This window comes from Limimaricola soesokkakensis (assembly GCF_900172345.1).
GTDB lineage: Bacteria > Pseudomonadota > Alphaproteobacteria > Rhodobacterales > Rhodobacteraceae > Limimaricola > Limimaricola soesokkakensis.
Genome location: NZ_FWFY01000008.1, coordinates 56151 through 167674, shown reverse-complemented (window position 1 = coordinate 167674; position 111524 = coordinate 56151). Strand labels below are relative to the sequence as shown.

Annotated in this window: 107 protein-coding genes and 1 pseudogene (2 of these 108 cut by a window edge); 46 read left to right on the top strand and 62 right to left on the bottom strand. The window is 68.6% G+C overall.

Translation table 11 applies throughout. The features are described from left to right. The 6 genes from LOS8367_RS13470 to LOS8367_RS13445 all read right to left on the bottom strand — a co-directional run. Positions 1-301 carry the 5' portion of a TRAP transporter small permease gene (locus LOS8367_RS13470; RefSeq protein ID WP_085897042.1) on the bottom strand. The gene continues 278 nt to the left of window position 1, outside the view, so 301 of the gene's 579 nt are visible here — the first part of the coding sequence; its start codon is at positions 299-301; the stop codon falls past the left edge of the window. Positions 302-392: 91 nt separating this feature from the next. Further along, complete coding sequence (locus LOS8367_RS13465; protein ID WP_085897041.1) at positions 393-1394, bottom strand: sialic acid TRAP transporter substrate-binding protein SiaP; 1002 nt, start codon at positions 1392-1394, stop codon at positions 393-395. A 37-nt stretch (positions 1395-1431) separates the two neighbouring features. Then, the gene (locus LOS8367_RS13460) at positions 1432-3198 is read right to left on the bottom strand and encodes an Ldh family oxidoreductase (RefSeq protein ID WP_085897040.1); all 1767 of its coding nucleotides are present in this window, start codon (positions 3196-3198) and stop codon (positions 1432-1434) included. Between the two features lie 255 nt (positions 3199-3453). After that, a complete protein-coding gene (locus LOS8367_RS13455; protein WP_085897039.1) occupies positions 3454-4794 on the bottom strand; it encodes a mechanosensitive ion channel domain-containing protein in 1341 nt (446 codons plus the stop codon). A 48-nt stretch (positions 4795-4842) separates the two neighbouring features. Beyond that, positions 4843-5244, bottom strand: coding sequence for an acyl-CoA thioesterase (locus LOS8367_RS13450; RefSeq protein ID WP_085897038.1), 402 nt, complete (start codon positions 5242-5244; stop codon positions 4843-4845). 210 nt (positions 5245-5454) lie between these two features. Beyond that, a complete protein-coding gene (locus tag LOS8367_RS13445) occupies positions 5455-6057 on the bottom strand; it encodes a helix-turn-helix transcriptional regulator (RefSeq protein ID WP_085897037.1) in 603 nt (200 codons plus the stop codon). Between the two features lie 98 nt (positions 6058-6155). On the opposite strand from LOS8367_RS13445, the gene LOS8367_RS13440 reads away from it, so the two are divergent. Further along, the gene (locus LOS8367_RS13440) at positions 6156-6683 is read left to right on the top strand and encodes an autoinducer binding domain-containing protein (RefSeq protein ID WP_085897036.1); all 528 of its coding nucleotides are present in this window, start codon (positions 6156-6158) and stop codon (positions 6681-6683) included. Between the two features lie 53 nt (positions 6684-6736). Then, on the top strand, positions 6737-7237 hold the full coding sequence (locus LOS8367_RS13435) for a hypothetical protein (RefSeq protein ID WP_085897035.1): 501 nt from the start codon (positions 6737-6739) through the stop codon (positions 7235-7237). Positions 7238-7249: 12 nt separating this feature from the next. On the opposite strand, the gene LOS8367_RS13430 is transcribed toward LOS8367_RS13435, so the two are convergent. The 7 genes from LOS8367_RS13430 to LOS8367_RS13400 form a co-directional block, all read right to left on the bottom strand. Then, positions 7250-7534 carry a hypothetical protein gene (locus LOS8367_RS13430; protein WP_085897034.1) on the bottom strand — a complete coding sequence of 95 codons (285 nt, stop codon included), beginning with the start codon at positions 7532-7534 and terminating at the stop codon, positions 7250-7252. 273 nt (positions 7535-7807) lie between these two features. Continuing rightward, positions 7808-9511 (bottom strand): M14 family metallopeptidase, encoded by a 1704-nt coding sequence (locus LOS8367_RS13425; protein ID WP_085897033.1) that lies wholly within the window; start codon positions 9509-9511, stop codon positions 7808-7810. After that, entirely contained in the window at positions 9508-10332 is an 825-nt protein-coding gene (locus tag LOS8367_RS13420; RefSeq protein ID WP_085897032.1) for an ABC transporter permease, read from the bottom strand. The genes LOS8367_RS13425 and LOS8367_RS13420 overlap by 4 nt, the downstream gene beginning before the upstream one ends. A 4-nt stretch (positions 10333-10336) precedes the next feature. After that, positions 10337-11263 carry an ABC transporter permease gene (locus tag LOS8367_RS13415; RefSeq protein WP_242665592.1) on the bottom strand — a complete coding sequence of 309 codons (927 nt, stop codon included), beginning with the start codon at positions 11261-11263 and terminating at the stop codon, positions 10337-10339. 63 nt (positions 11264-11326) lie between these two features. Continuing rightward, positions 11327-12850, bottom strand: coding sequence for an ABC transporter substrate-binding protein (locus tag LOS8367_RS13410; RefSeq protein WP_085897031.1), 1524 nt, complete (start codon positions 12848-12850; stop codon positions 11327-11329). Next, a complete protein-coding gene (locus tag LOS8367_RS13405; protein WP_085897030.1) occupies positions 12847-14682 on the bottom strand; it encodes an ABC transporter ATP-binding protein in 1836 nt (611 codons plus the stop codon). Before LOS8367_RS13405 ends, LOS8367_RS13410 begins: the two co-directional genes overlap by 4 nt. Before the next feature lie 100 nt (positions 14683-14782). Further along, on the bottom strand, positions 14783-15331 hold the full coding sequence (locus tag LOS8367_RS13400) for a winged helix DNA-binding protein (protein WP_085897029.1): 549 nt from the start codon (positions 15329-15331) through the stop codon (positions 14783-14785). Positions 15332-15496: 165 nt separating this feature from the next. Here LOS8367_RS13400 and LOS8367_RS13395 point away from each other — a divergent pair, with 165 nt between their 5' ends. The 5 genes from LOS8367_RS13395 (at position 15497) to LOS8367_RS13375 (ending at position 19229) form a co-directional block, all read left to right on the top strand. Continuing rightward, positions 15497-16231: a 5-oxoprolinase subunit B family protein gene (locus LOS8367_RS13395; protein ID WP_085897028.1), complete on the top strand. Its 735-nt coding sequence runs from the start codon at positions 15497-15499 to the stop codon at positions 16229-16231. Then, positions 16228-17292 carry a 5-oxoprolinase subunit C family protein gene (locus tag LOS8367_RS13390; protein ID WP_085897027.1) on the top strand — a complete coding sequence of 355 codons (1065 nt, stop codon included), beginning with the start codon at positions 16228-16230 and terminating at the stop codon, positions 17290-17292. Before LOS8367_RS13395 ends, LOS8367_RS13390 begins: the two co-directional genes overlap by 4 nt. Continuing rightward, a complete protein-coding gene (locus LOS8367_RS13385; protein ID WP_085897026.1) occupies positions 17289-18059 on the top strand; it encodes a LamB/YcsF family protein in 771 nt (256 codons plus the stop codon). Before LOS8367_RS13390 ends, LOS8367_RS13385 begins: the two co-directional genes overlap by 4 nt. A gap of 194 nt (positions 18060-18253) precedes the next feature. Next, positions 18254-18466: a hypothetical protein gene (locus LOS8367_RS13380; protein ID WP_085897025.1), complete on the top strand. Its 213-nt coding sequence runs from the start codon at positions 18254-18256 to the stop codon at positions 18464-18466. A 118-nt stretch (positions 18467-18584) separates the two neighbouring features. Continuing rightward, the gene (locus LOS8367_RS13375) at positions 18585-19229 is read left to right on the top strand and encodes a protein-L-isoaspartate(D-aspartate) O-methyltransferase (protein ID WP_085897024.1); all 645 of its coding nucleotides are present in this window, start codon (positions 18585-18587) and stop codon (positions 19227-19229) included. Positions 19230-19528: 299 nt separating this feature from the next. Here the strand turns inward: LOS8367_RS13375 and LOS8367_RS13370 are convergent, their stop codons facing one another. Further along, positions 19529-20245 carry a Crp/Fnr family transcriptional regulator gene (locus LOS8367_RS13370; protein WP_085897023.1) on the bottom strand — a complete coding sequence of 239 codons (717 nt, stop codon included), beginning with the start codon at positions 20243-20245 and terminating at the stop codon, positions 19529-19531. 448 nt (positions 20246-20693) lie between these two features. Here LOS8367_RS13370 and LOS8367_RS18855 point away from each other — a divergent pair, with 448 nt between their 5' ends. From LOS8367_RS18855 to LOS8367_RS13335, 8 genes and pseudogenes are all read left to right on the top strand, one after another. Further along, the gene (locus LOS8367_RS18855; protein ID WP_133056333.1) at positions 20694-21215 is read left to right on the top strand and encodes a hypothetical protein; all 522 of its coding nucleotides are present in this window, start codon (positions 20694-20696) and stop codon (positions 21213-21215) included. Between the two features lie 197 nt (positions 21216-21412). Further along, positions 21413-21624 (top strand): annotated as a pseudogene (locus tag LOS8367_RS19490) (PAS domain-containing protein); the annotation flags it as partial. Between the two features lie 3 nt (positions 21625-21627). Beyond that, on the top strand, positions 21628-22281 hold the full coding sequence (locus tag LOS8367_RS13355; RefSeq protein ID WP_133056332.1) for a sensor histidine kinase: 654 nt from the start codon (positions 21628-21630) through the stop codon (positions 22279-22281). A gap of 512 nt (positions 22282-22793) precedes the next feature. Continuing rightward, on the top strand, positions 22794-23006 hold the full coding sequence (locus tag LOS8367_RS13350) for a hypothetical protein (RefSeq protein WP_085897019.1): 213 nt from the start codon (positions 22794-22796) through the stop codon (positions 23004-23006). Between the two features lie 56 nt (positions 23007-23062). After that, positions 23063-23215 carry a hypothetical protein gene (locus LOS8367_RS19080; RefSeq protein ID WP_207569265.1) on the top strand — a complete coding sequence of 51 codons (153 nt, stop codon included), beginning with the start codon at positions 23063-23065 and terminating at the stop codon, positions 23213-23215. Further along, positions 23212-23601, top strand: a complete 390-nt coding sequence (locus tag LOS8367_RS13345) for a hypothetical protein (protein WP_085897018.1) — start codon at positions 23212-23214, stop codon at positions 23599-23601. Before LOS8367_RS19080 ends, LOS8367_RS13345 begins: the two co-directional genes overlap by 4 nt. Before the next feature lie 167 nt (positions 23602-23768). Next, positions 23769-24161 (top strand): hypothetical protein, encoded by a 393-nt coding sequence (locus LOS8367_RS13340; protein ID WP_085897017.1) that lies wholly within the window; start codon positions 23769-23771, stop codon positions 24159-24161. Positions 24162-24454: 293 nt separating this feature from the next. Then, complete coding sequence (locus LOS8367_RS13335) at positions 24455-25228, top strand: SDR family NAD(P)-dependent oxidoreductase (protein WP_085897016.1); 774 nt, start codon at positions 24455-24457, stop codon at positions 25226-25228. On the opposite strand, the gene LOS8367_RS13330 is transcribed toward LOS8367_RS13335, so the two are convergent. Together LOS8367_RS13330 and LOS8367_RS13325 are read right to left on the bottom strand one after the other, a co-directional pair. Next, positions 25201-27978 (bottom strand): AMP-binding protein, encoded by a 2778-nt coding sequence (locus LOS8367_RS13330; RefSeq protein ID WP_085897015.1) that lies wholly within the window; start codon positions 27976-27978, stop codon positions 25201-25203. The two genes, LOS8367_RS13335 and LOS8367_RS13330, sit on opposite strands and share 28 nt — an antisense overlap. Before the next feature lie 214 nt (positions 27979-28192). Further along, the gene (locus tag LOS8367_RS13325) at positions 28193-30589 is read right to left on the bottom strand and encodes a bifunctional diguanylate cyclase/phosphodiesterase (protein ID WP_085897014.1); all 2397 of its coding nucleotides are present in this window, start codon (positions 30587-30589) and stop codon (positions 28193-28195) included. A gap of 419 nt (positions 30590-31008) precedes the next feature. Between LOS8367_RS13325 and LOS8367_RS13320 the strand changes: the two genes are divergently transcribed. After that, positions 31009-33318 carry a PAS domain S-box protein gene (locus LOS8367_RS13320; protein ID WP_165761471.1) on the top strand — a complete coding sequence of 770 codons (2310 nt, stop codon included), beginning with the start codon at positions 31009-31011 and terminating at the stop codon, positions 33316-33318. A gap of 36 nt (positions 33319-33354) precedes the next feature. On the opposite strand, the gene LOS8367_RS13315 is transcribed toward LOS8367_RS13320, so the two are convergent. From LOS8367_RS13315 to LOS8367_RS13295, 5 genes are all read right to left on the bottom strand, one after another. After that, positions 33355-33903: a sarcosine oxidase subunit gamma gene (locus tag LOS8367_RS13315; RefSeq protein ID WP_085897060.1), complete on the bottom strand. Its 549-nt coding sequence runs from the start codon at positions 33901-33903 to the stop codon at positions 33355-33357. A 13-nt stretch (positions 33904-33916) separates the two neighbouring features. Next, positions 33917-36910: a sarcosine oxidase subunit alpha gene (locus LOS8367_RS13310; RefSeq protein ID WP_085897012.1), complete on the bottom strand. Its 2994-nt coding sequence runs from the start codon at positions 36908-36910 to the stop codon at positions 33917-33919. After that, the gene (locus tag LOS8367_RS13305) at positions 36907-37206 is read right to left on the bottom strand and encodes a sarcosine oxidase subunit delta (protein ID WP_085897011.1); all 300 of its coding nucleotides are present in this window, start codon (positions 37204-37206) and stop codon (positions 36907-36909) included. Before LOS8367_RS13305 ends, LOS8367_RS13310 begins: the two co-directional genes overlap by 4 nt. A 9-nt stretch (positions 37207-37215) precedes the next feature. Further along, the gene (locus LOS8367_RS13300; RefSeq protein WP_085897010.1) at positions 37216-38469 is read right to left on the bottom strand and encodes a sarcosine oxidase subunit beta family protein; all 1254 of its coding nucleotides are present in this window, start codon (positions 38467-38469) and stop codon (positions 37216-37218) included. A 115-nt stretch (positions 38470-38584) separates the two neighbouring features. Then, on the bottom strand, positions 38585-39415 hold the full coding sequence (locus tag LOS8367_RS13295; RefSeq protein ID WP_085897009.1) for a bifunctional allantoicase/(S)-ureidoglycine aminohydrolase: 831 nt from the start codon (positions 39413-39415) through the stop codon (positions 38585-38587). Between the two features lie 190 nt (positions 39416-39605). Between LOS8367_RS13295 and puuE the strand changes: the two genes are divergently transcribed. From puuE to LOS8367_RS13280, 3 genes are read left to right on the top strand one after another with little or no spacing between them, the layout of a single operon-like run. Further along, positions 39606-41039, top strand: a complete 1434-nt coding sequence (puuE, locus tag LOS8367_RS13290) for an allantoinase PuuE (RefSeq protein WP_085897008.1) — start codon at positions 39606-39608, stop codon at positions 41037-41039. Further along, on the top strand, positions 41036-41524 hold the full coding sequence (locus LOS8367_RS13285) for an ureidoglycolate lyase (protein WP_085897007.1): 489 nt from the start codon (positions 41036-41038) through the stop codon (positions 41522-41524). The genes puuE and LOS8367_RS13285 overlap by 4 nt, the downstream gene beginning before the upstream one ends. Before the next feature lie 51 nt (positions 41525-41575). Beyond that, complete coding sequence (locus LOS8367_RS13280) at positions 41576-43003, top strand: uracil-xanthine permease family protein (protein ID WP_085897006.1); 1428 nt, start codon at positions 41576-41578, stop codon at positions 43001-43003. A 57-nt stretch (positions 43004-43060) separates the two neighbouring features. Here the strand turns inward: LOS8367_RS13280 and uraH are convergent, their stop codons facing one another. From uraH to LOS8367_RS13260, 4 genes are all read right to left on the bottom strand, one after another. After that, positions 43061-43414 carry a hydroxyisourate hydrolase gene (gene uraH, locus LOS8367_RS13275; protein ID WP_085897005.1) on the bottom strand — a complete coding sequence of 118 codons (354 nt, stop codon included), beginning with the start codon at positions 43412-43414 and terminating at the stop codon, positions 43061-43063. 251 nt (positions 43415-43665) lie between these two features. Further along, positions 43666-45444 (bottom strand): gamma-glutamyltransferase, encoded by a 1779-nt coding sequence (gene ggt, locus LOS8367_RS13270; protein WP_085897004.1) that lies wholly within the window; start codon positions 45442-45444, stop codon positions 43666-43668. A 78-nt stretch (positions 45445-45522) separates the two neighbouring features. Beyond that, on the bottom strand, positions 45523-46584 hold the full coding sequence (locus LOS8367_RS13265) for an ABC transporter ATP-binding protein (protein ID WP_085897003.1): 1062 nt from the start codon (positions 46582-46584) through the stop codon (positions 45523-45525). Continuing rightward, on the bottom strand, positions 46577-47404 hold the full coding sequence (locus LOS8367_RS13260) for an IclR family transcriptional regulator (protein ID WP_085897002.1): 828 nt from the start codon (positions 47402-47404) through the stop codon (positions 46577-46579). The genes LOS8367_RS13265 and LOS8367_RS13260 overlap by 8 nt, the downstream gene beginning before the upstream one ends. A 144-nt stretch (positions 47405-47548) precedes the next feature. Between LOS8367_RS13260 and LOS8367_RS13255 the strand changes: the two genes are divergently transcribed. The 6 genes from LOS8367_RS13255 to LOS8367_RS13230 all read left to right on the top strand — a co-directional run bounded on the left by LOS8367_RS13255 (position 47549) and on the right by LOS8367_RS13230 (position 55055). Next, positions 47549-48814: an ABC transporter substrate-binding protein gene (locus LOS8367_RS13255; protein WP_085897001.1), complete on the top strand. Its 1266-nt coding sequence runs from the start codon at positions 47549-47551 to the stop codon at positions 48812-48814. Positions 48815-48886: 72 nt separating this feature from the next. Further along, the gene (locus tag LOS8367_RS13250) at positions 48887-49837 is read left to right on the top strand and encodes a carbohydrate ABC transporter permease (protein WP_242665591.1); all 951 of its coding nucleotides are present in this window, start codon (positions 48887-48889) and stop codon (positions 49835-49837) included. Next, positions 49834-50199 (top strand): MmcQ/YjbR family DNA-binding protein, encoded by a 366-nt coding sequence (locus LOS8367_RS13245; RefSeq protein ID WP_085897000.1) that lies wholly within the window; start codon positions 49834-49836, stop codon positions 50197-50199. The genes LOS8367_RS13250 and LOS8367_RS13245 overlap by 4 nt, the downstream gene beginning before the upstream one ends. A 1-nt stretch (position 50200) precedes the next feature. Beyond that, the gene (locus LOS8367_RS13240) at positions 50201-51049 is read left to right on the top strand and encodes a carbohydrate ABC transporter permease (protein WP_085896999.1); all 849 of its coding nucleotides are present in this window, start codon (positions 50201-50203) and stop codon (positions 51047-51049) included. Then, positions 51046-53133, top strand: a complete 2088-nt coding sequence (locus LOS8367_RS13235; RefSeq protein WP_085896998.1) for an alpha-galactosidase — start codon at positions 51046-51048, stop codon at positions 53131-53133. Before LOS8367_RS13240 ends, LOS8367_RS13235 begins: the two co-directional genes overlap by 4 nt. Positions 53134-53144: 11 nt before the next feature. Further along, positions 53145-55055: a beta-galactosidase gene (locus tag LOS8367_RS13230; protein WP_085896997.1), complete on the top strand. Its 1911-nt coding sequence runs from the start codon at positions 53145-53147 to the stop codon at positions 55053-55055. An 18-nt stretch (positions 55056-55073) separates the two neighbouring features. On the opposite strand, the gene LOS8367_RS13225 is transcribed toward LOS8367_RS13230, so the two are convergent. Together LOS8367_RS13225 and LOS8367_RS13220 are read right to left on the bottom strand one after the other, a co-directional pair. Continuing rightward, complete coding sequence (locus tag LOS8367_RS13225) at positions 55074-55811, bottom strand: SDR family oxidoreductase (RefSeq protein WP_085896996.1); 738 nt, start codon at positions 55809-55811, stop codon at positions 55074-55076. A gap of 8 nt (positions 55812-55819) precedes the next feature. Next, entirely contained in the window at positions 55820-57598 is a 1779-nt protein-coding gene (locus LOS8367_RS13220; RefSeq protein WP_085896995.1) for an IlvD/Edd family dehydratase, read from the bottom strand. A gap of 128 nt (positions 57599-57726) precedes the next feature. Between LOS8367_RS13220 and LOS8367_RS13215 the strand changes: the two genes are divergently transcribed. Together LOS8367_RS13215 and LOS8367_RS13210 are read left to right on the top strand one after the other, a co-directional pair. Then, positions 57727-58452, top strand: a complete 726-nt coding sequence (locus LOS8367_RS13215) for an AzlC family ABC transporter permease (RefSeq protein ID WP_085896994.1) — start codon at positions 57727-57729, stop codon at positions 58450-58452. Beyond that, a complete protein-coding gene (locus LOS8367_RS13210; protein ID WP_085896993.1) occupies positions 58449-58769 on the top strand; it encodes an AzlD domain-containing protein in 321 nt (106 codons plus the stop codon). The genes LOS8367_RS13215 and LOS8367_RS13210 overlap by 4 nt, the downstream gene beginning before the upstream one ends. On the opposite strand, the gene LOS8367_RS13205 is transcribed toward LOS8367_RS13210, so the two are convergent. Further along, positions 58754-59677 carry an NAD(P)-dependent oxidoreductase gene (locus LOS8367_RS13205; RefSeq protein WP_085896992.1) on the bottom strand — a complete coding sequence of 308 codons (924 nt, stop codon included), beginning with the start codon at positions 59675-59677 and terminating at the stop codon, positions 58754-58756. The two genes, LOS8367_RS13210 and LOS8367_RS13205, sit on opposite strands and share 16 nt — an antisense overlap. Positions 59678-59781: 104 nt before the next feature. On the opposite strand from LOS8367_RS13205, the gene LOS8367_RS13200 reads away from it, so the two are divergent. The 5 genes from LOS8367_RS13200 to LOS8367_RS13180 all read left to right on the top strand — a co-directional run bounded on the left by LOS8367_RS13200 (position 59782) and on the right by LOS8367_RS13180 (position 65212). Continuing rightward, positions 59782-61179, top strand: coding sequence for an FAD-binding oxidoreductase (locus LOS8367_RS13200; protein WP_085896991.1), 1398 nt, complete (start codon positions 59782-59784; stop codon positions 61177-61179). 4 nt (positions 61180-61183) lie between these two features. Next, positions 61184-62320, top strand: coding sequence for a fumarylacetoacetate hydrolase family protein (locus LOS8367_RS13195; RefSeq protein ID WP_085896990.1), 1137 nt, complete (start codon positions 61184-61186; stop codon positions 62318-62320). A 90-nt stretch (positions 62321-62410) separates the two neighbouring features. Continuing rightward, complete coding sequence (locus tag LOS8367_RS13190; RefSeq protein WP_085896989.1) at positions 62411-63424, top strand: TRAP transporter substrate-binding protein; 1014 nt, start codon at positions 62411-62413, stop codon at positions 63422-63424. A 52-nt stretch (positions 63425-63476) separates the two neighbouring features. After that, on the top strand, positions 63477-64439 hold the full coding sequence (gene denD / locus LOS8367_RS13185; protein ID WP_085896988.1) for a D-erythronate dehydrogenase: 963 nt from the start codon (positions 63477-63479) through the stop codon (positions 64437-64439). Between the two features lie 17 nt (positions 64440-64456). Beyond that, positions 64457-65212, top strand: a complete 756-nt coding sequence (locus LOS8367_RS13180; protein ID WP_085896987.1) for a FadR/GntR family transcriptional regulator — start codon at positions 64457-64459, stop codon at positions 65210-65212. Here the strand turns inward: LOS8367_RS13180 and LOS8367_RS13175 are convergent. The 6 genes from LOS8367_RS13175 to LOS8367_RS13150 form a co-directional block, all read right to left on the bottom strand. Continuing rightward, positions 65209-66084, bottom strand: coding sequence for a DMT family transporter (locus LOS8367_RS13175; protein WP_085896986.1), 876 nt, complete (start codon positions 66082-66084; stop codon positions 65209-65211). The genes LOS8367_RS13180 and LOS8367_RS13175 overlap by 4 nt on opposite strands. After that, positions 66084-66800, bottom strand: coding sequence for an SDR family oxidoreductase (locus LOS8367_RS13170; protein ID WP_085896985.1), 717 nt, complete (start codon positions 66798-66800; stop codon positions 66084-66086). Before LOS8367_RS13170 ends, LOS8367_RS13175 begins: the two co-directional genes overlap by 1 nt. Positions 66801-66810: 10 nt before the next feature. Next, positions 66811-68304 carry a UxaA family hydrolase gene (locus LOS8367_RS13165; protein ID WP_085896984.1) on the bottom strand — a complete coding sequence of 498 codons (1494 nt, stop codon included), beginning with the start codon at positions 68302-68304 and terminating at the stop codon, positions 66811-66813. 53 nt (positions 68305-68357) lie between these two features. Next, the gene (locus LOS8367_RS13160) at positions 68358-69953 is read right to left on the bottom strand and encodes a TRAP transporter large permease (RefSeq protein ID WP_085896983.1); all 1596 of its coding nucleotides are present in this window, start codon (positions 69951-69953) and stop codon (positions 68358-68360) included. Further along, complete coding sequence (locus tag LOS8367_RS13155; RefSeq protein WP_242665590.1) at positions 69953-70756, bottom strand: TRAP transporter small permease subunit; 804 nt, start codon at positions 70754-70756, stop codon at positions 69953-69955. Before LOS8367_RS13155 ends, LOS8367_RS13160 begins: the two co-directional genes overlap by 1 nt. Before the next feature lie 85 nt (positions 70757-70841). Beyond that, a complete protein-coding gene (locus LOS8367_RS13150) occupies positions 70842-71855 on the bottom strand; it encodes a TRAP transporter substrate-binding protein (RefSeq protein ID WP_085896982.1) in 1014 nt (337 codons plus the stop codon). A gap of 163 nt (positions 71856-72018) precedes the next feature. On the opposite strand from LOS8367_RS13150, the gene LOS8367_RS13145 reads away from it, so the two are divergent. Next, positions 72019-72714 (top strand): GntR family transcriptional regulator, encoded by a 696-nt coding sequence (locus LOS8367_RS13145; protein ID WP_085897057.1) that lies wholly within the window; start codon positions 72019-72021, stop codon positions 72712-72714. Beyond that, on the top strand, positions 72711-73556 hold the full coding sequence (locus LOS8367_RS13140; protein WP_085896981.1) for a fumarylacetoacetate hydrolase family protein: 846 nt from the start codon (positions 72711-72713) through the stop codon (positions 73554-73556). The genes LOS8367_RS13145 and LOS8367_RS13140 overlap by 4 nt, the downstream gene beginning before the upstream one ends. 40 nt (positions 73557-73596) lie before the next feature. On the opposite strand, the gene LOS8367_RS13135 is transcribed toward LOS8367_RS13140, so the two are convergent. The 11 genes from LOS8367_RS13135 to dctP form a co-directional block, all read right to left on the bottom strand. Further along, positions 73597-74178, bottom strand: a complete 582-nt coding sequence (locus LOS8367_RS13135; RefSeq protein ID WP_085896980.1) for a hypothetical protein — start codon at positions 74176-74178, stop codon at positions 73597-73599. 113 nt (positions 74179-74291) lie between these two features. Then, on the bottom strand, positions 74292-75227 hold the full coding sequence (locus LOS8367_RS13130; RefSeq protein WP_085896979.1) for a 2-hydroxyacid dehydrogenase: 936 nt from the start codon (positions 75225-75227) through the stop codon (positions 74292-74294). After that, positions 75224-76012, bottom strand: a complete 789-nt coding sequence (locus tag LOS8367_RS13125; RefSeq protein ID WP_085896978.1) for a hydroxypyruvate isomerase family protein — start codon at positions 76010-76012, stop codon at positions 75224-75226. Before LOS8367_RS13125 ends, LOS8367_RS13130 begins: the two co-directional genes overlap by 4 nt. Beyond that, positions 76012-76656: a 3-oxo-tetronate 4-phosphate decarboxylase gene (gene otnC, locus LOS8367_RS13120; RefSeq protein ID WP_085896977.1), complete on the bottom strand. Its 645-nt coding sequence runs from the start codon at positions 76654-76656 to the stop codon at positions 76012-76014. The genes LOS8367_RS13125 and otnC overlap by 1 nt, the downstream gene beginning before the upstream one ends. Then, on the bottom strand, positions 76653-77888 hold the full coding sequence (gene otnK, locus LOS8367_RS13115) for a 3-oxo-tetronate kinase (RefSeq protein ID WP_085896976.1): 1236 nt from the start codon (positions 77886-77888) through the stop codon (positions 76653-76655). Before otnK ends, otnC begins: the two co-directional genes overlap by 4 nt. Beyond that, positions 77888-78781: an L-threonate dehydrogenase gene (gene ltnD / locus LOS8367_RS13110; protein ID WP_085896975.1), complete on the bottom strand. Its 894-nt coding sequence runs from the start codon at positions 78779-78781 to the stop codon at positions 77888-77890. Before ltnD ends, otnK begins: the two co-directional genes overlap by 1 nt. A gap of 170 nt (positions 78782-78951) precedes the next feature. Then, positions 78952-80454 (bottom strand): malonate--CoA ligase, encoded by a 1503-nt coding sequence (locus LOS8367_RS13105; RefSeq protein ID WP_085897056.1) that lies wholly within the window; start codon positions 80452-80454, stop codon positions 78952-78954. 2 nt (positions 80455-80456) lie between these two features. Continuing rightward, positions 80457-81713, bottom strand: a complete 1257-nt coding sequence (locus LOS8367_RS13100) for a malonyl-CoA decarboxylase (protein WP_085896974.1) — start codon at positions 81711-81713, stop codon at positions 80457-80459. Continuing rightward, positions 81710-83029 (bottom strand): TRAP transporter large permease, encoded by a 1320-nt coding sequence (locus LOS8367_RS13095; RefSeq protein WP_085896973.1) that lies wholly within the window; start codon positions 83027-83029, stop codon positions 81710-81712. The genes LOS8367_RS13100 and LOS8367_RS13095 overlap by 4 nt, the downstream gene beginning before the upstream one ends. Then, positions 83029-83577 carry a TRAP transporter small permease subunit gene (locus LOS8367_RS13090; protein ID WP_085896972.1) on the bottom strand — a complete coding sequence of 183 codons (549 nt, stop codon included), beginning with the start codon at positions 83575-83577 and terminating at the stop codon, positions 83029-83031. The genes LOS8367_RS13095 and LOS8367_RS13090 overlap by 1 nt, the downstream gene beginning before the upstream one ends. Before the next feature lie 56 nt (positions 83578-83633). After that, complete coding sequence (gene dctP / locus LOS8367_RS13085) at positions 83634-84614, bottom strand: TRAP transporter substrate-binding protein DctP (protein WP_085896971.1); 981 nt, start codon at positions 84612-84614, stop codon at positions 83634-83636. A gap of 131 nt (positions 84615-84745) precedes the next feature. Between dctP and LOS8367_RS13080 the strand changes: the two genes are divergently transcribed. Further along, positions 84746-85399, top strand: coding sequence for a GntR family transcriptional regulator (locus tag LOS8367_RS13080; RefSeq protein ID WP_085896970.1), 654 nt, complete (start codon positions 84746-84748; stop codon positions 85397-85399). Positions 85400-85402: 3 nt separating this feature from the next. Here LOS8367_RS13080 and LOS8367_RS13075 read toward each other — a convergent pair whose 3' ends face one another. Further along, the gene (locus tag LOS8367_RS13075) at positions 85403-86740 is read right to left on the bottom strand and encodes a replication initiation protein (protein ID WP_085896969.1); all 1338 of its coding nucleotides are present in this window, start codon (positions 86738-86740) and stop codon (positions 85403-85405) included. Positions 86741-87349: 609 nt separating this feature from the next. On the opposite strand from LOS8367_RS13075, the gene LOS8367_RS13070 reads away from it, so the two are divergent. From LOS8367_RS13070 to LOS8367_RS13060, 3 genes are all read left to right on the top strand, one after another. After that, positions 87350-88753 (top strand): AAA family ATPase, encoded by a 1404-nt coding sequence (locus tag LOS8367_RS13070; protein ID WP_085896968.1) that lies wholly within the window; start codon positions 87350-87352, stop codon positions 88751-88753. Further along, positions 88731-89816: a ParB/RepB/Spo0J family partition protein gene (locus LOS8367_RS13065; protein WP_085896967.1), complete on the top strand. Its 1086-nt coding sequence runs from the start codon at positions 88731-88733 to the stop codon at positions 89814-89816. Before LOS8367_RS13070 ends, LOS8367_RS13065 begins: the two co-directional genes overlap by 23 nt. 240 nt (positions 89817-90056) lie before the next feature. Then, complete coding sequence (locus tag LOS8367_RS13060) at positions 90057-91298, top strand: glycerophosphodiester phosphodiesterase family protein (RefSeq protein ID WP_085896966.1); 1242 nt, start codon at positions 90057-90059, stop codon at positions 91296-91298. Positions 91299-91482: 184 nt separating this feature from the next. Here LOS8367_RS13060 and LOS8367_RS13055 read toward each other — a convergent pair whose 3' ends face one another. From LOS8367_RS13055 to phnD, 6 genes are all read right to left on the bottom strand, one after another. Then, positions 91483-91992, bottom strand: a complete 510-nt coding sequence (locus LOS8367_RS13055; RefSeq protein WP_085896965.1) for a GNAT family N-acetyltransferase — start codon at positions 91990-91992, stop codon at positions 91483-91485. A 134-nt stretch (positions 91993-92126) separates the two neighbouring features. After that, entirely contained in the window at positions 92127-93038 is a 912-nt protein-coding gene (locus LOS8367_RS13050) for an HAD-IIA family hydrolase (protein ID WP_085896964.1), read from the bottom strand. After that, a complete protein-coding gene (gene phnE / locus LOS8367_RS13045; protein ID WP_085896963.1) occupies positions 93035-93838 on the bottom strand; it encodes a phosphonate ABC transporter, permease protein PhnE in 804 nt (267 codons plus the stop codon). The genes LOS8367_RS13050 and phnE (LOS8367_RS13045) overlap by 4 nt, the downstream gene beginning before the upstream one ends. Then, the gene (gene phnE, locus LOS8367_RS13040) at positions 93835-94647 is read right to left on the bottom strand and encodes a phosphonate ABC transporter, permease protein PhnE (protein ID WP_085896962.1); all 813 of its coding nucleotides are present in this window, start codon (positions 94645-94647) and stop codon (positions 93835-93837) included. The genes phnE (LOS8367_RS13045) and phnE (LOS8367_RS13040) overlap by 4 nt, the downstream gene beginning before the upstream one ends. Continuing rightward, a complete protein-coding gene (gene phnC / locus LOS8367_RS13035) occupies positions 94644-95420 on the bottom strand; it encodes a phosphonate ABC transporter ATP-binding protein (RefSeq protein ID WP_085896961.1) in 777 nt (258 codons plus the stop codon). Before phnC ends, phnE (LOS8367_RS13040) begins: the two co-directional genes overlap by 4 nt. Positions 95421-95472: 52 nt before the next feature. After that, positions 95473-96459, bottom strand: a complete 987-nt coding sequence (gene phnD / locus LOS8367_RS13030; RefSeq protein ID WP_085896960.1) for a phosphate/phosphite/phosphonate ABC transporter substrate-binding protein — start codon at positions 96457-96459, stop codon at positions 95473-95475. A 142-nt stretch (positions 96460-96601) separates the two neighbouring features. Here phnD and LOS8367_RS13025 point away from each other — a divergent pair, with 142 nt between their 5' ends. Further along, a complete protein-coding gene (locus tag LOS8367_RS13025; protein WP_085896959.1) occupies positions 96602-97378 on the top strand; it encodes a DeoR/GlpR family DNA-binding transcription regulator in 777 nt (258 codons plus the stop codon). 48 nt (positions 97379-97426) lie between these two features. On the opposite strand, the gene LOS8367_RS13020 is transcribed toward LOS8367_RS13025, so the two are convergent. From LOS8367_RS13020 to LOS8367_RS13005, 4 genes are all read right to left on the bottom strand, one after another. Further along, entirely contained in the window at positions 97427-97648 is a 222-nt protein-coding gene (locus tag LOS8367_RS13020; RefSeq protein ID WP_085896958.1) for a DUF1127 domain-containing protein, read from the bottom strand. Between the two features lie 118 nt (positions 97649-97766). Continuing rightward, a complete protein-coding gene (locus LOS8367_RS13015) occupies positions 97767-99011 on the bottom strand; it encodes a hydroxysqualene dehydroxylase (protein WP_085897055.1) in 1245 nt (414 codons plus the stop codon). After that, complete coding sequence (locus LOS8367_RS13010) at positions 99008-99850, bottom strand: squalene/phytoene synthase family protein (protein ID WP_085896957.1); 843 nt, start codon at positions 99848-99850, stop codon at positions 99008-99010. The genes LOS8367_RS13015 and LOS8367_RS13010 overlap by 4 nt, the downstream gene beginning before the upstream one ends. Beyond that, positions 99847-100734, bottom strand: coding sequence for a squalene/phytoene synthase family protein (locus LOS8367_RS13005; protein WP_165761470.1), 888 nt, complete (start codon positions 100732-100734; stop codon positions 99847-99849). Before LOS8367_RS13005 ends, LOS8367_RS13010 begins: the two co-directional genes overlap by 4 nt. Positions 100735-100881: 147 nt before the next feature. Here LOS8367_RS13005 and crtI point away from each other — a divergent pair, with 147 nt between their 5' ends. The 4 genes from crtI to LOS8367_RS12985 are packed head-to-tail and all read left to right on the top strand — an operon-like array spanning position 100882 to position 105881. Then, positions 100882-102435: a phytoene desaturase family protein gene (gene crtI / locus LOS8367_RS13000; RefSeq protein ID WP_085896955.1), complete on the top strand. Its 1554-nt coding sequence runs from the start codon at positions 100882-100884 to the stop codon at positions 102433-102435. Further along, positions 102432-104000, top strand: coding sequence for a phytoene desaturase family protein (locus tag LOS8367_RS12995; RefSeq protein ID WP_085896954.1), 1569 nt, complete (start codon positions 102432-102434; stop codon positions 103998-104000). Before crtI ends, LOS8367_RS12995 begins: the two co-directional genes overlap by 4 nt. Beyond that, complete coding sequence (locus LOS8367_RS12990) at positions 103984-104766, top strand: lysophospholipid acyltransferase family protein (RefSeq protein ID WP_085896953.1); 783 nt, start codon at positions 103984-103986, stop codon at positions 104764-104766. The genes LOS8367_RS12995 and LOS8367_RS12990 overlap by 17 nt, the downstream gene beginning before the upstream one ends. After that, complete coding sequence (locus tag LOS8367_RS12985; protein WP_085896952.1) at positions 104763-105881, top strand: glycosyltransferase family 2 protein; 1119 nt, start codon at positions 104763-104765, stop codon at positions 105879-105881. Before LOS8367_RS12990 ends, LOS8367_RS12985 begins: the two co-directional genes overlap by 4 nt. A gap of 4 nt (positions 105882-105885) precedes the next feature. Here LOS8367_RS12985 and LOS8367_RS12980 read toward each other — a convergent pair whose 3' ends face one another. The 3 genes from LOS8367_RS12980 to LOS8367_RS12970 form a co-directional block, all read right to left on the bottom strand. Next, the gene (locus LOS8367_RS12980; protein ID WP_085896951.1) at positions 105886-107256 is read right to left on the bottom strand and encodes an aldehyde dehydrogenase family protein; all 1371 of its coding nucleotides are present in this window, start codon (positions 107254-107256) and stop codon (positions 105886-105888) included. Then, positions 107253-107957 carry a DUF2238 domain-containing protein gene (locus tag LOS8367_RS12975; protein ID WP_085896950.1) on the bottom strand — a complete coding sequence of 235 codons (705 nt, stop codon included), beginning with the start codon at positions 107955-107957 and terminating at the stop codon, positions 107253-107255. The genes LOS8367_RS12980 and LOS8367_RS12975 overlap by 4 nt, the downstream gene beginning before the upstream one ends. A gap of 108 nt (positions 107958-108065) precedes the next feature. Further along, positions 108066-108224, bottom strand: coding sequence for a YqaE/Pmp3 family membrane protein (locus LOS8367_RS12970; RefSeq protein ID WP_085896949.1), 159 nt, complete (start codon positions 108222-108224; stop codon positions 108066-108068). A 185-nt stretch (positions 108225-108409) separates the two neighbouring features. Between LOS8367_RS12970 and LOS8367_RS12965 the strand changes: the two genes are divergently transcribed. Further along, positions 108410-109033 carry a hypothetical protein gene (locus tag LOS8367_RS12965; protein ID WP_085896948.1) on the top strand — a complete coding sequence of 208 codons (624 nt, stop codon included), beginning with the start codon at positions 108410-108412 and terminating at the stop codon, positions 109031-109033. Continuing rightward, the gene (locus tag LOS8367_RS12960; RefSeq protein ID WP_085896947.1) at positions 109033-109683 is read left to right on the top strand and encodes an RES family NAD+ phosphorylase; all 651 of its coding nucleotides are present in this window, start codon (positions 109033-109035) and stop codon (positions 109681-109683) included. Before LOS8367_RS12965 ends, LOS8367_RS12960 begins: the two co-directional genes overlap by 1 nt. Before the next feature lie 22 nt (positions 109684-109705). Here LOS8367_RS12960 and LOS8367_RS12955 read toward each other — a convergent pair whose 3' ends face one another. After that, positions 109706-110206: an autoinducer binding domain-containing protein gene (locus LOS8367_RS12955; protein ID WP_085896946.1), complete on the bottom strand. Its 501-nt coding sequence runs from the start codon at positions 110204-110206 to the stop codon at positions 109706-109708. A 145-nt stretch (positions 110207-110351) separates the two neighbouring features. Between LOS8367_RS12955 and LOS8367_RS12950 the strand changes: the two genes are divergently transcribed. Continuing rightward, the gene (locus LOS8367_RS12950) at positions 110352-110954 is read left to right on the top strand and encodes a helix-turn-helix transcriptional regulator (protein ID WP_242665589.1); all 603 of its coding nucleotides are present in this window, start codon (positions 110352-110354) and stop codon (positions 110952-110954) included. Positions 110955-110980: 26 nt separating this feature from the next. Here LOS8367_RS12950 and LOS8367_RS19075 read toward each other — a convergent pair whose 3' ends face one another. Together LOS8367_RS19075 and LOS8367_RS12945 are read right to left on the bottom strand one after the other, a co-directional pair. Then, on the bottom strand, positions 110981-111139 hold the full coding sequence (locus LOS8367_RS19075) for a hypothetical protein (RefSeq protein ID WP_165761469.1): 159 nt from the start codon (positions 111137-111139) through the stop codon (positions 110981-110983). Positions 111140-111236: 97 nt separating this feature from the next. Beyond that, positions 111237-111524 carry the 3' portion of a hypothetical protein gene (locus tag LOS8367_RS12945; RefSeq protein WP_085896944.1) on the bottom strand. Its footprint extends 6 nt past the window's final position, so 288 of the gene's 294 nt are visible here — the last part of the coding sequence; the start codon falls outside the window, past its right edge; the stop codon is at positions 111237-111239.

Sequence of the window (111524 nt, the reverse complement as noted above, 5' to 3'; positions counted from 1 at the left end):
GCACCCAGCGATACAGGAATTCGACCGCGATATGGGCATTCTTGCGCACCGCCATGACCGAGCCGGTGAAGGTGACCGCGATCAGCAGGAACCGCGCGATCTCCTCGGTCCAGCCGAGCGAGTCGTTGAGCACGTAGCGGGTGAAGAACTGGAGAAACACCACGAAGGCGAGCACCCAGAAGATCACCATGACCAGCGCATCGTCCCATCGCAGGTCCGACAGGTCGATCTCCTCCTCCTCGAGATGCAGCGCCGGCGTCGTCTCCTGCGGCGCGTGCGAAGTCTGGGGTCCTGGTTTCATGATCACTCGTCCCTATGGGGCATGTGGACCGGCCCCCATTCCCGGGGGCCGGTCGGTCATGGTTCGCGACGCGGCGACACGCGTGCCCGGGTCAGGACTCCTGGCCGATGGCCTGGAGCCGGTCGTAGGTTTCCTGGTCCCAGCTCGCCATATCGCCCATATGCATGGCCTTCACCGCCTCGATGAACGGCTCCCGGTCGACCTCGTTGACGTTGACGCCCTGCTCCTTGAACCATTCGACCAGCTCGGCCTCCTGGTCGCGGATCGCCTCAGTGGCGCAGGCGGCGGCGTTGTCGATGGCTTCCGAGAGCGCTTGCTGGTCGGGCTCGTCCATGCTGCTCCAGGCCGGGCCGCCGACGATGGTCAGCAGCGCGTCGGTGATGTGGCCGGTCAGGTTGATGTCCGACTGCACCTCGTAGAACTTCTTGGCCTGAATCGTCGGCAACGGGTTCTCCTGCGCATCGACGGTCCCCTGCTGCAGCGCCAGATACACTTCGGCGAATGCGATCGGCGTTGGGTTGGCGCCGACGGCTTCGGGGAACATCATGTAGAGCGGTGCGTTCGGCACGCGGATCTTCAGCCCGTCCATGTCCTCGGGCGTGGTGATCGGCTTGTTCGAGGTCACGTGGCGGTTGCCGTAATAGGTCAGCGCCTCGATCTGGTTGCCGGTCGCGTCGGCGTAGCCCTGGCTCAACTCCTCGAACAGGTCGGAATTGCGGAATGCGTCCCAATGCGCGTAGTCGCGGAACATGTAGGGCGCACCGCCGATGGCAACGGGGCCATAGGCGCGGCCGGCAAAGAGCTGGCCGGTATAGATGATGTCGACGGTGCCGAGGCTGAGGCCTTCGTTGATATCGACCTCCTTGCCCAGCGACGAGGCCGGGAAGACCTCGATGCCGTAACGGCCATCGGTCGAGGCGACCAGCTCGTCATGCGCCGCGACGGCGCAGGTGTGGTAGGCCTCGCTTACCTCGTAGACATGGGCCCATTTCAACATGCGCTCGGCATCCTGCGCCGCGACCGGCGCGGCGGCGGTGAGCGCGGCCACCGCGGTGGTGGTCAGCGCGATGGTCTGGGTCAGCTTCGGTGTCATCGGTCTTCCTCCCTGGTTGATGTCTGACGTGATCCCGTCACCGCCCTCCCGAACGGTAGCGGAGCGGCTCGATCCCCCGCGCCTCGGCAAAGCGCGCCAGCGCCTCGACCGAGCCGCGATCGAGCTTCATCCCCTGTGCGCGCCGCCGCTCGGCCTCGGCCCATTCGCGCGCGCCCGGCGCCATGACGGTCTCACCCGGCGCGGCGGGCGATGCAGCGATGGCGGCGAGGTAGCGGCGAATGACGGCCTCGAAGACGGCGCGGCCGCCGAATGCCTCGGGGTCCAGCGCCATGACGAAGGCGCCGAGTCTGCGCGGCGTCGCCATGTCGTCGCTGATCATCGGCGGCAGCTCGAAGCTGAGCGGCGCGTCGGAAAAGGCGGTCGAGAAGATCTCGGCCAGCCCCGCGAGCCCTGCCCCCTTGTAGCCGAAAAGCGCGCCGCCCAGCGGAGCCAGCATTTCGACGATCGCCGGATCGGTGACGTTGGCGCCCCGCGCGTCCGAGGCCACGTCCTCGGGCAGCGCCGTGCCGAGGCTGCGGTTGAGCTGCACCCGGTTGAAGGGAATGGCGCTCGTCGCCATGTCAAGCAGCCATGGCTCCCCCTCTCCCGCCGGCGCGGCGGCCGCGATGGGGTTGGTGCCGTGGAACCGCACCGCGCCGCCATGCAGCCGCACGAAGCTGTCGGAATTGCAGAAGGCGAGACCCATCATGCCGTGGCGCGCGATCTCCAGCGCATAGGCCCCGGCAGCCCCGAAATGCGACGAGCCGCGGATCGCCACCGCCGCGAGACCATGCGTCCGGGCCAGTTCCAGCGCCCGCTCCACAGCCGCGTAACCCGCCCGCGCGCCATGCGCGTTATCGGCCTCGAGAACGCAGGCGCCGCCGGTCTCGTGCACGATCTCGAGCTTCGGCGCCCGGTTCAATCGCCCCTCGGAAAGTCCTTGCAAGTAATGCGGCAACAGCCGGAACCCATGCGTGTCCACCCCGAGGGCCGAGGCATGCAGCAGCGCCTTCGTCACCGCTTCGATCGTCGGATCATCGGCCCCCACCGCCGCCAGCGCCGCGCGCGAGAACCGCTCCATCTCCTCCAGCGCGACCCGCACCTGGGTCAGCGCCTCCGGGACTGGCTCCGTCTCCGCCGTGAGCCGCGCGAGATAGGCCTCGATCGTGTCGCCGATATGCGTGGACAGAAGTGCGACCGCCGCTTCATCGCGCCCGGCCGCCACGGCCTCGGCTATGGCGATATGCTCGCCAAGGGATTTCTGGTTCAACGCGTCGTCGAGCGACAGGCGGTTGCGCAGCGCCTGCACCCGGAACGACAACCTCCGGAAGTTGTCGCGTACGAAGCTGTTGCCGCAATTGTCGAAGATCGCGTCGTGGAAGTCGTGGTCGAAGAGCTTGTAGGTGCCGGTATCGCCGCGCGACAGCGCCTCCTCCATCCGCGCCGTGACGCTGTCGAGTGCCGCCTGTAGCTGACCGGGATTGCGTTCGAGCGCCATTCGCATCGCCTGCAACTCCAGCATCTGCCGCAGCTCGCCCAGCTCCGCGATCTCGGCCGCGCCCATCGAAAAGACCCGCGCGCTTCGGCCCGCCGCCATCTCGACCAGCCCCTCGCGCTCGAGCTGCAGCAGCGCCTCGCGGATCGGGCTCTTGCTCATGCTCAGCAGTTCGACCAGCTCCGCTTCCGGCAGCTTGCGGCCCAGCGGAAACGCACCCTGCACGATCCGGTCGCGGATCGCCTCGCGAGCCTGCTCCGATAGTTTCTGGCGGTCCAGCCGCGCAGTCGCCGCAATGCTCTCCGACATCCAGCGCCCTCCCCGACTCAAAATGGTATACGATATATCAAATCGCGCAAGGTCGCAGATCGGGCGCATTCGGGTGCGAGCCGGGCAAATGTCGTTGCAGACGGCGATGGGGTGGATCGGGATCGCGGGCAGGCCGGACTGCATGTTGCGCCTGATCCGAAGCCGCGCATGCGCGCGGATGGTGACGCGGCGCTCTGCATGTTCACCACGTCGAGGATACGGCCATCGGGTTGCGCCACCCTATTGCCGGCGACGTCACTCCCTCGGAGCATCCTTGTGCAGGAGATCGTCCGTCGCCTCGCGTTCGGCCTGAACCAGCGGGATCAGCGCCTTTTCCTCGGATTGGTGGATCGCGGCCGGGCCCGGGACTGGGCGCGCGGGTCGCGTTGGCGCTAACCGGGGCCCATCCCCGCGCCCCGCCCCGGCTATGGGCATCGAGGCGCCTTCAAGCCGGATACGATAGGTCGTATCCGGGATCGCGACGCCCGCAGCCTCGATCGCGCCCTTGACCAGACGGATCGCGTCGCCGCGCGCGGTGGCAAAACCCGTGGCGGCCTGATCGATCCAGGCGCTGGAGCGCAGGATCGCCCCCGCCTCGGTCACGTCCTCGATCCATACCAGCGGCGCGGGCTCGGCCAGCACGAAGGGCAGGCCCGCCAGCGTGTCCTGCGCCAGAAGCCGCGTCGCCTCCAGATCGGCATCGGGGTCGATGCCGATGTCGAAGCTGAAACGGCGCTCGGCGTTGCGGGTGAAGTTGACGATGCGGCTCTTGAAGACCACCGCGTTGGGGATGCGGATGTGGTTGCCGTCGAGCGACAGCAGGATCGTCGCCCGCGATGTCAGGCGGATGACGCGCCCCGTGTCGCCCTCGATCTCGACGAGGTCGTTGGGCTGGAACGGCTGGCGCAGGCTGAGCATGATCGAGGCCACGAAGTTCTCGACCGTGTCGCGCACCGCGAAGCCGAGCGCGAGGCCGACCAGCCCCGCCGCGCCGAGGATGGTGCCCAGAAGCGCTGCCGCCCCGGCCACGTCGAGCGCCACGACGAGCCCGGCGATGCCGATCGCGACCCGCACCCCTTGCCGGTAGAGCCCGGCGATGAAGGCGTTCGGGGCGAGCCTGTCCCAGAACCGGGCGCGCGCGACCAGAAGGCCGAGGCCCAGGATCAGCGCGAAGATGGCCAGCGCCACGAGCAGGAGCGGCAGCCGCCCCGCCGCCTGCCGCAGCCGCGTCGTGAAGCGGTCGAGCGCCGGGTTCAGCTGTTCGGCGATCTCCTGCGTCGCGGCGATCTCGCTTCGGACCGCCACCACGCCGTCGACCCGTTCGCCGATCGCGGTCAGGTCGGCGATCTCTGCCTCCTCGGCGACCTCGCCTGACAGCGTCACGACCCCCGCTTCGACCCCAACCGCGATGTCGTCATGGCCAAGCGCCGCGAGGATGGCGTCCAGTCGCGCGGCGATCTCCTCATCGGCGCGTACGTCCGCGACCGCAATAGGAGCGGCGGGGGCCTCGGGTGCCTCCTCCTGCGCATGCGCGACGCCGCCCGCGGCGAGGCAGGCGACGAGCAGGATGGCAAAACTGTTTGGCCAGCGAAGCATTGTGGCACAGCTAGGGCGCGACGGGCGCCGCTCCAGCACGCGGTGAGGCTAGAGGTCGGGAAGCGCGCGCGGATGGCCGTCTTCGTCGAGCGCGACGAAGACGAACAGCGCCTCGGTGACCGGGAAGCTGTCGGTCTCGAAGCGGTTGCGGGCCCAGGCCTCGACACGGATCTTCATCGAGGTCCGGCCCGCGGATTGCAGTCGCGCATAGAGCGTGACCTCGTCACCGACCTTGACCGGGCGCAGGAACTGCATGCCGTCCACCGCCACGGTGGCGTTGCGCCCGCGCGACCGCGCCGCCGCGAGATTGCCCGCCGCGAGGTCCATCTGCGCCATCAGCCAGCCGCCGAAGATGTCGCCGGCTGGGTTGGTGTCGGCCGGCATCGCGATGGTGCGGATTACCAGATCGCCCTCGGGCTGCTTTGCCGCCTTGCCCCGATCATCGCCCATCACTCCGCCCCTTCGTCACTACGGCCCGTACTTGACCCTATTCACAGAAGCAGCCGACGTGGCGGGATTCAATCGCGAAGGCGCATGGGCGACGGCTCCGGGTCGCGGTGGATGCACGACACGGCCGCCGGTTCGCGATCAAGCCACTTTATCGAGCAGGGCATGCCTGTGGGATCATCGGGTCACCGCCTCGCCCGGTGCCATCGGCCCTCAGATCAGGCCGAAGGTGGCGGCGAGCGAGGCCGCCTGCGTGCCGTTGCTCGCATTGAGCTTGAGGCGGGCGTTCTTCAGCCGCTGCTTGATCGCGCCCTCCGACACGCCGAACTCCGAGGCGATCTGCTTGAGCTTGCCGCCATCCTTGATCCGCCGGAGCACGTCGAGTTCGGCCCGCGTCAGCGTCTGCGGCGGCGCCAGCTTTCGATGCAGCTCCATGACGTAATCCGCGAGAAGCGCGAGCTCGGCATCGTCGTATTCACGGTCATCGCGGTAGAAGAGCCCGTAGCTGCGCAGCCCGCCATCCTCGTTGTAGGAGGCGACGGCGCCGTGGCGCAGCCCGTGCTCCTGCGCCTGAGGGATGATCCGCAACGGGTCGTCTTCGCCCAGCTCGTGCAGGCGGATCGCGCCTGTGTGTTCATAAGACCACTTTAGAGAGGGGTCCGCGAAGAAGAACTTCTCGCGGGAGTAGAGTTCGACCCAGGAGCGTGGCAGGTGGTTAGCCTCTCGGGCGGGAAAGGCAAAGCGGATCCGCAGCCCGAGGTAGAACCCGGACGGCCCCAAACGCTGTGCGACCTCGTAGGACAAATGCTCTGTCATCTCTTGGGCCTCATCGACTGATTGCCGCCCCGGAACCGCCTAACTGGACAAGGTTGACTGGCGGATCAACCAAAAAACTGCTCGGAGTCTAAAAAGCCATGTTCAATTCCGCCCATGATCCCCGTGGGACAGTAGATGATCCCGGCGCGGTCGTGATTGCGACGTTGGGTCGCCTGATCGAGATCGCGCCGGCGGGGTTCGCGATCGGTCTGCATATCCGCTACATGACGCCGGCCTACATGTTCGAGAGCTACCCGGCCGACTGGCTCGACGTCTATGCGCGGGACGGGCTGTTGATGCGCGATCCCACGGTTCGCTGGGCGATGCATCATCATGGTGCGAAGCGGTGGGCAGAACTCGAGGAGCAGGACGGCGCCGGGGTTCTGGCCCGCGCCCGCGAATACGGGATCGTCCACGGCCACACCCGCTCGATCCACGAGGGCGACGACATCAGCTTCGGCGGTCTCGCGCGCAGCGATCGCGATTTCACGGCGGCCGAGATCGAGGAGGTCGGAGAGCTGATCCAGACCCTGCACGATGTCACCGACAAGCGCGTGACGCTTGGCACCGAGGCCAGCGCCCGGATCCGCGACATGGCGGTCGTCATGACAGAACGGACCGGGTAGCGTCGTCGCGAAGACGGCAGGCCCGATGGTCGCATGGCGGGGAGAGGCTGGGGATGAAGCTTGCAGTGGCGGTTCTCTTGGCGGGGCTTCCCGCCGCCGCTCAGGCCGGATGCTTCGGCGCCGGCGAGCCGCTTTTTCATTGCCGCATCGAGGGGAGCGCGAGGCAGGTCGATATCTGCCTGCAGGACGGTGTCGCGCTCTACCGGTTCGGGCCGATGGACGGCGCGGCGGAGATGATCCTCGCGCGGCGGGTCGAGGATGTCGACCTACGGCCGTGGAACGGCATCGGTCGCTGGCTGCACGAGGCGCTGCGGTTCACCAATGGCGAGACGGCGTACGAGATCTCCTACGGCATCGACCGGCTGAACGAGACCCATGTGGTGGAGGCCCGGATCGCGATCCACGAATCCGGTCGCGAAATCGCCCGGCTCGCCTGCCGTCCCGAGACGGTCCTAGGCCTTGATTTCATGCCGCTCTTCGAGGCCAAGCTAGCCGCCGGCCAGAGCTGGTGCCCCGAGGCCGGCGAATGGCGGGCTGACTGCGTCGCGCAGTAGCCGGGACCGCGATCAGATCGCGGCGGTGCGCACTTTCGAGGTCGGCAGCGCCGCCGCGAGCAGACCCGGCATGTCGCCGATGATCCGCGCGTCAGCGCCGAACTCGGCGCGGGCCTCGTCCGCGATCTGCTGCGCCTTCTCGATCGTGTCCGCCGGCTTGCGCCACAAGAACTCCTTCCTGCCTTTCGAAACCCGCCGGGCCACGACGTCGTATTCGGTGGCGGCCCTGAACTTGGTCCGGAGACGAAGCCCGGTTTCGGTGCAGTGAAGGGGGACGATCTCGATCGAATGGGTCATGAAGTCAGTCGCTTGCTGTTTCCGATGCCCGACGCCTAGCGCATTTCGCCTCGCGATGTAACCGGGGGCCGGCCAAACGCCCGTGGGCTGTGTCGCTGTCCTCATCCAGTGACGGGAAGGGCCCTGCGCAGCCGCCCTGCCAAAGGCGAGCCCGCCATATTGCATGGCCAGGCGAGGTTTGCCTTTGCCCTTCCCATTTTGCGATTGTCGTCGGAACTGGCGCCGATGAATGTGGTCTCGATCCGGCCACTACGACGTGACGATGGGAAGAGTTCAGCTGGCCTCGGCGCGGCGCTGCAGCATCCCTGCCACCGCGCGCACGACGCGGTACTGGCCTTCCTGCGCGATGCGGAAATCCTCGCCGCCGATGGTCTCGTCCGCCGCCTCGGTAATCAGCGTCACCGGATAGAGTGCCTCGTCCTCGCGGCTTACCGTGAAGGGGATGCAGCCCGCATGCACCTCGAAGCTCTCGGCCCCGACATAGCGGCGGTAGAGGTCGAGCATCCGCCGGTTCTGCGCCGCGAGTTCCGGGAAGTCGGCCAGCGCGTCGAGACCGGCCTGCAGCACTGCGCGGGCCAGCGCCTCCTGCGCCGGGTCGTGGCGCAGGATCAGGAAGAACCCCTTGGGGATGGTCCATTGGCCAAAACCGCGCGGAATGTAGCCGGTCAGCGGCCGGGTCCATTCATGCGACGGGTAGCCATGCAGGTTCACATGCACCTCGGCCGGCAGCCGCGCATGGGCGAGATCGCGGATCGCGCTCTCGTAGCGCCCCGCCCCGTGGCTCAGATCGGCGCCGCTGGCGGTGTAGCGGGCTGCGTGATGCATGTGGCGCGGGTTTTCGGCGCAAAGCTCGCGGAACAGCGCGTAGCCGTCTGGGTTCTCGAGCGGGTTCAGCGTGAAGCTCACCTCGTCCTCGGCGGCGAGGTCGCGGGCCGCGCGCAGCGCGCCGACCATGGGCGAGCTTTCATTGGCGTGCTGCCCCGCCGAGATTGCAAGTCGGGCCGGGCCGCGCCCGGCGACGTGCCGCCCCTCGACCCCCCTTCCCTGACGCGAGCGGGCGGCATAGCCCGTGCCGCCGAGCGCGGCGAGATGCGCCGAAATCTGCGCCGGGTAGAGCCACTGCGTCGCCGTGTCGAGGACGGGACGGCCGGGCTGGTCGCGGTCGAGCGCAGGCTCGGCCCGCGTGGTCTGGATCTCCAGCCGGGGCGTGCCGCCGCGCCGCACCAGCGGCACGATCTGACCGGCCTTGACCGAGCGCTGCCCCGGCGCGAGGCCAAGCCGCTTTTGGAAGATCTCCAGCGCGGTGAAGTAGATTTCCTCATGCATCGCCTCGGCCAGCGAGATCACCTCGGAGCCGACCGGCAGGACCTGATCTTCGTAGGGTAGCTCGACGATCACCTCGAGCCGGTCGAAGAACGGCCCGTCGGGTTCGTCTGGCGACAGCGGATCGAGCGGCATCGCGCGCAGATGCGCGCAGACCATCTCGAAGATCGTCTCGTATTCAGTATGCAGGTGCCGCCCGCCCTGCCCGTCCTCGACCCAGCCACAGGCGGCGAGCGCCCGGCTGCCGTCATCGAGTTCGACCCAGCGCACCGGCACCGGCACGATGTGGCGCGCATCCGGCGTCTCGATCTCGTAGACGGGCAAGCCCTCCCCCTCGTGCGGGCGCGGCGCGAAGGCGATTTCGCAATGCGAGACCAGCGCGTGCAGCGGGTAGCATTCGAGCCGGAACCGGTCCTCGGGGCAGCCCTCGACCACCGGGTAGTGGATCGTGGCGCGGGAGGCATTGTCGAGCAGCCCCTGTTCCAGCACCTCGTGCAGCAGCGTCTTGTAGGCCGAGCGCAGCCGCAGGTCGCGCCCCTCGGCGCGGGCCCGTGCCTGCGCCGCGCGCCGCGCGCTCGGGCCTTCGAAGACCCAGGCGGCGGTCGCGGTCGCGGGCAGCGTGTCGATGGTGCGGGCGAAGTCGCGCCTCGTCACTTCGTCGCCCCCAGAGGATCGAGCCGGTCGCGCAGCCAGTCGCCCAGCAGGTTCAGGCCCAGCACCGTCAGCATGATCGCAAGACCGGGAAAGATCGTGACCCAGGGCGCGGTCTGGATGTAGTTGCGGCCATCCGCCAGCATGCCACCCCAGCTTGGCACCAGCGGGTCGATTCCGAGGCCGAGGAAGGTCAGGCTGCTTTCGAGCAGGATGTTGTTGGCGACGTTCAGCGTGGCGAGGATCACCAGCGGGCCCATCGCATTGGGCAGGATATGGCCGAACAGGATCTTGCGGTCCGGCAGGCCGTAGCTCTGCGCCGCCTGCACGAATTCGGCCTGCCTGAGCGAGAGGACGGAGCCGCGGATCAGTCGGGCGTACTGCACCCATTGTGCGACGATCATCAGCACGATGATCCGGTCGAGCCCCGGCCCGATGATCGCGATCACGGTCATCGCCAAGAGGATGAAGGGCAGCGCAAGCTGGATGTCGGCGAAGCGCATCAGGAACATGTCCCAAGGCCCGCGGTAATAGCCCGCCAGAAGGCCCACCACAGTGCCGATCACCACCGCGCCGAGCGCCGAGACGATGCCGACGAAGAACGACACGCGCCCTCCCACGACGACGCGGGCGAGAATGTCGCGCCCGAGCGGATCGGTGCCCAGGGGGTGGTTCCAGCCAGTGAATGGGGCGGTTAGCCGCGCGGTCAGGTCCATGGCGCGGCCGCCATCGGGGAACAGCAGCCCCGAGAGCGCCACGGCACCGCCGATCAGCACGATCAGCACGAGGCCTGCGACGAACTCGAAATTCTTGAAGCCCGTCATGGCGTCACTCCAGTCTGATGCGGGGGTCGAGCAGCATGTAGGTGAGATCGACCAGAAGGTTCACGGCGACGATCAGCACCGCGAGGATCGAGATCACCGTCTGCAGGATCGGGTAGTCGCGCTGCGCGATCGCCTCGATGGCGAGCGTGCCCATGCCGGGCCAGTTGAACACCAGCTCGACCACCACGAGACCGCCCATCAGCGAGCCGAACTGCAGGCCGAGATAGGTGACCAGCGCGATCGAGCTGTTGCGCAGCGCGTGCTTGTAGATCACCGCGGTCTGCGACAGCCCCTTGGCGCGGGCCACCATGATGAACTGCGACGACAGCACGTCGAGCATGGTGGTGCGCACGATGCGCAGGTTGGTGGAGGTCAGGATCACCCCGATGGTCACGGCCGGCATGATCAGCGATTGCGGCCCCGTAAAGCCCGATGGCGGCAGCCAGCGCAGCGTCACCGAGAAGATCAGCACCAGCATGATGCCGAGCCAGAAATTTGGGAAGGACAGCCCCGCGAGAGACAGCACCCGCACCAGCTGATCCCCGAAAGAGCCACGATGCGTGGCGGCATAGATGCCCAGCGGCACCGAGATCAGCAGCGACACCGCCAGCGAGGTCAGCGCCAGAAGCAGCGTCGCACCAAGCGCGCCGGAGATCAGCGGCGCGATCGCGCCCCTGAAGAAGCTGTTGCCCAGTTCGCCGGTCAGCAGCCCGCCGATGAAATCGCCGTATTGCACGAGGAACGGTCGGTTCAGGCCGAGGCCCTCGCGGATCCGCGCGAGATCCTCCGGGGTCACGTTCGCGGATTCCCGCAGCATCATCACCGCCGGGTCGCCGGTGAGACGGATCGCGAAGGAGACGAACAGCGTCACCGCGACCAGCACAAAGCCGGCCTGGATCACGCGTTTGAGGATGAAGGAAAGGATGGGCAAGTCGGCCTCCGGACGGCAAAGCCCGGCGCGGGAAACAGCTTTCCCCGCGCCGGTTATGGGGTCTTACTCGGCGACGCTCACCTCGGTGAGGCGCAGCCGCTTGTCGGGGGCGGGCACGAAGCCTTCGACCCGGTCGGCTACCGCGTAGACCGTTTCTTCGTTGTAGAGCGGGATGTGGTAGGCCTCTTCATGCGCCAGTGCCGCCACCTTCTGCAGGATGTCCTCGCGCAGCTCCTGGTCGGGCGACTGCCGCTGCTCGTCGAGCAGCGCGTTCATCTCCTCGGAGGTGCCGTAGGGGTTCCACTTCTCGCCTTCGTGGTAGGTCAGATAGGCGGTGTTGTCGAAGTCGAAGGTCCAGCCGCCCCAGCTGAACTGGTACATCTCGTTGGTCCGGCCCTGCGGCACGATCTCGTTGAGGAAGACGCCGTCTTCGACCGGGTTCAGACCGACATTCAGCCCCACCGCGGCGAAGAAGCCGGTCAGCGCCTGCGCCACCTCGTTAAAGGTCGAGTTGCCGGCGCGGTAGTCGATGGTCATCTCGGTGCCCGGCGCGACGCCGGCCTCCTCGAGCAGCGCCATCGCCTGCTGCGGGTCGAAGGGATAGCCCTCGAGCTCGGGATCATGACCGAAGGACAGCTCGCCCTGCAGGCTGGCGATCGGGCTGCCGCGCCCGGCGAGGAAGGCGTCGATCAACGCCTGCTTGTCGACGGCCATGTTGAGCGCGCGGCGCACCCGCACGTCCTCGGTCACGGCATCCTTGGTCCGGAGCGCCAGCGAGTAAATGGAAGGCCCGGCAACCGCGACGATCCCTGCATTGTCAGCGGCCTCGATGGTCGGCACCGCCGAGAAGGCGACGTCGGTGACGAGGTCGACACCGCCCGACTGCAGCTCGGCCAGACGCGTCGCATCCTCGCGGATGAAGCGGAACACCAGCCCGTCGAGCTCCGGCGCGCCCTCGAAGTAATCTGCGTTGGCCTCCAGCTCGATCTGTGCGCCCTGCTCATAGCTGGCGAACTTGAACGGGCCGGTGCCGACCGGGTTCATGTCGAAATGCTCTTCGCCGTTCTCTTCGATGTATTGCGGCGGCACGATCATCGCGCCGTAGCCCGACAGCTTGGTCAGGATCACCGGATCGGGCTGGGCCATGTGGAAATCGACGGTGGTTTCGTCGACGATCTCGACGCGGTCGATGGTGGTGTAGTTCGACTGCTGCGGACCGGCGCCGCCGACCTCGCCCAGAAGCCGGTCGAAGGTGTATTTCACCGCCTCGGCATCGAAGGGCTCGCCATTGTGGAACTGCACGCCCTCGCGCAGCTGGAAGCGGATGCGCATGCCCTCGTCGAGCACTTCCCAGCTTTCGGCGAGGCCGGGCTGCAGATCGAGATTCTCGTCGCGACGCACGAGGCCGTCATAGATGTTCGAAGCGACCGAGCCCCAGGCCACGAGGAAGGTGTCGACCGGGTCCCAGTTGGCCGGGTCCTGGCGCTGCGCCACGGTGAGCGTGCCCTCGGCGAGCGCGGGGGCGGCCGTGAGCGCGGTGGTGGCGGCCAGCGCCGCGATCAGCAGGCGCGATTTCAGATCCGTCATGATGCGATACCTTCCCTGTATTTTTCGAAGTCTTGATGATTGTCGGCCAGCAGGTGACCCGGCGCGACCTCGACGAAACCGTGGCTGCGCCGCGGATCGCCGACCGGTCTGACCGGGCTGGGGATGTCGCCCGTCAGCGTGACGCGTTCCGGCGGACGGGTCGGGTCCATAACCGGAACGGCGCGCAGCAGGCGCTTCGTATAGGGGTGTTGCGGGGTCTCGAAGACCTGGCGTCGGGTGCCCATCTCGACGATCTCGCCCAGATACATTACCGCGACGCGGTGGCTGACCCGCTCGACCACGGCCATGTCGTGGCTGATGAAGAGATAGGCCAGCCCGCGCCGGGCCTGGATGTCCATCATCAGGTTGATCACCTGCGCCTGCACGCTGACGTCAAGCGCCGAGACCGCCTCGTCGGCGATGATCAGCCCCGGATCGACCGAGAGCGCGCGGGCGATGGCGATGCGCTGGCGCTGCCCGCCGGAGAACTCGTGCGGGTAGCGCCCGGCGTGCTCGGGCTTGAGCCCCACCGAGGTCAGCAGATCGGCCACCTGCGCATCAGCCTTCTTCAGGAGCCCATGCGTGGCCATCGGCTCGATAAGGCTCTGCTTCACCGTCTTGCGCGGGTTGAGCGAGCCGTAGGGGTCTTGGAAGATGTACTGGATCTCGCGCTTGAAGCGTTGCCGCTCGGCCGGATCGAGCGACAGGATGTCGGTGCCGCGATAGAGAATGCGACCCGAGACCGGGGTGACGAGCTGCTGCAGCGTCTTGCCGACGGTCGACTTGCCCGAGCCGCTCTCGCCCACCAGCGCCAGCGTCTCGCCGGGGTGGATCTCGAAGCTGACCTCCTCGGCCGCATGGACGCGGTGGCTGACCCGGCCCAAAAAGCCCGAGGTCAGATCGTAGCGCGTCGTCACCTTGTCGAGCCGGACCAGCGGCTCGGTCCGTTCCGGCGCCGGATGCGCGTCGGTCTGATCGGCGGCCTGCCCGGGCAGGTCGAACTTGCGTGGATTTTCCTGGCCCTGCATGGCGCCGATCTTGGGCACCGCGGCCATCAGCGCCCGGGTGTAGTCGGCCTTGGGCCGCAGGATCACGTCCTCGGCGCGGCCCGCCTCGACCATCTCGCCATGGCGCATCACCACGATCTCGTCGGCCATCTCCGAGACCACGCCCATGTCATGACTGATGAACACGACCGAGGTGCCGAACTCGGACTGCATATCGCGGATGATCTGCAGGATCTGTGCCTGAATCGTGACGTCGAGCGCGGTGGTCGGCTCGTCGGCGATCAGCAGGTCGGGGCGGCAGGACACCGCCATCGCGATCATCACTCGCTGGCGCATGCCCCCCGAAAGCTGGTGCGGGTAGCGGTCGAGTTGGGCACGGGCATTGGGCAGCCGTACCAGTTCCAGAAGCCGCGCCGCCTCGTCGCGCGCCGCTCGTCCGCGCAGGCCCCGGTGCAGCTTCAGCGCCTCGCCGATCTGGCTGCCGATCGTGAAGACCGGGTCGAGCGAGGTCATCGGCTCCTGAAAGATCATCGAGATCCGGTTGCCGCGGATGCGGCGCAGATCGGCCTCCGAGGCGCCGGTGATCTCGGTCTCGCCCCCCTTGCCGTGCAGCTGGATGCGGCCCGAGGTGACGCGGCCGCCGGTGAACTTCAACAGCCCCATCGCGGCCATCGATGTCACCGACTTGCCGGATCCGCTCTCGCCGACGATCGCCAGAGTGCCGCCGCGCGGCACCTCGAAACTCAGGCCGCGCACGGCCTCGGTGTCACCGAAGGAGATCGACAGATCCTCGACGGTCAGGATCGGAGCGGTCGTGTCACTCATATCGAAGTCTCTTGGGCCTCTTCACAGCGTTGACGTGACGCTAGCCAGAGCCTGCACAAGTTGTAAACGTTTTATTGGTATTTTGTTGATATAATCCTGATCAAACCGAAGCGACAGATCGCGCGGCTTGGTCGTAAAGCCCTGACATTCCACGCAAAACTGTCGCCAACCGGCGCAACTCCTCGTTATCGGCCTCCATCGAGCGATGCGTGTCCAATAGGCAGATTTCTCGCAATTGCCGATATTTCTGGCAGGTTTCGGCTCCCTGCTCGGTCGTCGTGTAATAGCGCTCCTTGCCACGTCGCTCCCCCTCGACCAGCCCTTCGGCCACGAGCTTCTTGAGCGCGTAGGTGACCGTGTGCTGATCCTCGATGTTGAGCACGAAACAGATGTCCGACAGGCGCTTCGGGCGTGCGCGATGGTTGACGTTGTGCAGCACCAGAACATCGAGCGCGCTGAAATTCGAGTGACCGACCACGGCGGCGAGGCAGCGCGCCATCCAGCGGGTGAAGGCGTTATGCGCAACGATCAGCCCGTATTCGTATTCCGACAGCTCCCAGCCCTCATCCTGCGCAAGATGCTCGGACGAGACGATCTTGGGGGCCTTCATGTTCAGCGCATCCGCGCTCCGCTTCGTCCGTCCGCTCATGTCCGTAACCTTCCCTTGTTGCCTTCCTCAGGCTGCAACGGGGAGCCGCAACAATCAATCTGCCGAATTTTGCAGCAATCATTATCGACATTTTATCGGCATATTGTTGATATCTGCTGGCAGCCGCTCTAGCCTCCTGCAAACCCATTGAACCGGAGATCCTTGATGGAGCTGATCGCCGCCCGTCCCCTGGCCGACCGGGCCGTCACCTTCGAGCTCGCGACACGGGTCGGACCGGAGGCCGCCGCACGCGTCGGCGCGGCGCAGGCGCGGCTGGCGGCCATGCTCGAGGTAGGCGAATTGCCCGGCGCGCTCGAACTGTCGCGCGCCTTCTGCTCGATCACCTTGCACTACGACCCGCTCCGGGGGCGACAGGCCGATCTGGTCGCGCGGGTCCGCGCTGCCCTTGAGGACACCGCGCCCGCCGCGCACGCGGATGGCCGGCTTTGGCGGCTGCCCTGCTGCTACGAGGGCGAGGATCTCGACGATCTGGCCGCGCGTCTGGAGCTGTCGCGCGAGGAGATCGCCGTGCGCCATGCCGAGACGGTGCACGAGGTCTACGCGATCGGCTTCCTGCCCGGGCTGCCCTTCATGGGCGAACTGCCCGAGGGCTTCTCGGTGCCGCGCCGCACCAGCCCCCGCACCCGGGTACCGCAGGGCTCCGTCGCCATCGCCAACGGCTTGACCGTGATCTACCCGTTCGAAAGCCCCGGTGGCTGGCACATCGTCGGGCGCTGCCCGGTACCGCTCTTCGATGCGGAGCGCGCGGTCCCGGCCCTGCTCGCGGCCGGCGACCGCGTCCGCTTCGATCCGGTGGCCCGCAACGAGTTCGACAGGATCGGCGCGGCGCTGGACTGCGGTGACATCGACCCTGCCAGCTTCGCCGAGGCGGCCCGATGAGCGCCCGCCTCGTCATCGCCCGCGCCGGCGCACGCAGCCTCTTGCAGGATACCGGTTTTCGCGGCGGGCGCGGGATCGGCGTGCCGGGCGCGGGCGCGCTCGACCGCGACGCGCTGTATCTCCTGAACCGGCTTCTAGGCAACGACACCGATGCCGCCGCCATCGAGATCGCCCTCGTGCCGCCAAAGCTGCGGGCCGAGGACGGGCCAGTGCGGCTAGCGCTCGGGACTGGGCTGAGCGGTCAGGTCTCGGGCGACAATCCGCGCCCGGTGGGAGCCTGGACCGCCTTCACCCTGCATCCGGGCGAAACGGTCGATCTGCGTTTCGAGGCGGGCTGCCCCGTGGCGCTGATCGGGATCGGCGGCGAGATCGACCTCGCGTATGCGCTGCACAGCCGTTCCACCCTGCCCCGCGCCGGGCTCGGCCCGTTTGGCCGCAAGCTCGAAGATGGCGACGCCATTCCGATATCCGCCCCAGCAGCAGATCCGGGTGACAGGACCTTCGCCGTCCCGCCCCGGCCCGAAAGCGGCCCGCTCCGCGCGGTCCCGGGCCCGCAGGCCGAGTGGTTCACGGAGGCGTCGCGCGAAACCTTCTTCGGTGCAGAGTACAGCGTCGGGATCGAGACCGACCGCATGGGCATGCGGCTGGACGGACCGGCGCTCTCACATTCCGAGCGCGGCGCCGACATCGTCTCCGACGGCATCGCGCCCGGCGCGATTCAGGTGCCGGGCAGCGGCCAGCCGATCGTGCTGCTGGCCGATGCCCAGACCACCGGCGGCTATCCCAAGATCGCCACCGTGATCGGGGCTGACCTGTCGCGCCTTGCCCGGCTCGCGCCCGGTGACAGGCTGCGCTTCACCGCCGTGACCGTCGAGGAGGCCGAGGCCGCCGCGCGCGACCGCCGCGCCGAGTTGGACCGGATCGCCGAGTGCGTCGTCCGCGCCAATGCCGGGCGGATCGATCCGCGCGCGCTGTGGCAGGCGAACCTCGTGGGCGGCGCGGTCGATGCGCTCTGCCCCGATCATTTCCCGCATCATCCCGAGCCGGAGAGCCATCCATGAAGATCAACCTCAACGCCGATCTCGGGGAAAGCTACGGGCCCTATGTCATCGGCAATGACGAAGAACTGCTCGGCGTGGTGGGCGCGGCCAACATCGCCTGCGGCTTTCATGGCGGCGACCCGGTGGTGATCGGCCGCGCCATCGCGCGCGCGAAGGAAACCGGCGCGAGCATCGGCGCGCATCCCGGCCATGCCGATCTGCAGGGCTTCGGCCGCCGCGCCATGACGCTTTCGGCCGATGAGCTGCGCATGTCGGTGATCTACCAGGTTTCAGCCGTGGCGGGCATGGCCAGCGCGTTCGGTCACCCGATCACCCATGTCAAACCGCATGGTGCGATGAACAACCAGGCCTGCGCCGATCGCGCCATGGCCGACATCATCGCCCAAGCCGTGGCCGAGACCGATCCGGATCTGATCCTGCTCGCCCCCGCCCTGTCAGAGCTGGCCGCCGCGGGCGAGGCCGCGGGCCTGAAGGTCGCGCTCGAGATCTTTGCCGACCGGACCTATGAGGCCGATGCCAGCCTGACCCCGCGCAGCCGCCCGGGTTCGGTGCTGCACGGGCAGGCCGAGGCTCTGGCCCATGTGAAGCGGATGATCGAGGCGGGCGGCATCGTCACCCGCGACGGCTTGGTGTTGCCGACGCCATTCCATTCGATCTGCGTGCATGGCGACGGCGCGGCGGCGCTCGACACCGCCCGCGCGCTGCGGGCGGCGCTCGCCGATTGGGGCCACGCGCCGGTCACGCTGCCGAAGGCGGTGGCCGGATAGGAACCGAGGACCAGCTTTGCGCGTCGTCGGTCTCCGTTCCGACCGCCTGTCACCACAATTCGTGCGGACGGCGGGCTGATCTGTCGATGTCACGGCGGTATGCCCGCTCACACATCGAGGGGAGCGCCGCGGGGCGCGGGGAACTGCGTCAAGTCCGTCAGGGTTTTGGAAGCAGAGCCGCAGGAGGACGGACGATGACTGGCAAGGACGAGCGCGGACACAGCGACCCAGCGCGCAAAAAAGATCTCGATGACGGCTACGAGTATCCCGGGCGGCGCACGCCTCCCGGGCATGTTCCGAAATCGATCATGGACGACCCCGGCACCGGCCTAACGGATGCCGAACGCCGCCGTCCGCCGGAACCCGAAGGCGACGCCGCACCCCTCGATACTACGAAGCCGCGCTGACGACGGCATTTGGGGTCTGACAGTTACCGCAAGGCGGCCAGAAGAGAATAACGTCAGCGCCCCGGCGGGCCGCCGGGACGCGCCCCCGACCGACCGAGCAAGGGAGGGCACGGTGTCGATGCAGGAGGCCCGTCAGGACATGGTCGCCCGCCAGCTCGCGGGACGCGGCATCGCCGATGAGAGGGTGCTGCGCGCGATGGGTGAGGTCCCGCGAGAGGCCTTCGTGGCGCCCGCGCATCGGAGCCTTGCCTATGCCGACGGACCACTGCCGATCGGCCGGGGCCAGACCATCTCCCAGCCGTGGATCGTGGCCCGAATGATTGAAGCCGCCCGGATCGGGCCCGGCAGCCGGGTGCTCGAAATCGGCGCCGGATCGGGCTATGCCGCTGCGGTAATGTTGCAAATGGACGCGCATGTGCTGGCGATCGAGCGCGACCCGGCGCTGGCGGAGGCGGCGCGCCTGCGGCTGGAGGATCTCGGCTACGAGCTGGAGCTGCGATGCGCCGATGGCAGCGCCGGGGCGCCGCAATCCGCCCCATTCGACGCGATCATCGTCTCGGCCGCCGGGCCGCGCCTGCCCGAGCCGCTGCGTCGCCAGTTGGTCCCCGGCGGGCGGCTGGTGATGCCGGTGGGCAGCGCCGAGGTTCAGCGTCTGCTGCGGCTGACGGCGCCCGACCCGCCCGGCTCTGGCAACCCTCGCACCGAGGATCTGGGCGGGGTGCGCTTCGTGCCATTGCTCGGCGCAGAGGGCTGGCCCCTGTAGGGCACGGCGCCTGAACAGCGTTGCACATCTTCTCGGTGCGGCGGGGCCGGGGCGATACTTTTTTGATCTGCACGACATGCGGGCGGTCCATTGATTTCTCGCCGCCGCTGCCAGGGCGGTTCGGCGGGATCTACCGCCCCGAGACCATCGCAAATCTACCAGAAGCGGACTTGGCCGGGCGCCGAATACGAGGCGTTGTCCCGGATCGCGGAGGGCACGCCGGTCACGCCGCCAGATGAGATCGATCAAGCCGCCGCCGAAGTGGAAACCTGACCCTTCAGCGCGCGAGGCACCGGGGCTCAGACCATGGTCGAGCCTTCTCCCAGCAGCCGACGGTAATGCGCTTCGGGCCCGCCATAGAACCCGTTAGTCACGTCCAGAAGCCCCTCGCGGTCGCGGATCACCACCCGTCCCCGGGTCGAGCGGATCAGCGCGCGGCCTTCGAGTTCGTGCAACGCCACGGTGACGCCGGCGCGCCGCACCCCCAGCATCAGCGCCACGAAATCATGCGTGAGCTCGAGCTCGTCCCCCGCCACCCGGTCGTGGCACATCAGGAGCCACCGGGCGAGCCGGATCTCCAGCTTGCCCCGCCCATAGGCCAAGGCAGTACCCTGTATCTGTGCTATGACCGTGTTGACGTAGCGCAGCAGCCGATCCCGGCAGGCCCCGTCCTCCATGAGACGCCGAACGGCCTCGGCCTCGGCCCGCCAGCCCGTCCCCGCCACCTGCATTATCACGTCGCTGGTGCTTCGGTCGTCGCTCAGCACGAGTGGCAGGCCGGTCATGCCTTCGCGCCCCACCAACGCCGCCTCGATATTGAGGCCGCCGTTCTCGCTCGAGACAACCGAGGCGATGCCGCTGGTCAGGAAATAGGCGTATTCCAACGGGCTGTCGTCCCACTCGATCTGCGTGCGCGCTGGCAGCTCGACAAAGCTGAGAGATCTACGCAGCCCGGACATGATTCCAGCAGGCATGCCCCTAAGCAACGTGTTCGACTCGGTGGATATGACTGTCATGCAACCTCCCCGCATGTTAGGGCGAGAGGGTTCCCAAACTCCCGACGACCATGCCCATCTGCGCTGGCGATCGATGGCTGCACCATATCAGTTGCGTCCCGGCTTCCCAAGCCAAGGCCACCGGAAGCGTACCAAATTGTCCTCTCGGGCTTACGGCGCCACGCGGCAGTCTTCGGGGAGGAATGGCGACATTCGTACTATTCCAATGGGTTACTTAGATTGCCGTGGCGAAGTAGCATCGGGGATTACCGCGATCGTCCCTTGGTTTCGAGCACCCAAAACCCGCCATCCGGCGCGGGCGTGGTAACGGCGCAGGGGGAACATGCGGTGGGCATCGTGCTGTCGGGGCGGGGATTCCGACGGCACGCTCGGGATCAAGATCATCAAGGAGCATGGCGGCATCAGCCTGGGGTAGGGCCATGACGGCTCGGCCCCCGTAAACACGTCCATGACCGAAAATGCGCGGGCTGCCGGGGACATCGATTTCTTCGAACCCGTCGCAAGGATGCCAACCCGGCTGCTGCAGATCCCGCGCGGCGTGTGGGCGCCCGGCCCGTTCGACGAGACCGGGGACACGCACCGGGTGCAGCATGAGATCGTGCAGGTCCTGCGCAGCCGGATGGCCCGCGATTTCTCGGGCTACAAGACCAGGACCTTCATGCGCCGCGTGGCGCATGAAGGTCCTGCAGATCCCCGAACTCGAGGCGTATCCGCAGCGGCTGCGCGAAGACGCCGCGGAGGTCTCGGATCTCTTTCGCGACCTGCTGACCAGCGTGACGGGCTTTTTCCGGGATCCCGAGGCCTTCGAGGCGCTGCGCTGCGGCAGGCACAGAAGTCCCCCCGCCCGGCCACCCGTCAGGTGATGATGCTCGAGAATGAGGGGCATGAGGCGGTCGAGCGCGAGCTGCGCGAACTGCTGCAGGCGACCATCGTGGAGTACGAGACCGCGCTCGAAGAGCTGAATCCCTGAACGAGGAACTGGACTCGGTCAAAGAGGAGGCGCAATCGACCAACGAAGAGCTGGAGGCATCGAAAGAGGAGGTGCAATCGCTCAACGAGGAGCTGGCCACCCTCAATGCCGAGCTGACCACCTCGGTCGAGGAGCTGGACCGCGCCCATTCCGACCTGCAAAACCTCTACGGGGCCACCAAGATCGCCACCATCTTCATGGATGACCGGCTGGCGATCCGCAACTTCACCCCCGCTGCCTCTCCTTCTTTAACCTTCGCTCCAGCGATGTCGGCCGGCCCCTGACCGATCACGCCGATCGGCTCGACTTCCCGGATCTCGAAGCGCAGGTGCGAGAGGTGTTCAGCACCGGCGGAGGTTTCGAGCAGCGGCTTTCGGCTCCTCAGGGCGACCAACACTACCTGGTGCGCCTTATGCCGTATCGGGACCATGGCGAGGGGATCGGCGGCGTCGTGGTCACCATCGTCGATGCCTCATCGCTGGCCCACGCCGAGCGGCAGCAGCAGATGCTGCTCGCCGAACTGAATGGCCGGGTTCGCAACATGCTGACCGCGGCCATCGACACGGCCCGCGATACCCGGCAGGGCGCGGGATCGATCGAGGAGTTCTCCGACCGGCTGGTCGGACGGCTGCGCAGCATGGCCCAAGCCTATGGCCTGCTTTCCGAGGCCGAATGGACCAGCGTGTCGCTGGCCGATATGGCGCAGGCCGAGCTGAGCCTGATCGATCCGTCCCGACTGGACATTTCCGGCCCCGCGCTGGAGCTGCAGCCACGGCAGGCGCTTCCCGTGGGCATGATCCTGCGCGAACTCGCGAGCAATGCCGCGCGGCACGGCGCGCTCGCCACCGAGGAAGGCCGAATTTCCCTGACCTGGGACCGGACGGGCGACCGCGTGACGCTTGGCTGGCACGAGATCGGCGGCAATGGCGCGCTCGACGGAACGGTCAATGGCTATGGACTCGATCTGGTTGCGGCGCAGGTCGAGGACGAACTGCATAGAAAGGTGGCAACGGACTTCTCGCGCGACGACCTCGTGTTCGAGCTGAGCTTTTCCTTGGAGCGCTGAATTATTTCAAATGGCAGGCCGCACCCGATTCAAGAGCATAGTTTTCGCTGCCTGCCCTCGCCGAAATGCATTCGCTTTCCATGCGCCAACTCGAGATACGAAGGATATGTGACGTTCCGAATTGTTCGAAACCGTTCGGTTGGGAGGAGACGTCGGAGGAGCGATTCCCTCGAGCGCAGATCGTCCGCCCCAATGCATTTGAATGCAAAATGCTTATCGGACAAGGCATCCATTCTTTGGGTAACCCACATGTCCGCAACATAATTTTCATGACAAACAAATATGCAGAACCTGCCTCTCGGTCCAGGCCTCGGCAAATTCGTCGCTTCTGAAAATCCAATCTCGAGAACACGTTCGCGCGCGATGGCGGTATTTGGCCTATACCTTCGTACGGGATTGAACTGGCTATTGTGACGACGTCGCGTAACTGGTCTCATGTTGGAGGGGGCCGTTCGGGCGCGAGCGCCGTTCGACCTTTCCAAAATCCAATCTTTCTTGGGAGGGAATGATTGATGAGACGCGAACTCGGAAGCAATTCCGTGAGCAAGCAAGAACGGCTTCGCTTCGAATCCTTGGCAATTCTTTTGGAAGCCCAGCATGACAATGCCGATGCCCGCATGCGCCATTGCCGCGAGGCCGCCGGAATCCTCAGACAATTGATCGGGCGCATCGAGGCGGCCGAACGCCAGGCGGCCCGGCCGCGCTTCGTGTCGCAGGTCATCTAGCGGTGAACAACGACGCTACGGTTCTGCAGCGCGCCCCGTCCGCTGGCGGGACGGAAATGGTGCTCGACATCATGGCGGATGCCCTGACGGACATGCTGCGCGCGCATGACGCGCCGACGGCCTATCTGGCACGCAAGTCCGCCCGCAACGCGCTGCAGGCCTATGCGTCGCTTGCCGATTGTTCCGGAAAGAAAGGAGGCTTGCGATGACGGCCGAAGTCAGACTGGCAAGGGCGCTCGGGCGCGAGTTTCCGCGCCTTCCCGTCACCGGGCGCTTCGAGCCCGGTGCCAACCAGGAGGCCGACCACGTCACGGTCACCGACAGGCAGGGCGGCATCTGGACGCTCACGCTGTTCAGCCGCGGGCCGCATAGCCGCCGCAACGGCCTGCTGCGCGAGCTTGCAGCGGCGGCGCGACGCTGCCGCCTGCACTCTGTCGATCGGCTCGGGTACCGCGAGATCTCGGCCTTCGAGGTCACCGATTGGGTGGATCCGGCCCATCCTTGGCAGCCCGCGAAGCTGCGCCTGCGCGCCACGAAGCGGTTCAGACATTCCGATGAGGCCGATACCGACGCGAAAGCCGAGGATTTCGCCTGATCTGCGCGACGAACCGCCCGGCCCGTAGCGCCTGGATGTCTTTGGGGCAGACGGGTCGAACCACCCCGGAGCCGAGGGAAACAACCGGTAACGTCCGCATCCGCACCCTCGATTTCCCCAAGGGCAGACAACGTCTATTCTCTTTATTCACAGGGGAGGACACGAGCATGATCAAGCACGCGAGCCACGCCGTGGAAGGCCGGATGCTCGATGCTGCGGGCGTCGCGGGGGCCTTGCGACGCTGGGTGCCGCTCGGCGCGACCGTGGCTGAGAACTGGGCACGGGAGTGGCGGATTCTCAGTGTCGCGCGCAATGGCGCGACCGCCTACCCGGCATGGCAGTTCGACCAGGCCGGGCTGCCGATCAGCGCCATGCGCGATATCATCCTGTCTCTCAGACCGGCGCTCGATGCCGAAGATATGCTGGCCTGGCTGCACGCGCCCTGCGCGGCGCTCGGGGACCGCGCGCCCTGCGACGTGCTCCGCGAGGATCCCGACGCGGTCAAAGCCGCCGCACGACAGCGCGGGGCCGAGCCAACCCGCTATCCCATGGCGGGCTGACCCCGCTTCGGAGGCAAGGCGGTCGGGGAACCCCCCGCGGCCTCGTCACGGCCAGCGGTCCTTCGGGCCGCGGGTCGTCATCCCCCGGCCGCGGCAATGTGGCATTTCGTGTGTTCCTGCTGCGAACCCATGGCCTCTCGCAAAACCCGCTCGGAAATGTCGCAGCGCCGACCGCGCTTGGGCATTCACGATCATGCCATGCCCAGCCCCCCTGCGCTTGGCATGTTTCGCGGTGCAGCCACGGAGGAATCGGCGTAGCAAGGCCCGAATGGCTCAGAAACGATAGGAACGGCATGACCCAAGTCACCAGAACCGCGATCGTGACCGGAGGGCTTTCGGGCATGGGGCTGGCCATCGCGCGCCGGCTGGTCCGCGACGGCGTCGACGTGACCATCGGCGCCCGCCGGGGCGGCGATGCCGAGGCGGTGCGCGAGATTCTCGGCGCGCAGGGCATCGAGGCCCGCGCCGCCGCGCTCGACGTACGCGACAGTGACAGCGTCGCCCGCTTCGTGTCGGACGTGGTGGCGCGGCGCGGCGGCGTCGACATCCTCGTCAACGCGGCGGGGGTCTATTCCGAGGCCCCGGTCGCCGACCATCCCGACGCGGTCTGGGACGACCAGATCGACACCAACCTGTCCGGCACCTTCCGGATGATCCGCGCGGTGATGCCGCACATGACGGCGGCGGGCTGGGGCCGGATCGTCAATCTCGCCTCGGTCGCGGCGCATCAGGGCATGGCGAACAACGCCGCCTATTGCGCCTCAAAGGCGGGGCTTCTGGGCCTCGGGCGCTGCGTCAGCCTCGAAGGTGCCCCGCATGGCGTCACCTGCGTCTCGATCAGCCCGACCTGGGTCGAGACCGAGATGCTCAAGCAGTTCATCGACGCCGACATCGCCGCCAGCGGCAAGTCAAGCGAGGAGATCCGCGCCAACTACGCCGCCTCGAACCCGCAGCACCAGTTGGTCCAGCCCGAGGAGATCGCCGAGCTGGCCGCCTTTCTGGTAAGCGATGCCGGCCGGGCGATCACCATGGAGGATGTTCAGGTCAATGCCGGCTCGCTCTGGTAGGCCGCGCGCCGCCGCGCCAGCAGTGCGGCGGCGTCGCTGATCGCCTCGAAGGGCATCTCCGAGACCTGTGCCCATGCCGTCCGCGCCGCGGCGCTGTCGAACGTGGCATCGGCACGCAGCGTCTCGGGCGTCTCGGCGATCACCCGGGCGATGCCCGAAGGCAGATCGACCGCCTCGACCCAATCCCGCGCCGGGAGCGCGCCGTCATGGGTCACGCGGGTCTCGGCCACGAGGTTGTAGATCGGTACCTCGGACCCGGTGACCGGACCCAGCAGCACCGCGGCGGCGGCGGTCACGTCGATCATCGGGAACGCCATCGCCTGCGGGAAAACCCCGGCCCGGAACGCGGCGGCGAGGATAATTTCGCAGATGTCGCGCGGGTTCGGCGCTTCGAGATCGTAGAGCGAGGGCAGTCGAATGATGGCTGCGGGGACCCCGGATGCGGCGATCGCCGCCTCGGCCGCGATCTTGGCAGCGCCGTAGCCGGTGCAGCCTTCCCATGGCTGCGCCGGTCCCTCGGGCCAGGGGCCGCCCTGCTCGGGGAACACCGCGCTGGAGGAGCTGAACCGCAGGTCGGCCCCGGCGGCGCGGCAGAAGCCCAGCACCGTCTCGATGCCCCGCGCCGACCAGTCGAGCATGTCGTCCCGGCCGATCGCCATGTTCACCGTGGCGGCGCAATGAACGACCGAACCCACGCGCGCCGCCAGCGCGTCATACGCCGCCGGGTCGAGCCCGAAGCGGGGCGTATCCAGCGTGCCGGGGACCATGACATAGCGCTCGGGCGCGACCCCGTGACGGCGCGCCGCCTCGGCCAGCCGCTCGGCGGCGTCGCGCCGCTTGTCGCGCACCAGGCAATAGACGACATGGCCGGGCGGAAGGTCGCGCGCGGCTCGCGCCAGCACGTGGCCGCCGAGGAATCCCGTGGCCCCGGTCAGCAGGATGCCGCGCCGGTCGAAATCCGCGCCCGTGGCAGTATCGCGCGCCTCCGTCAGCAGCCGGTGCAGCCGGTCGAGCGGCACGTTCATGGCCAGCTCGAAATCCACCGGCCTGTCATAGCAGCGCTCCAGTTCGAGGATCAGGCTCACGCACATCAGCGAGTCGCCGCCCTGATCGTGAAAGCTGAGCGCCCCGTCGATCTCGTCCGGCGCCCGCCCCATCACCCGGGCCGCGGCGGCGATCACCGCGTCTTCCGTCCCGGCGCCCGCATCTGCCGTCTCGGTCACCGGCGGCAGCGCGCGCAGATCGGCCTTACCCGAAACTGGGTGCAACGGGATCGCATCGAGCTGCACCAGATAGGCAGGCACGCAATAGGCCGGCAGGACACCCCGCAGCTCGGCCGCGAGGGCGGCGGGCATCCGGTTGGTGCCGGGTCCCAGCCCCCAGCGATCGGCATTGGCGCGGGCCTGCGCGGCATCGACGGCAAAGTAGAAGATCAGCGCCTGTCCCCGCGTACCGACCTCGCCCACCCATGGCACCGCCTGCGCGAAATCGAGGCGGCCGCGCATCGTGTCGGTCAGCTCGCGCGTCTGGATCGAAAAGCCGCGCAGCTTGAGCATATGGGCGACGCGGCCGATGATGTGCAACGCGCCATCCGCGTCGACCCATGCCTGATCGCCGGTGTCGTAAAGCCGCGCCTCGCGCCCCTCGAGGTCGAGCACGCGAAACCGCAGCCGGGTTTCCTCGGGGCGGTTCACGTAACCCGGCCCCAGCATGCGCGGCCCCTCGAAATGCAGCTGCCCCGGCACGCCCGGCGGACAGGGGCGGTCAGTCTCGTCGAGGATCACCGCGCGCAGGTGCCGCATCGGGACGCCGACCGAGGCCGGGCCGTCGCCGCAGGGCCCGGTAAGCCGCGACATGCAGACGTCATGCGTCTCGCAGATACTGTAGAGGTTCCACAATTCCGCCCCCGGCAGCTTGTCGAGCGAGGCCGAGATCAGCCCGTCGCCCACCACCTCGCCATTGAGCACGACGCGGCGCAGCGGCAGCGCGGCCGCGGTGTCGCGGTCGATCGCGGTCAGGAAGCTGTTGTAGAATGACGGTGTGAACAGCATCTCGTCGATACGGTTGCGGATCAGGAAACCGGCGAGGCCGCGCGGGTTCATCAGCGTGTTGGGATCGGGAAACCACAGCTCTGCACCCATGCGCAGCGGCCGGAACATCTCCCAGATCGCGAAGATGTAGATCCCCACCCGCATGCCCGGCGCATAGGGCGTGTAGGCATCGCGCCATTCATAGGAGAGCTGGGCCGCGTCCTGCGTGACCGGGATGCATTTCGGTCGTCCGGTCGTCCCGGAGGTCGCCACGAGATAGATCGCGGCGTCCGGCCGGACCGGCGCCGCCTGCAACGGCGCCATCGGGGCGTCGCCGATGGTCTCCAAGAGACCCCGCGCATCCAGCACCTCGCAATCCCGCGGCAGGTGGCCCGGCGCCACCGGCTGACAGGTCAGCACCAGCGTCACGCCCAACTCCTCGCAGATGTTGTGCAGCACCGCCTGCGGCATCGCCGGGTCGAGATGCACGAAGGGCCGCCCGTGGATCACGCAAGCCGTGGCGCTCGCGGCCATAGCAAGGCCGGGCGCCCCGAAGATGCCCACCGCCGGAGCATCTTCGAGATACGGCGCGCTGCGTTCGACGAAGCTGCCCAACTGGCCATAACTCAGCCCGCCCGCCTCGTCCGCCATGGCGGGGCGGGACGCATGGGCCGCGATGGCGCGCACCAGCGCGGCGCCGACGGTTTGGGGGAGGGTCATGGCAACTGCTTCCTTGGAATCTGCTACGCGAAGGGGCCGACGGGACGTGTCCAAGGCGCGCGCGCCCCGGCGCGGCGCCGGGAAAAACCCCGCGCCGCCCGGATATGTGACCAAGATGCGTTGGAACTACAACCATGCGCAGAAGGCGCTCGGGCGAAGCGGCGGCGAAGCGCCTTACCTTAGGTCCCCGGATGATCCCGCCCGTTCGCGCTCGTCATTCCGCCGCGACATGCTCCGGGACATTTTCGGCCGCACGCGCCAGAAGCGCGCCTGCCTCGGCGCCATTCATGGGGCGGCCCAGAAGGAAACCCTGCGCTACGTCGCAGCCCAGCTGCATCAGCCGGTCGATCTGCTCGGAGGTCTCAACCCCTTCGCCAACCGCCCCGACCGACAATTCGCGCGCCATGCTGGTCACCGCCTGCGCCACCGCCCAGGCCTTGTGGTCGCTCTCGGACACGTTGACGAAGCTGCGGTCGATCTTGATCTGGTCGAGCTCGAAATCGCGCAGATGAGTGAAGGAGGAATAGCCCGTTCCGAAATCGTCCATGGCGATCTTCACCCCCATGGCGCGCAGCGCCACGAGGTTGCGCGCCAGATGCGCGCCGTCGCGCACCAGCGCGGTCTCGGTCAGCTCGAGCGTCAGCCGCGAAGGGTCGAGACCGTGGCGTTCGAGCGCCTGTCGCACCACATCGACGATCGAGGGCAGGCGCATCTGCACCGGCGAGACGTTGATCGCCACATGCACCGTGCCGGGCCACTGCGCGAGCTGGCGGCAGGCCTCGTCGATCACCCATTCGCCGATCTGCACGATCATGCCGTTCTCTTCGCAAAGCGGGATGAACTCGGCCGGCGGCACCAGCCCGCGCAGCGGGTGGCGCCAGCGGATCAGCGCCTCGAAGCCGAGGATCTCGCGGTCGGACAATCGGCAGATCGGCTGGTAGTCGAGCTCGAACTCGCGGCATTTGTGAGCCTGAACGAGGTCGCTTTCCATCTGACGCCGCTCCAGAGCCTTTTCCATCATGCCTTCCTCGTAGAACTGGATCCGGTTGCGGCCCAAATTCTTGGCGCGATAGAGCCCCAGATCGGCGCGCTGCAGCGCCTCGGAGGCGCCGAGTCCGCCCTCGGTCAGGCTGGCGCCGATGCTGCAGCCGATGGAAATCTTGTGGCCGTCCACCTCGAAGGGCCGGCTCAGGCTCTCGATGATGGCGCGGCCGATCTCCGTCGCCTCGACCTCGCCCGCGCCGTCGAGCACCACCACCATCTCGTCGCCGCCGAGCCGGAACACCGTGGCGCCGTTGCCCGAAGCGTCGAGCAGCCGGCGCGCCACCTGCATCAAGAGCCCGTCGCCGACCGGGTGACCCAGAGTGTCGTTGACCACCTTGAAGTGGTCGAGATCGAGCATCAGCAGCGCCTGCGGATTGCCCTCGGGATCGAGCGCAGCCATGTGATCGCGGAAGCTGCGCCGGTTGGGCAGCCCGGTCAGCGCGTCGTGGAACGCCATATGCGCGATCTTGGCCTGCGCGGCGCGGTGCTCGGTGAAATCGTCGAAGGTCAACACCACCTCGCCCGTGGGCATGCGCCGGCTCGAGATGCACAGGATCCGGCCATTGGCGAACTCCTCCTCGCTGCGCAGCATCTCGGTGCCGCGCAGCCGCTCCAGATGGGTCCTGACCACCGAGGCAAAGCGCGCGCCCCCCCAGGCCCGGCCACTCTCGACCACCTCGATCAGCCGCTCGATCCCGTCCCCGGGGCCGACCTCGGCTTCGGGGATGCCGAACAGCGCGTGGCAGCGCTGGTTAATTGCGGTGATCCGCCGCGCCTCGTCGATCATCACCAGCGCGTTCGACATGTTCTGCAGTGCCGCGACGAAGGAGGCCTCCTTGCGCTCGACCTCGCGGCGGGCGGTAGTCAGGTGGCGGCGGTGCAGCATCGCGGTGACGGCGGCATAGCACAGCGCCAGCGTCGCCAGCGTAGTGAAGCTCGACAGCAGCTGGCGGTCGATGCCCAGCTCGACCGTGCCGATCACCCTGATGCTGAGTCCGGACATCGCGGTGAAGTGCAGCGCGCAGACACCGCCCACCAGCCCCAGCCCGCGCAGCCAGAGCCCCCGCCCGCTGGTGCCCGAGCAGCCCATCGCCGGCGCGAAGAAGCCGGCGCCCAGAAGCACCGCCAGCACCGAGGACGCCAGATCGTGATGCATGTTGTTCTGCATCGCCATCATGCCGGTGAAATGCATCGCACCGACCCCGACCCCGGCCAGCGCACCCAAGGCGGCGCGGGGCCAGCGGCGGCGCAGCGGGCTGGCGAGCGCGAGCGGCAGGCCGACGCCGATCACCCCGACCAGCGCCGACAGCGCGGTGATGCCGGGATCGTAACTCAGCGTCGCGCTGGGGATGTGACCGATCATCGCGACGAAATGCGTGGTCCAGACCCCGAGCCCGGCCACCAGCGCGATCCAGCCCAGCGGCGCCAGCCGAACCGGCGTTCCCGCGAGGGCGACCTGCCGCATCAGCGTCACCAGCGTCAGCGCCATGCCGGCGCAGACGATGATTGCGGTGACGAGATATTGGGGGCTGGTCTGCTGCAGGCCCTGCAGGATCGTCGTCACCATGTCTCATGCCCCTCTTGCCGTCGCGCGCATATCTGCGGGCGAAACTCGACCGAATGATGGCGAAAACGGTGTTTTTGCAATCGGATCAGGGCTCGACGACGCGGGCAGCCTGCTGTCTGCCCGACCAGAGCCATGAAGACGTGCTATCTTCCGCTTCGACTAGACCGCCATCGAATTCGCCGGAGCATGGGCAGGGCGCAGCAACGGACCCCGAGGTTGCGCATATCAGCGTTCACGAGGATCTGCGTAATCCGCATCACCCGCGGCACCGGAACCGATGCGTGGCATGCCGGGCATCGGAGGATGGCATACCACGGAACCCTGCGCAGGCGCATGACCCCCCGGCACGATCGGTGACCACTTCCGCCCGGACGCAAACTCTCATATGCGTAAATTCTGATCAAACCGAGCGTGACCGGATGAGAACCATCGATTTCCTGCAAGGGCTCGGCGTGGGCGGAAGCGACCGTGTCGACTGGCCCGCCGTGTTCGACCGCCTGCATGAGGGGCTGGTCATCGCCGAGGTGGTGCGCGACGCCAAAGGGGGCGTCAACTGGCGTTATTTGCATGTCAACGAGGCCTGGTCTCGCCTCACCGGGCTGAGTTCCGAGGGCATAGCGGGCCGTCTCGTCACCGACGTCATCCCCGGCGTCGAACAGCACTGGGTCGAGGATTTCGCCGCGGTCGCCCTCAAACAGGAGCCACGCAATTTCGTGGGCCCGGTTTCGGAGCTTGGGCGGGTCTACGACATCCGCGCTTTCCCGATCTCGAATGCCCGCTTCGGCCTGCTCTTTCTCGACGTCACCGAACGCGAGCGCCAGGAGGCGGAGCTCAAGGAGCGCGCCGAAGCGTTGGAGGCGCAGATCCGCGCCGAATTCGGCATGCGCGCCAGAATCTGGGACGTCTCGCCCGAAATCCAGGTGGTCGCCAACCATGCGGGCTATTTCGAACAGGTGAACCCCGCGGCCACCGCCATTCTCGGCCATTCGAAGGAGGTTCTGCTCTCCACGCCCTTCATGGAGCTGATCCATCCCGAGGACCGCGCCGGCACCCTCGCGGCCTTCGAGAACGTCAAGCAGGATCAGCCGGTTCTGCGGTTCGACAATCGCTATCGCCATGCCGATGGCAGCTATCGCTGGTTGTCATGGGTCACCGTGCCGCATGAGGGCAGGATCTACGCCACCGCGCGGGACATCACCCAGGAGCGGGCCTATGCCGAGGAGCTGGAGCTGCGCCGGGCCGAGCGAAGCAATCTGTGGTCCGCCTCGCGCGACCTGCATCTCATCTGCTCGCTCGACGGCATCTACCAGGAGGTAAGCGACGCCTGGCAGTCGCAGCTCGGCTTCGCCCCGGACGAGTTGGTCGGCATGCGCTTCGATGCGCTGATCCACGAGGACGATCTCGATTTCGCGCACCGGCTCTTTGCGGAGCTTCTGGAGACCGGCTCGGTTGGCCATGCCGAGCTGCGCCTGCGCGACCGGGCGGGCGAGATCCGTTGGTTCGGCTGGAGCGCGGTGGTCAGCGGCGACGTCATCTTCGCCACCGGCCGCGACCTCGGCGAAAAGCGTCGGCAGGAAGAGCAGCTGCGCCTCGCGGAGGAGGCACTCGCGCAGTCACGCAAGCTCGAAACGTTGGGCCAGCTCACCGGCGGCGTGGCGCATGACTTCAACAACCTGCTCGCCGCGATCCAGACCAATCTGAGCCTGCTGCGGCGGCAAATCGAGGCGCCCGACGACCGGGCCCTCACCCTGCTCGACCGCGCGCAGGCGAGCGCCGATCGCGGCGCCAAGCTGGTGCAGCACATGCTCGCCTTCGCACGCCGCCAGGATCTGACCCCGCGTCCGGTCAATGCCTGCGCGCTGCTCGCCGAGATGGAGCCGCTGCTGCGCAGCTCGATCGGCCCGGGAATCGAGATCCTGCGCCGGTTCGACGAGGACGCGCCCCCGGCCTTGGTCGATGCCAACCAGCTCGAGATGGCGGTGCTGAACCTCGTCGTGAACGCACGCGACGCGATGGAGGGGCGCGGTGCGCTCACCTTAGCCTGTAACCTCGTCAAGGTGGCGGATGAACCGGACCTCGCGCCCGGCAGCTACGTGGTCATCGAGGTCGAGGATAACGGGCCGGGCATGGATGCGGCGGTGCTAGCGCAGGCGACCGAGCCGTTCTTCACCACCAAGGGGGTGGGCAAGGGCACCGGGCTCGGGCTGAGCATGGTGCATGGGCTGGCGCGCCAGTCGGGCGGCGCGTTCCGCCTCGACAGCGCCCCCAGGCGCGGCACCACGGCGCGGATCTTCCTGCCGGTCGCCGCGACGGCGGACAAGTCCGCGCCGGAGCCACCTGACACCACCCGCGCCGCCGGGCCCGAACGGCCACTGAAGATCCTGGTAGTGGATGATGACTTCCTCGTGTTGATGGGCACGATCGACATGCTCGAGGCGCTCGGGCACGAGGTGCTCGAAGCGGCGAATGGCGAGGCGGCGCTCGACCAGCTTCGCGCCCATCCCGACATCGACCTGCTGATTACCGATCAGGCGATGCCGGGCATGACCGGGGCGCAGCTCGCCGAGGCCAGCCGGGCGCTGCGCCCGGAGCTGCCGGTCCTGCTCTGCACGGGTTATGGCGAGCTGCCCCCGGGCAGCGAAAGCGTCATCGCGGGCCGGCTTGGAAAACCCTTCACCGAGGCACAGCTTGGCGAAGCGATTTCAGGGGTGGTTTGCGCCACGGACTAAATAACGCAGACCCCGAAAGGCCGGGCGGACGCCGCTTCAGAGCCCCGCCGCAAGCTCCGCCTGACCGATCTCCAGCAGCGCCCGGACATGCGGCGCAAAGCTGCGCCAGACATCGAGCCGGAAGTCCTGCGGCCCGTCGCGCCACAGCACCACCTGCACCGTGTCGAACACGGTGCGGACCGCGCATCCCGGCGCCAAAAGGTCGAGGTCGCGCGGGCAGGCGATGGTGAGCAGTTCCTGCGCCGCCGGGCCGCTGATGCGGTAGCTGATCTCGCGATCAGAAATCTCGGTGAGGCTGTGCGGCGTGGCTTCATACGCCTTCCGCGCCGCGGCGACGATCGCATCGCGGGCCGCCTCGGGCGCGCAGATCAGCCATTCATCCGGGCCGAGGCACAGCGCCGTGCGACCCTGCGCCTCGGCGATCCGCCCGATACGGTCGGGCAGGTCGAGCCCGAGCGCCCGACCCAGCGTCGCCGCCTGCGCGGGACGCACCCGCAGCGAAAACCGGGACACCGGCGCCAGCTCGTCGATGCGGACCCGCGCGGTGGCCTCGGCCAGGGTGAAATCATGCGTCTGGTTGGTCATCATCGCGCCTTCCTCAGAGCTTCAGCCGGTCGCCGTCGGGGTCGTAGAAGGCGGTCGAGGTGATCTTCGCCCGCACCACGCCCTCGGGCATCGGCACATGCACCGTCTCGCCCTCGCGGTCGCGCCCGCCTTCGATCAGCGCCATGGCGATGGAGCGGCCCAGCGTGGCGCTGTGATAGGAGGAGGTCACGTGCCCGATCATCTTCATCGGCTTGGGCTGGTCGGGGTCGAGCACGATCTGCGCCCCCTCCTCCAGCTTCACCGCGCCGTCCTCGGTCAGAAGGCCGACCAGCTGCTTGCGCCCCGGGGCCACGAGGTCGGGCCGCGCCAGCGACCGCTTGCCGACGAAATCGGGCTTCGCCTTGCCGATCGCCCATCCGAGACCCGCATCCTCCGGCGTCACCGTGCCGTCCGTGTCCTGCCCGACGATGATGAAGCCTTTTTCGGCGCGCAGCACGTGCATGGTCTCGGTGCCGTAGGCGGTGATGCCATGCGGCTCGCCCGCCTGCATCAGCGCCTCCCACAAAGCCAGCCCGTGCCGCGCCGGCACGTTGATCTCGAAGCCCAGCTCGCCGGTGAAGCTCAGCCGGAACAGCCGGGCGGGGAAGCCCGCGACGCGGCATTCGGCGACCGACATGTGCGGGAAGGCCTCGGCCGAGATGTCGCAGCCCTCGACCAGCCCCGCCAGAACCTCGCGCGCCTTCGGCCCGTTCAGCGCCACGGTCGCCCATTGCTCGGTGGTCGAGGTCAGCCAGACGTCGAGATCGGGCCACTCGGTCTGGAGGTAGTCCTCCATCATGTTGAGCACCCGCGGCGCGCCGCCCGTCGTGGTGGTGACATGGAACAGGTCCGGCCCGAGCCGCCCGATCACCCCGTCGTCGCGGATGTAACCGTCCTCCCCGAGGAGCACGCCATAGCGGCAGCGCCCCGGCGCCAGCTTGGTCCACGGGTTGGTGTAGATGCGGTTCATGAACTCGACCGCGTCGGGGCCCGCCACCTCGATCTTGCCCAGCGTCGAGGCGTCGAAGATGCCGACCGAGGCCCGCGTCGCGCGGCATTCGCGCGCCACCGCCGCCTCCATGTCCTCGCCGCCTTGCGGGAAATACCACGCCCGCCGCCACAGCGAGACCGGCTCGAACACCGCGCCGTTCGCTTCGGCCCAGGCGTCGATCGGCGTGCGCCGCGTCACCTCGAATGTCGCGCCCCGGTGATAGCCCGCGAAAGCCCCGAAGCTGGTCGGCGTGTAGGGCGGCCGGAAGGTCGTCAGACCCACCTGCGGCGGCGGCTTGCCCACCGCGTCCGAGGCGATCATCAACCCGTTCATGTTCGACATCTTGCCCTGGTCGGTCGCCATGCCGTTGGTGGTGTAGCGTTTGACGTGCTCGATCGAGCGCATCCCCTCGCGCACCGCGAGCCGGATGTCCTTGGCGGTCACGTCGTTCTGGAAATCGATGAAGGCGCGCACGCGGCTCGACTTGCGGTCGGTGGGCAGCTCCTTGTGGCTCTCGCCCGTGCCGGGACGGTCATGCGCGACGGCAAGGGTCTTGGCCCCGGCCGCCCTGCCGAGCGCCGTCGCCGCCTCTGCCCCGGCCTTCGCCCCGTCGACCAGCGCCTCGGCATAGCCCCAGAGACCGCGTCCCGCGCCCGCGATGTGGCAGTCCTCGGTCATCCGGCCTGGCAAGAAGGTCCGGCTGTCCTCGTCCCATTGCAGGCTACCCTTGGTATGCGAGAACAGGTGCAACGACGGCGTCCAGCCGCCCGACATCAGCAGGCAGTCGCAATGGATCATCCGCGGATCGCCGACGCGGCCCGCTTCGACCGGGTTCACTGTGACCGAAGAGATGCGCAGCCGGCCGCGCGTGCCGGTGACGGTGTGTCCCGACAGCACCTCGATGCCGCGCACCCGCGCCTCAGCGCGCAGGTCCTCGCGCGGGGCGTCGCGGGTGTCGACGATGGCGACGATCTTGGTGCCCGCCTCGGCCAGGTCGAATGCCGCGTACCAAGCGCTGTCATGCGAAGTGACGATCACCGCCCGATCGCCCACCTTCACGCCGTAGCGGTGCAGGTAGGTCTGCGCCGCGCCCGCCAACATCACGCCGGGCCGGTCGTTGCCATGGAACACCAGCGGCTTTTCCAAAGCGCCTTGCGCCAGTACCACGCGGGCCGCCCGCACCCGCCACATCCGCTCGCGCGGGGCGTTCTGGGGGATCTCGTCGAGATGATCGGTGAGTTTTTCGCACAGCCCGATCATGTTCTGGTGGTAATAGCCGATCGCGGTGGTGCGATTCATCAGCCGCACGCCCAGGGATTCCAGCTCGACCAGCACCCCGTCGAGCCAGTCCCAAGCGGGCTGCCCGCCGATCTCGATGCCGGGATCGGAGAGAAGCGACCCACCCATCTCCGGGTTCTCGTCAACCAGCGTCACCCGCGCCCCGGCGCGCGCCGCCTCTAGCGCCGCCATCAGCCCCGAAGGCCCGGCGCCCACGACCAAAAGGTCGGTGTGCAGATAGCGCGAGGCGTAGCGATCGGGATCGACCTCGCTCGGCGCCCGGCCAAGGCCCGCGGCGCGGCGGATCACCGGCTCGTAGAGCTTGTCCCAGAAGCTGCGCGGCCACATGAAGGTCTTGTAGTAGAAGCCCGCCGGCAACAGCGGATGCAGCGCGTCGTTCACCGCGCCGATATCGAAGGAGAGCGAACCGAGCCGGTTCTGGCTCTCGCACATCAACCCCGCGCGCAGTTCCTGCACCGTGGCGCGGGTGTTGGGCTCGAAGCGCCCCGCCCCGCGAGAGGTACCGATCAGGGCGTTGGGTTCGGCGCTGTCGGCGGTCACCGGTCCGCGCGGGCGGTGATACTTGAACGAGCGGCCCATCAGGTGGACGCCATGCGCCAGCAACGCCGAGGCGACGGTATCACCGCGCAGGCCGGTGAATTCGCGGCCGTCGAAGGCGAAGCGCACCGTTTCGGCGTGATCGACCCGGCCCTTGCCGGGGATGCGGTACTGGCTCACTGCGCGGCCTCCAGCGATGCGAGATCGGGGCGCGGCTCGCCCGCCTTGTAGGTCAGAAGGAACCGGTCGCTCACCGTGTCGCGCACCGCGTTGAAGAAGCGCGCGCAGCCATGCACGTGGCGCCAGCGCTCGAAATGCGGGCCGCGCGCGTTGGTGCGGATGAACAGGAAGTCGCGCCATTCCTCGTCGGACATCGCCGAGGGGTCCTCGGGCCGAATGATATGCGCCTCGCCCGCATAGGCGAATTCCAGCTCCGGCAGGGTCTCGTCGCAATAGGGGCAGTGGATCAGCAGCATGGTCTTACCTCAATGCGCGACGGCGGCGGCGGCCGCCTCGTCGATCAGCCGCCCCGTGCGGAAGCGGTCCAGCGTGAAGGGGGCGTTGAGCGGATGCGGCTCGCCCGTGGCCACCGTGTGCGCCAGCACATGCGCCGCGCCGGGGGTCGCCTTGAAACCGCCCGTGCCCCAGCCGCAATTGACGAAGAGGTTCTTGACCGGCGTCTTGCCGATGATCGCCGAGCGGTCCGGCGTCACGTCGACGATGCCGCCCCATTTCCGCAGCATCCGCATCCGGTTGAAGATCGGAAAGATCTCGCAGATCGCCGCCACCGTGTGCTCGATCAACGGCAGCCCGCCGCGCTGCGAATAGCTGGTGTACTGGTCGGTGCCCGAGCCGATCACCAACTCGCCCTTGTCGGACTGGCTGATATAGGCGTGCACCGTGTTCGACATCACCACGCAGGGAAACACCGGCTTCACCGGCTCCGAGACCAGCGCCTGCAACGGGAAGCTTTCGAGCGGCATGCGTACGCCCGCGCTCTCCATCACCACGCTCGTATGCCCCGCCGCTGATACCGCGACCTTCTTGGCGCCGATGAAGCCCTTGGCGGTGTCGACTCCCGTCACCGCCCCGTCGGGGCCGCGCCGGATCGCGATCACCGGGCAGTTCTGGATGATGTCGACGCCCATCGCCGCCGCCGCCCGCGCATAGCCCCAGGCCACAGCGTCGTGCCGCGCCGTGCCCGCCCGCATCTGCAGCGCCGCGCCCATGACCGGGTAGCGCGCGTCCCGGGAGATGTTGAGCGGCGGGCAGAATTCCTTGGCCTCCTCGGGCGAGAGCCAGCGGTTGTCGACGCCGTTCAGCCGGTTCGAATGCACGTGGCGCTGGAAGGACTGCACGTCGTGGACGTTGTGCGCCAGCATCATCACGCCGCGCCTCGAGAACATGACGTTGTAGTTCAGCTCCTGGCTCAGCCCGTCCCACAGGTCGAGCGCGTGGTCATAGAGCTTCGCGCTCTCATCATAGAGGTAGTTCGAGCGGATGATCGTGGTGTTGCGCCCGGTATTGCCGCCGCCGAGCCAGCCCTTGTCGATCACCGCGACATTGGTGATGCCGTGTTCGCGGGCGAGGTAATAGGCCGCGCCCAGCCCGTGTCCGCCCGCGCCGACAATGATCACGTCGTACTGCTTCTTCGGCTGCGCGTCCGGCCATTGCTCGCGCCAGCCCTTGTGGCCGGTGAGCGCGTTCTTGACCACGGCAAAGGCGGAATAGCGGGGCATCGGGCAATCCTCGGGCGGGGGCATCGCCCCCGCAGTGCCACGATCGCGCCGCGCCCGAGTGGATGGATGCGACGCATCGCGGCGGCGTTTGCGACATCGCCCGCCGGGCGGCGGCCTAGCGCCGGGGCAGGAAACCCGCGTGCCGGTTCACGTCCTTGTAGAGCAGGTAGCGGAACGGCCCCGGCCCGCCCGCGTAGCAGGCCTGCGGGCAGAAGGCGCGCAGCCACATAAAATCGCCCGCCTCGACTTCGACCCAGTCGCGGTTGAGCTTGTAGACCGCCTTGCCCTCCAGCACGTAGAGCCCGTGCTCCATCACATGCGTCTCCTCGAAGGGGATCACGCCACCGGGCTGGAAGGTGACGATGGTGACATGCATGTCGTGGCGCAGATCGGCGGGATCGACGAAGCGGGTGGTGGCCCAGCGGCCCTCGGTGCCCGGCATTTCCGAGGGCGTGACCTCGGCGTCCGAGGTGACGATCGGATCGGGCTTCTCCAGCCCCTCGACCGGTTCGTAAAGCTTGCGGATCCAGTGGAACCGCGCCGCCCCCTGGCCCGCATTGCGCAACGACCAGCGACTGTCGGCGGGCAGATAGGCATAGCCGCCCTCGCCCATCTCATGGCGGGCCCCTTCGATCTCCAGCGAGAGCCGCCCTTCGACCACGAAGATCACCCCTTCGACCCCGGCCTCGGTCTCGCCGCGCGCGGAGCCGCCGCCGGGCTGCACCTCCATCAGGTATTGCGAGAAGGTCTCGGCAAAGCCGGTGAGCGGCCGCGCGATCACCCAAAGCCGCGTGGCGTCCCAGAACGGCAAATAGCTGGTGGTGATGTCGCGCATCGTGCCCTTCGGCAGCACCGCATAGGCCTCGGTAAAGACGGCGCGGCCGGTCATCAGCTCGGTCTGGGGCGGGTGGCCGCCGGTCTGGGCGAAATAGCTGCGCTCGGTCATGACGATCTCCTGTGCGGTCGCGGGACAGTCTCGCACGGCCCGCAGGGCAACGGATAGCGCCGCTCAGGCACAAGGTACTTCAGCCTGCGCTTGATAATCGGGCGGGGTGTGAACGAGACAGCTTCAAATATTTTAATAAGATTCCCGGCGCGCGGCTTTGCTAAGCTGCCCGCATCAAAGGAGGCCCCAAGTGAACCGCTACCCCCGCGACATGATCGGCTACGGCGCCGAGACCCCCGACCCGAAATGGCCGGGAGGCGCGAAGATCGCGCTGCAGATCGTGCTGAACTACGAAGAGGGCGGCGAGAACAACATCCTGCATGGCGATGCGGGTTCGGAGGCGTTCCTGTCGGAGATCGTCGGTGCGGCGCAATGGCCCGGCCAGCGGCACTGGAACATGGAGTCGATCTACGAATACGGCGCGCGGGCCGGGTTCTGGCGGCTGCACCGGATGCTGAAGGACCTGCCCGTCACCGTCTACGGCGTGGCCACCGCGCTGGCGCGGAGCCCCGAGCAGGTCGCGGCGATGAAGGACGCGGACTGGGAGATCGCCAGCCATGGCCTGAAATGGATCGAGTACAAGGACGCCGACGAGGTGTCCGAGCGCGCCGACATGGAAGAGGCGATCCGGCTGCACACCGAGGTGGTGGGCGAGCCCCCGCGCGGCTGGTACACGGGGCGATCCTCCGACAACACGGTGCGGCTGGTGGCCGAGCAGGGCATCTTCGCCTATGCCGCCGACACCTATGCCGACGATTTGCCTTACTGGTCGCGCTTCGGGGATCGCGACCAGCTGATCGTGCCCTACACGCTCGACGCCAACGACATGCGTTTCGCCACGCCGCAGGGCTTCAACTCGGGCGACCAGTATTTCTCCTATCTCAAGGACAGCTTCGACTGCCTCTACGAGGAGGGGCTCGAAGGCGCGCCCAAGATGATGTCGATCGGGCTGCATTGCCGCCTCGTCGGGCGGCCCGGCAGGGCGCAGGCGCTCAAGCGCTTTCTCGATTATGTTCGCCGCCATGAGGGCGTCTGGTTCGCCACGCGCCTGCAGATCGCCGAGCATTGGGCCGCGACGCATCCGCCCGTGGCGCGCGAGCGGCCTTCGGAGATGGAGCGGGACGCCTTCGTCGACCGCTTCGGCGGCGTGTTCGAGCATTCGGCCTGGATTGCCGAGCGCGCGCATGGGCTGGAGCTTGGGCCCGCGCATGACACCGCCCTTGGCCTTCACAACGCGCTCTCGCGCGTCTTCCGCTCGGCTTCCGAAGCCGAACGGCTCGGCGTGCTCACCGCGCATCCCGACCTCGCGGGCAAGCTTGCGGCGGCCAAGCGGCTGACCGCCGAGAGCACCGCCGAGCAGGCCAGCGCCGGGCTCGACGCGCTCACCGACCAAGAGCGCACGCGCTTCACTGAACTCAACGACGCCTATGTCGCCAAGTTCGGCTTTCCCTTCATCATCGCAGTGCGCGACCACGACAAGGCGGGCATCCTCGCGGCCTTTGAGCGGCGGATCGACAGCGACCGCGACACCGAGTTCGCCGAGGCCTGCCGGCAGGTCGAGCGGATCGCGCTGCACCGGCTGCGCACGATGCTGCCGCCGAGCGGGGGCGGGAACCCGGCATGAGCGGCGAGATCCGCACCGAGCCGCTGACGCGCGCGGCCTTCGCGCCTTTCGGCGACGTGATCGAGGCGGCGGGCGCGCCCGACAAGATCATCAATGCCGGGCTCTGCGGGCGGCATCACGACCTTGCTCGGCTCGATTTCGGCAGCGATGGCCGCGCCGGGATCTCGGTCTTCGACGCCAAGCCCCGCGCCCTGCCCTACACGCTCGACCTCGTGGAGCGGCATCCCGATGGCAGCCAAGCCTTCATTCCGCTCAGCCTCGCCTCTTTTCTGGTCATCGTCGTGCCCGACGAGGATGGTCGGCCCGGTCGCCCGCGCGCCTTCGTGACGACGCCGGGCCAAGCGGTCAACCTGCTCAGGAACACGTGGCACGGCGTGCTGACGCCGCTCGAAGCACCGGGGCTCTTCGCGGTGGTCGACCGCATCGGGCCCGGCGCCAATCTGGAAGAATACCGGTTCGAGGTGCCCTGGCGCGTCACCGGCTGATCGCGGGACCCGGCGACAAGACCGGGCCTGCCCAAACACAGGGAGACAGGAATGGCCGATACCTCGATCGGGACCCCGGAACAGCTGCGGGATCCAAACTACACCCCCGCCCTGCACAAGGCGATCCCGCTGGGCATCCAGCATGTGCTCGCCATGTTCGTGGCCAACGTCACCCCGGCGATCATCGTCGCCGGCGCGGCGGGGTTCGGCTTCGGCTCGAACTCGCCCGACTTTCCCGAACTCCTCTACCTGATCCAGATGTCGATGCTGTTCGCGGGGGTTGCTACGCTCCTGCAGACGATCACCCTGGGGCGGGTCGGCGCGGCGCTGCCGATCGTGCAGGGCACCAGCTTCGCCTTTCTGCCGATCATGATCCCGCTCGTGGCCGGCAAGGGCATCGATGGGCTCGCGGCGCTCTATGGCGGCATCGTGGTGGGCGGGCTGTTCCACGCCTCGCTCGGCCTCGTCATCGGCCGCATCCGCTTCGCGCTGCCGCCGCTGGTCACCGGCCTCGTGGTGACGCTGATCGGGCTGGCGTTGGTGCAGGTCGGCATCCAGTACGCCGCGGGCGGCGTGCCGGCCAAGGCGGCGGGCGCGGCCGAATACGGCTCGGCGCTGAACTGGTCGGCGGCGCTGGTGGTGATCGCTGTGACGCTGGGGCTGAAGTTCTTCACGCGGGGCATGCTGGCGGTCTCGGCGGTGCTTCTGGGGCTGATTGCGGGCTACGCCTATGCCATGGCGGTCGGCATCCTCACCCCGGCCGAGGTCGCGGGCTCGTGGTCGAACGCCGCCGCCTTCGCCCTGCCCGACCCGTTCCGCTACGGCGTCGAGTTCACGGCGGCCGCGATCATCGGCTTCTGCCTGATGGCCTTCGTCTCGGCGGTTGAGACGGTGGGCGACGTGTCGGGCATCACCAAGGGCGGCGCGGGCCGCGAGGCCACGGATCGCGAGATCGAGGGCGCGACCTTTGCCGACGGGTTCGGCACGGCGCTCGCGGGGGTGTTCGGCGGCCTGCCCAACACCTCGTTCAGCCAGAATGTCGGGCTGATCGCGATGACCGGGGTGATGAGCCGGCACGTCGTCACCTGCGGCGCGATCTTCCTGATCATCTGCGGGCTGGTGCCCAAGGTGGGTGCGGTGATCCGCACCGTGCCGATCGAAGTGCTGGGCGGCGGCGTGATCGTGATGTTCGGCATGGTGGTCGCGGCGGGGGTTTCGATGCTCGCCGATGTCGACTGGAACCGCCGCAACATGGTGATCTTCGCGGTCTCGCTCAGCCTCGGCCTCGGCCTGCAACTGGAGCCGGAGGCGGTGCAGTACCTGCCCGAGACGGCGCGGGTGTTGCTGACCTCGGGGCTGCTGCCCGCGGCCTTCCTCGCCATCGTGCTGAACCTCGTCCTGCCCGAGGCGCTGGCCGACGAGGCACCGGCCCCCGCGCCCAAGCCGCACGGCCTGCCATTCGAGACGCCGCGCCACTGACAATCCTTCAATTGAAAATGGCCAGCCCCCTGGGGCTGGCCATTGGCCCGCGCGGCTTCAGCTGCCGCGATAGGTCGAATAGCCGAAGGGCGAGACCAGCAGCGGCACGTGGTAGTGGTCGTCCGCCGACATGCCGAAGCGCAGCGGCACCGTGTCGAGGAAACGCGGATTCTCGGCCGCCACGCCGCAGGCGTCGAGGTAGTCGCCCACCGCGAAGCTCAGCTCGTAGGTGCCGGTCTCGAACTCGGCCTCGGGCAGGATCGGCGCATCGGTGCGGCCGTCTTCATTGGTCACCATCTCCTTGAGCACGACCCGGCGGTCGCCCTCGATCCGGGCCAGCTCGATCCGCAGCCCCGCGGCGGGGCAGCCCCGCGCGGTGTCGAGAACATGGGTGGTCAGGTAGCCTGGCATCGCGTCACTCCTTGCAGCGTCGTCCGCAGAGTAGCGCGGCGCGTGGCGGGGGGAAAAGCGCCACACGGGCCGGGGGTGTTTCAAGTTCTCCCTGAGGATCGGGCGCAACCCGAACGCCCGCGGCCCCGACGCGGATGACGAGCACCAACTTCGGACGTCCCCTTCTACGCGACGACCAGCGGGGAGGCAGAGCCGCCCGAAACCTCAGCCCGCCTTCCCCTATCAGTGATCGTCGGACCCCAGCCCGACGCTCATTGCCCGAGAGCGATCCCCTCGCGGCGCGGATCGGCGCCGCCCGTCAGCACCTCGCCGATCTCGATCGCGTGCAGCCCCGAGGTCAGGTCGCGGATCTCGGTCTCAAAGCCGATCTCCTGCAGCGGGGTCTGCAGTGCTTCGGCCTCGGTCCCCGCCTCGATGTCGAAGGTGCCGAAGCGGTTCACCAGATGCGGCGCGGCGACGGCCTGCTGCACGTCCATGCCCCAATCGGCCCAGTTGATGATGGTCTGCGCGACATAGCCGATGATCCGGCTGCCACCGGGCGAGCCCACCACCAGCACCGGCGTCTCGCCCTGCATCACGATGGTCGGCGCCATCGAGGAGCGCGGCCGCTTGCCCGGCTCGACCCGGTTGGCGATCGGGCGGCCCTCCTCATGCGTGGCAAAGCTGAAATCGGTCAGCTCGTTGTTCAGCAGGAACCCCCGCACAAACAGCCGCGAGCCGAAGCCGTTCTCGATCGTCGTGGTCATCGACAGGGCGTTGCCATCGGCATCGACGATGGAGATGTGGCTGGTCGAGGGCAGTTCGATCGACATGTCGTCGCCCCAGAGCATCGCGTGCTGCCATTCCGGCTCGCCCGGGACCACCTCCGGCAGCGCGTCGTCGCCCGCGAGCAGCGCCGCCCGGCTCGAGAGATAGGCCGGATCGACCAGCCCCTCGGTCGGCATCGGCACGTAATCGCTATCTGCCATGTAGCGGCCGCGATCCGCGAAGGCGAGCCGCGAGGCGTCGCCGATCAGCCGCCAAGCCTCGGCGCTGTCGGGCCCCATCGCGCCAAGATCATAGGTGCCGAGCATGCCGAGGATCTGGCCCACCGTCAGCGCGCCGGAGGATGGCGGTCCCATGCCGCAGACATCGTAGTCGCGATAGGCGGCGCAGACCGCGTCGCGCTCCACCACCTCGTAGAGCGCGAGATCGGTTTCCGACAGCACGCCTGGATTGCCCTCAGCGCCCTGCACCGTGGCGACGATGTCGGCGGCGATGCCGCCCTCGTAGAAGGCGTCCGCCCCGCCTTCGGCCATGGCGCGCAGCACCTCGGCATAGTCAGGATTCTTCAGCGTCGCGCCCTCGGCGAGGGCGCTGCCGTCGGGAAAGAAATACGCGGCCGTCGCCGGAAAGCGCTGCAACCGCTCGGCATCCTCGGCGACCAGCGTGGCAAGGCGCGGCGAGACCGCGAAGCCTTCCTCGGCATGGGCGATGGCGGCGTCGAACAGCCCGGCCCAGTCGGATTTGCCCCATTTCTCATGCGCCGTCTCGAGCAGGCGCGGCGTGCCTGGCGTGCCGACCGAAAGACCGCCCACCACCGCGTCGAAGAATTCGAGCGGCTGGCCGCTCTCGTCCTGAAACAGCGTCGGCGTCGCCGCCAGCGGCGCGGTCTCGCGCCCGTCCAGCGTGGTCAGCTCGCCGCTCTCGGCGTCGTACCAGACGAGGAAGGCGCCGCCGCCCAGCCCCGAGCTTTGCGGCTCGACCAGCCCCAGCACCGCCTGCACCGCGACCATCGCATCGGCGGCCGAGCCACCTTCGCGCAGCACCTCCGCGCCCGCCTCCACGGCGAGCGGGTTGGCGGCGGCGACCATCCACTCCTGCGCCTCGACCGGGCGGCCCGCCTGCTTGGCCTCGACCGCGGCCTGCGCCGCCTGCGACAGCCCCGCGATCTCGCCCGAGGAGGTGCCCTCGGTGGTGACGGCATCGGCGGCCTGCTGCGCGGCGGCGGGCCAAGCGGCCAGCAGCAGCGGGATCACGGCGTGTCTCATCGGTCTGCTCCTCTGCGAGTTGCAGACATTAAGCGCGCTACATGCCCTTGGGGCAAGCCCGGGCTGCCGCCCCCGGACCTAGCGCAGCCGCCGCTCGGTCGCGGCGTCGAACAGCATCACCCGCGCCGCATCGACCTCAAGGCCCACCCGGCTGTTCGGGCGCGGCGCTGGATCGTCCTCGCGCAGCTCCACCACCAGCCGGTCGCCTGTCGCCGCGACCAGATAGGCATAGGAGACGCCGCCGAGACGCTCGACCAGGTCGACGAGATGGCTGTCGCCCTCCGCGAGCGCGAGATGCTGCGGCCGCACGCCGACGGTCACCTCCGTCCCGGCTTCCGGCAGGCGGGCCGGCACCCGCAGCGTCTGCGCCCCGAGCCCCGGCGCCAGCACTCCCTCCGCAGCGGCGCTGCCGCTCACGAAGTTCATCGCCGGGCTGCCGATGAAGCCCGCGACGAAGCGGTTGTCGGGATCGCGGTAGAGATCCATCGGCGCGCCCGCCTGCTCGATGTTGCCGCCCCTGAGCACCACGATCTTGTCCGCGAGCGTCATCGCCTCGACCTGGTCATGGGTGACGTAGATCATCGTCGCGCCGATCTCCTTGTGCAGCCGCGCGATCTCGACCCGCATGTCGACCCGAAGCTCGGCGTCGAGGTTCGACAAGGGCTCGTCGAACAGGAACACCTCAGGGCCGCGCACGATGGCGCGGCCGATCGCGACGCGCTGGCGCTGCCCGCCCGAGAGCGCCTTGGGCTTGCGCTTGAGGTAGTCGTCGAGCTTGAGGATGCGGCTCGCCTCGCGCACCTTCTCCTTGATCTCGGCGCTCTTGTGGCCGGTCATCTTCAGGCCGAAGCCCATGTTCTCCTCGACCGTCATGTGCGGGTAGAGCGCGTAGGTCTGGAACACCATCGCCACGCCGCGATCGGCCGGGTCGGCCCGGGTCACGTCCTGATCTCCGATGCGGATCTCGCCGGCGCTGGTCGCCTCGAGCCCAGCGATCATTCGCAGCAGCGTGGACTTGCCGCAGCCCGATGGACCGACGAAAACCACGAATTCACCGTCGCTGATGTCGAGATCGACGCCGTGGATCACCTCCACCTCGCCGTATCGCTTCACGAGCTTGCGCAGGGTGACGTCAGACATCTTTCTCTCCCTTGTCGCGGGCCTGCCCCTGATCGGGGAAGCGCCACGCCTCCATGTCCCTCGATATGTGCGCCGCCGCCTCGCGCAGCAGCGGCACCATCTCCTCCAGATCGTTCAAACTCTTGCGCGCGGTCACCGAGGTGACCGAGAGCGCGCCGATCACCCGGCCGCGCGCGGTCAGGATCGGCAGCGCCACGCAGATGATGCCCGGCTCGTGCTCCTCGCGGTCGAAGGCATGGCCGCGCGCCCGGATCTCGGCCAACTCGGCGCGCAGCGTCTCGGCATCCGTGATCGTCTGCGGCGTGAACCGGTAGAAGCTCTGCAGCGCCACCGCCCGGTCGAGCGCCGCCTCGTCGAGAAAGGCCAGCATCGCCTTGCCGACCCCGGTGCAATGCGCGGGCCCGACCTTGCCGGCTTGGCTGAACATCTCGACCGGGCGGGACGGTACCCGCTTGTCGACGTAGAGCACCTGTCCCGCGTCGAGCTGCGCCAGGTGCACGGTCTCGGCCGCCCGCGCCGCCAGCCGCGACAGATGCGGCCGCGCCACCGGCGCCAGCGAGGACTGCTCCCAGGCGGCATGGGCGAGCCGCATGAGTCGTAGCCCCGGCGCGTAGGTCTGCCGCTCCGGGTCGAGCGCCAGCAGCCCCTGATTCGTCAGCGTCTGCAGCAGCCGGTAGAGCGTCGCCTTGGGATAATCCGAGCGTTCGCGCAGCTCGTTGAACCGGACGGGGCGCTCGAACCCGGCCACCAGATCAAGCACCGTCACTGCCTTACCGATGGTGCCGTCGCCCACCTGCTGTTCGCTTCGCTGCGCCCTCATCCTGCCCTCTCCGTTGCGTGCGAGCCCGCCAAAGCGTGTCTCGACTGTTGACAAGCATAGGGCAGACCGGCGTATGATTTCAATATGCAAAACCTAGTCTCAAATAATGAGACTGGAGATGCTGGGAGAAATGGGGAGGAGACCATGGTTACTCACTACCGGGCCGCGCTTGCCGCGCTGGCCATGTCGACGTCGCTGGCCAGCGGCGCCTTCGCCGAAAGCCACGAGATGGCGCTTTCGGGCGAGCTGAAGATCTTCTCGGATATGTCCAACCCCGCGCCGCGCGCGGTGATGGAGGGCATGATCGAGCGATTCGGCGAGATGCATCCGGATCTGGACATCGAGCTGACGGTGATCGACCGCGAGGCCTACAAGACGCAGATCCGCAACTTCCTGACCGCGAACCCGCCGGACGTGGCGAACTGGTACGCGGGCAACCGCATGGCGCCTTATGTCGATGCGGGGCTTTTCGAGGACGTCTCGGACCTGTGGGAGGGCGAGCTCAGCGAGAACCTCGCCTCGACCAAGGGCGCGATGACGCTCGACGGCAAGCAGTGGGGCGTGCCCTACACCTACTACCAGTGGGGGGTCTATTACCGGAAGGATCTCTACGAGGAGCACGGGCTCGAGGAGCCGCAGGACTGGGAGACCTTCAAGTCGAACTGCCAGACGCTGCTCGACAACGACATCAAGTGCTTCACCATCGGCACCAAGTTCCTGTGGACCGCCGCCGGCTGGTTCGACTACCTCAACATGCGCACCAACGGCTTCGACTTCCACATGGCGCTCGCCAATGGCGAGGTCGAGTGGACCGACGACCGGGTGAAGCAGACCTTCGCCAATTGGCGCGAGCTGATCGACATGGGCGCCTATGTCGACAACCACACCGCCTATAGCTGGCAGGAGGCGCTGCCCTTCATGGTGAACGGCGAGGCGGCGGCCTATCTGATGGGCAACTTCGCCGTGGCGCCGCTGCGCGAGGCCGGACTGTCGGACGATCAGCTCGACTACTACCAGTTTCCGGCGATCAACCCCGATGTCGAGCTGGCCGAGGACGCGCCCACCGACACGTTCCACATCCCCTCGGGGGCGCAGAACAAGGAGGCCGCGCGTGCCTTCCTGAAATTTGTCACCTCGGCCGAGAACCAGACCGCGATCAACGCGGGCGACGCGCTGGGGCAGCTGCCGGTGAACAGCGGCTCCTCGGTCGATGACGACAAGTTCCTGAAAGAGGGCTTCGAGGTGCTGTCGTCCAACAGCCCCGGCGGCGTGGCGCAGTTCTTCGACCGCGACGCCCCGGCCGAGATGGCCAAGGTGGCGATGGAGGGCTTCCAGGAGTTCATGGTCAAGCCCGACAATCTCGACCGCATCCTCGACCGGCTCGAGCGCGCGCGCCAGCGGATCTACTGAACCGCGCGACGCATGATCCCCGGGGGCGGTGCGCCGCCCCCGACCATTCCGTCCTCTCCCGAAGGTGCAGCCATGGCCCCGCTCCCGCCCTCCACCGCGCCCCGACCGGCAGCCATCCCCGCGAGCGGGCCCGCCCCGCGCGGCTGGTGGCGCCGCAACCAGATCGCGATCACGCCATGGCTGTTCCTGGCGCCCGGCATCCTGTTCTTCGCGATCTACGTGCTGATCCCGGTGTTCCAGAGCTTCAACGTCTCGCTCTACGACTGGGACGGGCTGGGCGAAGCCGAGTACGTGGGCCTCGCAAACTACGAGGAGATGTACTGGGATGACGCCTTCTACACCTCGCTGAGAAACAACGTGATCTGGCTGGTGCTCTACCTTCTGGCGATCCCGGGCGGACTCGCGATCGCGCTGTTCCTGAACCAGACCGTGACCGGCATCCGCATCTACAAGTCGCTGTTCTTCTTTCCCTTCGTGATCTCGCAGGTGGTCGTGGGCCTCGTCTTCAGCTGGTTCTACGATCCGTCCTTCGGGCTGCTGAACGTGATGCTGGGCTGGTTCGGCGCGGGCCCGATCAACGTGCTGGGCGACGAGCGCTGGGTGACCTACGGCATCATCGCCGCCGGTCTCTGGCCACAGACCGCCTATTGCATGATCCTCTACCTCACCGGTCTGAACGCCGTGGACCCCGAGCAGATCGAGGCCGGTCGCCTCGACAACGCCAAGGAGTTCCGGATGCTGTGGCACATCATCCTGCCACAGCTGCGTCCCGCCACCTTCATCGCCTTTGTCGTCACCATTATCGGGGCCCTGCGCTCCTTCGACCTGATCTCGATCATGACCGCTGGCGGGCCGTTCGGCGAAAGCCGGGTGCTCAGCTTCTACATGTTCGAGGTGGCCCTGTCGGAATACGGCTTCCGCATGGGATACGGGGCCGCCATCGCCGTGGTGCTGTTCCTGATCATGCTGGTCTTCATCACATACTTCCTGTGGTCGATGTACCGCGAGGAGCGCGGCCGATGACCCGGGGCGAATTCGATGCGCTCTGCGCGGCACGGCCCGGCGCGGTCCGGTCGGGCCCGGGCGAGCTCGACTCGTGGAAGGTCGGCGGCAAGATGTTCGCCTGCTGGGGCGATGGCGAGAAGCGCGCGGCCAATACCGACACCGTGGTCGTCGCCACCCCGGACCGCGAGACCGCCGAGATGCTGGTCGAGGCGGGGGCCGCGCATTGGCCGCCCTATTTTCGCGGCGCCTGGGTCGGGCTGAGGCTTGAGGGGCTCGACCCCGAAGAGGCCCGCCACCGGATCGCCGTCAGCTATGGCCGTGTGCGCGCGGGCCTGACGAAACGGGCGCAGGCCGAACTGCCGCCGATGGAGGAAATCTGAGATGTTCCCGACCCCGATCGACAAGCAGCCGCGCGGCGCGCAGATCGCCTACCAGTCGCTGATCCCCGTCGCCCTCATCCTGTGGCTGCTGCCGCTGATCGCCGTGGCGATCTTCTCGATCCGCCCCGACGCCGATTTCGCCAACGCCAACTACTGGGGCTGGCCGTCCTCGTTCGAGGGGGTGACCAACTACTCCAAGGTGTTCTTCGAGAGCGACATGCCGCGTTACCTCTTGAACTCGGTGCTGATCACCGTGCCCACGGTGATCGGCGCGGTGGCGCTCAGTTGCATGACCGGCTTCGCGCTCGGCATCTACAAGTTCCGCGCCAACATCTGGATCTTCTTCCTGTTCGTCGCTGGCAACTTCGTGCCGTTCCAGATCCTGATGGTCCCCGTCCGCGACCTGACGCTCGATCTGGGGCTCTACAACACCAAGACCGGGCTGGTGCTGTTCCACATCGCCTTCCAAACCGGCTTTTGCACGCTGTTCATGCGCAATTTCATCCGCGCCCTGCCCTTTGAACTGATCGAGGCGGCGCGGGTCGAGGGCGTCTCGGAATGGCGCATCTTCGTCTTCGTGGTGCTGCCCCTGATGAAGCCCGCCATCGCCGCCCTCGCTGTCCTCATCTTCACCTTCATCTGGAACGACTATTTCTGGGCCGTGGTGCTGACGCAGGGCGCCGAGAGCCAGCCGGTGACGGCTGGCATCACCTCCTTCAACGCGCAGTACCGCGCCGCCTACCACCTGATGAGCGCGGGCAGCATCGTCGCCGCCCTGCCGCCCGTCGCCATGTTCTTTCTGATGCAGCGACACTTCATCGCTGGCCTCACCCTCGGAGCCGTGAAATGACCACCGACTGCTGGCGCCTCGACAGCTTTGCCCAGACCCTCGTGCTGGCCGCGACCGACGCGCGGCTGCCCGAGGTGGTCTATTGGGGCGCGCCGCTGCCTAAGGCCACCGACCTCGCCCCCATCGCCCGCGCCCATGCGATGGACCGGACCGGCGGCATGCTCGACGCCAATGCGCCGCTTTCGATCTGCCCCGAGGCCGATCGCAGCTTTCCGGGCCAGCCGGGGCTGAGCCTGCGCGACGCCGAAGGGCGGCTGCTGCGACCGCGGCTGCGGCTCGTGGAGGTCGAGGCGGAGCGCGACCGGCTGGTGGTGCATTGCGCCGATGCCGATCTTGGCCTGCGCTACGCCGCGCGGTTCGAGATCGATCCCGACACCCATGTGCTGGGCCTTTCGGCCTCGGTCGAAAGCGACGCGCCCGTCATCATCGATTGGCTCGCCGCCCCGGTGCTGCCCGGACCGCAGCTCTCGGACGAGATGATCGACATGGCGGGCCGCTGGATCGGCGAGTTCCGGCCGCAGCGCACGCCGTGGTCCTCGGGCATCCGCCTGCGCGAGAGCCGCACCGGCCGCTCGGGGCACGAGCATTTCCCGGGCCTGATCGTGCCGGGGCGCGGCACCACCAACACCCAAGGCGAGGCCTGGGCCTTTCACTACGGCTGGTCCGGCGGGCACCGCATGGTGGCCGAGGAGCTGCCAGACGGCCGGCGGCAGATCCAGTTCGGCCATGCCAGCGCGACCGAGCTGGCCCCGGTCACCCGCGCCGCCACCGCACAGCTTCTGGCGAGCTATTCGCGCGCCGGGCTCAATGGCTGCGCCATCGCGTTCCAGCGCCACATCCGCGACCGCGTCGTCACATGGCCCGACCCCGACCGCCCGCGCCCGGTGCATTACAATTGCTGGGAGGCGATCTATTTCGACCATGATGTCGAGGATCTGAAGGCGATCGCCGACCGCGCCGCCGCCCTCGGCGCCGAGCGGTTCGTGCTCGACGACGGCTGGTTCGGCCGGCGCGACGACGACACTTCGAGCCTCGGCGACTGGTGGATCGACGACCGCAAGTATCCCGACGGGCTCGGCCCGCTGGTCGAGCATGTCCACGGGCTGAACATGACCTTCGGCATCTGGTTCGAGCCGGAGATGATCAACGCCGACAGCGACACCCACCGCGCCCGTCCCGACTGGGCGATGGGGCCGCGCGACCAGATCGAGGGGCGCCAGCAGCTGGTGCTCGACCTGACCCGCGAGGAGGTGCGCGACTATCTCTTCGACCGGATCGGCGCGGTGCTGCGCGACCACCCGATCGACTACATCAAATGGGACCACAACCGGCTGCTCCCCTATCCCGAGGCCGAACAGACGCGCGGCATCTACGACCTGCTGGACCGGCTGCGCGCCGCGCATCCCATGGTCGAGATCGAAAGCTGCGCCTCCGGCGGCGGCCGCATCGACGCGGGCATCCTGTCGCGCACCCAGCGGGTCTGGCTCTCGGACAGCAACGACGCGGTTGAGCGGCTCAGGATGCAGCACGAGGCGGCGCTGTTCCTGCCCGCCGCCATCACCGGCAGCCATGTCGGGCCGCGCCGCGCCCATACCTCGGGCCGGGTGCACGACATCCGCTTCCGCGCCTGGGTCGCGGCGCAGCGGCATATGGGCTTCGAGATGGACCCGCGCGAACTGACCGAGGAGGAGGCGCAGGTGCTCACCCGCGTCACCGCCTGGTGGAAGAACAACCGCGACTGGACCATGCGTGCCGACATCCACCGGCTCGACAGCGCCGACGGCGCGGTGATCGCCGAGGCGCAGATGGCGCCCGATGGCGGCCGCTTCGTGGTCTTCGCGGGCTATGCCGAAAGCGCGGCGCAGATCCTGCCCCGGCCGCTGCGGCTCACCGGTCTCGACCCCGAGGCGAGCTACCGCGTCGCGCTCGTGAACCCCGAGGATCTGGGCGTGCTGTCGCGCGGGCCGCTGGCGCTCAAGGACGGCGCGCTCGACCTGCCCGGCGGCTATCTGATGAGCCACGGGCTGCACCTGCCATCCGCCTTTCCCGATACCATGTGGGTGCTCGAGGGCACCCGTCTCTGACGGACACCGCCATGACCGACCTCATTCGTACATTGGGCTGCTGCTACTATCCCGAGCAGTGGCCCCGCACGATCTGGGCCGAGGATGCCCGCCGCATGGCCGAGACCGGACTGACATGGGTACGGATTGGCGAATTCGCCTGGGCGAAGCTGGAACCCCGCCCGGGCGAGCTGCGCTGGGACTGGCTCGACGAGGCGATCTGGACGCTGGGCGAGGCCGGGCTCAAGGTGGTGCTCGGCACCCCCACCGCCACGCCGCCGCGCTGGGTTCTCGACAAGCACCCCGACATGCTGGCGGTGGACGCGCAGGGCCGCCCGCGCAAGTTCGGCTCGCGGCGGCATTACTGCTTCAGCCACGAGGGCTACGCCACCGAGAGCGACCGGATCGTCGGTTTGATGGCCGATCGCTACGGCCGCAACGACCACGTCGCGGCGTGGCAGACCGACAACGAATACGGCTGCCACGACACCACCATTTCTTATTCCGACGCGGCCCGCGCCGCCTTTCGCCGCTGGCTGCGCGACCGTTACGGCGACATCGAGGCGCTCAACACCGCCTGGGGCAACGTGTTCTGGTCGATGGAGTACCGCGATTTCGACGAGATCGACCTTCCCAACCTCACCGTGACAGAACCGAACCCGGCGCATGCGCTGGCGTTCCGACGGTTCTCTTCAGATCAGGTGGTGGCCTTCAACCGCCGCCAGGTCGAGATCATCCGCGCCCGCTCCTCGGCCCCGATCACCCACAACTACATGGGCCGGATCACCGATTTCGACCATTTCGCGGTCGGCGCCGATCTCGATTTCGCCTCGTGGGACAGCTACCCGCTGGGCTTCCTCGAAGACCGCGCCGGCGCCGCCCCGGAGCAGCAGCGCGATTACGCGCGGCAGGGCGACCCGGATTTCCAGGCACTGCATCACGACCTCTACCGCGCCGTCGGGCGCGGCCGCTGGTGGGTGATGGAGCAGCAGCCGGGGCCGGTGAACTGGGCCCCGCACAACCCCGCGCCGCTCCCGGGCATGGTCCGCCTCTGGAGCTGGGAGGCTTTCGCGCATGGTGCGGAATGCGTCAGCTACTTCCGCTGGCGGCAGGCCCCCTTCGCGCAGGAGCAGCTTCACGCGGGGCTCTTGCGCCCCGACAGCCAGCCCGCGCCTGGGCTCGAGGAGGCGGCGCAGGTTGCGCGCGAGATCGCGCAGGCTCCCGCCGTCGCCAATGCCCTCGCCGAGGTGGCGATCCTCTTCGACTACGACGCCGATGCCGCTTGGGCGGTGCAGCCGCATGGGCAGGGGCTGAGCTATTTCGGCCTCGTGCTCGATCTCTACAAGGCGATGCGTGGGCTCGGGCTCTCGATCGACATCCTGCCCGCCACCACGCGCGACTTTACCGGCTACCGGCTGATCGCGGCGCCGGGGCTGATGCACATGCCGGATGCGCTGAAATCGGCGCTGGCCGCCACCGATGCCGAGGTGCTGATCGGGCCGCGCGCGGCGGCGCGCGATGCCGAGTTCTCGATCCCGGTGCCGCTGCCCCCGGCCTTTCCCGGCCTCGACGTGACCGTGACCCATGTCGAGAGCCTGCGCACCGACCGGCCCGAGCCGCTCGACCAGGGCGGCGCCTTCACTGGATACCGCGAGGCGCTGGAAGGCACGGCCAAGATCGTCGAGCGCACCGCGTCGGGTGCGCCGGCGCTGATGCGCGAAGGACGGGTGAGCTATCTCGGCGGCTGGCCCGACCCGATCGCCGCAAGGCGGATCATCGCCGGTCTTTGCACGCGCGCCGGCCTCGACACGGTGGAGCTGCCCGAGGGCATCCGCCGCCGCGACACCGGGACGGAGCGGTTCTGGTTCAACCACACCGAGCGGGCGGTGCAGGTCGAGGGGCTCGACCTGCCGCCGATCTCGGTGACGCGGCGGCCGCGCTGAACCGGTCGGGCGTGGCGCTCAGCCGCGCCCGATGAACGGCATCTTGGTCGCCATGACGTTCATGAACTGCACATTGGCCTCGGGCGGCAGCGACGCCATGTGCAGCACCGCATCGGCGACATGGCCCACATCCATCACCGCCTCGACAGCTGTTGAGCCGTCGGCCTGCGGCACGCCGCGCGTCATCGCCTCGGCCATGTCGGTGAGCGCGTTGCCGATGTCGATCTGGCCGCAGGCGATGTCGAAGGCCCGCCCGTCGAGCGACAGCGTCCGTGTGAGCCCGGTCACCGCGTGCTTGGACATGGTGTAGGGCGCCGAGCCCGGCCGCGGCACATGCGCCGAGATCGAGCCGTTGTTGATGATCCGCCCGCCCTGCGGCTGCTGGCGGCGCATCAGCCCGAAGGCACCGCGCGCGACGAGGAACATGCCGGTGATGTTGGTGTCGCAGACCCTGAGCCAGTCCTCGACCGGGATCTCGTCGATCGGGCGGCCCGGAGCGTTGGTGCCGGCGTTGTTGAACAGCGCGTCGAGGCGACCCCACTTGCCCTCGATCGCGGCGAACAGTGCCTCGACCGAGGCCGGGTCGGTGACGTCGCAGCTCTGAACCAGCGCCTCGTCGTAGCCATGGGCCGTTTCATGCAGCGGCGCCTCGCGTCGCCCGGTCAGCGCCACGCGCCAGCCCGCTTCGAGAAACCGGCGCGCCGTGGCGCGGCCGATGCCGCTGCCCGCGCCGGTGATCAGGATCGTCTTGCTCATCTCTCGCCTCAATGGTTGTCGCGCGGCAGGTTGCGGCCGACCTTGTGATAGGCCGTGGCCAGTTCGAGACAGCCGCCATCGGCGAGCTGGCCCACGTTCTTGCGGTAGATCTCCTGCCACGGCGTCTGGTTGCGCAGCTCGGGCGGCGACCACGCGGCGCGGCGCGCGGCCCATTCCTTGTCCGGCACCAGCGCGTCGAGGCGGCAGGCGCCGAGATCGAGCCGCACCCGGTCGCCAGTTGCAAGAAGCGCCAGACCGCCCCCCACCACCGCCTCGGGCGAGGCGTTGAGGATCGAGGGGCTCTCGGAGGTGCCCGATTGCCGCCCGTCGCCCACCGTCGGCAGGTGGTTGATCCCCGCCTTGAGCACCGCGTCCGGCGGCTGCATGTTCACCACCTCGGCCGAGCCGGGATAGCCCACGCAGCCAACGCCGCGGATGAACAGGATCGTCTCGGCGTCGATCTCGAGCGCGGGATCGTTGATCCGCTCGTGGTAATCCTCGGGGCCTTCGAACACCACGGCGCGGGCCTCGAAGATGCCTTCCTGGCCCGGCCGGGACAGGTAACGCTCGCGGAAGCCCTCGGAGATCACGGAGGTCTTCATCAGCGCGCTGTCGAACAGGTTGCCCGAGAGCACCAGAAAGCCCGCATTGATCCGCAGCGGCGCGTCATAGGGCAGGATCACGTCGGTATCCCGGCTCTCCCAGCCTTCGAGGTTCTCGCCAATGCTTCGGCCCGAGGCGGTCATCGCGCCTTCATGCAAGCGGCCCGCCTTGCGCAGCTCGCCCATTACCGCGGGCACCCCGCCCGCGCGGAAGAAGCTTTCGCCCAGATACTTGCCCGCCGGCTGCATGTTGACCAGCAAGGGCACGTCGAAGCCGAACTTCTGCCAGTCGGTCACGTCGAGTTCGACGCCCGCATGCCGTGCGATCGCCTGAAGGTGCGGTGGCGCGTTGGTAGAGCCGCCGATCGCGGAGTTGGTGACGATGGCGTTCTCGAAAGCCTCGCGGGTCAGGATGTCCGAGGGTTTCAGATCCTCGTGCACCATCTCGACGATGCGCCGCCCGGTCTCGTAGGCCATCGCCATCCGCTCGCGGAACGGCGCCGGGATCGCCGAGTTGCCGGGCAGCGTCATGCCCAAGGCCTCGGCCATCGCGTTCATCGTGCTGGCCGTGCCCATGGTGTTGCAATGGCCGAGCGAGGGGGCCGAGGCGCAGACCCGGCCCATGAACTCGTCATAGTCGATCTTTCCCTCCGCCAGCAGGCGGCGGCTTTCCCAGATGATCGTGCCCGAGCCCGCGCGCTCGCCCTTCCACCAGCCGTCGAGCATCGGCCCGCCATTGAGCGCGATGGCGGGGATGTCGACCGTCGCCGCCCCCATCAGCATGGCGGGCGTGGTCTTGTCACAGCCCGTCGTCAGCACCACGCCGTCGATCGGGTAGCCATGCAGCACCTCGACGAGGCCGAGATAGCTCAGGTTGCGGTCAAGCGCGGCGGTGGGCCGCTTGGCGTTCTCGAAGATCGGGTGTACCGGGAAATCCATCGGGATGCCGCCGGCGTCGCGGATGCCGGCCTTGATCCGGTCCATCAGGAAAACGTGGATCTTGTTGCAAGGAACCAGATCACTGCCGGTCTGGGCGATGCCGATCACAGGGCGCTCGCCCTGCAATTCATCCCTAGTATAGCCTTGGTTCAAGTAGCGCTCGATATAAAGCGCGGTCATCCCCGGATTGTTGGGGTTGTCGAACCATTCCTGGCTGCGGAACTTGCGCTTCGCGCGGGTGTCCATGGCCCTCTCCTCCCTCTCGGCGGCGTCCCGCCATCGCGGATCGCCTGTCTGCTTGTGGCAGGATCGCGAGATGGTATACCAGATGCAAGAGCCAATCCGGCCCTGTCGCATCATTACCGGAGCCACCCATGCCGCCGCCTCGCCATCCCTTTCGCGCTGGCTTTCGCGACTGCCTGCCCTTCGTGTTGATCGTGATCCCGTTCTCGACCCTGTTCGGCGTCGTCGCCCGCGACGCGGGCCTCGACCTCCTGCAGGTGATGTCGATGTCGGTGATCGTCATCGCCGGCGCCTCCCAGTTCACGGCGCTGGCCTTGCTGCAGGACGGCGCGCCGGTCTTCGTGGCGCTGCTGGCGGCGCTGGCGGTGAACCTGCGCATGGCGATGTATTCGGCGGCATTGGTGCCGCATCTGGGCGCGGCCTCCAAGGGCGCGCGGGCGCTCGCGGCCTATCTCATGGTGGATCAGAGCTTTGCCGTGGCGGTGCGCCGCTACGAGGACAGCCCCGACATGACCCTGTCGCAGAAGCTGCGTTACTATTTCGGCTGCATGGCCGTGGTCTGCCCGATCTGGTATGGCTGCACGCTGGCGGGCGCCCTGATGGGACAGGCGATCCCGGCCTCGCTCTCGCTCGATTTCGCGGTGCCGGTCTGCTTCATCGCGCTGCTCGCGCCCCTGCTGCGCAGCCTGCCGCACCTGCTCGCGGCGCTGGTTTCCTCGGTCGTCACCATTGGCTTCGCCTGGCTGCCGTGGAATCTGGGCCTGCCGATCGCCGCCATCGCCGCGATGATTGCGGGCGCGCAGGCGGAGCTGTTCCTGCGCCGCCGCGCAGCGCGGCGCGCGGAGTGCACGGCATGATCGGCGCGGGTGAGTTCTGGAGCCTGACGCTGGCGCTCGGCCTCGGCACCTTCCTGATCCGGTTCTCCTTTCTCGGCCTCTTGGGTGGGCGCCAGCTGCCCGACTGGCTTCTCTTGCATCTCAAATACGTAGGCGTCGCGGTGTTCCCGGCGCTGATCGTGCCTGCCGTGCTCTGGCCTGCCGCCACGGGCGGCGAAACCGAAGCCCCCCGGGTCATCGCGGCGCTCCTCGCGGTCGCCGTGGGCCTACGCTTCGGCCCGGTCGGCGCGATCACCGCCGGGCTCGCCACGCTCTACGCGGCTCAGGCCTTGCTCTGAGCCACCGCGCCTTCGAGATCGAGCCCGTTCAGCGCGGCCACGTGATCGGCCAGCCAAGGCACGTAGTCGCCGCCTTTCCCCGCCGCCTCCATCTGCGCGAAGGCGTCGCGGATCGCCGATCCCATCGGGTTGGCCATCCCCGCCGCCATCGCCATCGAGGCGGCATAGCGCGTGTCCTTGGCGGCGTTGGTGATCGAGAACTGGTGCACGTCGCGCTCGCGATCCACCGCCGCCCGCATAAAGGTCTCGAAGAAGCCGTTCGACAACCGCGAGCCGCCGATCACCGATTGGATCGCCTGCGGGCTTAGCCCTGATTTCACCCCCATGACCAGCGCCTCGGCATAGAGCGCGGCATAGCCCATGGAGATGAAGTTCATCACCAGCTTCATCCGGTGCCCGGCGCCCGTTTCCCCGACATGGTTGATGTTGCCGGCCCAGACCTCGATCACCGGTCGCACCTTGGCAAAGGTCTCGGCGTCGCAGCCGACCATCGCGTCGAGCGTGCCCGCCTCGGCCTCCTTGGGGGTGCGGCCGAGCGGCGCGTCGACCAGACTGACCCCGGCCGCCGCCATCTCCTCGGCCAGCGCTGCGGTCGAGACCGGGTCGGCGGTGGTGGTGTCGATCACGATCAACCCCTCGCGCGCGCCCGCCAGGATCCCGTCCTCGCCACGGATCACCGCCTCGACCTGGTCCGAGTTCGACAGGCACAGGTGGATGATGTCGCAGCTTTCGGCCATCTCGCGCGGGCTCTGCGCCTCGACCGCGCCTTGGGCCACCAGCGCCTCGACCGGGGCGCGGTCGCGGTTGCCCTTGACCATCATCTGATGACCGGCACGCAGGAGGTTCGCGGCCATGCCGCGCCCCATGTAGCCGAGCCCGATGAAGCCGATCTTCGACTTGTCCGTCATTGTTCCTCCCTTGCCGCCACCTGCGGCTTGATGCCCCGCGAAAATGGTATACCAATCGGGGTGGAGGACAAGCGTGGGCCCCGTGCGCCGCGCCGGGAGGACAGATGCAGACCATTCATCCCGCCGCCCCGGCGGCCATCGCCGCGCTCGCGCCGCTCCTGGGCGACCGGCTCTCCACCTCGGAGGCGCTGCGCGACCAGCACGGCGCGAACGAGGCGCATTACCCGCCCGCGCCGCCCGACGCGGTGGCATTCCCCGAAACCACCGAGGAGGTCGCGGCGATCCTGCGCGAATGCCATGCTCATGGCTGCCCGGTCACGGCGCAGGGCGCGGGCAGCGCGCTCGAAGGGCATCACCTCGCGGTGCAAGGCGGCATCGCGCTGAGCCTCGCGCGCATGGACCGCATCCTCGCCGTGCATCCGGAGGACCTGGACGCGGTGGTGCAGCCCGGCGTCACCCGTTCGCGCCTCAACGAGGAGCTGCGCGCCACCGGGCTGATGTTCCCGGTCGATCCGGGTGCCGACGCCTCGCTTGGCGGCATGGCCGCGACGCGGGCCTCGGGGACCACGGCGGTGCGCTACGGCACGATGCGCGACAACGTGCTGGCGCTCGAGGTGGTGCTGGCCGATGGGCGGATCATCCGTACCGGCAGCCGCGCCCGCAAGTCGAGCGCGGGCTACGACCTGACCCGTCTGATGATCGGCTCGGAGGGCACGCTCGGCATCATCACCGAGATGACGGTTCGGCTGCATGGCCAGCCCGAGGCGGTCTCGGCCGCGACCTGCCGCTTCGCCGGCGTCGCCGACGCGGTCGACTGCGTCATCGCCACGATCCAGTCCGGCCTCGCCGTGGCGCGGATCGAGCTTCTGGACGAGATGATGGTGCGCGGCTTCAACGCCTATCAGGGCAGCGACCTGCCCGAGGCACCGCATCTCTTCGTGGAATTCCACGGCACCCCCGCCGGCGTCGGCGAACAGGCGCAGGCCTTCGGCGAACTTGCGGGCGAATACGGCGCCTCGGCGATCCGCTGGACCGACCGGACCGAGGAGTGCCGCGAGCTGTGGCACATGCGGCACCAGGCGCATTACGCGACCGGCGCGCTCGATCCCGGCAAGCGGACGCTGGCCACCGATGTCTGCGTGCCGATCTCGCGGCTGGCCGAGGCGGTGACCCACGCCCAGGACCTCGCCCGCGAACTGCGCCTCACCTCGACCATCGTCGGCCATGTCGGCGACGGCAATTTCCATTGCGGCCTGCGGGTCGATCCCACTGATGCCGACGAGGTCGCCCGCGTTCACCGCTTCACCGCCGCGCTGGCCGAGACCGCGCTGCGGCTCGGCGGCACCGTCACCGGCGAGCATGGCGTGGGCCTGGGCAAGATCGCCCATATGGCCGAGGAGCACGGCGACGCCGTCGCGGTGATGCGGTCGCTGAAAACCGCCCTCGATCCCAAGGGCATCCTCAACCCGGGCAAGATGCTGCCCGCCGACGACGAAGGCTGAACCGATGCTTCCCCAAGACCATTCCCGCGCCCTGCTCGCCGGTCGTGTCCAGCGCGACTTTGGCCCCGCCCTCGTCACCCTGCGCGAGGGCCGGGTGATCGACATCACCTCGCGCGAGACCCCGACGATGCGCGACCTGATGGAGCGCGACGATCTCGCCGATTACCTGCGCGGCGTGCCGGGCGAGGATATCGGCGCCGTCGAGGATCTCTTCGCCGCTTCGACCGAAACCCCCGGCATGCCGCATTTCCTCGCCCCCGCCGATCTGCAGGCGATCAAGGCCTCGGGCGTCACCTTCGCCGAGAGCATGGTCGAGCGGGTGATCGAGGAGCAGGCGGCGGGCGACGCCGACCGGGCGCAGGAGATCCGCGCCCGGGTGCAGGGCGTGATCGGCGACAGCCTCTCGGGCATCGTGCCCGGCTCCGACAATGCCGCGCAGGTCAAGGCGGTGCTGCAGGCCGAAGGGCTCTGGTCGCAATATCTGGAGGTCGGCATCGGCCCCGACGCCGAGGTCTTCACCAAGTGCCAGCCGATGGCCGCCGTCGGCTGGGGCGCCAGCGTCGGGCTGCACCCGATCTCGAACTGGAACAACCCCGAGCCCGAGATCGTGCTCGCCGTCGACAGCCGGGGCCGGATCCGCGGCGCGACGCTCGGCAACGACGTGAACCTGCGCGATGTCGAGGGCCGCTCGGCGCTGCTTCTGGGCAAGGCCAAGGACAACAACGCTTCCTGCGCCATCGGCCCCTTCATCCGGGTCTTCGACGAACACTACACCATGGACGACATGCGCGCCGCCGAGCTGCGGCTCGACGTCACGGGCGAGGACGGCTTCAGGCTGGAGGGTCGCTCCTCGATGTCGAAGATCAGCCGCGACCCCGAAAGCCTCGTCGCCCAGACCATCGGCCGGCACCACCAGTATCCCGACGGCTTCCTGCTGTTTCTCGGCACGCTCTTCGCGCCGATCCAGGACCGTGACGCGCCGGGACAGGGCTTCACCCACAAGACCGGCGACGTGGTGGTGATCGTGGAGGACCGCCTCGGCGCGCTGCGCAACACGGTGCGGCTCTCGACCGAATGCCCGGAATGGTGCTTCGGCACCGGCGCGTTGATGCGCAACCTCGCCGGGCGCGGGCTGCTCTGACAATTTTCTTGCGCCTGATTGTCGAATTGTCTGGCAATCTAAATGACCCTGCGGCAGGCTCCCGGTGGAGGATTTCACAGGGAGGGAACCATGAAGATCGTCTCGTCGCTCGCCGCCATCGGCACCGCGGCCCTGCTCGCGGGAACCGCGGCTGCGCAGACCACCACGCTGCGCATCCAGACCCAGCAATCGCCTGAATCGCCGGCCGGCCAGCAGGCCGCGCAATGGGTCGAGAAGGTCGAGAAGATGTCCGGCGGGGACATCTCGATCGAGATGTTCTACTCCTCGGCGGTGGTCAAATCCGCCGAGACCTTCGACGCCGCCGCCAACGGCATCCTCGACTGCGACATGACCAACGGCTCCTACCAGACCGGCAAGAACCCGGCCTTCCAATTCGTGGCCGACGTGATGGGCGGCTACGACACGCCGCTGCAGTTCCTGGCATGGATCCAGCATGGCGGCGGTCGCGAGCAGATCAACGAACTCTACAACGCCAACGGCATGGAGTTCGTCGGCGCCTGGCTCGGCGGACAGGAATCGCTGAATTCGACCAAGCCGCTGAGCGGCATCTCTGACCTGCAGAACTTCAAGTTCCGCTCGCCGCCGGGGATGGAGTCGGAGATCTTCGCGGCCCTCGGCGCCAAGCCGGTGGTGATGGATTTCACCGAGATCTTCACTGCGCTGGAGACCGGGATCATCGACGGCGCCGACGCCTCGACGCTGGCCAACAATGTGGGCTTGGGCATTTACGACATTGCCACCCACACCACCTATCCGGGCTTCCACTCGATGTCCTCGGACCACCTCGCCTGCTCGACCGCGACATGGGAGGCGATGCCCGAGGCGCATCGCGAGATCCTCAAGGTCTCGATGGACAGCCTCGCGCTGGGGCTGATGACGCAGGTCATCGTCGACAATGGCGAGGCGCTCGACGCGCTGCCCGCAAAGGGCGTGACGCTGCATGACTGGTCGGCCGAGGATCGCGCCACCTTCCGCAAGGCGGCGACCGACACCTGGGAAGTCTGGGCCGCCAAGACGCCGGAGGCCCGCGCCATCGTTGACAGCCACCTCGAGTTCCTCGAGCGGATCGGCCTGCGCGACTGAGCCGTCCGGGGGGCCGCTCCGGCCCCCCGCCCCCAGACTGGAAAGTGACCCAATGAACATCCTGATCATCGGCGGCGGCGGCTTTCTGGGCCAGAAGCTGGCCCGCCGCCTCATCGCGCGCGGGGAGCTGCGTGGCCGCCAGATCGCCGGGCTGACGCTGGCCGACATCGCCGCCCCTGCCCCGCTCGACGCGCCCTTCGACATCGCCTGCACTGCCTGCGACATCACCGACCGCGCGGCGATGGACGCGCTGCTCGCACCGGGCTTCGACGCGGTGTTCCTGCTCGCCGCCGTGGTGTCCAGCCACGCCGAGGCCGAGTTCGAGGACGGCATGAACGTCAACCTGCACGGCGTGCTGAACGTGCTGGAGAGCCTGCGCCTGCAGGGCCGCGCCCCGGTGTTGGTCTTCACCTCCTCGCTCGCGGTGTTCGGCGGCGAGGTGCCCGACCCGATCCGCGACTGGACCATCCCCAACCCGCAGACTTCCTATGGCACCCAGAAAGCGATCGGCGAGCTTCTGGTCAACGACTACTCGCGCCGGGGCTTCGTCGATGGCCGGACGCTGCGCCTGCCGACGATCTCGGTGCGCCCGGGCCGCCCGAACCGTGCCGCGTCCTCCTTCATGTCCTCGATCATCCGCGAGCCACTGAACGGCGAGGAAGCGGTTTGCCCGGTCGATCCGGAGTTCCCGCATTACTACCTGAGCCCGCGGCTCTGCGTGGAGAACCTCATTCGTGGCGCCGAGATCGAGGCCGCCGATCTGGGCCAGAGCCGTACCATGACGATGCCCGGCCGCACCCTCACCATCCGCCAGATGATCGAGGCGATGACGGCGGTGGCGGGGCCCGAGCCTGCGAAGCTCATTCGCTTCGAGGACGACCCGGCGATCCGTGACATCGTGTCGGGCTGGCGTTTCGACTACGATCCTGCCAAGGCGCTGGCGCTCGGGCTCGAGGCCGATGCGAGCTTCGAGGAGAACGTGCGCTACTATCTCGAGGACGACCGGCCCACCTGAGCCGGAGAAAGGATCGCGTGAAGCCCATCATCCAGACCCCGCGCTACCGGCTCGTGGCCGATGAGATCGCCGCCGCGATCCGCGCGGGCGATCTCGCCCCCGGCGCCAAGATGCCCGCCGACAAGGATCTGGTCGAGCGCTTGGGCGTCAGCCGCACCACGGTGCGCGAGGCGATGATCGCGCTGGAGTTGATGGGCTACGTCGTCACCCGTTTCGGCGCCGGGGCCTTCGTCGCCGAGACGTTGCCCGAGGCCCCGTCCGAGCCGCCGGCCCAACCCGGCTTCTACGAGCTGGTCGAGGCGCGCTACCGGATCGAGCCCGAGATCGCCGCCGCCGCCGCGCCCTTCATGGGAACGGCGGATCTCGCGCATCTGCGGGGGCTGGTCGCCGGCATGGCCGACCCCGCGCTGGCGCTTTCGGAGGTCGAGCGGCTCGACCGCGACTTCCACGTCACCATCGCGCGGGCCACCGGCAACTCGGTCTTCGTCGGCATCGTCGAGGAGTTCTGGCGCGCCCGCCGGCGTTTCCCCGAATGGACCCGCGCCAACAACCGCCGCGACGCGGCCGACGTGGCGCGCTTCTACGAGGCCGAGCACCTCGCGATCCTCGACGCATTCGCCGACGCCGACGCCGAGGCCGCGCGCCGCGCCATGCGGGTGCATTGCCGCAACTCGGGCCAACCGCTGCTCGACCGCTGGCGCGAGCGCGAGGAGGGCGGCGCGCCCGACGCGCGCGTCGCCGACCGCATCCGCGCCTGGGGTAGCGGCGCCTAGCGCCGCTCGCGGTTCCAGATATAGCCCCCTGCCGCGACGATGATCGCGCCGCCGAGCAGCGTCCAGGGGGTGGGCCATGTCGCGAAGACGAGGATGCTCGCCAGCGAGGCAAAGAGGATCTGGATATAGACCACCGGCGCCAGCAGCGAGGCATCGGCGAGGCGATGCGCCACGGTGGCGAGGATGTGGCCCACCCCGCCGAACAGCCCGATCGCGCAGAGCATCACCCCCTCCAGCAGTGTCGTGGGCCATTGCCAGACCGGCAGCACCATCGGCGCGATCACCAGCGTCGACAGCCCGCTCGACCAGAGCTGGCTCGTCGCCGTGCTCTCGGCCCCGGCGATCATCCGCGTCAGCACGAAATAGAGCGAGGCGCAGCTCAGCGCGCCCAGCGACAGGATCATCGCCGGGTGGAACGCCGCGCCCCATGGCTGCACCACCACCAGCACGCCCGAGAACCCGACCAGCACCGCCACCAGGCGCCTTATGCCGACCCGCTCGCCCAGCATCGGGATCGACAGGAGCGTCACCGCGATCGGCCCCGCGAACATCACCGTCGTGGTGATGGTCAGCGGCAGGTAGTTCAGCGCCGTGAAGTTGAGAAAGGTGCTGCCCAGCAGGAAGGAGGAGCGCAGGAATTGCAGCGCCGGCCGCGCCGAGCGGAACTGCGCCAGACCGCCGCCGGGCATGTAGAGCGCCAGCGACAGCAGCAGGTGGCCGGCATAGCGCGCGAAGACCACCTGCAACGCCGGGAACCCGGCGAGGATCAGCCATTTCGCCGAGGTGTCGATGCAGGTGAAGAAGCCCACCGCGCAGCCCATCAGCACCAGCCCGAAGCCGGTCCGTTCCTCGCGCGGGCGCACCGCCTCCATCAGCCGTTGGCCCAGCCGCCATCGATGATATGCGCCTGTCCCGTGGTGAATGCCGCCTCGTCGGAGCCCAGATACACCGCCAGCGCCGCGACCTCCTCCGCCCGGCCGATCCGGCCCATCGGTTGGCGCGCGATGAAGGCGGCCATCGCCGCCTCGTAGTCGCCCGTCGCGCGCAGCCGCTCGTGCAGCGACGGGCTGTCGACGGTTCCGGGGCAGATCGCGTTGGCGCGGATGCCCTGCGTCACGAAATCCTTGGCCACCGACTTGGTCATCGCGATGACCGAGGCCTTGGTGGTGCCATAGACGAAGCGGTTCGGCGCCGAGAGGATCGAGGAGCAGACCGAGGCGATGTTGACAATCGCCCCACCGCCCCGCTCGACCATGCCCGGCAGCGCCGCCTGCATCGCGTGGAACTGCGCCCGCACGTTGAGCGCGAAGGCGAAGTCGAGATCGGCGTCGCTGGCCTCCATGATCGAGCCCGCATGCACGATGCCCGCGCAGTTGACGAGGATGTCGGGCGCAGCATCACGTACCGCCGCCTGCAGCGCCGCCTTGTCGGTCACGTCGAGCGCGCGGCCGCCAATATCCGCGACCTTGCCGCCGTCGAGATCGGTCGCGACCACATCGGCCCCCTCGCGGGCATAGGCCTCGGCGATGGCCCGCCCGATCCCCTGCCCCGCCGCCGTGACGAAGGCGCGCTTGCCTGCCAGTCTCATCTCGCTTTCCTCACATCACCGCCCCGACCTGCCAGGGCACGAACTCGTAATCGCCAAGCCCCTGCGCCTCGGATTTCGACTTTTCGCCCGAGGCCATGCGCAGCCATGTCTCGTAGATCTCGCGCCCGACTTCTTCGACCGTCGCGCCGCCCGACAGGATGCGTCCCGCATCGATGTCCATGTCCTCCTCCATCCGGGCGAACATCTCGGAATTAGTGGCGATCTTCATCGAGGGCGACGGCTTGGCGCCAAAGGCCGAGCCGCGCCCAGTGGTGAAGGCCACGAGGTTGCAGCCCGACGCGATCTGCCCGGTCACGCTGGCCGGATCGTAGCCGGGGCTGTCCATGAAGACGAAGCCCTTTTCGGTCACCGGCTCGGCATAACGGTAAACGCCCATGAGCGGCGTCGTGCCGCCCTTGGCCGCTGCGCCGAGGCTTTTCTCGAGGATCGTCGTCAGCCCGCCCGCCTTGTTGCCGGGCGAGGGGTTGTTGTCCATCGAGCCGCGGTTGCGGGCGGTGTAGTCGCGCCACCACTCGATCAGCCCGATCAGCTTCTCGCCCACCTCCGGCTTCGCCGCGCGCGCGGTCAGCAGGTGCTCGGCGCCGTAAATCTCGGGCGTCTCGGCCAGCACCCCGGTACCGCCCTGCGCCACCAGAAGGTCGCAGGCGTAGCCGACCGCCGGGTTTGCGGTGATCCCCGACCACGCGTCCGAGCCGCCGCATTGCAGCGCCACCATTAGCTCCGAGGCCGGGCATTCCTCGCGGCGCGCCTTGTCGACCTCGGGCAGCATCTCCTCGATCGCCGCCACACCGGCCTCGACGGTGCGGCGCAGCCCGCCCACGTCCTGAATGTTCATCGTGCGGAACAGCGGGCCGGGGGTGAGGCCATAGGCCTCGATCAGCCAGTCGATCTGCATCATCTCGCAACCCAGCCCTGCCATCAGCACGCCGCCGACATTGGGGTTGCGGGCATAGCCCCACAGCGTGCGCTGCAACAGCTCGAACCCGGTGCCGTCGCCGCCCATGGCGCAGCCGGTGCCATGGACGAAGGCCACGACGCCGTCGACATTGGGATAGGCGGCCAGTTTCTCAGGCGTGAAGGCCTGCGCGATCAGCCGCGCCGCGGTGGCCGAGCAGTTCACGCTCGTCAGGACGGCGATGTAGTTGCGGGTGCCGACCCGGCCGGTCGCCCGGCGGTAGCCCATGAAGTGATCGCGCCGCTCGGGCTCAGGCGCGGGTCGCAGGTTCGAGCCGAAGGCGTGCTCGTGGTCGATGTCGCGGAAGGCGAGGTTGTGGACATGCACATGCGCGCCCGCCGGGATGTCCTCCGCGGCATAGCCGATCACCTGCGCGTATTTGGTCACGGCCGCGCCTTCGGGGATCGGCTCCAGCGCCATCTTGTGGCCGCGCGGCACCGGGGTCGTCGCCCCCTCCTCGCCGGGGCTGATGGCGCGGCGCGCGGTGGCGACGTTGTCTGAGGCGTCTAGTCGGATCAGGGCGGACATGGGCGAGGTCTCTCGAATGGGAGGGGCGGGCCATGATGGCCCGCCCGGTTGGCCTAGAGGAACACCGACACCAGCGGCGGCCAGATCAGCAGCAGGGACAGGGCCGCGAGCTGGATCGCGATGAAGGGCAGGAAGCCGCGGAAGATGTCGGTCAGCGAGATCTCGGGCGGGGCCACGGATTTGAGATAGAACGCCGCCGGTCCGAAGGGCGGGCTGAGGAAGCTCACCTGCATGTTCATGCAGAACACCACCCCGAACCAGATCGACAGATGCGCGGGCTCCAGCGTGCCGAACAGGCCGATTTCCTCGATCGGCAGCCGCAGGATGATCGGCAGGAACACCGGGATCACCAGAAGTACGATGCCGACCCAGTCCATGAAGGCACCGAGCACCAGGAAGATCGCCATCATGATCAGGATCACCCCCATGGTGGGCAGGTCGCTGCCGACGATGGTCGAGGCGATGAAGGTCGGCCCGCCCGCGATGGTATAGGCCCCAGCCAGCGCCGTCGCGCCGATCGTCACCCAGATGATCGTGCCGGTCGATTTCAGCGTCCGCTTGAGCGCCTCCCACAGCAGGTTGAAGCTCATCTCGCCCCTGAGCGCGGCGATCACGCCCACCGCGATCACGCCCATCCCGGCGGCCTCGGTGATGCCGGTGATGCCGCCATAGATCGAGCCCAGCACCACGCCGATGACGACCATCGGCCCGACGAGGCCCTTGCCCATCGACCACGAGGTGCGGAACCGCTCGCGCCCCATCACCCCGAAGATCAGCCCCAGCGCCGCCAGCGTCACCACGCCGAAGATCGCGACATATGCCGGGGTGCCGAAGGCGATGTCGGCCACGCCTTCGCGCGCCGCGTTCTGTCCGGTCAGGGTCAGGAACAGGGCCCGCAGGAACAGCGCGCCCGCGAAGCCGCCGATGATCGTCAGAAGGAAGGTCCCGAACAGCTTGCGTTTCTCGGCCAGCTCCGGCTCGGACGGATCGAGATCGGGCAAGGGCGCCAGCGCCGGGTTCAGCCGGGTGCGCACCACGATGTAGATGATGAAGAAGGACGCGAGGATGAAGCCCGGCAGGAACGAGGCGGTGAACAGCGCCTTGATCGAAGTCTCGGTGATCAGCCCGTAGATGATCAGCACGATCGAGGGCGGGATCATCGTACCCAGGGAACCGCTGGCGCAGATCGTGCCGATGGCGAGGTTGCGATCATAGCCCAGCCGCAGCATCTGCGGCAGCGCGATCAGGCCCAGAAGCACCACCTCGCCGCCGATGATGCCCGACATCGCGGCCATGATCACCGCCATGATCGAGGTGACGATGGCGATGCCGCCACGGGTCCGGTTCAGCCAGACATTGAGCGAGTTGTACATCTCGGCGGCGATGCCGGATCGCTCCAGCAGGTTCGCCATGAAGATGAAGAGCGGGATCGATATCAGCACGTAATCGGTGAGCAGGCCGTAGATCCGCTGCGCCAGGATGTTGAGCGGCCCGGTGCCGAAATTGGCAAAGAGCAGGTCGGGGCCGAACTTCATCACCAGCACGCCCACGGCGAGCACGGCCGAGGCGAAGCCCAGCGGCATGCCGATGGCCAGAAGCCCGAGCATCGCCAGCAGCAGCAGCGTCGAGATGGTTCCGATATCGAACATCAGTCGTGTCTTCCCTGTTCGTGCTGCGCGCGGGCGGTCTGGATCATGTCCTCGACCTCGCCCTCGTCGATCACCCCGTGGCTCTCGGGGCCCTTGTGCCAATCGGCGATCAGGTTCGCGATCGCCTGCAGCGCCACCAGCACCATCACCAGCAGCACCAACGGCTTGAGCGTCGCGGGGATCGGCGGATCGAAGGCGGTGCCGAAAGTCTCCCAGCGCAGGAACTTGTCGCGCGCCTCGTTCCACGACCCCCAGATCATCGCGAAGGCGAAGACGCAGATCAGCGCGGTGGAGATCACGTCGCAGATCCGCTGCACCGGTCGCGGCAGCACGTCGTAGAGCAGGTAGATGCGGATGTGGTTGCGCTGCTGCATCGAGTAGAGCCCCGAGAGCAGGAAGATGAACCCGGCCATCCACAGGCTCAGCTCGTTGGCCCAGAGCGTCGGCCGCTCGAAGATGTAGCGCAGCATCACCTCGTAGAACATCACCCCCACGAGGATCACCACGAGCAGCATGGTGACCCGGCCGAGGAACAGGCTGAGCCGGTCGATCGGCGTCTCGATCACCCCTTCGCCCGCGGTCGTGCGGGCATGGCGCAGCCCCATCACCAGCGCCACGACCGCCCCGGCCATGATCGCGAAATCGATCGGCCCGGCGCCGAGATAGCCCGAGTTGAGATTGTCGTTGGCCAGCCCCGCAAAGACGATGAACCGCGGAAAGTACCAGACCAGCCATGCCATGCAGGCGGTGAAGACCGCCGGCCACAGGATGTCCTTGATGGATGTCGTCGCCCTGATGGACACTGCCCTCTCCCTTGCCGCCTTGCGGGGTTCTGTCGTGACTGGCCCCCGACGGATCGGGGGCCAGGTTTCGCTCAGCCCTGCCGGATCACTCGGAGGCGATCAGACCGAGCTGCTGCATGAAGGCGATGTGGCTGTCGACCAGCGCCTTGGTCTCGGGGGTCTTGGTGGCCCAGTCGGCCCAGGCCGCCTGCGCCGCCTCGCGGAACACCTTGCGGTCCTCGTCGGACCAGTCATGCAGCGTCACGCCCTTCTCGCGCAGCTCGGCCGCCGCCTCGTTGTTGGCGACCTCGAAGGTCAGCGCGGTCTGGAAGGCCAGCTTCTGCATCGCGGTGTCGATGATCCGCTTATGCGCGTCCGACAGGCTCTCCCACTTGTCGAGGCGGCAGGCGAGGTGGTCCGAGGGCATCGAATGGAAGCCCGGATAGGTCGCGTGCTCGACCAGATCGTACAGGCCGAGCCCGACATTGTTGGCCAGACCGGAGGCGTCGGCACCGTCGATGATCCCGGTTTCCAACGCCGTGAAGATCTCGGTGAAGTCCATGACCACGGGCGACGCGCCGAGATTGGCGAAGATCTCGGTTTCCATCCCCGGCGGCGAGCGGAACTTCCAATCCTTGAGATCCTCGGGCCCGGCCAGCGGCTTGGTCGAGGACATGGATTCCTGGCCGTAGATCCACCAGCCGACGAGCTTCATGTTGAAGCCGTTATAGAGCTCGTCCGCGGTCTCGAAGCCGCCATTGTAGAGCCAGGCATATTGCTGCCAGGGCGTGTCGTAGCCGCCCATGATGTCGCCAACGAACTGGAAGGCGGGGTTCTTGCCGGTCTGGTAGGCGCCGCCGGTCATGTCGCAGTCGAGGATGCCGTTGGCGGCGGCGTCGAAGGCCTCCACGGTCTTCACCACCGAGGAGGAGAAGAACATCTCCACGTCGATCTCACCACCCGACATCACCTCGACGTCGTCGGCGAATTGCTGGGCCAGCTTGCCGGATTCCGTTTCGGGCGCGTAATGCGTCTGGATGCGCAGAGTTTCCTGCGCCAGCGCCGGCAGGGCCGTGGCAGCCATGAGCGCGGTGGAGAGACATACGATACTGGTCTTCATCACTTTCCTCCCTCGGCGGTTTTTCCGCCAGTTCCGCGGCCTCCCTTCCTCCCCAGGATGGTATACCAGCCGCAGGGTCACGCTAGCGAGGGGCTGCTCGACAGACAAGAATTTTTTGGTATACCAGATTCAAACGCCTCGAACCGACCAAGCAATGGACAAGATGACCGCATCACCACTGGCAGAGCAGATCGCGCAGAAGCTGCGCCGCGACATCCTTCGGGGCAAGCTCGCGCCCGGCGATCCGATCAAGGAGCGCGACAACGCGGTCGATCTCGGCGTCAGCCGCACGCCGCTTCGCGAGGCGGTGCGCATCCTCGCCAAGGAGGGGCTGGTGCAGCTGCGCCCGGCGCGCAGCCCGATCGTCGCGGACCCCTCCCTCAAGGAGGTGCGCGACGCGGTGATGGTGCTCAAGGCGCTCGAGATCCTGTCGGGCGAGCTGGCCTGCCGCGAGGCCTCGGACGCCGAGATCGCCGAGATCCGCGACCTGTCCGAGCGGCACCTCGCCCTGAGCGAGACCGCCGAGGGCGACGCGCTGATCGAGCTGTTCGAGATCGACATGGCGTTCCACACCGCCATCGCGCGGGCCTCGCACAACCCGGCGCTGGCCGAGACCCATGCCGCCTATCTCGCGCGGATGTGGCGCCAACGCTATCTTTCCGCGGTACAACGCCGTGCCCGCGAGCGGGTGCGCACGCAGCACGAGAACATCGTGCGCGGGCTCGAGACCCGCGATCCGGCCCGGGTCGGCACCGAGATCGACGCGCATCTCTCGGCGCTGATCGTCAATCTCACCCGCCTGTTCGAACTGCGCGAATCCGGGCGCGACCTGACCACCAACGAGAAGGACATCGAATGAAACTGCTGCGATACGGCCCGGCGGGGCAGGAAAGGACCGGGATGCTCGACCGCGAAGGCCGGGTGCGCGATCTCTCGGGGCATGTCGACGACCTTGCCGGCGACGCGGTGTCGCGCGACGCGCTCGACCGGCTCCGGGGCATCGATCCCGAAAGCCTACCGCTGGTCGAGGAGCCGGAGCGGATCGGGTCGTGCCTCTCGCGCGTGCCCAACTTCTTCTGCATCGGCCTGAACTACGCCAAGCACGCGGCCGAAACCGGTACGCAGCCGCCCAAGGAGCCGATCATCTTCTCCAAGGCCTCCTCGGCGCTGTCGGGCCCCTTCGACCCGGTGATCATCCCGCGCGGCTCGGAGAAGACCGACTGGGAGGTCGAGCTGGGCGTGGTGATCGGCCGCGAGACGCTCTACGTCTCCGAGGCCGATGCGCTCGATCACGTGGCGGGCTACTGCACTATCAACGACGTCTCCGAGCGCGCCTTCCAGATCGAGCGCGGCGGCCAGTGGATCAAGGGCAAGTCGGCCCCCTCCTTCGGCCCCGTCGGCCCCTGGCTGGTGACGGCGGACGAGATCGAGGATCCGCAGGCCCTGCGCGTCACGCTCGACCTCAACGGCGAGCGGGTGCAGGACGAAACCACCGGCGACATGATCTTCACCGTCGCCCAGATCATCAGCCACATGTCGCAGTTCATGAAGCTGATGCCCGGCGACGTCATCGCCACCGGCACGCCCTCGGGCGTTGGCATGGGCATGAAGCCGCAGCGCTTCCTCAAGCCCGGCGACGTGATGGAGATCGAGGTCGAGGGGCTCGGCCGCCAGCGGCAAGAAGCCGTCGCCGCCGACTGAGCCGCAGCGGCCCCGCCGGTCGGGCGGGGCCGCGCCTTGCTCAGTGGCCGGCGTGGTCGCAGCTCACGTTCGGGTTGAAGGGCTCAAGATCGCCCGACGGGTTCTCGCGGAACAGCCAGACATGCTGGTCGTAATGCGGCATGAAGCCATGCGCCTCGTCCCCGTCGGTGGCCGGGTCGTCGGCCATCGCGTCCCACAGCCGCCCATTGATCTGCGGCGGCCCGTCATTGCCGGCCTCCTCCCAGGCCTTCTTGAACACGAGGTTCTCGATCCCGACCAGCTCCAGCGACCCGTCCGCCTGCGGCTCGTAGAGCAGGATCGCGGGCTTCGTGAAGTCGGTATGGGTACCGTCGCCATCGACCCGCTCACCCGGCGCCGCGAGGCCGAGCATCGCCGGATGCAGGTAATGGATCCCCATCGCCCCGAGCTCGGCGGGCAGCCCCTCGGCCGCCGCCGAGACGCAGTGCCCGTCGGGGTCGGGCATGTAGCCATCGGCCAGCGCCGCCTCGACGTCGCGGTATTTCTCGGTCGCGGCGCGCAGCGCGTCGAGATCGTAGGTTTCAGCCGCGAGCGGGGTGGCAAGGAGCGCGAGGGCCGCGCTTGCTAAACTAGTCCTGAACATCGTCAACCTCCACGAAAGCGCCCGCCCCGGTTTGGGACAGGCGGCGCGGATTATAGCGCAGATCGGCCCGATCCGCGCCGGTTTCGACACCGAGCGATGCGCCTCCCGGGCGATCAGTTCACCGGGGTGAGCAGGTCGCGACCATCGAGAAAGGCCGAGATGTTGTCGCGCTGCAACCGCCCCATCGCGGCGCGGGTCTCGTGCGTGCCCGAGCCCTGATGCGGTTGCAGCACGACCCTTTCCAATGCATGGAACCGCGGATCGACCCGGGGTTCGTCGCGGAACACGTCGAGCCCGGCGCCGCCGAGCCGCCCCGCCTCCAGCGCATCGAGAAGCGCCGCCTCGTCCACCGTCGAGCCGCGCGAGATGTTGATCAGCACGCCCTCGGGCCCCAGCGCCTCGATCACCTCTTTCGAGACGTAATTCTCGGTCTCCGGTCCGCCGACCAGCGCCACGACGAGGTAATCGACCTCGCGCGCCAGCGACACAGGGTCGGCGTGATAGGTCCAGCCCGGCGTCTCCTTTTCCGAGCGCGCGTGGTAGTGCATCTCCATCTTGAACGCCGCCAGCCGATCGGCGATGTCGCGCCCGATCCGGCCCAGCCCCATGATCCCCGCGCGTCGGCCCGAGACCTTGCGGTTGAGCGGAAAGCTTTCGCCACCGGCCCATGCGCCCGAGCGCACATGCGCGTCGCCCGCCAGCATCCGCCGCTGCTGCATCAGCAGCATCGCCACGGCAAGGTCGGCGACGTCGTCGTTGAGCACGTCCGGCGTGTTGGTGACCCGCACCCCGGCGGCATCCGCCGCGTCGATCCGGATCGCGTCGTAGCCCACGCCGTAATTGGCGATCACGCCGAGACCCGGCAGCAATGCCATCTCGTCGGCACCGAAATCATGGTGGCCCTTGTAGGCCACCGCGCGCACTTCCGCGCGCTCGGCCTCCGGCAGCCCCCGCATCGCGTCGAGGCTTTCGACCACGCGCGCGCCCATCTCGCGCAGCCCCTCCATGTCGGTCTCGGTGTAGCTGCCGATCGCCAATATCTCGCTCATGCCGTCCCCCCTGCCCGCTCCTGCGGGAATGCATCCATCCATCCAAGCCCGTCCTCGGTCCGCCCCGAGCGCGGCTTGTATTCCGCGCCGATGGGCGCGCCCCATCCCCTCTCGCGGAACGCCGCGACCAGGTTCGGGTAATGCAGCTCGCCGCCATCGGGCTCGCCCCGGTCCGGCACGCCCGCGATCTGCACGTGGCCGATCATCTCGCGATGCGTCTCAAAGCGGCGGATCAGGTCGCCCTGCATGATCTGCAAATGATAGCAGTCGAACATGATCTTCAGCGCGTCCGAGCCCACCGCCGCCACCGTCGCCGCCGCCTGCTCGATGTGGCTCAAATGATAGCCCGCCACGTCGCGCCGGTTGATCGGCTCGATCAACAGCCCGATGCCGCGCGGCGCGGCGAGATCGCAGGCCGCGCGCAACGTGCCGCGAAACAGCGCCTCGGCGGCCTCGAGATCCTCGGTCCGCCCGGCCATGACATGCACGTTGCGCGCACCGATCTCGGCGGCGTAATCCAGCGCCTGCTCGATCGCCGCCTGCGCCTCGCGCTCGCGACCCGGCACGGCCGCGAGGCCGAAATCCCCGGAGGCCGTGTCGCCCGGCACGGTGTTGATCCCGAGCATCTCCAGCCCGGTCTCGTCGAGCGCGGCCCGCACCTCGCGCGCCGGTGTGTCATAGGGGAAATGGCATTCCGCCGCGCCGAAACCGTGGCGCTTCGCGGCGCGGATCGCCTCGGGCAGCGGCCGGTCGGTGAACAGAAATCCCAGATTGGCCGAAAACATCAGTCCCACTCCACGTCGAATGTCGTCACCACGTCGCGGATCTGCGCCTCGCTCAGCATCCGCGGGTTGGCGCCGCGCAGCAGCAGCGCCAGCTTCGCCGTCTCCTCCAGCTCTTCCATCGCGTAGACCGCCGCCTCCAGATCCTTGGCCGCCACGACGGGGCCGTGATTGGCCAGCACCACCGCGCTCCGCCGCCCCGCCAGCCCGCGCACCGCGTCGCCCATGGCCGGATCGCCGGGCCGGAAATACGGCAGCAGCTGCACCTTGCCCAAACGCATGATCGAATAGGCGGTGAGCGGCGGCAGCATGTTTTCGGGGTCGGTCTCGGGCAACATCGACAGCGCCACCGAATGGGTCGAGTGCAGATGCACCACCGCCCCGGCGGTGCCACGCGTCTCGTAGAAGGCGGCGTGCAGCGGCATCTCCTTGGTGGGCCTGTCACCCGAGACCTGCCGTCCGCTCGCGTCGAACTTCGCCAGCCGACCCGGATCTAGGCTGCCGAAGCTCGCCCCCGTGGGCGAGACCAAGAGCCCGCCATCCTCGCAGCGCGCCGAGATGTTGCCCGAGGCGCCGCCCGTCAGCCCGCGCACGAAGAGCGACGCGGCCTGGGCGCAGATCGCCTCGCGCAGCTTCGCCTCGCTCATGCGTCGCGCCCCAGCATCGCCTCGGCCTCGGCAAAGAAGTCCGGGCCGCCGAAATTGCCGGATTTCAGCGCCAGCACCAGATCCGGTCCGGCGCGCAGGCAGGGCACGCCCGGCGCGATCTCCGGCCCGATCTCGAGCGCGGCGGGCGCCAGCGCCTCGACCACCGCGCCCGAGGTCTCGCCGCCCGCCGTGATCAGCCGCGTCACCCCATGCGCCACCAGCGCCCGCGCGGACTCCGCGAAGAAGCCCTCGACCTTCTCGGCCACCGCCTCGCGGCCGAACCGCTCCTGCGCGGCGCGCACCGCCTCGGGCTCGGCCGAGCTGTAGACCAGCGGCAGCCCCTCCTGCGCCAGCGACCACTCGGTGGCGCAGCGCGACGTGATCTCATCGGCCATCAGCGCCTCGATCCGCACCGGCAGGCTCGGCCCGGCATGGGCGGCAACCTGGCCGCGCGTCGCGTTCGAGCACGAGCCCGACAGCACGACCGCCCGGCCCTTCTGCCCGCGCCAGCCGCCCGCCGCGCCGGACAGCCGACCCGCGCTCCGGAACGCCTCCGGCAGCCCCATCGCGATGCCCGATCCGCCGGTGACCAGAGGGTGGCCCTGGGCGGCGCGCCCGAGCGCCAGCAGGTCCTCGTCGCGGATCGCGTCGCAGATCAGGTGCCGCGCCCCGCTGGCGGCGAAGGCGGCGCGGATCGCCTGCGGCCCCCCGAAAACCTGCGCGGCCGCGACATGGCCGACCTCGCCCTGCACCTGCCGCGCCAGCCAGCGCCGCAAATCCGGGTCGGTCATCGGCGTCAGCGGGTGGTTCTCCATTCCGCTCTCGCTCAAGAGCCGGTCGCCGACGAAGAGATGGCCCTGATAGACCGTGCGCCCGGCCGCCGGAAAGGCGGGGCAGAAGATCACCTGCTCGGCTCCGAGCCGGTCCGCCAAGGCCTCGGCCACCGGGCCGATATTGCCCTCGGGCGTGGAATCGAAGGTCGAGCAGTATTTGAACAGGATCTGCTCGCAGCCCTGCGCCATGAGCCAGTCGAGCGCTGCCAGAGATTGGCGTACCGCTTCCGCCACGGGGAGCGATCGCGATTTCAGCGCGACGATCCCGGCCTCGACCCCGGCCTCGGCGGGCCGGTCGGGCACGCCGACATACTGGACGCTGCGCATCCCGGCCTTGGTCAGCGTGTTGCCCAGATCGCTCGAGCCGGTGAAATCGTCGCCGATACAGCCCAGCAGCATCACGCATCCCCCGGCAGAGAAAGACCCGCGGCCCGCGCATAGACCCGCGTGACGGCGGCGTCGTCATCGGCGCCCCAGCCCGCCTCGACCGCGGCCTCGAACTGCCCCAGCGCGGCGCGGGTCAGCGGCACCGGCAGCCCCGCCCCCGCCGCGATGTCCGAGACGATGCCAAGATCCTTGGGCCAGATCGTCACCGCCGAGCGCGGCGCATAGTCGGCCTCGACCACGTGCGGTGCCCGGTTCTCGAACATCCACGAGGTCCCGGCCGAGGCCGAGATCACCTCGACCACCCGGCCCAGATCGAGCCCCTGGCTCGCCGCCATGGCCAGCGCCTCGCCCATCGCGGCGATATGCACGCCCGCAAGAAGCTGGTTCACCGCCTTCATCGCCGAGCCTGCCCCGGCGTCGCGGCCCAGATCATGCACCGTCTCGGCCATCGCATCGAGCGCGGGCGCGGCGGCGGCGAAAGCGGCCTCGCTGCCCGAGGCCATGATCGACAGCCGCCCCTGCGCCGCCTTGGCCGCACCGCCCGAGATCGGCGCGTCGAGGTAATGCAGCCCCATCGCCTCGGCCGATGCGGCCATCGCCCGCGCCGCCTCGGGCGGCACCGTGGCGCAGGAGATGATCGCGGCACCCGCACGCAGCCGCTCGGCGCAGCCCTCGGGCCCGAACAGCACCGCCTCGGTCTGCGCCGCGTTGAGCACGACGCTGACCACGATGTCGCTTTGCGCCGCGGCCTCGCGCGGCGTGCCCGCCTCGCCCCCCTCCGCCAGGAGCGGCGCCGCCGCGCCCTCGCGCAGGTCGCAGCCGATCACCCGGTGCCCCGCGCGCCTGAGCGACAGCGCCATGCCGAGCCCCATCGATCCCAGACCGATCACCGTGATCACCGCCATGCGCGCCTCCCGTTTGGTATACCATTTGGTCCCACGCTTCGCCGGGCCTGTCAATCGGCGGCGATGACGAACCGCCCCACCATGGCGCCGGCGTCCCGATCCGGGCCGCCGCGCATGACGAAAGGCGCCGCGCGGTCGCGCGACGCCTTGCCTCTCTTCCAGCTTCGGGATCAGCCCGCGAAACGCTCGCGCAGCAGGTTCTTTTGCACTTTGCCCATGGTGTTGCGCGGCAGTTCGTCGACGATCTCGATCCGGCGCGGCTGCTTGAACCGCGCGAGGCTGCCCTGCATCGCCGCCATCACCGCCTCGGGGTCGATCTCGGCGCCGGGGCGCGGCACCAGCACGCCGACCACGCTCTCGCCGAAATCGGCGTCCTTCACGCCGATCACCGCGCTCTCCAGCACGCCGGGCTGCTCGTCGAGCAGGAGCTCAATCTCCTTGGGATAGATGTTGTAGCCACCCGAGATGATCAGGTCCTTGTCGCGCCCGACGATCGAGACATAGCCATCCTCGTCGATCCGCCCCAGATCGCCTGTGAGGAAGAAGCCGTCCTCGCGCAGCTCCGCCTTGGTCTTTTCGGGCATCTGCCAATAGCCCTTGAACACGTTGGGCCCGCGCACCTCGATCAGCCCGACCTCGCCCTGGGGCAGCTCGGCCCCGGTCTCGCGATCGGTGATCTTCAGCTCCACCCCCGGCAGCGGGAAACCCACGGTTCCGGCGCGCCGCTCGCCGTCATAGGGGTTCGAGGTGTTCATGTTGGTCTCGGTCATGCCGTAGCGTTCGAGAATCCGGTGGCCGGTGCGCTTTTCGAACTCTACATGCGTCTCGGCCAGAAGCGGCGCGGAGCCCGAGATGAAGAGCCGCATGCCCGCGGTCAGTTCGCGGGTGAACCGCTCGTCGCCCAGAAGCCGGGTGTAGAAGGTCGGCACCCCCATCATCGAGGTCGCCTTGGGCATCAGCTCGATCAGCGCGTCGAGGTCGAATTTCGGCAGGAAGATCATCGAGGCGCCCGCCACCGCGATCACGTTGGTCGCCACGAACAGTCCGTGGGTGTGAAAGATCGGCAGCGCGTGCAGCAGCACGTCCTCATCCGTGAAACGCCAGTGCTCGACCAGAGTCACCGCGTTCGAAATGAGGTTGTCCTGGGTGAGCATCGCGCCCTTGGAGCGCCCCGTGGTCCCCGAGGTATAAAGGAACGCCGCCAGGTCGTCGCCCGTACGAGACACCGTCTCGAACCGGTCCTCGTGCCGCGCCGCCTGCGCCATCAGCCCGCCATGACCATCGGCGCCCAGCGTCAGGATCTGCGCCCCGAGCCGCTCGGCCAAGGGCGCGAGATCCGCCTCGCGCGCCGGATCGCAGATCACCATCCGCGCGCCGCTATCCTCGATGAAATAGCTCAGCTCATCGACCGTGTAGGCGGTGTTGAGCGGCAAGAACACCAGCCCCGCCTGCGCGCAGGCGGCATAGAGCGCCAGCGCCTGCGGGCTCTTCTCGACCTGCGCCGCGACCCGGTCGCCGGGCTTCAGACCGGCATCGACCAGCGCATGGGCGATGCGGGCCGCCTGGCCCAGGAACGCCGCATGGGTGATCCGGGCACCGTCGCGCAGGATCAGGAACGGCGTCTCCTTGCCGGCGTGACGCCCGAACAGCGTGTCGTAAAGCGGGTTGGCCATGCTCATGCCCCTTCCTTGCGCGCCCGGCCCTGGCGGGGAAGGAGACCGCGCACGGCATCCGACGCCGCCACCTCCTGCCGCTTGGCAAAGCCTTCGTGGTTCTGGGTGATCTTCCCCAGGTCATAGAGATAATTCACCATCGCGCCGCAGCTCTCGGCGCGGCCCTTGGGCGAGATGTCGGCATTGGCATGCACCGCGTGCAGCTGCGCGCCATTGCCCAGATGGAACCGCGCCACCGGGTCGAGCGGCATGCCGCCCTCGCGCTTGGCGGTCAGCAGATAGCGCGCCGCCGTGCGCCTGAGCGCCTCATCGTCGAGCGTGGTCGGGTCGATCGCCTCGGCATCCATCCAGCGGCGCAGCCCCGGGATCGGCGACAGCGTCACGAAGGTCCTGAGCCCCGGCAGCTCGGCCGAGAGATCCGCCACCACCTGCTTGATCAGCGAGTTGCCGAAGGAGATCCCCGCCAGCCCCGACTGGCAGTTCGAGATCGAGTAGAACACCGCCGTGTCGGCCTCGGCCGCCTCGACCTCCTCGCGGTCCTCGGCCAGAACTTCCTGAATCGAGCCGGGAATGCCACGGGTCAGCGCAACCTCGACGAAGATCACCGGCTCGTCCGGCATCGCCGGGTGAAAGAACGCGAAGCAGCGCCGGTCGGTGGGCTCGACCCGGCGGCGCAGATCGTCCCAGCTGTCGATCGCGTGCACCGCCTCGTAGGCGATGATCTTCTCGAGGATCTGCGCCGGGCTCTCCCAGCTCACCGGGCGCAGCACCAGAAAACCGCGGTTGAACCAGCTCTGGAACAGGTGCCGGAAATCCTGATCGAGCGCGGCGCGCGGATCGTCGCGCTTGAGGAGCCGCAGCAGGTCGGCGCGCATCGCCACCAGCCGCGCCGTGGCGCCGGGCACCCGGTTCAGCCGCCGCACCAACTCCTGCCGGGGCGGCTCGGCCGCCTCGAGGAAGGCGCGGTAGCTCTTCGGCCCCGGCTTGGCCTCGTAGGCGTCGAGCGCGCTGCGCACCGTTTCGGGGTCGATGTCCAGCTCCTCCGCCAGATGCGCGAAGAAGGCGATCTTGGCCGCATCGTCCTTGTGGGCGTAGCGTTCGAGCAGTTCGCGCGCCGAGGTCAGCCCCGAGATCTCGCCGGCATTCGACAGCAGGTCCGCGATCAGCGCCGCGTCCGAACGGTGGTCGGCCTCCCGTGATGGCTGCCACGGGTAGCGGCGTTCGAGGATGGTCGAGAGGACGTCGGACAGAATGCTCATATGGCTTTCCCCATGACGGCGTCGGGCAGCCAGGTCGCCAGACCCGGAAAGACCGACAGAAGCACGATGGCCGCGATCATGCAGCCCACGAAGGGCATCGAGCCGAACAGCACCTTCTTGAGCGAGATGTCCGGCGCGATGCCGTTGATGACATAGAGGTTGAGGCCCACCGGCGGCGTGATCAAGCCGATCTCCATGTTGATCGTCACGATCACCGCGAACCAGTAGGGATCGAACCCCGCCGCCGTGATGATCGGCAGAAGGATCGGCGCCGACATCAGGATCACCGCGACCGGGGGCAGGAAGAAGCCCGCCACTAGCAGGAACAGGTTGACGATCGCCATCAGCACCCAGCGGTTCACGTCGAGCCCGCCGATCCATTCCGCCACCGACTGGGTGATGAACAGCGAGGACAGCATGAAGGAGAACACCCCCGCCGCGCCGATGATGAACAGGATCATCACGCTCTCGCGGGTGCTGTCGCGCAGGATTGCCCAGAGCGCGCGGGGCTGCACCATCTTGTAGATGATCATCACCACGACGATGCACAAAAGCGCGCCGACGGCGGCGGTCTCGGAGGGCGTCGCGATGCCGCCATAAAGCGCGTAGAGCACGCCCACGATGATCGCGAGGAAGGGCAACACGCGCGGCAGGATCTCGAACTTCTGGCGCCAGCTATAGGTGATGCCCGACAGCGCCACGCCCGCCGCCCCGCGCCGCCACGTGTCGAAGATCGACCAGGCGATGAACAGCAGCGTCAGCACGAGGCCGGGGATGACGCCCGCGAGGAACAGCCGCCCGATCGAGGTCTCGGTCGCGATGCCATAGACGATCATCGTCACCGATGGCGGAATGAGGATGCCCAGCGTGCCGCCCGCGGCGATGGAGCCAGCCGCCACCTCGTCGGGGTAGCCGCGCTTGCGCATCTCGGGGATGCCCATCTTGCCGATCGCGGCGCAGGTCGCGGGGCTGGAGCCAGACATCGCGGCGAAGAGCGCGCAGGCGCCCAGGTTCGACACCAGAAGCCCGCCCGGCACCCGGGTCAGCCAGCGCTCCAGCGCCTCGTAGAGATCGGGACCGGCGCGCGAGGACGAGATCGCCGCGCCCATGATGATGAACATCGGGATCGACAGCAGCGCGAAGCTGTTAAGTTCGCCGAAGAACAGCTCGGGCAGCGCCTCGAGCGAGCGCGCGCCGTCGACGAAGAACAGGAACCCGGTGGCGACCACCAGAAGGCCGGTGCCGACGGAGATGCCCGAGAACAGCACCAGCACGGTGAACAGCGCGACCAGCGCGCCGAGGGTGAGCGGCTCCATCAGTGTCTCCGGTCTTCGGGGGCGACGTTGGGATCGGCGTCGTCATGCCCGGTGGCGACGGCCCAGAGATCGGCCACGAGCTGCAACGCGAAGAGCGCGAAGCCGAGCGGGACCGCGAGATAGGGAATCCAGAGCTTCACGCCCCAGACGGTTTCCGAGCGCCAGTTGCGCTCCCAGGCGAGATGGAACATCTCCCAGCCATAGAACAGCATCAGCCCGATCATCACGATCGTCGCGGACAACACCGCCAGCGCCAGCGCCTTGCGCGCGCCCGCGGGCAAAAGCCCCGGCACCAGATCGACGCCGACATGGCCGCGCAGCTTCTGCACGTAGGGCAGACCCAGCAGCGTCGCGCCGATCATCATGTAGATCACGGCTTCCGTCTGCCAGACGGTGGATTGGCCCAGCACCGCGCGCAGAAAGATCATCTGGCAGGTGATCAGCACGGAGACGAAGATCAAGGCGGCCGCCACGACCCCGCACAGGGTCGAGACATGGCCGATCGCGCGGATCGCGGCGGGGGCGTCCCGCCGGGTCATCTCGGTCATGGAATGTCCTCGGGAAATGGGGTCAGCCCCGGCGCGGCGCCGGGGCCCGCCTCGGCTCACTCGACGGCGAGCGCCTTGTCGAGCAGCTCCTGGCCGTTCGGGGTCTCCTCGACGAAGACCTTGAACGCGGTCTCCTTGGCCAGCTCGCGCCAGGCCTCGAAGTCCTCTTCGCTCATCTCGGCGATCTCGACCCCGGCCTCGCGGAAGGTCTCGCGCGCCATGTCGTCGCCCTTCTTGCCCTCGGTGAGGTAATAGGCCTCGGCCTTCTCGGCCGCCGCCATCAGCGCCGCCTGCTGCTCCTCGGTCAGATCCTCGAAGGTCGTCTTGTTCATGATCAGCGGCTGGTACATGAACCACAGCGCGGTGTCGCCCGCGGGCGTGTAGCAGTCGAGCTGCTCGTAGAGCCGGTAGCTCACGAAGCTCTCGGACGAGGTGTTGGCGGCGTCGAGCACGCCGGTCTGCAGCGCCGGATAGATCTCCGACGAGGCCATCGAGGCGATCGAGGCCCCTGCCCCCGCCAGCATCTCCTCGAAGCTCTTGCCAGCGGCGCGGATCGTCACGCCCTTGACGTCCTCGGGCGCGGTGATGCAGCCCTTGTTCGAACCGAAGCCGCCGGCGAGATAGCCGTCGACCAGCACCATCACGTCATCCTCGGCCATGGTCTCGCGGATCGCGTCGCCGAACTCGGATTTCGACAGCCGGTTGCCGTGCTCGAGATTGCGCACTAGGCCGGGCATCAGGGTGAGGTTGTAGGCGGGCTGCTGGCCGCCGGCATAGCTCAGCGGCAGCACCGTCATGTCGAGCTGGCCGCGCGACAGCGGCGTGTACTGCTCGCGCGCCTTGAACAGGGTCTGGTTCGGAAAGATCTGGATCTCCAGATCGACATCGGCGGCGGCGACCTCGTCGGCCACCATCTGCGCGACCTGATGGCGCACGTCGCCCTCGGCCCATTGATGCGACAGCCGCAGAGTCTCGGCATTGGCGGCCAGCGGCGCGAGCAGCGCGGTCGAGGCCGCGAGCAGGGTGATCTTGTTCATTCTCGTCCTCCCAAACGACGCGCCGCGATGCTCCCCCATCCGACGCCGGGTCACGCTGCGCGGGATTGCATTCGGAGTCAAGCTCTCGTATACAAGAATGGCTTTTCTGCATATGCGAAGGGATCGGCGCCATGAGCCGCAGCCGCAGCGACCTGATCGCCGAGACGCTCGAGGACGAGATCCTGCGCGGCCGGTTCCGCCCTGGCACAAGGCTCGACGAGACTCGGCTGGCCGAGGAGCACGGGGTCTCGCGCACCCCCCTGCGCGAGGCGTTCCAGAAGCTCGCCGCCGCCGGACTGATCGAGCAGCAGCCGCGCCGCGGCGTCTTCGTGCGCGAGGTCGGCGCGGTCGAGCTACTGGAGATGTTCGAGGTGATGGCCGAGATCGAGGCCAGCTGCGGCCGCCTCGCCGCGCAGCGCATCACCGACGCGGCGCTCGCCGATCTCGACGCCGCCAACGACCGATGCCGCGAGGCGCTGGAGGCCGGCGAAAGCGACGCCTATTACCGCGAGAACGAGGTGTTCCACCACCTGATCTACGAACAGTCCGGCAACCGGTTTCTCGCGGCCGAAGCCGGTCGGCTGCATCGTCGGCTCAAGCCGTTCCGCCGCACCCAGCTGCATCTGCGCGGCCGCATGGCGCAGTCGATGACCGAGCATCAGGCCATCGTCGCGGCGCTGCGCGCCGGCGAGGCCGATCGCGCGGCGCGGCTGCTGCGCGAACACGTCGCGGTGCAGGGCGAGAAATTCCACCACCTGATGGCGGGGCTGCGCGCCGCCGAATAGGCGTCACTCGGGCGGCAGCTCGGGCAGCTTCTCGAACAGCCCGGGCTGCATCTCTTCCCAGAAGGCGAAGATGGCGCGGGCGTTGAGCGCGCTCTCCCAGCCATGGCGGCGGAAATCCTCGCGCTCCAGCTCGCCTTCGAGCTGGCTCAGCATCAGCCGCCGGTCGGCGTCGCGCTGGGTCGGGTTGCGCCGCTTGACCGCCTCGGCCACCGCCTGGAACCGCGCCACCCGCGCCGCACGCCGCGCCGCGCGCATGTCGATCTCGGCCTCCGCCTCGGCCTGCCGCGCGATCCGGGCATCGGCGGCCTTGCGGGCCGCGTCGCTCGGTTCGGGCGCGGGGGCCTGAGCGGGCGGCGCCCCCTCCCCCGCCCAGCCATTGTCGAGCGCGGCGCGCAGGAACCCGACTGGGCTGCGGACATTGTCGCGCCCCGACACCCAGTCGAGCTTTTCGGCCACCGCCTCGGCGCCATGCTCGGAGATCCATTGCCGCGCCAGCCGGTCCGACACGCCCTGCCCCCGCAGCCGCTCATAGACCGGCTGGCTGCGCAGCGCCTGCCCGTCATCAATGTCGAGCATGGCGAGCTGCGGGTTCTCCCGGATCAGGAATCGCAGCTCCTTGACCGAACGGCCCATGCGCTTGAACTCGGGCTCGATCAGGATGTTCGAGGAGCGGTTCACCTCCTCGACACTGGGCTTGATGACCTTGGCGTTGAGATGCTTGAAGCTGCGGTAGTAGTCGCTGTCATCCACCCCCATCAGCCGGCGGAACACCTCGAGCGGCCACCAGCCGGTCGAGCCGGTCCGCACGAAGCGGTAGCAGTTCTCGTAGAGCGCCAGCCCGTGCCCGGAGGTGAAGCGCCGCTGAATGTCGAGGTTGATCAGCGCGAAGACCCGCGGGTCGTGCAGCTTCTCGGCCAGCGCCGGGGAATAGGCATAGTCGCAGACCCCGTCGCGCAGCCGCGCATGCGCCAAGAGCGCCGAGACCCCCCATTCCTGACGCCCCTTCTCGTCGAGCATGTCCCATTCGGCCACGGTCTCGGCCAGCCCGCGCAGCGCGTCGCGCAGGCTGTCGATGTCGTTCGAGTTGTAGCCGATCATCAGGCACAGGGTGCGCGCGTCGATCCGGTGCACGCTCTGGCTCAGCAGCGTGTCATAGGCATTGAGCAGCAGCACGTTCGACAGCTTGCGCTGCAGCAGCGTCAGCTTGCCGCCGATATGGATCGCGGCGACGTTCTTCTTCACGGTGCCTCGGCGGAGCGCACCGCTCAGCCCCTCGACGTCGATCCGCGCCGGGGTCGTCGCCCTGACTTTCGTGCCCTGCGCCTGCCGTTCGCCCGCCATAACCAATCCTTTGCCGCCACCCGATCCGGCGCGTGCCGCAGGCTGCACCTTGTGGCACCTTCACGCAAGCGCGATCTGGGTACCTTCGCGCCATTCCGATCCTATCCCGTAAAAGGGTACCTTTCCGTGACCGCAGCGCGCGTTGCGCGGCCGGCATCCCGAAACCGGGTACCCTTCGCCCCGAGCAACGCGAATCGAGGCGGTTTCGGGGGCGCCGGTGGCGGCGAAACCCGTCAATATCCCCGTATCGAGGCGGGTTTCGCGACTGTTGCACGGCCCTGAATCCGGGAACCTCCGCTCCTGCAAACGGGTACCCTTGGCCCCGGAATCGGATACCCTTCGTCCCGAGAACGGGTACCCAATGGCTCATAGCCGTATGAAATAACGGGATTTCCTAGACCTAAAGACTCTAAAGATTCGAAAGATTACAAACGGCCTGCGTGCTGTTCCTTCATGGAAATTGGAGAAGAAACCGGCAGGGTTTCGCGGCGAAACCTCGAATGCCACGCTCCGACGCAGGCGTGGATCAGGGTTATTCCGCTTCACGGGATGATGTGCGACAGTTCGCTCGATAACAGCGCAAGCGGCGCACATGACAGAAGGTTTCGCATGAACAAGCGCGCGGACACGACCTCACCGCCCTTTCACAACATCGACCCGGCGCGCGCCGCCGCGCGGCTCGGTCCCCGCGTCGATACCACGCGATTCGCCAAGGCCGCCACCTTTTGCGCGCGCGGCCGCGACGACATGGCCCGGCGCGGCTACGCCCCCGACGGCACCAAGACGCTGCGCAAGTTCTCGATCTGGGAAATCACCCGCTACCTGATCCCGGTCGCCGCCGCGCATCTGCGCCGGGTGCTGAAATCGCATCCCGACCTGCCGCAGGGCGAGGGGGATGCCGGAGCCAAGTGGTTCAGCCTCGACGACGTGCTGAAGCTACGTCGGCACTTCGCCGAAGAAGGCGCGGCCAACAAGGAATACCGCCCCTGGCGCCCCGAAGGGCTGCCGGCCAAGATCGCCGCCGTCGCCAACTTCAAGGGCGGCTCGGGCAAGACCACGACCTGCGTGCATCTCGCCATGGCGGCCGCGCTCGACGGCTACAAGGTGCTGGTGATCGATCTCGACAGCCAGGCCTCGATGACCTCGCTTCTGGGCGGCAAGGTCGCCGATGAATGGCAGACCGTGTTCCCGCTTCTGGCGCGCGACTATGCCCGCGCCGTGACCCAGGAGAACCTCGTGCGCGAGGCCGAGGGCGCGCCCCCCCTGCCCCTCGACGAGACGCTGACCGAGGCTCTGGAGGTTTCGCCGCGAAACCTGATCCAGTCGACGCACTGGCCCAACATCGACCTGATCGGCGCCCAGCTGAACCTCTACTGGTCCGAGTTCCAGATCCCGGTCTGGCGCATGAACCTGAAGTCGTGGTCGCTGTGGGACGCGCTCAACAACGCGCTGAACGAGGAGGGGCTGCTCGACGAATACGACATCGTCTTCCTCGATACCCCCCCTGCCCTCGGCTACCTGACGATCAACTCGCTCTCCGCCGCCGACATCCTGCTGGTGCCCTTGGGCGCGTCCTTCCTCGAATTCGATTCCACGGGCCGCTTCTTCGACATGCTCTACTCGACCTTCGCCTCGATCGAGGAGGGCGAGAACGCGCAGCGCCGCCGCGCCGGCCTACCCGAGATGCGGTTCGAATGGGACGTGGTGCGCGCCATCATCACCCGCTACGACGCCGGGCAGCAGACCGATCTGGCGAACGTGATTCAGGCATATTTCGGCGACTTCATGACCGCCTACCGGCAGGAGTTCACCGCGCTGGTCGGGCAGGCCGGAGAGCAGATCAACGGCATCTACGAGGCGGACTACCGCGACTTCAACCGCGAGACCTATCTGCGCGGGCGCGAGGCGTTCGACCGGACCTATGCCGAATTCAAGGAGCTGCTTCTGGGCAGCTGGTACCGCGACATGATGGAAGAGCAGGAGGTGAAGGATGGCCAGACGCAGGACGCTTGAGGCGCCCGATCCGCAGGCGCTCGCCGAGATCGAGGCGGGTTTCGCCGCGAAACCGGCGCTCGGCCCCGGCGGCTTTGCCGCGCCGATCGCGCAGGTCGCGGCCGAGGCCGCCTCGGATCGCGATGCGCGCCCGACCGCCGATCGCGCCAACGCCGCGCGCACCGCGACCGAGGCCGCGTCCTGGCGCGAGGCACAGGCCGAGGGGCGGGTGATCGAGACGCTGCCGCTCGACCGGATTCAGGTGAACCACCTGACCCGCGACCGGGTCGAAAGCGATGCCGAGGCGATGGACGAGCTGGTCGCCTCGATCCGCGCCAGCGGTCAGCGCCTGCCGATCGAGGTCGTCGATCTTGGCGAGGGGCGCTACGGCCTCGTCTCGGGCTGGCGCCGGGTCCGGGCGCTGGCGCTGATCGGCGCCGAGGAGGGCACGGCGCCGGTGGCCCGCGCCATCGTGCGACCGGCGGTCGAGGCCGGCGACGCCTATGCGGCGATGGTCGAGGAAAACGAGATCCGGGCCCAGCTCACGCCGTACGAGCGCGGCCGCATCGCCGCCGTGGCGGCGCATCTCGGGGCCTTCCCCTCGATGGAGGCCGCGGTCGACGCGATCTTTGCCGCCGCGTCGAAGGCCAAGCGTTCGAAGATCCGGTCCTTTGCGCTCGTGCATTTCGAACTAGGCGACCTGCTGGCGCATGGCCGCGAGCTGAGCGAAGCGGGCGGGCTGCGACTGGCGGCCGCGCTCCGGGGCGGTTTCGCCACGAAACTGCGCGCGGCGCTGGAGCAGGGCGACGCGCAGGATGCGGCGGCGGAATGGGCGCTGATCGAACCCATTCTCGACGCCGCCGAGGCAGCCCCCAAGCCTGCACCGCGCGGCGGCCGTCCGCGCCGTCAGGCGCCGCCGCCCTTGGCCGAGGCGGTGCTGCCGAACGGCGCGCGCGCGACGGTCCGGAGCGACGGCGCGAAGCTGGTGCTGACGCTGGACGGGCAGGGGGGGCTGAGCGACAGCCAACGCCGCGACATGGCGGAGCGGTTGCTGGCCTGCCTGACCGAAGCGGGCGACGACTGAGAACTTGCAAGATCGTCCTGTAAGTCGTTGTTATGCAACGTCATTTAAGGATGTGCGGAAGCAGGGTCGGCCCTTGCTTCCGCTAGGTAATCAACAAGGTGGGGGCGCACGGCGAACCATCGCTGATTAATGCCAACGCACTGTCATTAAAACTTAATCACACCGTCGTGTTTCGCTTAGGCTGTTGGCGCAGAAGGTCGGCACCGAGACCGGCCCTGACAACCTATGGGAGGACGACACATGACACGGATAGGATTTCTGGCACTGGCCACGGCGCTGCCGGGCATGGCGCTGGCCGAGAGCCACATGGCAGAGGGCGGCCCGGCGCTGGGCTATGGCGAGCGGCCGTTCTTCCTGATCGACGCGATGGAGGAGGGCGAACTCAAGGACAAGCTGATGTCCTGCCAAGGCCAGACGCCCGAGCCCACCGCCTTTTCCATCGCGCATCGCGGCGCGCCGCTGATGATCCCCGAACACACGAAGCAATCCTATGTCGCCGGCGCGCGGCAGGGGGCAGGCATCGTCGAATGCGACGTGACCTTCACCGCCGATCACGAGCTGGTCTGCCGCCACGCGCAGAACGATCTGGCCACCACCACGGACATCCTCGTCACCGATCTGGCCGAGAAATGCACCGCCGGCTTCACCCCCGCGGGCGAGGGCAGCGACGCGAGCGCCGAGTGCCGCACCTCGGATCTGACGCTGGCCGAGTTCCGCGAGCTCAGCCCGAAGATGGACGCCTCGAACGCGGCGGCCACCACGCCCGAGGAATTCCAGGGCGGCACCGCGCCGTGGCGCACCGATCTCTACGTGGCGGGCACCGAGCTGATGACCCACGCCGAATCGATCGCACTGATCGACAGCCTCGGCGCCGATTTCACGCCCGAGCTCAAGGCGGCCTCGGTCGAGATGCCGCATGAGGGCTTCAGCCAGGAGGACTATGCCCAGAAGCTCATCGACGAGTACAAGGATGCCGGCATCGAACCCTCCAGGGTCTGGCCGCAGAGCTTCAACCTCGACGACATCAAGTACTGGATCGAGAACGAGCCGGAGTTCGGCGCGCAGGCGGTCTATCTCGACGACCGTTACGAGGCCGAGGACGAGGATGAGGGACTGATCGACCCGATGGACCCCGCGACCTTCAAGCCGACGATGCAGGAGCTGGCGGATATGGGCGTGAACTACATCGCGCCGCCGATGTGGATGTTGGTCACCACCGACGAGGCCGGAGAGATCGTGGCCTCGGCCTATGCCGAGGAGGCCAAGGCCGCGGGGCTCGAGATCATCACCTGGACGCTGGAGCGGTCGGGGCCGCTGGCCTCGGGCGGCGGCTGGTACTTCCAGTCGGTCGAGCAAGCCATCGACGATGACGGCGACACCTATGCCATGCTCGACGCGCTGGCGCAGGATGTGGGCGTCGTGGGGGTATTCTCGGACTGGCCCGCCACGGTGACCTACTACGCCAACTGCATGGGGCTCTGAGCGGCTCCAGAGAGTAGGGCAGGGGGCCGTTAGGCCCTTTGCCGAAGGTACCCGCCCGGGCGAGCTAGCTGCGCTGCGCGTCCGGTGCCTGTAAGCGAAGACGCCCTCGCGGATATCCGCGGGGGCGTTGGGCTCTTATTGTCCGTCGAGCGGACAAAGCGGGCACCGGCGGGATGACCCTTTTTCAGTTCAGGCGGTAGGAATAGACGTTGTTCAGGTAGCTTTCCGTGCCGATGCGGAAATGCGTCTCTCCGACATGCTCGAAGCCTTTCCGGAGATAGAACGCGATGGCGGACGCGTTTTCCGCGTTGGTCGTGAGCCAGACCGTATCGGCCTGCGTTGCGCGACAATGCCCGAAGGCCGCGTCGAGCAGGCGAGACCCGATCCCTTTCCCATGGTGACGCGGCTGGACGTAGAAGGTTGCGATCTGCAGGTCGGAACATCCATTCACAGGCGGCTTGCTGCCTGCGGAAACGCGGATGTATCCGTCGATGCCCTCATCGTTCTGCGACACCATCACGAACTCCGACGGATCGGCTATGAATTTCTCGGTGTTGGATGTGGTGAACGTGTCCAGGACATAGTCCGCGAAGAAGGGGCTGACGCCGCGCTTCAGATATGTGCTGATCCACACCTCCAGGGAAAGGGCGGCGATGCTCGAAGCGTCCGAAATCTGGGCCGGTCTGAGGGTCATGGCTCCGATATGCCCTTGGCCGAAGCAGGGGTAAACGCCGAATGTGGGGGGCGATACTCTTCCCACTGGTCTCAACCGCAGGCCGCCCTGCGATCCATCCGTCGAGGAAATTTCCGCCGCGCGGCCCTCGGCCGTCAGATATGCGGGATCACGAAGTCGGGGACGATGCCCGCGCGGTCGATCGCCGCGACGATGTCCTCTCCCGCCAGCGGGCCGTGATCGGTGACCAGCGCCGAGGCGAAGCCCATGGCGCGGGCGCCGAGGATGTCGGTGTGCAGGGTGTCGCCGACCATCAGCACCCGCGCGGGGGCGGGTGCGGGATCGAGCCGCGACAGGGCGAGGTCGAAGATCGCGCGGAACGGCTTGCCGCAGAACTCGGGGGCGCAGAGGCCGGCATCGGCCAGCGCATGGGCGAAATGGCCGGGTTCGAGCGTCAGCCCGCCTTCGCGCGGGGCCACAAGGTCGGGGTTGCCGACCAGTACCGGGCGCGGGTGGTCGCGCAGGCTAGCGACGAGTAGGCGCTGCCGCTCGACGGTCCAGCCGTCGGAGCCGACCAGCAGGAAGCCTTCGGCCGCCTCGTAAGCCGCCGCCTCGTCGAGCAGCAGATGCGCGTCGATCGCCTCGAACTCGCGCAGCCCGTGGCCCGGGCCCAGCATCACGCCCCAGCGGCGCGGCTTGTCGCGGCCCAGCCGGGCGAGAAGCGCCTCGCGGCTCGTCACCACCTCATCGGGGGCGAAATCGAAACCGAGCCGTTCGTAGCGCTGCATCATCGCCCGCTTGGGGTAGCCGGCCGAGTTCGAGACCACCATCACCCGCTTGCCCTTGCCGCGCAGTTCGGCGATCCGCGCAGCGGCGCCAAGGATCGGCGTCTCACCCACGTTGAGAACGCCGTAAGCGTCGAACAGCACCATGTCGAAGGGATCGGCGATGGCGCCCAGATGCGGGGCACGGCCGAAGGCGCTGCCCTCTGGCGCGTCGGGCAGCCGGTGACGGATCGCCAGATAGGCGTCGAGGGCCGTGCGCCCGCTGGGGGGCGCGCCGGTCACAGGATCCGGCGGCGCAGCCAGGCCGAGACGATCTCGCCCAGGATCACCAGTCCGAGGATCGCCAGCAGCACCGTCGCCGCCTCGCGCCAGTTGAAGGTGTCGATCGCGCCTTGGAGGATGATGCCGATGCCGCCCGCGCCGACGAGGCCGAGCACGGTGGACTCGCGCAGATTGATATCCCAGCGCAGAATCGACACGGCCCAGAATGTCGGCATGACCTGCGGCACGATCGCATAGGCGATGACCTTGAGCCGCGAGGCGCCCGTCGCCTCCAGCGCCTCGACCGGGCGCTTGTCGATTTCCTCGATCGCCTCGCCCAGGAGCTTTCCGACGAAGCCGATCGAGCGGAACATGATCGCGACGATGCCCGCGACGATGCCGGGGCCGAAGATGGCGACGAAGAGCAGCGCCCAGATGATCGTGTTGATCGAGCGCGACGACACGAGGATGAAGCGGCCGATCCAGAGCGTGGCGCGGTTCGGGGTGGTGTTCTGCGCCGCGAGCCATGCCACGGGGAGCGACAGGATCACCGCGAAGGCGGTGGCGATGGTGGCGATGTTCACCGTCTCCCACAGCACCCGCAGGATCGCGCCGAGGTTCGACGGGTCGGGCGGGATCATCCGGCCGAACAGGTCGCCCATCTGGCTGGGCGCGTCCCAGACCCAGGCCCAGATCACCTCGATCGAGGAGATCGCCCAGCCGATGGCCAGCGCGCAGGCGGCGAAGACGACGTAGCGTTGCAGCCGCTGTTTCAGGGTGAAGCGGGTCCAGTCGTCGCGACCGAGATCGGAGAGGGTCATAGGCGTTTCCTGATCTGGCCAGACACCGCCTCCGACAGGAGGATCACGCCGACGATGACCATGGTGATGGCGAGCGCGAAATCGTAGTCGTAGCGGCCGAAGGCGTTGGCCAGCGTCGAGCCGATGCCGCCCGCGCCGACGATGCCGACCACCGCCGAGGCGCGCAGGTTGCTGTCGAGCTGGTAGATGGTGAGGCCGACCTGACGCGGCATGATCTGCGGGACCACCGCATAGATCAGCGTCGACAGATAGGGGGCGCCGGCGGCGCGCATCGCCTCGACCTGTCCGAAGTCGATCTCCTCGATCCGCTCGGCCAGCATCTTGGCGACGAAGCCGATGGAATAGACGATCAGCGTCAGCACCCCCGCCAGCGGCCCGAAGCCCACCGCCTTGACGAAGATGATGGCGACGATCACGGGATGAAAGCTGCGCGCGACGATGATGATGGCGCGGCCCAGATAGAACACCGCCTTGGGCACCACGTTGCGCGCCGCCATGAAGGCGATCGGGATCGACAGGATCACACCGCCGAAGGTGGCGAGGATCGCGATCTTCAGGCTTTCGAGAAAGCCGTCGATCAGCAGGCCCGAGCGCTCGAAGCTCGGCGGGAAGGCACCGCCGAAGATCCGGCCCGCGCGCTCGATGCCCTCGGCCACCCGGATCCAGTCGATCGGCAGCCAGGCCAGGGTCCAGACCACGTAGAAGATCGCACCGCCATAGACCAGCCAGCGCAGCACCGGGTTGGCGATGAAGCTCGGCTTGCGCCAGTGATCGCGCGGCGCGGGGGCAGGGGAGGGGGCGGTGCTCACGACGCCGCCCGCATCTCGCCGGCGCGGTCGGCGGCGGGGCTGCCGGAATAGATCCGGTCCATCGCCTCCTGGTCGAGCGCGCGGGGCAGGTCGTCGAAGATGATCCGGCCATAGCGCATGCCGACGATCCGGTCGGTGTATTCCTTGGCCTCGTGAACGTTGTGGATGTTGATCAGCACCGGCAGCTTCAGCTCGCGCGAGAGGTCGCGCAACAGCCCCATGATCTGCTCGGAGGTCTTGGGGTCGAGCGAGGCGGTGGGCTCGTCGGCGAGCAGGATCTCGGGCTTCTGCATTAGCGCCCGGACCACGCCGACGCGCTGGCGCTCGCCGCCCGACAGCTCGTCGGCGCGCTTGTCGGCGTAATGGGCGATGCCGACCCGCTCCATCAGCTCGTAGGCGCGGCGGATGTCTTCGCGCGGGTAGCGCCGCATCAGCGCCGCCCAGGTCGAGATGTAGCCCAGGCGGCCGGACTGGACGTTCTCCATCACGGTGAGCCGCTCGACGAGGTTGAAGCCCTGGAACACCATGCCGATCTTGCGGCGGGCGCGGCGCAGCTCGGCTCCGCGCAGGCGGGTCAGCTCGGTGCCGTTGAGGGTGATCGAGCCGGAGGTGGGCTCCACCAGCCGGTTGATGCAGCGCAGGAGCGTCGACTTGCCCGCCCCCGAGGAGCCGATGATCGACACCACGCTTTCGCCCTCGATGGTCAGGTCGAGATTCTTCAAGACCGGTTCGCCGCCACCATAGCGCTTCACCAGATCGCTGATCTTCAGCATCGCATTCTCCTTGCGGGGTCCGGCCCCGTCACCGGGGCCGGACCCTTGCGCGTCACTCGGCCGCGAGGCCCTCGGGCGTGTATTCGACGCCATTGGCCTTCTGGATCTGCCGGATCACCGCCCACTGGTCCTCATAGGTGATGGGGATGAACTTGCTGACGCCGGTGAACTCCTCGCCGAGCGCCGTGCCCTCGAAATCGAAGCTGAAGAACGCCTCTTCGATCTTCTCCTTCAGATCGGGCGCGAGGTCGTGGGCATAGGTGTAGGAGGTGGTCGGGAAGGGGTCGCTCTCCCAGACGATGCGCACCTCCTCGGGATCGTAGAGGCCGCGCTCGGCCATCCGGTCGACCACCTCGGAGGCGACGGGGGCCGCGTCGTAATCGCCTGCCACGACGCCCAGCATCGACTGGTCGTGGCTGCCCGAATAGGTCACCTCGTAATCCTCGTCCGGCACCACGCCGAGATCCGGGAACAGCGCGCGCGGCGCGAGGTTGCCCGAGTTGGAGGTGGGCGAGGTATGCGCCACGCGCTTGCCCGCGAGATCCGAAGGCTCCTGGATGTCGCTGTCGGCCTGGGTGTAGAGCTGCAGCTTGTAGCCGAACTGCCCGTCATCCGAGCCCATGATCGCGAAGGGCACCGCGCCGGCGAGGTTCACCGCATAGGGCGTCGGTCCGGTCGAGAAGCCCGCGATATGCAGCCGCCCCGAGCGCATCGCCTCGACCTCGGCCGAGTTCGACTGCACCGCGAAGAACTGCACGTCCTTGCCCGTCACCTCCTCGAGATGGGCGATGAACGGCTCCCAGATGTCCTCGTAGATCGCCGGGTCCTCGACCGGGGTATAGGCGAAGACCAGCGTGTCGGGGTCCTTGAGCAGGCTTTCGTCGGTCGGCGCGTCGGCCACCAGATCGCCGTCGGCGTCGCAATACATCGCGTCGAGCGCGCCGCGCTCGGGGCAGTCGTCCTGCGCCATGGCCGTCGTGGCCGAAAGCGTCATCGCGGCGAGCGTCGCCGCACCCAGAATCGTCGGGGTCTTGAGCATGTCGAGTTGTCCTCCTCCCAGAGATGGTCCGGGAGACCGCTCCTCAACGGTGCCCGGATCGCAGCGATCTCAGCACTTCGGGTTTGACAGTGCAACATTTTCTTGCGTGAGAATGTGACAGCTCGGACATCGGGGGACAGGCATGGGCAGCGAGGCGCGTCCCGCCAAGGCGGAACGACAGGCACAGATCCTGATGGAGCTGAAGCTCAGGCCGCATGTGCGGATCGCCGATCTGGCGGCGCGCTTCTCGGTGACGCCCGAGACGATCCGCCGCGATCTCGGGGCGCTGGACGGGCGTGGTCAGATCCGCCGCGCCTATGGCGGCGCCACCGCGCCCTATCCCGGCGCGCGCCACGATCTGGAGGCGCGACAGGAACGCCGCGTCGACGAGCGGGCGCGGATCGGCCGCGCCGCGGCGGCGCTGGTGCGGCCGGGCGAGACGCTGATGATCGACGCGGGCGCGACGACGATCGAGTTCGCGCGCTACCTCGCCATCGCGGGCACCCCGGTGACGGCCATCACCAACTGTCTGCAGGTGGCGCAGCTTCTGGGCGGGGTGCCGGATGCGGAGGTGGTGCTCTGCGGCGGTCGGCTTCTGGCGGGGGAGGGGGCGCTGATCGGGCCCGAGGCAGTGGAATCGCTGCAGCGCTACCGGGTCGATGCCTGCTATCTCGGGGCCTCGGCGATCGATGCGGAGATGGTGAGCGAGGCTGTGCGCGGCTTCGACGCGGTCAAGCGGGCGATGCTGGCGGCGAGCGGGCGCTCGGTGCTCCTGATCGATTCCAGCAAGCATGGCCGCCGCGACTTCGCGGCGGTGGCGCCGCTGTCGAAGATCGGTCTCGTCGTTACCGACGCGGCGCCGGTGGAGGCGCTGGCGCGGGGTCTGGCGCAGCACGGCGTGGCGCTGCGGGTGGTCTGATGCGGGCGCCGCGCCCCCGGCAGGGGGGACGCGGGTGGCGCGGTCGACTCAGAGGTAGATCGAGCCGCCGAAGATCTTGCGGACCATTTCGGCGCGGGTGGTGCCGAGCGCCGCGAGATCTTCGTCGCTCATGTCGTTGAGGCGGCGGACCTGCTGCATGCGCGGACCGGCTTCGGCGATGGCGACGAGGCCGCGGCCGATATAGGCGAAGGGGGCGATGAGGATACCGGCCAGCGAACGGGCGGTGGATTGGGTCGCGGTCTGTGCCATGTGAACGGCCTCTCGTCTGGTGTCTGCCTTGTCTTGCAACGAGATATGCGCCCCTGAGGGGGTGCGGACAACAGACGCTTCGGTCTGGCCGGGTTGCACTGAGCGCAAGGCAGTCGCCTCAGCCATCGAGCGCCTCGGCGGCGGCGCGGCCGGAGATCAGCGCCGCCTCGATCGTCTCGGGCAAGGGCGCGGCGAGCCAGTCGCCGGCCAGCGCGAGGTTGGCCATCGGCCGGGTGGACGGCCGCGCGCGGCGGCCCGCGGGCGAGGCGTCGGCAGTGGCGGCGCGGGCGCGGATCAGCCGCGCGGCAAGTGGTGGCGCGTCGGTGCCCGCGGCGCGGGCTACCTCGCGCCAGATCCGCTCGAGGGTGGCATCGCGGTCGGGGCGGGGCCCGGCGCAGCTCTCGGCGGCCGAAACGGTGACCGAGAGCACGTCGTCGCGGCGAAACAGCCAGTGCGACAGGCTGGAGATCAGCCCGAGGATCGGCGGTAGCCGCTCGGCCAGCGCGGGCGGCACCCGGAAATGCGCGTTGAGGATCGACTGGCCCGGCCCCGGCACTGGCCCGTCGAGCAGCCGCCCCAGCGCATCGGGAGGCAGGGCAAGGATGGCGGCGTCACCGGGGCCCAGCGTGATCTCTTCCGTGCCGAAGCGAAGCGCGTGGAGCCGGTCGCCTTTCTGGGCGAGGCCGGTGAGGGGGCGGCGGTAGTTCGGTCGGATGCCGCGCTCGGCCAGCCGCGCCAGCGCCGGATCGACGAGGGTGGGGCCGAGGCCGCGCGGCATGGTGACCGGGCGGCTGGCCGTGCCGCCGCGCAGCACGGTGCGGCGCAGCACCTCGGCCAGGGGCGCCGCCGCCGCGTGGTCGGGCGGGGCGTTGAGCACGGCGAGCGAGAGCGGCTCCCAGATCCTGGTCCAGGCCGGACCGCGCCCCGGGATCGCCTGCGCCACGGTGGCATCCGGCCCGGCACGCATGAGCCGCGCCGCGTCGGGGCCGAGCGAGAGCGGGGTGCCGGGCGGCAGCCGCAACCCGCCGCGCAGCAACTCACCGAGGGAGGCGGGCAGGCGCAGGCTCCAGCGCGCGCCCGTTTCGAGGTCGAGAAAGGGCAGCTCGGCGCGCGGGGCGATGGCGAGCAGGCCGGAGGTGCCGATGCGGCGGCAATGGTCGAGCACCTCGGCATTGCCCGACAGCACGAGGTGGTTGCCATTGTCGATCACCCGGTCGAGCGCGCTGTCGTGAAAGCTCCAGCAGCGGCCGCCGGCGCGGGCCGTGGCCTCGTGCAGAACCACTTCGGTGCCGGGGCGCTCGGACAAATGCAGCGCGGCGGCGAGGCCCGCGAGCCCCGCGCCCACGACATGGACCCGCCTCACCGCGTGGCGCCGCTCGTGGCGAGGCACAAGAGCCCGTCCACCAGCTTGCGCCAGCGCGGGCGCGGCACGGGCGGGCGCGCGGCGTCGGCCTCGATCTGGCGCAGCAGCCGCTCGTAGGGGCCCATCATCAGCAGCGCCGGGGCGATGCGCAGACGCGGATGCGCCGCGATCTCGCGGGCTGCGGCGCGGTAGGCCGCGCGGGCCCGCAGCGCGAGGCGGCGCCGCGCCTCGGGCAGGCTGGGGGCGCCCGGCACGGCGGCGGGAACGGGCGGGATGCCGGTCTCGGCCAAGAGCCCGGCGGGGAGATAGAGCCGGCCCAGTTCGGCATCCTCCTCGACATCGCGCAGGATGTTGGTGAGCTGCAGCGCCTCGGCCAGCGTCAGCGCGAAACGCTCGGACGCGGCGCCGCGCCAAGCGCCGAAGACATGCATAGACAGGATGCCGACCGCGCCCGCGACGCGACGGATATAGGCGTCGAGACGCGCCTCGTCCGGGGCGATCACCCCGTCGAGATCCATGCGCATGCCGTCGAGGATCAGCGCCAGCTCATCTTGCGGCAGATCGTAGGCGCGGCTCGCATGGGCGAGCTCCCAGCCCACGGCCGTGCGGGGCCGTCCGTCGCGGATGCGACCGAGCTCGGCCGCCCATTCATCGAGGAAGGCGCGCTTCTCGGCTAGCGGCGCCGGGCCGTCGACCATGTCGTCGAGCAGCCGACAATAGGCGTAGATGGCGAGAATGGCGCGGCGGCGCGGCGCCGGCATCAGTCGCATCCCGGCGCGAAAGCTGCTGCCCGACCCCGCGACGATCCGGGCCACCTCGCGCTGGTTCTCGTCGCTCATGCGGTGCCGCTCGGCGCGCGGCTCGGCGCGATCAGCGCGAGCCCGCCGCGCAGCCCGGCGCGGAGCCAGTCGCCGCGGTTCGGCGCCACCCGCCCGGCCAGCGGGTCGGCGCGCCGCAGCCGCAGTTGCAGCCGCGCGGCCAGTGTGGCGATCACCTCGATCTCGGCGCGCAGGCGGCGCGCCCGGACCGTGCGCGGCAGGGTGGCGGCGCGTGCCAGCAGCCCGGCATTGGCGTCGAGCGCGCGGTCGACGGCGGCGCGCAGCGGCGGCGTCAGCACCGCCCCGCCCAGATCGCCGACATCCGCCCCGGCGGCGCGGAGCCAGTCGAGCGGCAGGTAGACGCGGCCCAGATCGCGCCAGTCCTCGCCCAGATCCTGCAGGTGGTTGAGCACCTGCAGCGCGGTGCACAGCGCATCCGCCGCGTCGCGATCGGCGCCGGTCTCGCCATGCAGGTCGAGCAGGAAGCGCCCGACCGGGTCGGCCGAGGACCGGCAATAGGCGCGCAGCTCGGCCCAGCTCTCGCAGGGGCGCGCCTCGATGTCGGCGCGGAACGCCACCAGCATCGCGATGGCGTGACGCTCGAGCCCGGCGCGGCCGACCGCCCGCAACGCGTCGCGCAGCGCGTGACCGCGCGGATCGCCCTCGCCCGCGCCGCGAAGGCCGGCCTCGATCCGGTCGAGCCCGGCCTGCTTGTCCTCGATCCGCATCTCGGGATCGTCGGCGATGTCGTCGGCGGCGCGCACCACGGCGTAGAAGGCCCGCACCGGGTCGCGCAGCGGCGCCGGGAGCAGCAGCGATCCGACCGGGAAATTCTCGGTCTCGGCGGCGCGGCGGCGCGGCTGCGGCATCGCGCCGCGCTGCTCGGTCTTCACGACTTTTTCCATGTCCTCGCTCATCCGCGCGCTAGATCGTCCGACGCCCTCCCGATGGGCGGATATCGAAAGCACGAACCCCATGGTAGATACGAGCGCCCCCGTGGCAATCCTTTCCCTCCGGGCAGCGCGCCGCATGGCGCGCCGGGAGGGGTGATCATGGACGGGTCGGGCGGGTTCGACGCGGCGCGCAAGCGGGTGCTGGTGATCGGCGCGGGGCCGGGCGGGCTCGCCTCCGCGATGCTGCTGCGCGCGGCGGGCGCCGAAGTGACGCTTCTTGAGAAGGAGGACCAGCCCGGCGGGCGCACCGGCGCGATCCGCCGCGACGGCTTCACCTTCGACATCGGCCCGACCTTCTTTCTCTATCCGGAGATCCCGCGCGAGATCTTCGCCGCCTGCGGCTATGATTTCGACGCCGAGGTCGAGCTGGTGAAGCTCGACCCGATGTACCGGCTGCAATTCGACGACGGGCGGATGATCGACGCCACCGCCGATGTCGAGCGGCTGACCGCGCAGGTGGCCAAGATCGACGCCCGCGACGCGCGCAACGTGGCGGGCTATCTGGAGGCCAACCGCGCCAAGTTCGAGGCCTTCCGCCCGATCCTGCAGCGGCCCTTCGCCAGTCTGCGCGACCTCGCCCAGCCCGACATGCTCAAGGCCCTGCCCAAGTTCCGGCCCTGGTCGACGGTGGATGGCGAGCTGCATCGCTGGTTTCGCAACCCCGATGTGCGCGTGGCCTTCTCCTTCCAGTCGAAATACCTGGGCATGTCGCCGTTCAAATGCCCGTCGCTCTTCACCATCATCGCCCATGTCGAATACGGCTTCGGCGTCTGGCACCCGAAGGGCGGCTGCAACGCGATCACCGCCGCGATGGCGCGGGTGGCGCGCCGGATGGGGGTCGACATCCGCCTCTCCGAGCAGGTGAAACGGCTCAAGGTCGAGGGGCGGCGCGCGGTGGGCGCGGTGACGGCCAAGGGCGATTACGACGCCGACGCGGTGGTGATGAACGCCGATTTCGCTCATGCGATGACGACGCTGGTGCCGGATGCGGCGCGCAAGCGCTGGACCGACAAGCGCATCGCCTCGAAGAGCTACTCCTGCTCGACCTTCATGCTCTATCTCGGGATCGAGGGGACGCTGCCCGACATGCAGCATCACACCATCGCCTTTTCCGGCGATTACCAACGCAACGTGGCCGAGATCGACGCCGGCAAGGCGCCGCTTGATCCCACGATCTACGTGCAGAACGCCAGCCGCACCGACCCGACGCTGGCGCCAGAGGGGCATTCGGCACTCTACGTGCTGGCGCCGGTGGGCAACCTGACCGGGGGCGAGGACTGGGCCGCTCTGGCGCCCGCCTACCGCGAGAAGATCCTCGACCGGGCGTCCAGGCTCGCCGGGCGCGACATCCGGTCCGCGATCCGCACCGAGATCATGTACACGCCCGACGATTGGCGCTCGAAGCTCTCGGTCTACAATGGCGCGACCTTCAACCTCGCGCATAATCTGGGGCAGATGCTGCATTACCGGCCGCGCAACCGGTTCGAAGATATCGACGGCGTCTATCTGACCGGGGGCGGCACCCATCCCGGCTCGGGGCTGCCGACCATCTTCGAGAGCGCCCGGATCGCCAGCAAGCTCTGCGCCGAGGATATGGGCCTGCCGGGGGCGGGCGCAATGACGACGACACTGCCGATGGAGGCTGCGGAATGACGAAGACGGGGATCATCGGTGGCGGCCTTGGCGGGCTTGCCGCAGCCTGCACGCTGGCGGCGCGGGGCCATGACGTCGTGCTGTTCGAGAAGAACGACTGGCTCGGCGGCAAGGCGGCGGTGCTGGAGGAGGGGGGCTTCCGCTTCGACATGGGGCCCACGATCCTGACCATGCCGCGGGTGCTGGAGCGGATCTTCGCGGAGGCGGGTCGCGACCTGCATGCCGAGTTGGACCTGCGGCGGCTCGACCCGCAATGGCGCTGCTTTTACGACGACAAGACGGTGCTCGATTTGCGCGACGACCCGAGCCATGCAGCCGAGGCGATCGGGCGGCTCTCGCCCGGGGACCGCGCCGGGTTCGAGCGGTTCATGGAGGTGGCGAAGCGGCTCTCGGATGTCTCGGACAGGTTCTTCTTCTGGAAATCGGTCGAGGATCTGCGCGACACGATGGACCTCAAGGGGAGCATGAATCTCTCGACCCTGTCGGACGTGATGGCGCTCCGAATGCACCGCACCGTGGCCGGGCAGATCAAGCGCGACGTGAAGGACAAGCGCGTCGCACAGATGCTGGAGCATTTCATCCAATATGTCGGCTCCTCGCCGCTGGCCTCGCCGGCGGTGCTCTGCGGCATTGCGCAGATGCAGCAGGGCGAGGGGGTATGGTACCCGATGGGCGGCACCCGCGCGGTGCCGCTGGCGCTGACCCGGCTGGCCGAGGCGCTTGGCGTCGAGATCCGCACCGGCGCGGGCGTGCGCCGGATCGAGGTGACGAAGGGCCGGGCCCGGGCGGTGATCACCGATGCGGGCGAACGCGTCGCCTGCGACCACGTGGTGTCGAACATGGACAGCGTGCGCACCTATCGCGAGCTGGTCGGCGGCGCCGAGGGCCGGGCCTTCGACAGAACCCGCAAGCGCGAGGCGGCCTGCTCGGGCGTGGTGCTCTATCTCGGTCTCGACCGCGCCTACGAGCATCTGGCGCATCACAACTTCGTCTTCTCGCGCGACCCCGAGGAGGAGTTCGGCGCGATCTACGATCACGGCGAGCCGGCGCCGGATCCGACCGCCTATATCGCCGCACCGGCGCGCACCGAGCCCGGCGTCGCGCCGGAGGGCGGCGAGGCGCTCTATGTCCTCGTGCACACGCCCTATCTGCGCCCCGGCCATGACTGGAAACAGATGTTGCCGGGCTACCGCGAGGTGATCCTCGACAAGCTGCGGCGCAGCGCCGGGATGGAGGATATCGACGCGCGCATCGTGGTCGAGCGCAGCCTGACGCCGCAGGACATCCACGAGCGCTACAACGTGCTTGACGGCGCGATCTACGGTCTGGCGAGCCACGGCAAGGTGCTGGGCGCGTTCAAGCCGGGCAACCGCTCGCGGCAGGTCGAGGGGCTCTATCTCGCGGGCGGCTCGGCGCATCCGGGGCCGGGCATGCCGATGGCGCTGATGTCGGGCTGGATCGCGGCCGACACGCTCGACCGTGACGCCGGGGGCGCGCGTGAGGCGCGCGACGACGCGGGCGGAGCGCGGCGGCAGCAGGCGGGCGCGGATGTCGCGGCCGAGTGATCCCGAGGCCGCGCGGTCGCCCCGGATGGCGGGCTTCTTCGCGGGGGTAATGCGGCGCCAGCTGGCGCGGCAGTTCCGGGCGGTGCGGATCGCCCGGCCCGGCCTGCCGGCGCTGGACCCGGCCCGGCCGGTAATGGTGGTGACGAACCATCCGTCATGGTGGGACCCGGCGGTGTTCATCGCGCTGCATGACCGTCTGTTCCCGGGCCGCACCGGCTTTGGCCCGATCGAGGCGGCGATGCTGGAGAAATACCCCTTCATGGCGCGGATCGGCCTGTTCGGGGTCGAGGAGGGTTCGCGCGGCGCGGCCGGCTTCCTGCGGGTGGCGGGGCGGATCGTGTCGCGGCCCGACCGGGTGCTGTGGATCACCGCGCAGGGGCGTTTCGCCGATCCGCGCGAACGGCCGCTGGCGCTGCGCCCCGGTGCCGCGCATCTCATGGCGCGGCATCCGGATCTCGTGGCGCTGCCACTGGTGCTCGAATACCCGTTCTGGTCCGAGAAGCGGCCCGAGGCGCTGCTGCGCTTCGGCGCGCCGCTCGCGGCGCGCGCGGGCGAGCCGGTGGCCGCTCTCGCGGCGCGGCTGGAGGCGGCGCTGACCGAGACCTGCGACGGTCTGGCGGCGCGGGCGGTGGCGCGCGACGCCTCGGCCTTCGACATGGTGCTCGGCGGGGCGCGCGGCACCGGCGGCGTCTACGGGCTGTGGCAGCGCGGGCGGGCGGTGCTGACGGGGCGGCGCTTCGTGCCCGATCACGGGGAGGAGGGATGATCCTGATCCTGTCGATCCTCGCCTTGGCGCTGGCCGGGCTATTCGCCGCGATGTGCGTGGTCAATCTCGCGGTGCTGCGGCCGCCGGAGGGGGTTGGGGGCGAGGCGGTGTCGATCCTGATCCCGGCCCGCGACGAAGCGGCCAATATCGACGCCGCGCTCGACACGGCGCTGGCGCAGCGGGGCGTCGAGATCGAGGTGGTGGTGCTCGATGACGGCTCGACCGACGGCACGGATGCGATCGTGGCGGCGCGGGCCGAACGCGACGGGCGGGTCCGGCTGCTGCGCGGCGCGGCGCTGCCGGAGGGCTGGATCGGCAAGACCCATGCCTGCTGGCAGCTCTCGAAGGCGGCGCGGCACCCGGTGCTGCTCTTCGTCGATGCCGATGTGCGGCTCGCCCCCGAGGCCGCGGCGCGGCTCTCGGGCGAGATGGCGCGGCGCGATCTCGACCTGCTCACCGGCTTTCCACGGCAGATCACGCCGACATGGGCCGAGAAAATCGTGATCCCGCAGATCTTCACCACGCTCCTGGGCTACCTGCCGCTGCCGATGGCGCGGGCCCGGTCCGACCCGGCCTTCGGTGCGGGCTGCGGCCAGCTGATGGCGGTGCGCCGCGCGGCCTATGACGCGGCGGGCGGGCACGCGGCCTTCGCGAGCCGGATGCATGACGGGTTGGAACTGCCGCGCCGGGTGCGGGCCACGGGCGGGCGTAGCGATCTGTGCGACGCGACGCCGGTCGCGACCTGCCGGATGTACGAGACCCCCGCCGCGATCTGGCACGGGTTCTCCAAGAACGCGACCGAGGGCATGGCCACGAAGCGGGCATTGCCGGTCTGGACGCTCTTGCTGTTCGGCGGCCACGTGCTGCCGTTCCTCACGCTCGTCGCGGCGCTGATCGCGGGGGCGGGCTGGGCGGCGGCGGTTTCGGCGCTGGCCTGCGCGCTGGTGCTGGGTGCGCGCATCGCCATGGCGCTGCGGCTGCGGCAGTCGTGGCTTTCGGTCGTGGCGCATCCGCTTGGCGTGATGGTGGTGCTGGCGATCCAGTGGAGCGCGCTGATCGGGGCGTCGCGCGGCCGCCGCGCGGTCTGGCGCGGCCGCGATTACGGCATGGGCTGAGCGCTCAGCCGATCAGCGATTTCAGGATGCGTTCGACGTTGCGACCGTAAGGCGGGCGCACCAGCCGTGCCAGCGAGGGCCGCGCGATCATGGTGCTGCGCGGCCGGGTGAAGGCGCGAAAGCCCTCGGCCCCGTGATAGGCACCCAGGCCAGACGCGCCGGCGCCGCCGAAGGGCAGCTGCTGCACGCCGACATGCAGCACCGCCTCGTTGATCACCGCGCCGCCCGCCGGGATCGCCTCGGCCTCGGATCGCGCGGCCGCGAGATCGCGGCCATAGACGTAAAGCGCCAGCGGGCAGGGGCGTGCGGCGACGAAGTCGCGCGGCTCGTGCGGCGCGTCATAGGGGATCACCGGCAGGATCGGGCCGAAGATCTCCTCGCGCATCAGCGGGTGGTCCGGGTCGGGGTCGATTACCGCGACCGCGCCCATGCGCGGCGGCGCGGGCGGGCGCGCCATCAGCGGCACCGGGTCGAGCCCGTCGAGCAGTGCCGCGAGCCGGTCGCGATCGGACGCGCGGGCGATCGCGGCGTAGTCGGGCCCGGCGGGGTCGGGATAGAGGGCTTCGGTGGCGGTCTTTAGCGCCGCGACGAAGCGGTCGAGCATCTCGCGCGGCACCATCGCGTAATCTGGGGCAACGCAGGTCTGACCGGCGTTCAGCAGCTTGCCCGCCATGATCGAGCGGGCGGCGGCGTCGATGTCGGCATCATGGCGCAGGATCGCGGGCGACTTGCCGCCCAGTTCCAGCACCACCGGCACGAGGTTTTGGGCTGCCGCCGCCATGATGTGGCGGCCCGTGGCGGTGGAGCCGGTGAAGAACAGCCCGTCGAGCGGCGCGGCGGCCAAAGCCCGCGCCTGATCGGCGCCGCCGGTCAATACGCGGGCGCGGTCTGGGATCGCGCGTTCGACGATCCGCGCGATCAGCGCGGCGCTGCGCGGCGTATGTTCGGAGGGGTGCAGGATCGCGCGGTTGCCACCGGCGATGGCGGCGACCAGCGGCACCAGCGCCAGCTGTACCGGGTAGTTCCATGGCCCGATGATCCCGACTCGGCCCAGCGGCACCCGGTCGACCCGCGCGGTCGAGGGCCATAGATGCGGCGGCAGTACCACGCGTTCGGGCCGCATCCAGCGCCGCAGATGGCGCCGCGCGTGCTGCGCCGCGCCAATCACCATCGCCACCTCGGTGAGCAGCGTCTCGGGCCTTGGCCGCGCTCCGAAATCACCGGCGACGGCTTCGGCGGCCGCCTCGGCATGGGAGCGCATTTCGCGCTCCAGCGCTTCCAGATGCGCCTTGCGGGCGGCGCGGTCTGGGGCGGGCTCGGCCGGGCCGAAGGCGTCGAGCGCCGCTTCGAGGGCGGGGTCGGGTGTCGCGGTCATCCTGCCTCCTGGCGCGCGGCGCGGTCATGCCCGTCATTGGCGCGAAAGCCGCGTTCGGTCCAGTCGCCATAGATGATCGGGTTGCGGGCGCAGAAGGAGACGAGCAGCCCCGAGAGCGGCCAGCGGGCGCCATGGCGCAGCCGCCGCTGCGCCGCGACCGCGCCGTAGCTCGCCCCTGCGAGATTGGCGGCCACGTCGCCCATCGTGTCGGGCAGGCCCGAGCGCTGCGCATTGGTGCCGAAGACGGCGTCGATCGCGAACTCGAACAGCTCCCAGCCGGCGCCGACCAGCGCCGCGAAGCCGACCCCGAGCGTGCCGAGGATCCACAGGGCGGTGCGCGGCGGCGCGCCCGCCGTGGGCAAGAGCGCCATGGCGACGCCGGCAAGCGCCAGCACCGCCGAGGCCACGCCGTGCAGCAGCAGGTCCCAGACCGCGCTGTCGCGGTAAAGGCCCGCCGCCTCGCCCAGCACGAAGGCGGCGAGGCAGAAGCCGAGCACGCCGGTCGAGAGGCCCGGCGGCATCGCGATGCCCGAAACGCGGGTATAGAGCGGCAGCAGCAGCGCCAGCGCCATCGCACCGAGCGCGGCCAGCGCCAGGAGCGGCTGCGCCGAAAGGGCGCCCGCCGCGGCAATCAGCCCGGCGCCGCCCCAAAGGATCAGCCGGGGCAGGGTGGTGGGTCGCAGCAGGCCGGTCCGGATCATCTGGCGGTCTCGCATCGGGGTGTCGGGGCGAAACCTAGCTCGCCCGCGCGGGGGCCCAAATCAGCGGTCTAGGCCGGGGCTCGGGCCGAGGTCGGCACCGGGGTCCGCCTAGCGCTTGATGATGATGTAGAGCGCGTGGATGATGCCGGGGACATAGCCGAGTAGCGTCAGGATCACGTTGATCCAGAAATGCTTGCCCAGACCTTCCTGCAGGAACACGCCGAGCGGCGGCAGCAGGATGGCGACGATGATGCGGATGATGTCCATTCGGGCTCCTCGTGGCGCGGGCGCGCCGGTTCGTGTCACGGGTCGGGAAGCCAATGCGGCGCATCCGCATCGGTTCCGCGAGGATGCGTGGCGGGTGAACGGGCGCTAGTCTGCGCGGCCTTGTGACCTCACCTTTACTAACGGAGGCTAACGACATATATATCCGTTAGCGAAGGAGGTCCGCCATGATATCGCAGGCAGGTGCACGTCAATCCGGGGTCGATGGGTTCGGCGAGGTGATGTCCTCGCTGTCGCGGCTTCGGCTCGACCATCTCGCCGCGCCGCTGGCGCGGGCGGTGGACAGCTATCTCGCCGATCATGCGCGACAGCTCAGGGCGTTGTCGCGGCCCGAGCCGCTGACCGCCGCCGAAGAGGCGGCGCTTGCCTCGGTGGGCGTCGGGCGCGGCGCCGGCGAGCCGGATCTCGGCCCCATCATGGGGGTGGCGGTGCGGCTGGCCGCGATTCAGGCCGGGGCGATCCCGCTCAAGGCGGCGGCGGCGCGGCTCGGGGTCAATGACAGCCGGTTGCGGCAGCGGATCAAGGCGCGGACGCTCTACGCGCTGCGCCAGCCGGGCGGGCGGGGCTGGATGGTCCCGGCGTTCCAGTTCCTCGGCGATGCGGAGTTGCCGGGCCTCGCGCAGGTGCTCCCGGTAATCCGCGAGGACATTCACCCGGTCGAGCTGGAGAGCTTTCTGACCACGCCGCAGCCGGATCTCGAGGATGCGGATGGCACGGCGATGCGGCCCGTGGACTGGCTCGCACAGGGGCGCGACCCCGGCGCGGTGCGGGCGCTGGCGACCGGGATCTGATGCCGAAATTCCCCGAGCCGCCGGAGCGGGCAGCGCTCGAAGCCCTGGGTCCCGAGATCCGCGAATGGCCGCGCGCCGCGCCGCTGGGGCGGATCTTCATGCGCGGCAGCGCGCATCCGGTGGAGTGGAACAGCTTTCGCCATTGGGGCCCGACCGATGCGCGGTTCGACCATCACCTGCCGGGGCCGGATGGCGGCGGTGCGGAGCAGGCGCGCGGCGTGCTTTACGCGGCGGGGCCGGGGGGCGCCGGGGCGCTCGCGACCTGCGTGGCCGAGGTGTTCCAGGCCAAGCGGATCATCAATCGCAGCCATGGCGCGCCGTGGTTCTGCGTCTTCGCCACCGCGCGGCCGCTGCGGCTGCTCGATCTCACCGGGCGCTGGCCGACGCGGGCCGGAGCCTCGGCGGCAATCGCCACCGGTGCGCGGGGCCGGGCCCGGCGCTGGAGCGCGGCGGTCTACGAGGCCTATCCGATGATCGAGGGCGTGATCTACCGCTCTTCCATGGCCGGGGACGCCGAGGCGGTGGCGCTCTACGAGCGGGGCGCCTCGGCGTTGCCGGAACGGCCGCAATTCCACCGGGCGCTGGAGGACCCGGCGCTTCAGCGGCCGCTGCTCGATGCCGCCGCCGCGATCAATTACGGGCTGCTTTGAAGGCGGGCCGCGCCGGGCCGGTTCAGCCGGGCTTGTCGAGCTGCTCGGTCGCGACGATCGCCATGTCGCGAATCCGGTCGTGGGCCTCGGCTCCAAGCGGCGCGCGGGGCCGTGTCACGTCATGCAGGCGGCGCAGCAGCTGCCCCACCTCCTCGATCTCCGCATCGGTGAAGTCGCGATCCGAACGGGAGAAGCCGCCGAGCGAGAAATTCGGGCCCTCATGGATCGAGTGGCTGTGGCCGAAGGTGAGACCGTATTCGCGGGCCAGCGCGAAGAGCCCGGTGTCATCGGTCGCCTCGAATTCGGGCCAGCGTTTGACGCCCTGTTCCTGCATCGACCAGCGGACGGTCGGATCGCGCATCAGCCAGCCCTGGCGCGCGTAGAGTTCGCGAAACTCCGGCGGATAGCATTCGAACATGTAGGCGGCGGAGGTGAACCGGAGATGCAGACCAACGGCGAAGCCCGCCGTGGCGATCTGCTTGAGGCGGCTCAGGGTGTCGACGACGATCGTGGCGGTCTGCATGCACTTGTCTTTCGGTGTTTTCGAGGGATATCACAACGCTTCCAGCGCCGGAAGGTTTGCCCTGCCTGGGTGAACGGTTGCATGATCGCATCATCGGCCAACCGCAATGGCTCCAAAAGGGCCGCGCAACCGACAGGCCAAGACATTGATATCGAAGGACGCATCCGAGGAATTCGCGCGACTCGCGCCGAACGGCTTCTATGTCGCTCTCAGGGTGCGCTTCGCGTTTCCGGCCACCGAGCTCAACGCGCTGCCGCGCGAATGGGTCGACCTCTATTCCAGACGCCGGTTCCTTTTCGACGATCCGGCGCTGCGCTGGTCCTGCGACCATGTCGGCGCGGTGCGCTGGAGCGCACTGGCCGAAACGGACCCGCTGGAGATCGTCCGGCAATCCCGGGCCTTCGGCCTGCGCTACGGCGCCGTCGTCGCCTTCAGCGAGAGCGACGGGCTGCGCAGCTACGGGCTGTTCTACCGGCCGGACCGCGAATATGGCGATGCGGAGCTGGCGGATCTGGCGGAGCGCGTGGCGGCGCTGCATGTCGGGCCGGGGCGCGCCGGCACGCTGACCCGGGCCGAGCTGGCGGTGCTGGAGGCGGTCCGCGACGGCACGAAGCTCAAGGAGATCGCCCACGCCTTCGGGGTCAGCGAAGGCGCGATCAAGCAACGCCTGAGGAATGCCCGCGACAAGCTCGGCGCCGCGAACGGTACCCAGGCCGCGGTCATGGCCTCGCGTCTCGGCCTGATCTAAGGCGGGCGCGGATCGGCGCCCCGGTTCTATTCGACCGGCGCCGACAGGGTTTCGGGTTCGGCGGTCGGTGCGATCCGGTCGATCATCGCCTCGCCCAGCATCCAGGCCACGACGAGCGCGACCAGAGCCGCCGCGCCCCAGAGCAGATACATGCCCGGCTTGGCCGGGCCTTTGTTGATATCCATCTCGACGATCCTTCTCGACGGCTGGTGCCGCCATAGTAGCGCGGATCGGCGCGGATTTCCCCGGTTTCGATGCGGTGCCCGTGATGGGGCTGCGTATTCAGGCCCGCATGTAGGCCCAGCCCTCGTGCTGGCGCGTCGCGATATGCAGTACGGCGGCGGACACCACCCGTGCCGTCTCGGGCGCAACGAGACCCTGCGCGGCGAGCGAGTTGCCGCAAAGGAGCAGCGGCGGCTCGACCTCGCCGGTCTCGATCGCGGTGGCCACGGCGCCGGCATTTACGACGATCTCGACCTCGGCCGTGGGGTCGGCGCGCAGCAGGTTGCGGGCGTTGGAGCGGGCCCGGGCGAGGGCCGCCGCGGTAGGCGCATGGATCAGCAGTTGCAC

Excerpts from the sequence above, each read along its gene's own strand:
- LOS8367_RS13465 (WP_085897041.1), bottom strand. The coding sequence starts at position 1,394 with ATGACACCGAAGCTGACCCAGACCATCGCGCTGACCACCACCGCGGTG.
- LOS8367_RS13460 (WP_085897040.1), bottom strand. The coding sequence starts at position 3,198 with ATGTCGGAGAGCATTGCGGCGACTGCGCGGCTGGACCGCCAGAAACTA.
- LOS8367_RS13455 (WP_085897039.1), bottom strand. The coding sequence starts at position 4,794 with ATGCTTCGCTGGCCAAACAGTTTTGCCATCCTGCTCGTCGCCTGCCTC.
- LOS8367_RS13450 (WP_085897038.1), bottom strand. The coding sequence starts at position 5,244 with ATGGGCGATGATCGGGGCAAGGCGGCAAAGCAGCCCGAGGGCGATCTG.
- LOS8367_RS13445 (WP_085897037.1), bottom strand. The coding sequence starts at position 6,057 with ATGACAGAGCATTTGTCCTACGAGGTCGCACAGCGTTTGGGGCCGTCC.
- LOS8367_RS13440 (WP_085897036.1), top strand. The coding sequence starts at position 6,156 with ATGTTCAATTCCGCCCATGATCCCCGTGGGACAGTAGATGATCCCGGC.
- LOS8367_RS13435 (WP_085897035.1), top strand. The coding sequence starts at position 6,737 with ATGAAGCTTGCAGTGGCGGTTCTCTTGGCGGGGCTTCCCGCCGCCGCT.
- LOS8367_RS13430 (WP_085897034.1), bottom strand. The coding sequence starts at position 7,534 with ATGACCCATTCGATCGAGATCGTCCCCCTTCACTGCACCGAAACCGGG.
- LOS8367_RS13420 (WP_085897032.1), bottom strand. The coding sequence starts at position 10,332 with ATGACGGGCTTCAAGAATTTCGAGTTCGTCGCAGGCCTCGTGCTGATC.
- LOS8367_RS13410 (WP_085897031.1), bottom strand. The coding sequence starts at position 12,850 with ATGACGGATCTGAAATCGCGCCTGCTGATCGCGGCGCTGGCCGCCACC.
- LOS8367_RS13405 (WP_085897030.1), bottom strand. The coding sequence starts at position 14,682 with ATGAGTGACACGACCGCTCCGATCCTGACCGTCGAGGATCTGTCGATC.
- LOS8367_RS13400 (WP_085897029.1), bottom strand. The coding sequence starts at position 15,331 with ATGAGCGGACGGACGAAGCGGAGCGCGGATGCGCTGAACATGAAGGCC.
- LOS8367_RS13395 (WP_085897028.1), top strand. The coding sequence starts at position 15,497 with ATGGAGCTGATCGCCGCCCGTCCCCTGGCCGACCGGGCCGTCACCTTC.
- LOS8367_RS13390 (WP_085897027.1), top strand. The coding sequence starts at position 16,228 with ATGAGCGCCCGCCTCGTCATCGCCCGCGCCGGCGCACGCAGCCTCTTG.
- LOS8367_RS13385 (WP_085897026.1), top strand. The coding sequence starts at position 17,289 with ATGAAGATCAACCTCAACGCCGATCTCGGGGAAAGCTACGGGCCCTAT.
- LOS8367_RS13380 (WP_085897025.1), top strand. The coding sequence starts at position 18,254 with ATGACTGGCAAGGACGAGCGCGGACACAGCGACCCAGCGCGCAAAAAA.
- LOS8367_RS13375 (WP_085897024.1), top strand. The coding sequence starts at position 18,585 with ATGCAGGAGGCCCGTCAGGACATGGTCGCCCGCCAGCTCGCGGGACGC.
- LOS8367_RS13370 (WP_085897023.1), bottom strand. The coding sequence starts at position 20,245 with ATGACAGTCATATCCACCGAGTCGAACACGTTGCTTAGGGGCATGCCT.
- LOS8367_RS18855 (WP_133056333.1), top strand. The coding sequence starts at position 20,694 with ATGACCGAAAATGCGCGGGCTGCCGGGGACATCGATTTCTTCGAACCC.
- LOS8367_RS13355 (WP_133056332.1), top strand. The coding sequence starts at position 21,628 with ATGCCGTATCGGGACCATGGCGAGGGGATCGGCGGCGTCGTGGTCACC.
- LOS8367_RS13350 (WP_085897019.1), top strand. The coding sequence starts at position 22,794 with ATGAGACGCGAACTCGGAAGCAATTCCGTGAGCAAGCAAGAACGGCTT.
- LOS8367_RS19080 (WP_207569265.1), top strand. The coding sequence starts at position 23,063 with ATGGTGCTCGACATCATGGCGGATGCCCTGACGGACATGCTGCGCGCG.
- LOS8367_RS13345 (WP_085897018.1), top strand. The coding sequence starts at position 23,212 with ATGACGGCCGAAGTCAGACTGGCAAGGGCGCTCGGGCGCGAGTTTCCG.
- LOS8367_RS13340 (WP_085897017.1), top strand. The coding sequence starts at position 23,769 with ATGATCAAGCACGCGAGCCACGCCGTGGAAGGCCGGATGCTCGATGCT.
- LOS8367_RS13335 (WP_085897016.1), top strand. The coding sequence starts at position 24,455 with ATGACCCAAGTCACCAGAACCGCGATCGTGACCGGAGGGCTTTCGGGC.
- LOS8367_RS13330 (WP_085897015.1), bottom strand. The coding sequence starts at position 27,978 with ATGACCCTCCCCCAAACCGTCGGCGCCGCGCTGGTGCGCGCCATCGCG.
- LOS8367_RS13325 (WP_085897014.1), bottom strand. The coding sequence starts at position 30,589 with ATGGTGACGACGATCCTGCAGGGCCTGCAGCAGACCAGCCCCCAATAT.
- LOS8367_RS13320 (WP_165761471.1), top strand. The coding sequence starts at position 31,009 with ATGAGAACCATCGATTTCCTGCAAGGGCTCGGCGTGGGCGGAAGCGAC.
- LOS8367_RS13315 (WP_085897060.1), bottom strand. The coding sequence starts at position 33,903 with ATGACCAACCAGACGCATGATTTCACCCTGGCCGAGGCCACCGCGCGG.
- LOS8367_RS13305 (WP_085897011.1), bottom strand. The coding sequence starts at position 37,206 with ATGCTGCTGATCCACTGCCCCTATTGCGACGAGACCCTGCCGGAGCTG.
- LOS8367_RS13300 (WP_085897010.1), bottom strand. The coding sequence starts at position 38,469 with ATGCCCCGCTATTCCGCCTTTGCCGTGGTCAAGAACGCGCTCACCGGC.
- LOS8367_RS13295 (WP_085897009.1), bottom strand. The coding sequence starts at position 39,415 with ATGACCGAGCGCAGCTATTTCGCCCAGACCGGCGGCCACCCGCCCCAG.
- LOS8367_RS13285 (WP_085897007.1), top strand. The coding sequence starts at position 41,036 with ATGAGCGGCGAGATCCGCACCGAGCCGCTGACGCGCGCGGCCTTCGCG.
- LOS8367_RS13280 (WP_085897006.1), top strand. The coding sequence starts at position 41,576 with ATGGCCGATACCTCGATCGGGACCCCGGAACAGCTGCGGGATCCAAAC.
- uraH (WP_085897005.1), bottom strand. The coding sequence starts at position 43,414 with ATGCCAGGCTACCTGACCACCCATGTTCTCGACACCGCGCGGGGCTGC.
- ggt (WP_085897004.1), bottom strand. The coding sequence starts at position 45,444 with ATGAGACACGCCGTGATCCCGCTGCTGCTGGCCGCTTGGCCCGCCGCC.
- LOS8367_RS13265 (WP_085897003.1), bottom strand. The coding sequence starts at position 46,584 with ATGTCTGACGTCACCCTGCGCAAGCTCGTGAAGCGATACGGCGAGGTG.
- LOS8367_RS13260 (WP_085897002.1), bottom strand. The coding sequence starts at position 47,404 with ATGAGGGCGCAGCGAAGCGAACAGCAGGTGGGCGACGGCACCATCGGT.
- LOS8367_RS13255 (WP_085897001.1), top strand. The coding sequence starts at position 47,549 with ATGGTTACTCACTACCGGGCCGCGCTTGCCGCGCTGGCCATGTCGACG.
- LOS8367_RS13250 (WP_242665591.1), top strand. The coding sequence starts at position 48,887 with ATGGCCCCGCTCCCGCCCTCCACCGCGCCCCGACCGGCAGCCATCCCC.
- LOS8367_RS13245 (WP_085897000.1), top strand. The coding sequence starts at position 49,834 with ATGACCCGGGGCGAATTCGATGCGCTCTGCGCGGCACGGCCCGGCGCG.
- LOS8367_RS13240 (WP_085896999.1), top strand. The coding sequence starts at position 50,201 with ATGTTCCCGACCCCGATCGACAAGCAGCCGCGCGGCGCGCAGATCGCC.
- LOS8367_RS13235 (WP_085896998.1), top strand. The coding sequence starts at position 51,046 with ATGACCACCGACTGCTGGCGCCTCGACAGCTTTGCCCAGACCCTCGTG.
- LOS8367_RS13230 (WP_085896997.1), top strand. The coding sequence starts at position 53,145 with ATGACCGACCTCATTCGTACATTGGGCTGCTGCTACTATCCCGAGCAG.
- LOS8367_RS13225 (WP_085896996.1), bottom strand. The coding sequence starts at position 55,811 with ATGAGCAAGACGATCCTGATCACCGGCGCGGGCAGCGGCATCGGCCGC.
- LOS8367_RS13220 (WP_085896995.1), bottom strand. The coding sequence starts at position 57,598 with ATGGACACCCGCGCGAAGCGCAAGTTCCGCAGCCAGGAATGGTTCGAC.
- LOS8367_RS13215 (WP_085896994.1), top strand. The coding sequence starts at position 57,727 with ATGCCGCCGCCTCGCCATCCCTTTCGCGCTGGCTTTCGCGACTGCCTG.
- LOS8367_RS13210 (WP_085896993.1), top strand. The coding sequence starts at position 58,449 with ATGATCGGCGCGGGTGAGTTCTGGAGCCTGACGCTGGCGCTCGGCCTC.
- LOS8367_RS13205 (WP_085896992.1), bottom strand. The coding sequence starts at position 59,677 with ATGACGGACAAGTCGAAGATCGGCTTCATCGGGCTCGGCTACATGGGG.
- LOS8367_RS13200 (WP_085896991.1), top strand. The coding sequence starts at position 59,782 with ATGCAGACCATTCATCCCGCCGCCCCGGCGGCCATCGCCGCGCTCGCG.
- LOS8367_RS13195 (WP_085896990.1), top strand. The coding sequence starts at position 61,184 with ATGCTTCCCCAAGACCATTCCCGCGCCCTGCTCGCCGGTCGTGTCCAG.
- LOS8367_RS13190 (WP_085896989.1), top strand. The coding sequence starts at position 62,411 with ATGAAGATCGTCTCGTCGCTCGCCGCCATCGGCACCGCGGCCCTGCTC.
- denD (WP_085896988.1), top strand. The coding sequence starts at position 63,477 with ATGAACATCCTGATCATCGGCGGCGGCGGCTTTCTGGGCCAGAAGCTG.
- LOS8367_RS13175 (WP_085896986.1), bottom strand. The coding sequence starts at position 66,084 with ATGGAGGCGGTGCGCCCGCGCGAGGAACGGACCGGCTTCGGGCTGGTG.
- LOS8367_RS13170 (WP_085896985.1), bottom strand. The coding sequence starts at position 66,800 with ATGAGACTGGCAGGCAAGCGCGCCTTCGTCACGGCGGCGGGGCAGGGG.
- LOS8367_RS13165 (WP_085896984.1), bottom strand. The coding sequence starts at position 68,304 with ATGTCCGCCCTGATCCGACTAGACGCCTCAGACAACGTCGCCACCGCG.
- LOS8367_RS13160 (WP_085896983.1), bottom strand. The coding sequence starts at position 69,953 with ATGTTCGATATCGGAACCATCTCGACGCTGCTGCTGCTGGCGATGCTC.
- LOS8367_RS13150 (WP_085896982.1), bottom strand. The coding sequence starts at position 71,855 with ATGAAGACCAGTATCGTATGTCTCTCCACCGCGCTCATGGCTGCCACG.
- LOS8367_RS13145 (WP_085897057.1), top strand. The coding sequence starts at position 72,019 with ATGACCGCATCACCACTGGCAGAGCAGATCGCGCAGAAGCTGCGCCGC.
- LOS8367_RS13140 (WP_085896981.1), top strand. The coding sequence starts at position 72,711 with ATGAAACTGCTGCGATACGGCCCGGCGGGGCAGGAAAGGACCGGGATG.
- LOS8367_RS13135 (WP_085896980.1), bottom strand. The coding sequence starts at position 74,178 with ATGTTCAGGACTAGTTTAGCAAGCGCGGCCCTCGCGCTCCTTGCCACC.
- LOS8367_RS13130 (WP_085896979.1), bottom strand. The coding sequence starts at position 75,227 with ATGAGCGAGATATTGGCGATCGGCAGCTACACCGAGACCGACATGGAG.
- LOS8367_RS13125 (WP_085896978.1), bottom strand. The coding sequence starts at position 76,012 with ATGTTTTCGGCCAATCTGGGATTTCTGTTCACCGACCGGCCGCTGCCC.
- otnC (WP_085896977.1), bottom strand. The coding sequence starts at position 76,656 with ATGAGCGAGGCGAAGCTGCGCGAGGCGATCTGCGCCCAGGCCGCGTCG.
- otnK (WP_085896976.1), bottom strand. The coding sequence starts at position 77,888 with ATGCTGCTGGGCTGTATCGGCGACGATTTCACCGGCTCGAGCGATCTG.
- ltnD (WP_085896975.1), bottom strand. The coding sequence starts at position 78,781 with ATGGCGGTGATCACGGTGATCGGTCTGGGATCGATGGGGCTCGGCATG.
- LOS8367_RS13105 (WP_085897056.1), bottom strand. The coding sequence starts at position 80,454 with ATGGCCAACCCGCTTTACGACACGCTGTTCGGGCGTCACGCCGGCAAG.
- LOS8367_RS13100 (WP_085896974.1), bottom strand. The coding sequence starts at position 81,713 with ATGAGCATTCTGTCCGACGTCCTCTCGACCATCCTCGAACGCCGCTAC.
- LOS8367_RS13095 (WP_085896973.1), bottom strand. The coding sequence starts at position 83,029 with ATGGAGCCGCTCACCCTCGGCGCGCTGGTCGCGCTGTTCACCGTGCTG.
- LOS8367_RS13090 (WP_085896972.1), bottom strand. The coding sequence starts at position 83,577 with ATGACCGAGATGACCCGGCGGGACGCCCCCGCCGCGATCCGCGCGATC.
- dctP (WP_085896971.1), bottom strand. The coding sequence starts at position 84,614 with ATGAACAAGATCACCCTGCTCGCGGCCTCGACCGCGCTGCTCGCGCCG.
- LOS8367_RS13080 (WP_085896970.1), top strand. The coding sequence starts at position 84,746 with ATGAGCCGCAGCCGCAGCGACCTGATCGCCGAGACGCTCGAGGACGAG.
- LOS8367_RS13075 (WP_085896969.1), bottom strand. The coding sequence starts at position 86,740 with ATGGCGGGCGAACGGCAGGCGCAGGGCACGAAAGTCAGGGCGACGACC.
- LOS8367_RS13070 (WP_085896968.1), top strand. The coding sequence starts at position 87,350 with ATGAACAAGCGCGCGGACACGACCTCACCGCCCTTTCACAACATCGAC.
- LOS8367_RS13065 (WP_085896967.1), top strand. The coding sequence starts at position 88,731 with ATGGCCAGACGCAGGACGCTTGAGGCGCCCGATCCGCAGGCGCTCGCC.
- LOS8367_RS13060 (WP_085896966.1), top strand. The coding sequence starts at position 90,057 with ATGACACGGATAGGATTTCTGGCACTGGCCACGGCGCTGCCGGGCATG.
- LOS8367_RS13055 (WP_085896965.1), bottom strand. The coding sequence starts at position 91,992 with ATGACCCTCAGACCGGCCCAGATTTCGGACGCTTCGAGCATCGCCGCC.
- phnE (WP_085896963.1), bottom strand. The coding sequence starts at position 93,838 with ATGACCCTCTCCGATCTCGGTCGCGACGACTGGACCCGCTTCACCCTG.
- phnC (WP_085896961.1), bottom strand. The coding sequence starts at position 95,420 with ATGCTGAAGATCAGCGATCTGGTGAAGCGCTATGGTGGCGGCGAACCG.
- phnD (WP_085896960.1), bottom strand. The coding sequence starts at position 96,459 with ATGCTCAAGACCCCGACGATTCTGGGTGCGGCGACGCTCGCCGCGATG.
- LOS8367_RS13025 (WP_085896959.1), top strand. The coding sequence starts at position 96,602 with ATGGGCAGCGAGGCGCGTCCCGCCAAGGCGGAACGACAGGCACAGATC.
- LOS8367_RS13020 (WP_085896958.1), bottom strand. The coding sequence starts at position 97,648 with ATGGCACAGACCGCGACCCAATCCACCGCCCGTTCGCTGGCCGGTATC.
- LOS8367_RS13010 (WP_085896957.1), bottom strand. The coding sequence starts at position 99,850 with ATGAGCGACGAGAACCAGCGCGAGGTGGCCCGGATCGTCGCGGGGTCG.
- LOS8367_RS13005 (WP_165761470.1), bottom strand. The coding sequence starts at position 100,734 with ATGGAAAAAGTCGTGAAGACCGAGCAGCGCGGCGCGATGCCGCAGCCG.
- crtI (WP_085896955.1), top strand. The coding sequence starts at position 100,882 with ATGGACGGGTCGGGCGGGTTCGACGCGGCGCGCAAGCGGGTGCTGGTG.
- LOS8367_RS12995 (WP_085896954.1), top strand. The coding sequence starts at position 102,432 with ATGACGAAGACGGGGATCATCGGTGGCGGCCTTGGCGGGCTTGCCGCA.
- LOS8367_RS12990 (WP_085896953.1), top strand. The coding sequence starts at position 103,984 with ATGTCGCGGCCGAGTGATCCCGAGGCCGCGCGGTCGCCCCGGATGGCG.
- LOS8367_RS12985 (WP_085896952.1), top strand. The coding sequence starts at position 104,763 with ATGATCCTGATCCTGTCGATCCTCGCCTTGGCGCTGGCCGGGCTATTC.
- LOS8367_RS12980 (WP_085896951.1), bottom strand. The coding sequence starts at position 107,256 with ATGACCGCGACACCCGACCCCGCCCTCGAAGCGGCGCTCGACGCCTTC.
- LOS8367_RS12975 (WP_085896950.1), bottom strand. The coding sequence starts at position 107,957 with ATGATCCGGACCGGCCTGCTGCGACCCACCACCCTGCCCCGGCTGATC.
- LOS8367_RS12970 (WP_085896949.1), bottom strand. The coding sequence starts at position 108,224 with ATGGACATCATCCGCATCATCGTCGCCATCCTGCTGCCGCCGCTCGGC.
- LOS8367_RS12965 (WP_085896948.1), top strand. The coding sequence starts at position 108,410 with ATGATATCGCAGGCAGGTGCACGTCAATCCGGGGTCGATGGGTTCGGC.
- LOS8367_RS12960 (WP_085896947.1), top strand. The coding sequence starts at position 109,033 with ATGCCGAAATTCCCCGAGCCGCCGGAGCGGGCAGCGCTCGAAGCCCTG.
- LOS8367_RS12955 (WP_085896946.1), bottom strand. The coding sequence starts at position 110,206 with ATGCAGACCGCCACGATCGTCGTCGACACCCTGAGCCGCCTCAAGCAG.
- LOS8367_RS19075 (WP_165761469.1), bottom strand. The coding sequence starts at position 111,139 with ATGGATATCAACAAAGGCCCGGCCAAGCCGGGCATGTATCTGCTCTGG.